This is a genomic window from Phycisphaerales bacterium (assembly GCA_016699835.1).
GTDB lineage: Bacteria > Planctomycetota > Phycisphaerae > Phycisphaerales > UBA1924.
Genome location: CP064987.1, coordinates 2305776 through 2421118 on the forward strand (window position 1 = coordinate 2305776; position 115343 = coordinate 2421118).

The following is a 115343-nucleotide window of genomic DNA, read 5'->3' on the forward strand; positions in this document are numbered from 1 at the left end:
GCTGAGTCCGGAGCAGTGCCGCGTGATGCCGATCAGCGACAAGAGTTCGGAGTATGCTCGCGAGGTTCTGGCGGCGCTCAAGGCGCGCGGGGTTCGCGCCACGATCGACGAGGGATCGGACCGCATCCAGGCGAAGGTGAAGGTGGCGGCGGACGAACGCGTGCCGTATATGGCGATCGTCGGCCCGCGCGACGCGGAGAACAGGACCGTGTCGCTTCGAATGCGCGGCATCGAGAAGGACCTCGGCGCGATGGGCCTCGACGTGTTTGTGGCGGCGCTGACGCGTGAGATCGCGTCGCGCCAGGCGGAGTTGGGTGTGAAACCCTAGTTGATTAGCGGATCAGACTCGCAATCACGCGGAGTGTGAAGTCATGCCGCGCGCTGGTGTTGCGAGTTTCGCAGGGACTCCAGGCAGAGTTCGATGAGTTTGGCTCGGTCCACGGGCTTGCTGGCGTAGGCATCGCAGCCCGCGGCCCGGCATTTGTCGGCGTCGCCGCTCATCGCGTGGGCGGTGAGTGCGATGATCGGTCTGGTCCAGCCTCGCTCTCGGAGCGTTCGGGCGAGTGTGTAGCCGTCCATCTCGGGCATCTGCATGTCGGTGATGATGAAGTCGAAGACCGGCGGCGTGATGAGCGGGCGTGTGGTGTCGGCGTCGATCGAGAGTGCCTCGAGCGCCCGCAGGCCGTTGTCGTATGTCGTGACCTCTGCGCCGGCCTTGCGGAGATGATGGGCGATGAGGCGTTGATTGTCGGGGCCATCCTCGGCGAAGGCGACGCGCACACCGGCGAGGGGAAGCGAGGCCGAGTCGGCGATGGCGGTTCGAGAGACGGGCGTCTCGGCATGGATGATCGGCCCGGCGGGGAGCAGCGCGCCATCGACTTGAGCCTCGTGGGTGAGCGAGAGGGTGAAGGTGCTTCCCTGGCCGAGTTGGCTCTCGACGGTGAGGTCGCCGCCGAGGATTCGAGCGAGGTTTCGGCTGATGCTCAGTCCGAGGCCCGTGCCGCCGAAGCGTCGCGTGGTGCTGGTGTCGGCCTGGGAGAATGGGTTGAAGAGCGTGAGGAGGCTTGTGGGCGAGATGCCGACGCCGGTGTCGATGACCTCGATGCGGAGCGACGGCTGATCGGGCATGGCACGAGCGACGACGCGCACGCCGCCGATCTCGGTGAACTTGATCGCATTGCCGATGAGGTTGACGAGGATCTGCTTGAGACGGACGGGATCGGAACGAATCGAGCACGGGATCGGCGTGGCGGCCTCGAACACGAGCGAGACACCCTTGGCCTTGGCGCGGACCTGCATCAGGGCGTCGAGATCCCGGAGCAGGTCGGCGACATTCACGTCGAGTCGCTCGACCTCGACGCGACCCGCCTCGATCTTGGAGAGGTCGAGGATGTCGTTGATGATCGTGAGGAGGTGCTCGCCGTTGCGCTTGATCGTGTCGATGTACTCGAGGCGGGACTTGGGCGCGGCGGCACGGTCTCCCGTCTCGGCGAGGAGGTCGGTGTAGCCCAGGATCGCGGTCATGGGCGTGCGGATCTCGTGGCTCATGTTCGCGAGGAATTCGCTCTTTGCGCGGTTGGCGACCTCCGCGGCGAGGCGCGCCTCGAGCATCGCGTCGGCGGCCTTGTGCGACAGAGTGTTGTCCACGTGCACGCCGACCATCCGGATCGGGCAGTCTTGGGCGTCGCGCTGGATGACGCGTCCGGTGGTCTCGACCCAGGTCCAGCCGCCATCCTTGCGACGCATGCGGACCTCCTCGCGGAACTCCACGGCCTTGCCTGTCGGGTGCATCGCGAGCGCCTGTATCACGCGGTCTCGATCGTCCTCGTGGAGGAGGCCTTCCCACGTGGTGACATCGCCGAGGAGATCGTCTCGCTCAAAGCCGAGCATTCGGAGCCAGTGGTCGTTGAAGGCGACCTGCCCGCTGGGGATATCCCAGTCCCAGGTGCCCATGCCGACCGCATTGATGGTGAGATCGAGTCGCTCGGACTGCTCCTGGGTCAGTCGCTCCTTCTCGATCTCATCGGTGATGTCGCGCGTGTACATCACCAGGCCGCCGATCTCCCAGTCGGGGGTGTGCCAGGGGCGGACCTCCCACGAGAGCCACTGGGTGTGCCCGTCCGGACGGACGAAGGGGTCACGGTCGCGGCGTTCGATGGCACCCATGAGGCAGCGGCGGTGGATCTCTTTCCACTCTTCTCCGATCTCGGGGAGCACCTCATAGTGTGTCTTTCCGATCACGTCGCTCGCGTTGCGAAGGCCGTAATCGCGAATCCAACGCTCGGAGCACGCGAGATATCGCATCTCGCGATCGAACATCGCCACGGCGGCGGGCGCGTGGTCGATGAAGGCGCGGAGCATCGCCTCGCTCGCCGCGACCTGTTCGACCATTTTCACCTGAAGCGTGATATCAACGGCCACGCCTCGAACGATCGTCCGCCCGTTGTGCACCATGGGTTCGGAGACGTAATCGCTGAAATGCAGCACCCGCCCGTCCGCGGTCACGGCCCGATAGTGCAGATGGTGGGGCCGTCCCGCCTCGATTTCGGCGAGGCACTCGTTCACCGTGCTCTCGCGATCGTCGGGATGAAGGATGGAATCCCAGAACCCGGGCTCCAGCCATCGGATCTTCGGATAGCCGTGGCGTTCGTCATCGAACGAGAGGAACGTGAACCGGTCCTCTTCGACACAGAACTCCCACGCGAGCAGGGACGCGCCCTGCACGATCGCGCGCAGTCGCGACTCGCTCTCCGTCAGGTTCCGGTCGGCGTTCTTTCGTTCGGTGATGTCCGTCTCGATCGCCATGAACCCGGTGTGGACGCCCTCATCGTCGAAGAGCGGTTGGAGTTCGATGTCGAGGATGTACTCGCGCCCGTGCTTCCCGCGATTGACGATCTCGATGTGGGCGGGCTCCAGCCGCTCGAGGGCCGATCTCATCGTCGCGATCGCGGCAGGGTCGGACTTCTCGCACTGCAGGACGTGCCCCGGGACCTTTCCGACCACGTCCTCGAGCGTGTACCCCGTGATCCGGGTGAAGCCCTCGTTCACCCACACGATGCGACGCTTGGTGTCCGCGACGATAACACCATTCATTGTTCTACGGGCGATCATGGCAAGGCGACGCTCGTGGATTCGATCGGGCGCCGCGAGCACCAGGGCCCGAGCGCGCACAAAGAGCGTCCCCCATACGGTGAGCGGCACGACGATGGCCGTGGCGATCAACGCCTTCCCTATCACCCGGATCCAGCCGGGATCCTCGGGAAGGAGAAGGCTCGTCAGCAACGTGGCCGCGAACATGGAGAACAAGGCGCCTCCAGTGGCGATGAGCACGAGCGATCGTGGTCGGAGGCGATAGGGCATGGCGGGATCCATATTCAAAGCACACGGAAATCTGGTCTCCGTACTCCGAATGCCATCGTCCTCTGGAACGTCGGTTTGAAGCGATCAATGTGCTTGCAGGTCAGCCAACGAATGACTGTCCCTTTATGCCCCGCGATCGGGGTATGGCAAGGTGATCCGCTCGCCACACAGATCTCGAAGGTTCGGACGGTGCATCTGGTCTGTCTCAAGGAAGTATTTCAGTACGTAAGGCGTTCGAGTTTATACGCAAGTCGTTCAACAGCAAGGGAATACGACTTGGTTCGAGAGGGCGCAGATTGTGCGCAATTCGGCTCGAGAAGGCATACATGTCCGGGTTCATGGGTCGTTCGTCGTTTACAATCGCCCCCTTTGTCCTGCGCCGCCGGTTGGGAGCACCCTTTGGCGCGGGTTCGCACCGCTCCCAGCCTTATCCATTGGAGTGATTCACATGGCCGAAGCATCGCACACCACCGTCATCGGACCCGATACCAAGATCAAGGGCGAGATGACCTTTGAGTCCACGGCCCGCCTGCTGGGGACGTTCGAGGGGAAGATCCAGGCGAAGGGCGAGTTGCAGGTCGCCGACAGCGCCCAGTGCCGGGCGTCTGTGGACGCGGGCAAGGTCCTTGTCGATGGGCTGGTCGAGGGGAACATCAACGCTCGCGAACGCGTGGAGTTGACCGCGCGCGCGAAGATGAAGGGCGACCTGGTCTCGACGAAACTGGTGGTCGCGGATGGCGCGACATTCGTCGGGCACGTGACCGTCGGTCCCGAGGCCGCGAAGATGGCGGGCTCATCGGGTGGCGGCAGCGCCGCGTCGTCGATCGAGGGCAAGCCCGCCGACACACGCGTCACACCCCCGAACCGCTAACGCACGAGTGCATCCGCGTGTGATGCCTGGAGCGCCGCTGCGCGCGCCAGGTGAGTCATGACGTGATGGCTTGGGCACGCGCCGAGCGATCGGCGGGTGTTTGGCCAACGTCGGGGCCTGCATGTCGAGCGACACACCCCATTCTCCGCCTCCATCGGCGATGGGTCCGCAGAGGACGCTGACGTGCTATCACTGCGCGCACGTCTTTGGTGTGTCGACGAAGGCCGTGTCGTGCAACTGTCCGAAGTGCTCCAAACTTCTGCAGATCCAGGATGTCGTGATCAAGGGCACGCATTCGGTTCGGAAACTGCAGACGTGCGGGAAGATTCTCGTCGAGGTGAAGGGCAAGTTGATTGCGCCCGTCATCCAGGCGAGCCTAGGGGTGGAGGTGCTTGGCAGTCTGGAGGGGAACGTCGTGACGCCCGGGCCGGTGCGACTCGGGAAGAAGGCGTCGTGGAAGGGGGATTGCACGGCTCCCACCCTGAGCGTGGAGCTCGGGGCAGAGGTGACTCGCGGGTATTTCCACATCGGGCCCGATGCGCTGGCGGAGTCTTCGCGAGCACGGTCGCTCATGGGCGTTGTTCGCGGAGACGACGGGAGCAACGATGATGACTTTGGACAAGGTGCGAGTATCGAAAGTCCCGACGGCTCGGAGGGACCGAAGCTTGCTGGTCCGTTGATCCCGGACAAGCCCGCACCGAAGGCCCCGATCCAGCAGGGGCGATCACGGGACCGCACGCCGATTCTTCCGGATCAGCCCGCGCCCAAGGCTCCGATCCAGCAGAAGCGCAAGGCGGAATCGAAACCGATCATTCCGGACAAACCCGCCCCGAAAGCGCCGATCCAGACGCGGCGGAAGAAGGACGGGCCAGACGCGCCCCGGGGGTGATTCCGGCTGTGGATTGGCCATTATTGCGTCCTGGGTGTTGAACCTATTCGTCCGGCGAGTTCACCAGAATGCCACGAATACTGTCGCGGCACTTGACGAGTGTCGTGGTGGCTGTATCTTGGTGTGGGGCGTTCCGCCACAAGGAGAGCATCGATGAACTCTGATTCTCGTGAGGTTTCGTGCCGGATTGGTGTTGGAGTACTTTGGTTGCTGTTGTCGGCGGGGACGTGCCTCGGGCAGTGCAACTTCTTCTCGCCGCCGGTGGATGCCGACGAGCCGGACTCGGGGTTCACGGACGCGAACGGCGACGGGATTGATGGGATGGCGTGTGGGCCGATCTTTGTGGCGGCGACGGGGAGCGATGAGAATCCCGGGACAATGGATGCGCCGCTGGCGACGATCCAGGCGGCGGTGCTCCAGGCGCGGTTGATGACGCCGACGCGGAAGGTGTACGTCTCGGCGGAGGGGAACGTGCCGCTCAACTCGCTGGTGATTCTCGATGGCGTGTCGGTGTATGGTGGGTTCAATGCCGGCGCGGGGTGGACGCGTTCGAGCGCGAGGTCGCAGTACAACCCGAATGTTGCCTTTGCGGACTCGTATCACGACATCGTGGTCTCGGGCGGCCAGGCACACCAGGCGCTGGTGGTGTATGCGCAGGCGATTTCCCAGCCGATGGTGCTCGACTCGTTGCAGTTTTTGTCGAAGGTCGGAAATCGCGTCTCGCCGAGCACCGACTTCGGGCTGTTCGTCGAAGGGGGACCGTCGGGAAGTCTCGAACTTCGGAACGTGCGTGTCGAGGCGGTGCCTCCGGCGAGCCTTGGTTTGGCGGCCGGCGCGGGCACCAATGGTCTCCAAGGAGCAACGGCCAACGCGGGAGCGAACGGGCTTGTCGGCTGTGAGGACTGCACATCCAATGGAACCAGTGCCCCGGGAGGCTCAGGGGCGTTCAACGGAGGTGGAGGTGGCCCGGGTGGGCAGGCGGTCAATGGTGTGGCCGGTCAAACGGGCAGCGGTCCTGGTGGGAGCGCTGGTGTTGGGGGGAGTTCGGCTCCGTGCAACGCCACGGCGGGGAACGGGGGATTCGCACAGCCCGGCGCTATCGGGAGCAACGGAGCGCACGGCGGCGTCGGCCCGCTCTGGTCCAACGGGCTCTCGGGGACCACGGGATCGGCGGGCCGCGGCGGCGGCGGCGGTGGTGGTGGCGGCGGCGTGACGCAGGTCTTTCTGTCATGCGACACGGGACGGGGTGGAGGTGGTGGTGGCGGCGGTGGGGGCGGATTCCCGGGCTCGCCGGGGACGGGTGGATTGCCGGGGGTTTCCGCGGCGAGCATGGTCTGGAATGGAAACGGGAGTGTGCTGGCTGATTCAAGTTGTCATTTCCGTGCGTTCGCACAGAACGGCGGCATCGGTGGGAACGGCGGGGCCGGTGGGAATGGCGGCAACGGCGGACTCGGAGGCTCGGGACCTGGCGCGACGGGTGCCGGTGGCAACGGCGGTGCGGGCGGTCGAGGCGGGCATGCCGGTTCGGGATCGGGCGGCTCTGGCGGGAGCGCGTTCGCATCCCTCAGTCTCACGGGCGGGCCATCCACATCGATTGCCGGCGCCTTGATCGAACTCGGTGGGGGAATCGGCGGGCTTGGTGGAACCACGCCCGGGTTCGGAACGGCGTCGTCCGGGCCGAACGGAACCAGCGTGACCCATGCAGTTTCTGGAGTGACGGCTCCCTCATTCGGCACTCCCGGCAATCGCGCACCGACGGGTGTCCGCTGCATCATCCGGTGCTTCCCGGACACGCCGTCGGCCCCGACGGTGGCGCTCGCCGCCGACCCGGATATCACCGATTCGCACACATTCCAGTTCTCGCAGCCCTTGATCGGTGGCACGGTCGCGAAGATCGGTGAGTCGTTCATCTTCACGCCCGCTCCCGGTTTTACGGGATGGACGTGGTTCAATCTCAGTGCCGTGGACTCGGGCGGGTTGAAGGTCACGGGGCGGGCCGTGGTCTTCGTCGGCGTGGATCCGGATCCACCGGTCGAGCCGTGCACGGCGGACGTGGATGACGGATCGGGAACGGGCACTCCCGACGGCGGGGTGACGATCGACGATCTGCTGTACTTCCTGAATCGCTACAACCTCGGTTGCTGATGTTCGGCGCGTGTGCTATGGGTTTGAGGGGCGCGGTTCGGTGCCGTCCTGAACGTCGCGGTGTTTCGCTCGAGCCTCGGCGAGTTTCGCGAGGCCGGTGCGGGCGTCGTTGGTTTCGGGATGATTCGGGCCGTACAACCGCGTGCAGATGTCGAGGGCGTGCCTGAGGAGCGGCTCGGCCTGATCGAACTTGGCGTTCTTGACGAGGACATCGCCGAGTTTTCCCATGGAGCGGATGGTCCCGATGTGCTCGTCGCCGAAGGTCTTCTGGCAGGCGGCGAGGACCTCGATCAGGAGTGTTTCGGCGTCATCGAGTTTGCCCTGTTTCAGATAGACCGAGGCGAGATTGTGGAGGACGGGGAGCGTTTCGGGGTGATGTCGGCCGAAGATCTGGGTGTCGCGTTCGACGAGTTCCTCGAGTGCGACCTCGGCCTCATCGAGTCTTCCCATTTGCTCGAGACAGGCGGCGATGTTGGAGCGTGTGCCGAGCGTGATGGGGGCGTTGATACCGTTCATTCGCGACTCGACCTCGAGGACGGCCCGGAAGTAGTTGATCGCCAGGTCGGGCTGGCGGCGCTCGTATTCCATGAGTCCCAGGGCATGGAGGACACGCTGACGGGCCCACATCCGATCTCGTTCGGAGTCGGTTTGCGGGAGGGGCTTCTCGCCGGCGGGGAGGGCGAGGAGCCTCGCCAGTTCCGGGTCGTTCTGGGTGCGTTGGGCGACGTCGAGGAGATGGGTTTCGGCCTTGTCGTATTCGCCGAGGGCGATGAGCGCGGAGCCAAGATCGCTCTCGGCGCGCAGGGTTTCCGGGGCGTTCATTCCGAAGGTTGTCTCGCAGAGCGGGATGGACTCTTCGAGGAGAGCGATCGCGGGTTGCGGGTTCTGTCCATCGAGATAGAACCAGGCCATGTCGTTGAGGAGTTTGAGGCGTGTCTGGTCGCCCGGTTCGACGGCCTCGTCGAGGATCTCCTTTGATCGCCCGTAGTGGGCCTTGGATTTGGTGAGATCGCCGAGTGACTTGTAGAGGTTGGCGACGCTCAGGTGGATCCGCCCCATGATGAGCGGCTCGTTGCGAAACTTTTTGTCGATGCGACTGGCGGCCTGGTCGAGGGCGTCATGGATGGTGGCGTCCTTTCCGAGCCTCGATGAGGAGACGGCTCCGAGCAGATCGACGGCCATGAACTCCTGGACGGCTTCGGCGATCAGCCTTTGTCGATCGGCGGCGGCTCGAGCCTTGTCCGCGCGCTCGGCCTGGAACTTCGCGTCGTCGAGTGCTTCGCCCGCGATTCCTTGTTGGCGTTTCGACTCGGCGAGAGCGTCGCGCGTGTGGTCGAGGGCGACGAGGGACGTGGCGAGGCCGACACCGAGGGCGATGATGGCGATCGCGATTCCGGCGACGAGCGCGCTGTTGCGCGAGGCGAACTTTCGGATCTGGTAGAGCCGCGAGGGCGGGCGGGCGAGGATCGCCTCGTTGGAGAGGAACCGGCGCACGTCGTCGGCCAGGGCGGCCGAAGAGTCGTATCGGCGAGTCTTGTCCTTCTCGAGCGCTTTGCCGAGGATCGTCTCGACGTCGCCTCGGAGTGTGCGATCGACGGTGCCGATGGGGATGGGCCCGGACTCGCCGACGACGCGCAGGGCGTCGGGGAGGCTCTTGCCCTTGACGTCATAGGGCGGGCGCCCGGTGAGGAGTTCGTAGCCGAGCACGCCGAGGGCGTAGACATCGGAGCGAGTGTCGATGTCGTTGGTGTCGCCCTTGGCCTGCTCGGGGCTCATGTAGGCGACGGTGCCGATGATCTGACCGGCGTTGGTCATGAGGGTTGGAGATTCGTCGTCGATAGCGCGGGAGACGCCGAAGTCGAGGATGCGTGGCCAGCCGCGTTCGTCGACGAGGATGTTGGCGGGCTTGAGGTCGCGGTGGATGACGCCGCGCTGGTGGGCGTGGTGGACGCCGTCGCAGACCTTGGCGAGGAGTTCGAGACGCTCTCGTGGCGAGAGGTTGTGCTCGCGTGCGTGGTCGAGGATGGGCTTTCCCTTGATGAGTTCCATCGCGAAGAAGGGGCGCGGGCCGTCGTCGAAGGCGTGGACGCCGGCCTCATAGATGCGCGCGATGGACGGGTGCTCGAGGAGCGCGAGGACGCGGGCCTCCTGTTCGAAGCGGCGGAGCGTGGTGGGGGAGACCAGGCCGGCGTTGATCACTTTGACGGCGACGCGGCGTTTGGGGCGTTCCTGCTCGGCCTCGTAGACGGTGCCCATGCCGCCGACACCGAGGCGGGCGATGACTCGGTAGTGCCCGATGTGGTCGGGGATCGGCTCGGTCCGGGCGCTCGCGAGTCCCTCGATGTGCGAGAGGTTGATGGCCTCATGGATGGCGGGCTGATCGAGGGCGCCGCGCGTGACGGCGTCCTCGGCGAGGAGGGCCTCGATCTCGTGGCGCAGACTGGGGTCACCAGCGCAGCGCTCGTCGAGTAGTCTTGCGCGGGCGTCGGGCGGGAGACGCAGCGCCTCCTTGAAGATCTCGTCCACGAGTTGGAAACGCTCGGCCTCGCTCATGCGTCGGGCTCCGCGCGTGTCTGTGGCTCGGCCTTGAGTTGGCGATGGAGCCAGGCTCGCGCCATGCGCCATTCTTCGGCGGCGGTGGAGCGGGCGATGCCCAGGAGTTCGGCGGCGTCCTCGGCCTTGAGCCCGGCGAAGAAGCGGAGTTCGACGAGGCGTGCCTTGCGCTCATCGAGTTGCGCGAGCGCGTCCAGCGCCTCGTGGAGATCGACCATGTCGAGAGCGTCGTCGTCGGGCTTTGGGGCGTGGACGCCATCGAGGGTGACGCGTCCCCAGCCGCCGCCTCGCTTCTTCCTATCGCGTCCGCGCGCGTGGTCCACGAGGATGTGTCGCATGGCCTTCGCGGCGATCACATAGAACTGGGCGCGGCTCTGCCAATCGACGCCCTCCTGGCGGACGAGACGGACGTAGGCCTCGTGGACCAAGGCCGTGGGTTCCAGCGTGTGCTGGCGACGCTCGTCGAGGAAGAGATCAGCGGCGAGGGCGCGAAGGGCGTCGTAGACGAGTGGGACGAGGTCGTTAGCGGCGCTCCCGTTGCCCTCGGCGGCGGCATTCAAGAGTCGCGTGACCTGGTCGGACGGGTCGCGATCCGAGGTTGGTAGGGCCTTGCCCATCGATCCATGGTACTCGAATCGGGGTTGAGTTGATCGCGCGTGACGGGCTGGAGGCATGTGGAGTTGGGCGATGTTTGGCCGATCCGCGCCCGGGAAAGTCCTTGGAGTTGCCGCATTTTCGGACTCGACAGCAGCCGACATCGCCCAACACCGTGGCGGGCTTGCGAAGTCGGCCATTCCTGCTGGTGCTCGCTCTGGTGAACATCGGCGCACGACCTCACACACAGGAGATACGACGATGAAGTCCACGAGCCTTTGTCCAATGCGGATGTTGGGATTGAGCCTGGTTGCCTGGATCGGGTGTGCGGCCCACGCGGCGGACATCAACATCAGCCCGGTGAACAGCATCCAGGCCACAATCAACACCGCGGTGAGTGGGGATCGCATTCTGCTTGCCCCGGGGTTCTACAACCAGACGTTCACGATCAGCGGCAAGTCGCTGACGATTGAGGGGACGGGCGGAGCGGCGGCGACGATGATCTCCGCGAATGGGTTGAACACGTCTGTTGTTCAGGTCAACAACTGCCCCTCGCCGGGGGTGACGTTTCGGGGCGTGACCATTCAGGACGGCAGCACACCCGGTTCGGTGGGATCGCCCGACGGATTCCCCAACGACGGTGGCGGGATCGTCGTGAACAACTCTCTGCTTACCGTTGAGTTCTGCACGTTCACCAACAATCACGCGGGTGACGACGGCGGGGCGATCTACACCCTCAATGGCGGGGCGACCATCACGGGCAGTTCGTTCCTGAATAACACCGCCGGCGGCGCGGGCGGGGCATTGCTCATCCGCGGGGGCATGAATCTGGGCGGGTGCACGTTTTCTGGAAACGTCGCGCCTGGCGCGGGCGGCGCGATCTACACGATCACGACGGCGGCGTCCACGATTACGAACTCATCATTCACGGGGAACTCCTCCACCAACTCCAATCCCGGTGGAGCGATCTATGCGGCGAATGCCGGGAACATGACCATTGTGGATTGCTCGTTCACGAGCAACACCTCGGCGAGCTATGGCGGGGCCATCGCGACGCCGGCCTACTCGACGGCCACGGCGTATGACCTCACGCGCTGCACCTTCACCGGGAACACGGCCAGCGCGTCGGGTGGCGATGGGGGCGCGATCCTTGTGAGCAGCTTTGTGAACTTGTCCCTGACCGACTGCGTCTTCACGCGCAACTCCGCGGCGGACCTGGGCGGGGCGATCCTCAAGACCGGCACGTCCGGAACTCTCACCGCCGATCGGTGCGGCTTCTTCGCGAACTCCGCGCTCCGAGGCGGGGGGATCTATTGCGTGACCGCGACCACGATCAGCAACGGAGTGATGGTCGGCAACACCGGATCGGCGTTCGGCGGGGCGTTCTATGCATTCGGCACTGGAGCGAATGCGCTGAACGCGATCAACTGCACGATCGTGGGGAACCAGGGCGCAGAGCCGGTCGTCGCGGGGAGTGCGGCGAATCTCAAGGGGTGCCAGATCTGGGGGAACGCGAACACGTTTCTGAATGCGATCCACAGCGTGACCTACTCCAATGTGGAGTTGGCCTCGGGCGTGCGCAGCGGCACGGGCAACATGAATGATACGCCACTCTTCGCCATGATGCCCAGTGCCGGTCTCGATGGCAACTGGGGCACAATCGACGACAACTACGGCAATCTCGCGTTGCTTGCCGGTTCACCGGGCATCGATGCGGGAGACTCGCCGGCCGTTCTGAGCATGGCGTTGGACTACATCGGCAACGACCGCAACGTGGACGATCCCTCGGTGCCCAATAGCGGCGTTCCCGCGTGGGCGCTGAATGTGGACATGGGCGCGTTCGAGTTCCAACCTCCCACAACCAGCGGCGGATGCGTCGCCGACGTGGACGACGGCACAGGGACGGGGACCAAGGATGGTGGTGTGACGATCGACGACCTGTTGTATTTCCTGGTTCGGTTCAATAGCGGGTGTTGAGTTGAACGGCGTGTCGCGTGCTCGGTCTCCAGATTTTGGTGCATAAACGCGGGACACGGTCACACAATTGCACACGGCCCCGGTCGTCCATACCGGGGCCGTGTCGTGTTTGGTGCGATCTGAGTTCAGAGAACTTAGCGGCGGCGACGGCCCATCATGAGCCCACCAAGACCGAGAAGTGCGACCGCGCCAGGAGCGGGAATCGCGGCGATGCCGGGGTTGCCGAGGTCACCGGACGCGGAGAGGTGCGAGCCGTAGATGTCGCCGTTGACCGAGAAGAACCAGCCCGCGACGTTGTTCGTGCCGTAGTTCGACGGGAGGGTGATGCCCGTGACGTTCTGGGTGCGGATGGTCCCGGGGATGTTCTGGTCGCCGAAGGTGAGTCGATCAACGAGCGTGAGGCCGTTGAAGAGGTTGATCTCGTCGTTGCGGCCGAGGTTGGTGGTGTTGCCACCGATGATCTTGACGGCGGCGCTGAGGCCCCAGTCGGTGCGGAAGAGGGACGCGTCGGCCTCGGTGAGAATGACGGACTCGCCCGGGGCGACAAGCCCGAAGGCGGAGAGATCGACGACACCGGGGAGTTGGCTGTCGTCGTCGAAGCTCCAGCCGGTCATATTGACGGGGCTGGCGCCGATGTTGGTGAACTCGATGAACTCGCCCGTGCCGCCGGCGCTGAGCGCGCTGTAGGCCCACTCGGTGATGCGAACCTGCGCACTGGCAGAGGCCGCAACCACACCCAGGCCCGCGAGGGCCACGATCGTCACACACTTCGTCATGTCTTCTCTCCTTTGGCCGTGTGCTCCACGGCGTGAGGAAAAGACTACCAGCGAGATTCGGAAGGTGTACAAAGGCCGCGCAAAGACTGCGTGAAGTGTTGCGTGGGTCAAAATGTTCATGTTCGATCAAGACTGGGTCAAGGTTGAGCAAACACCGCGCAAGTCGAGGAGTTGTTGTCTACGACATTGTCCATGAAGAGAGCCGAGACAGGCCGCGCCGATTCCGCGCACCAACGAGCCGCCGTTTGGCGTGCTGCGTCGGCGTTCACGCTGATCGAGTTGCTCGTGGTGATCGCGGTGATCGCGCTCCTGATCGGGATACTTCTCCCGAGCCTTGCCGCCGCGCGAGAGTTGGCGAAGCAGGCCGCGTGCAAGAGCAACCTGCGCCAGGTTGGTATTGCGGTGAACTCCTACGCGGCGAACAACAAGGGTTTTTATTCGAGCGGGCGATTCGACAACCGGTTGAACAGCGGGCCTGGACCGATCGACAAGGCGGGCTGGCTGGCGGACATGATGAACGGCGAGTATCTGATCCCCGGTCGGCTCTTGTGTCCGACGAATCCGGCGCAGATGACACAGGCCATGACGTTTGGGCGGCTCACGGATCGTCCGAGCGCACCCCAGGATCAACTCGAGTTGTTCCGTCGCGGATTCAACACGAACTACACGATGGCGTGGTACATGGCGTACACCGAGTTCAAGAACGTGCGCAACGCGAGCAACGATCCGCAGCGGTATGCCTATATGGTCGGTCCGCTGCGAGACAGCAAGATCACGGGAACCAGCCCGAACTATGTGCCGCTCTTTGCCGATGGGCGTGTCGAAGATAATCTGAGTTCGGGTGTGGCGATCGAGATCATCGACGAACGGCAATATCGAACGGTGAAGGATCTCACCGACGGCCCTGCGGGACAGGCGAGCGATGGGACGTGGGCGCGTCAGAAGTATTCTGATTTCGGGCCGGCACACGGGAAGGCGCCCGGCGGGCCGGTGAATAACGCCGCCGCCGGTGCGAATCGCAAAGACCACGACAAGCACTACGCGAACTTTCTGTTTGCGGATGGTCACTCCGATGCCGTGGCCGACACGAATCGTGACGGAGAGATCGGTTGGCTGAGCGGCGCGACACGTGCCCCCAATGCGGCGTACGACGACGACATCGAGGGGAAGATCTTCGGCGGCCTCCTGAGCACCGGACGCTTCTGGCGACCCAATGAGTAGTTTGGACTCCCTCGCTGGCGTGATGGAGGTCTGTTGTTTGTGATAGAGATCGCAGTCTGACAGAGGAGAATAGAGATGAAGCGTTCCATGTGTGTGTGTGTGGTGGCCGGGCTGGCTGCGAGTGTGGCGCAGGGGCAGGTTGTTCTGAACGAGGTGTATCCGAACCCGCCGGGGAGCGGCACGATCGATGATCGGTGGGAATACATCGAGATCTATGGGCCGGCGGGCATGGATCTCACGGGGTACATGGTCGCGTCGGTCTTCGGCGGAGGCGATCCGGATGGCAACGATGTGCCAGGCCCGCTGCCCGCGGGTTGGGACGGCGGCGACGAGGTCGCGGAGATCGACGAGGCGTGGAGCCTTGATGGATTGACGATCGGGTCGAATGGCCTGCTTGTGCTCTACAACAACGCCCAGCCGAGCCAGGCGCTCGCCCTTTTTGCGCCGGGAACTGCGACGGCGACCTTCCAGGCTTCGCATTGCCCGACGGTTGATGTGGCCGGACGCATCAAGAACGATGGCTCGGCGACCTTCGTCCTGATGCGCAAGCGCCCGTTCCACGCGATCAACGCCTCGGGCATCTCGCTCTACGACGGCGTGCCCGCGAACACGATTACCTCAGGCCCGCTCTTCTATCCCTCGAACATCCGGTATGCGTGGCGCAAGGACATCAACCCCGACGTGGACTTCAACGGACGCGTCGATTTCAACGGCATCGGCTCTCTCGTGGTTGGTGGCGGCACGCCCCCGGCGGAAACTCCCGTGAACAGCGAGCGAGCCGCGACGCCACCCGTCCCCGCGCCGAGTTCGCTCGAGCCCTACCAGATGGTGGATGACGTGGCGTGGTCCAACGGCGGCGGCAAGGAGTATGTCCGTTCGAGCCAGCAGGAACTGTCGGACACGTCGGGCTTCAATCCCGATGCCGCGAGCCGCGTGGCGTACTTCGGCGTGAACCCCGAGCAGGGCCACTTTTACACCGGGTCCACGATGCGATTCACGCGTATGGCCGACGAGGAGTTCATCTATGGCGACATCCTCGACACCGGGCCGCAGTCGCTGCCGCTCATTCAGTACAACCCATCATTTCGCGGCGGGCCGACCGACCCGAATGGTCCGACGTACAACGAGTTCGGGGTGCTCGACACGAACGGCTCGTACCTCCTCAATGACATCAACCTCAACGGGTTCGTGCTCACCCCTGGCAACTTCAACGACGTTGATTCCTCGGGTTCCGGCGGGATCAACATCACCCAGTTCCGCTTTGTCGCCGGCGACTTCAACTTCGATGGCGTCGTGAACTGCGACGACGCGAACCTCATCGCGTCGAAGGTCGGCGCCTCGCTTGACGACATGGCGCCGCTCGTCGAGGACAACAACACACCGCTCGACCCCAACGACGACATCGCCTACATGGGCTGGGCCCACCAGGGGCGTGACTTCAACGCCCTTCTCGCGATGATCCGGATGGACCTGAGCGATGGCACCACCGGCGAGTGGGATAGCGGCCTCGTCGTCACCAGCGCCGATGTTGCCGCGTTCGAGTCGATCTTCACCTGCTGCGTTGCTGACGTGGACGATGGCAGCGGCTCGGGGACGCCCGACGGCGGCGTCACCATCGATGACCTGCTGTACTACCTCAACATCTTCAACCAGGGCTCCATCGGCGCCGACGTGGACGATGGCAGCGGCACGGGAACCAAGGACGGCGGCGTCACCATCGACGACCTGCTGTACTTCCTCGCCCGCTTCAACAGCGGGTGCTAAGGCCGCATCAACGCCACGCCGATTCACACGTGTGATTCGGAAAGGCTCGTCCAGAACGGAATCGCAAGGCCCCGGGACCAACGCCCGGGGCCTTGTGCATTGAACGGGTTGCAGGCGAACTTCGGAACTCGTCTCTTGGGAACTTGGATGTTCACTCCCCCAGCACATCGATCGCCGAATAGCGGTCGAGGTTGAGGTGAACGATCTCGCCGTCGTCCTTCTTGAGGACGAGTCGATCGAGCCAGAGTTTGTGGTCCTTGCTGTGGGCGTACCACGAGCCGGTTTTCTGTTGCCCGGCGTCGATCACGACGCCCTCGACGGTGGTGACCATCGTGCCGCCGCCGGCGTTGGTCGAGTCGCGTCCACCACTACCTCCCTTGAGGCTCGCGTGGCGATCGAGGCGCGGGACCTGCTGGGTGACGCGGACGCGAGTGCCGGGCGGATAGGTGGTCTTGAGGGACATGGGTGGAGGGTAGGCGACGGGACGGGCGCGGTGATCCTTATGGCTCCAGCACGACCTTGATCTGGCGGGTGTCGGCGGCCTCGCTTAGGGCCTCGACCGCGTCGCCCAGCCTGGATCGACCCGTGACCAGGGCGGAGACATCGACCTCGCCTTTCGCCAGGGCGCTCACGCCCTCGGCGATCTTGCCGCAGCGCACGCCGATCAGTTCAACCTCGTTGACGACGGCGAGGGAGAGATCGATCCCGCCGTCGGCCACGCCTCGCGCCCCGACCTTGGGTCCATCGAGTGTGGCCCCGGTCGCGACGCCGGCGTCGTTGACGAGCATGCCGGCGGATTTGAGAATGACCTTGCCGCGCGGTCGGACCAATCGCAGCGCGAGCGTGATACCCGACGCCGAGCCTGTGCAATCGACGACGACGTCCTGATCCTGGCGCAGGCCGACCTCGGCGACGTGGCGGTGCTTGACGCCCCAGCGTTCGCAGAGGGAGAACTTCGCCGGGTGCGTGCCCAGGAGTCGGACCGAGGCGTTGAGGCGCGCCATGACCTGGGCGCACAGGAGCCCCATCGGGCCGTCGCCCAGCACAGTGATGTACGCCTTCGATTCCAGGCGCATGACCTTTGCGGCATGCACGGCGGCGGCGACACCCTGCGCGAAGACGCCCGCGTCGTCGCTCACGCCCTTGGGTAACTCGGCGAGATTGGTAACAGGTATGAGGAATCGCTCGGCGAAGCAGCCATCGCGTCCGTGCGTGCCCAGGACCGTGCGATCGGTGCAGTGGGAGGAAAGCCCGCCGCGGCAGCGCTCGCAGCGGCCGCAGACGATGGTCTTGCTCCCGACGACGCGCTTGCCGATCCACGCGGACGCGCTCTCGGGGATGTCACTCGTGCCGGCGCGGTCGATGATTTTCTCGACGATGCCGACGAACTCGTGGCCCATCACGCCCCGGAAGTTGACGAGGCCGCGCGAGACGGCGACGTCGAAGGAGGAGATGCCGGCACGGGTGAGGCGGACGAGGGCCTCGAAGGAGTTGCCGTTGGTGCGCTCGCTCGGTGTGGATCGTGAAGCGTCTGTTGGGCGCGTGGTGGGGGCGCTCCCGGAACCCGGCTCGGGCCAGTCCTTGTGGACGACGACTCGCTTGTCCTCTCGAACGACGGCGTGCATGCGCTTCCCCGACTCGGCCGATCCATCGCTCGGCTTCTCTCGCTCCCAGCATCGGCGATTCGCGTGGAACGACGGCGAGGAGGCATGAATCCGTGCGTCCGCCGCGACACCGAACCGTCACAGCCCGTACGCGCGTCACAGACGGCGCGATCGCATCGATGTATGGAGCGAGCGCGCCCGAAGAGGCTTAGTTCGAGGCCGTCCTGCGTTTGGCTCGGGCGCTCTCGCGGATCTTGCGGACGAGGCCCTCGAGTTTCACGGTGACGAGTTCGGCCTCGCGCGTGGATGACTGCACACGCGACTCGACCGCGGCGAGTGCTTCTTCCTGTCGCTTCGTCGCCTCAGCCGCAACGCGTTCGAGGTGGGCCTTCTGCTCGCAGATCGCGTTGGCCATGATGTTCACCGCGTCCTCGATCTCGGGGACCTGGGCGAGGATGGTCTCCTGTGTCTCGCGGGTCTCGGCGAATCGGGCCTCGAGCGCGTCGATGGACTCGGCGCCCTTGAGCACGTCGCCCGCGAGGTGCCGTCGGGCCTGATCGGATTGCTCAACGAGACTTGTGAGATCGCGCGAGAGCCCCTCGGCCTTCGCCAGCGTCTCGGCGGACTGACGCGTGAGCGAGAGGACATCGGTCAGCGTCGCCTCGGCCCGATTCGCGCGGATCGACGCATCGGCGAGGCGATCGGCAAGGTCGCGGAGGTCGTCGAGATCGAGTTCCTCGAGCACCTCTCGCGTGTGTCCCGCGACCTCGGCGAGGCGAGCGGCACGCGTCTCGTGATTCTCGAGGAGTACCGTGCCGCGGGAGGCGAGCGACTCGAGTTCGGCGCTCAAGGCCGACGCCGCCTCCTCGCCCGCGAGGCGCGACTCTTCGAATCGTGCGTCGGCTCGACGCGCCAGTTCGACCTCGAGTTCCTCGGCCTTGCGCTGGGCCTTCTCGATCATCACCTTGGACTTGGCCTCCGCGTCCGCGACGATGAGGCCCGCCTGGACTCGTGCCCGCTCGAGGATCTCCTCGCTCGTGGTGCTGGCGTGGGCCCGGATCTGCTCGGCCCTGGCCTCGAACCGGCGCACGAGATCCGCGGAGAGTTCCTCGGCCCGCGAGCGAGACTCGTCGAGGGCCTTCATGTGGGCGTCGGCACGCGTGGCGAGCGACTCGATCGTGGTAGTGAGCGAGTGCTCGGCCTGCTTCGCGTGTTCGGCCAACTGCGTGGCAAAGGCCGCGAGCGCCCGGTCCACAACGCTCGAGACCTGGCGCTGCACGACCTCGCTGATGCGTTTCTCGTCGATCGTCGTGGAGCGCGTCACGATCTCACGGAGCGACTGCTCCTTCTGGGCGAGGTCCTTGGTCGCGCGAGTGATCGACTCCTCGGCCTTCTGCACGCGCTGGTCGAGCGTCGGGATGACGCGGACGGCGGTCTCCACGCGCGTCTGCATGTCGCGCCCGGCGTCGCGGAGGCGTGTGTCGATCTCGCGGACCTCTGCCGAGACCGACGCGAGCGACCGTGACTGGTTGACGGCCTCGGTCACGATCGCGCGCAGGGCGCCGGCCAGTTCGTCGAAGGACCGGTGGTCCACCACGCGGGGCGACACGAACAACTGACGCGCGAGGTCCTCACCTCGGGGCAATCCCGCACTTCCCGCTCCCGGCTTCGTCTCCACGATCATGGCGCCCTCCATGGCGAAAAGGGGATTGTCGGCCATATCGGCCTGTTTCGCGTAGTTCTTGCCCGATCGACGTGGCTCCATGGGACTAATCGCCTCCCCGCTATCCTCTGTGTGGTGCGAAAGACATCCACAGCCAAAGCATCGGGAACTGTTCGGCTCCAGAAATACCTCGCCGACGCGGGCGTCGCCGCGCGACGGGTATGCGAGGAACTGATCGAGTCAGGCAGGGTCGAGGTCAATAGCGTGACGGTCTCGACGCTCCCAGCGTTCGTGGAGCCGGGCGTGGATCGCGTGCGTGTCGATGGGCGGGAGGTCCGCGGGGCCGACCGGAAGTTGTACGTGATGCTCCACAAGCCCACGCGGGTCCTCTCGACGACCGCCGACGAGCCGGGGTCGGATCGCGCCACGGTGCTCGATCTTGTCCAGCACCCTTCCGGGGCGCGCCTCTTCCCTGTCGGGCGGCTCGATTACGACGCGACGGGGCTAGTGCTGCTCACCAACGACGGCGAACTCGCCAATCGCCTCTCGCACCCGCGGTTCGGCGTCGAGAAGACGTATCTCGTCACGGTGAAGGGAAGGCCCGACGAGAAGGCGCTCGCGAACCTGTCGCAGCCCTACAAGGAGATCGCGCGGCGTGCGGCAAAGGTCCAGCGTGATCTTCGCGGGCCGAAGCGCGACGCGACACCGATCGTCGTGCGTGTGCCACGGGGGATGCCCCAGATCCGGATCGTGAGCGCCGGCAAGATGGCCGCCGCGGGTGAAGGTGCTGGCGCGAACAGCATCCTCGAGATTCGACTCCAGGAATCGCATGGCGGGCAACTCCAGGACGTCCTGCGGATGCTCGGCACGCCGGTCCGCAAGATCATCCGCGTGGCGATCGGCGGGCTGCAACTCAAGGGCCTGGCCTCAGGCCAATGGCGGGAACTCTCACGCGAAGAGATCCAGGTGCTCCGCAAGGGCGGACCGGCGAAACCGAGTCCATCGGTGCGCAAGATCGGCGTGAAATCAAGCATGGCTCCCGATCAGGACAAGAACAGGAAGCCCCTCGGCGAAAGAAGCCACCCGTCCAAGCCGAAGGAAAGAAGCGGGAAACCCGCGTCTAGAACGTCCGATCGCTCGAGCGTGACGCGATCGGCGCGGAGTGGAACGCAGGACGGACGCCCGAATGGCCGAACGAGCGGCAGCCCGCGTGTGACTCGACCAGGCGGACATCGGAAAGGTTGATGGAGACACGCGAGAGCCAACCTGACGTTCGCCCTGATCGTGACCTCACTGGTCCGATGGGCAACCTGCGCGCGCTGTGGCAGTTTGTGCGGGTCGTGCTCGCCAACGCGCATCGCGTGCAGATCGCGCGGATGGCGGCCGCTCTCTCGTATCGCACGATCTTCGGCCTGATTCCGGTGATCGTGATCAGCCTCATCGTGCTGCGCGCGTTCTCGACGCCCGATGAACTGAAACTCAAAGTCCGCCAGATCATGGACTTCACCGGGCTTTCCCAGGTGACGCTGACCCAGGAGCAACTCGACCAGTCCGGGATGGAGAACGGCGTGACGGTGGGCGACCCGCGTGACGCGGCCTTCGAGAACCCCGACTCCACCACAGATCCGGCCGGTTCGCCAGCAGCACCTGCCGCGACCGGGCACACGCCGTCGCCGACGAATGCCACCTCGCACCAGTTCACAAGCCTCGATCAGTGGATTGAGGAGGTCGTGGACAACGTTCACAACGTGAAGGTGAGCGCGATCGGGACGGTCGGCGCGATCATGCTCATGTATGCCGCGATCTCCATGCTCGTGGAGATCGAGAAGGCGTACAACCAGGTCTTCCTCGCGCCGATCGGCAGGTCCTGGCCCCGGCGGATCATGCTCTATTGGACCCTGCTCACCCTGGGCTCGGTCTGCCTCGTGCTCACGTTCTATCTCCAGGAACGCACGCTGCTCTACCTGCGCGGGAACGACGGCCTGCTCGGGCGCTGGCTCGGGTTCCTCGGCTCGTACCCGCTGACCGTCATGATCAGCGCGCTCATGCTGACGCTGATGTACATGGCCGTCCCCAACTCGCGCGTGCAGGTCGGCCCGGCCTTTGTCGGCGCCTTCGTCGCGGCGCTCGGGCTGGAGGGGGCCAAACGCGGGTTCTCCATGTACGTGGCATACTCCAGTTCCACCGCCCGGCTCTATGGGCTCCTCGCCCTCATCCCACTCTTTCTCATCTGGATCTATGTCACCTGGCTCATCAACATCGGCGGGCTGATCGTGACCCACTCGCTCCAGAGTTACACCGCCGCCCGCAAGTCCGGCGCGCTCCGTGATCTCCTCGGGACGCTCGGGCTTGTCCCCGATTCCGGCCCGGGTCGGCACCCGATCGTGGACACCTCGGCCGTCCTCGCGCTCATGGTCGTCGTGACTCGGAGGTTCGCCACGGGCAAGCCGACGGATCGCACGCATATCGCCAACGAGTTGGGGCTTGATGAGGACATTGCCGCGGTCGTGATGGAGCAACTGGCGGCCCGGAAGATGCTGCTCAGTGTCGCCGGCAAGACCGAAGGCGGCTACACGCTCGCCCGTCCTCCCGAGTCCATCAGCGCCAGCGAGGTCCTGCGCCTGGGCGAAGAACTCTCCAGTGTGGATGTCGCTCGCGTGGCCGAGGTCATGGACGAGTTGCGCGCGCACCGGGCGAAGGTGCTCGCGGGCCGGACCCTCGCCGATCTCATCGCCCCGCGCCCCGCCGGCGAGGCGTCACCATCGCCCCAGGTGCCAAGCCCCGCCTGAAGCACGCCTTGTGCGAGCAACCCCCGGCATTCCTAGACTTTCCGAGTTGGCCATCCCGCCGCTCGCCCTCGATCGGCACGGCCACGATTCCTTGTGTACTGAGGAGCGCGAATGGGTCTCGAAGCGGCACTCTCCACCGAAGGATTCCTCACGACGAACCTCCAGCGCGTCGTGAACTGGGCGCGCCGAAGTAGCGTCTGGCCGATGCCGTTCGCCACCGCGTGCTGCGGGATCGAACTCATGGCGACCGCCTGCTCGCGCTACGACCTGGCGCGATTCGGGGCCGAGGTCATGCGCTTCAGCCCGCGCCAGGCCGACCTGCTCATCGTCGCCGGACGCATCGCCATCAAGACCATGCCCGTGCTCCAGCGCATCTACGAGCAGATGGCCGAGCCGAAGTGGGTCATCTCGATGGGCGCGTGCGCCTCGACCGGCGGTGTCTTCGACACCTATGCCGTCGTCCAGGGGTGCGACCAGTACATCCCGGTCGATGTCTACATCCCCGGGTGCCCGCCGCGCCCCGAGATGCTCATCGAGGGTGTCATGGCGATCCAGCGCCACATCGATCAGGAGGGGATACCTCCCCAAGGCGGCAAGCGCGTGCCGCTCGGCGTCGCCGTGCAACCCACGCACGCCCCGAGGCCTCAGCCCGTCGGCCTGACCATTGGGTCGTGAGTGTTTCGAATCTTGTTCGTTCGCGGGGCGCGATTCGCGTCAGAGGTGCGACACGCCGTGCACCGGCACGAACAGAATCGGGCAAGGGCTGCACTCCAGCAACGACTTGCTTACCGAGCCGAAGATCAGACGTTTCACAACGCCGTCGGCATGCGTCCCCATCACAATGAGATCGATCCTGTTCCGCGAGGCGTACTCGGCAAGTTCATGAGGAGCGTTCCCGATCGTGCACTCGGTCTTTACCTCAAGACCCGTGAGATTCGAACGCACGAACTCCGCGAGCGACGCGCGCCCGTGCTCCACGAGTAATGAAGGATCGGGCATCGCCACGGCCGGGTAGGGCGCGCCCGAGGCGGCATCGACCGGTGGCGGCACGCCCGGGCTGGCGACGTGGACTACGTGGATCGTGGCACCCAGGCTCTTCGCGAGATACGCCGCGTGGGCCGCCGCCCGCTTCGACAACTCCGAGAACGCCGTCGGCAAGAGGATCGAGGAGTATTGGATCGCGGGTGTGGCGTTCATCGCGGCTTCTCCAGAAACTTGCCCCGATACTGGATCGTGTACAAGTCATGGCGTCGATCGGTGTACGGCCGAGCCGTGCCCGAGACGCAAGAGTAGCGAATCGACCGCGAGTCCTCGTGCGACCTCCCCCATCTCGATAGTGGGCCAGCCCTGGTTGTCAGCACCCGCTCTGGAATCGGTCGAGGAAATAGATCACGTCATCGATCGTGACGGCGCCGTCGGTCATGCCAAGCCCCTGGCCGTCGTCCATGTCCGCGATCGCCGCACCGTCTGCGAAGAGGCCGATGTAATAGAGCAGATCGTCGATCGACACAGCGTCGTCGGGCGTCCCCGTCTGTGAACCGTCGTCAAAGTCCGCGGGACAGATCGGCGACGCCACCACCGAAATCGAGTACGACGTGCAGGCGAAGACCTCGCTTCGGATCGTCGTCTCCAGGGTCTCTCCAGACCCCACCGGCACGAACCCCGAGTCGAGCGCCACGTCCGCGCGATCCGGGAAGTCGAAAGTCAGGGTGAGGCGCCGCTCTGCGTCGGGCAGGATGGTCGTGAGCAGCGCGCCGGTGCCATCGAGGTGCTGCAGGGAGCCATCTAGCGCGCGGGCGTTGAGGCTTGCGGTAACGTTGTACGCCGTCTGCTCCGGAATGCTGGGCGCGATCGTCATGTACATCCGTCCCGTGGTCGGGAGAAACGGCCCAGCCCAAACGCACAGGCACGGCCCGCTGCACGGATTCGTGTTGTACAGGCTCTCTGGCGTCACGCGATACGCACGCCAAAGGTCGGATTGGGCGAGAGCCGAGGTCGAGAGCGTGGCCAGCGACAGTGCGAGAACGCATGCGGTCTTCATCGGTGGTCTCCTGTACTCAGTGGCCGCACTCTTCCCCCATCGGTACGCCTGGATCGGTGTGATCGGCGAGCGAAACGGCCCAACCACATTGTGCGCGATGAACCCCGCATGTGCAAGTGCCGTGTGTAACGGCAAGGTTCGCAGCATGTTCGTGTGGGCAAACGCGGGTGCAGCCTAGCGATAGTCTCCGTCGTCCCAGGTCTTGAGATTGAGGAGATCCGCCGCGGCGATATGCGAGGCGTGACCGTCCATGTACATCGCGTTGGCGCCGTCGCCATGCCGATTGGGCGCGGTGCGTCGCCACAGCGTCGGGTCGCCCCCGGCCGTCGGGCCGTTGATGTTCGTCCGCCGACGGATGTCGTAGAAGATCGAGAGGTGCATGTCGCTCGCCGCCGTCGCCTGGTAGTTCTGCGACCGCAGATTGCCCGGATCGTCGGCGAAGCACGTCAAGTAGAGCACGTGCTCGGTGCGCGCGATCCGGACGAGTTGCATCGGCGCCTTGCACTCGGTCTCATTGGTGAGGAAGGTCGGCGATGAGCGCGTGAAGCGCACGCCGTTGTTGATGTAGTGGATGCGGTGGTCGTCGCGGGGCCGCGCCGGGTCACGATAGACATCCATCGCGTGGAAGCGATCATTCATCCCTCCAGAGTCGTTCTGGGCGTCGGCGCGCGGATCAAGAAACGGCCTGAGATTGAACGCCCACGAGATATTGAACTGCGCCCGTTGCCCTGGAGCCCACGATCGGAACCACGCGGGGACCTGGGGCACGCGCATGGGCAGCGCCTCGCTGTTGCCCGACTCGCGCGGGATCCATTCCTTGTACGTGTTCGCGTAGGTCTGGAGGGCGATCCCGATCTGTCGCTGGTTCGAGAGACACGCCGCGGCCTGTGCCGCACCCCGGGCCTTGGCCAGGCTCGGCAGGAGCAGCCCGATCAGGATCGCGATGATCGCGATGACCACGAGAAGTTCGATGAGCGTGAACGCGGGTGGCGCGAGACGGACGGAGACCTCTTCGCGGCTTGGGCGCGTGCGGGACATCCCACCATGCTATCACAACGAGGCGCCATTGGGGCACCACGGGAGAGGGCCCGCCCGGCTGGTCGAGATCGACTACTTGTCCGCGACGTTGAGGCTTCGCCCGACGCGACGCTTGCGGTTCATCAACTTCCGCCCGTTGGTCGTCTTCATCCGAGCCCGAAATCCGATGGCCCGCTTGCGCTTCACGCGGCTTGTTCGATGGGGATAGTGCATGGCGAATCCTCGATCCTGAGAACCAAACCGCCGGCAGGCCGCCGATGGGCCGAGACAATAGGCGATCGACCCCCGCTTCGCCACATTTCCACGAACTCACCCCATGTTGGGATTGCGAATTCAGACAGAAGTGGTACTCTTTCTCGGTCGATGTAGGGCGTGACGCGTCCGCTCGCACGTCGTTCGGATTGTGTTCGTTGGCCGGTGTAGGCCACGCGAACACCCAGAACGGATGGCGAGCCATCGCGTTGCGACCCGGTCCGGTCTCGCGTGAGTCACTCTGGCCCCACGCGTGGTCGAACGGGACGCCCCGGCAGGTGGGCATTTCGCCCAGCCGCCGGAGCCTGTCGCGGGCCTTTGCCCGCATTGGAGCGGCGTGATGGATTCGGAAACACTGCACGAAATCGAGACCCTCGTCGGGCACACGTTCCACGATCGGGACCTGTTGCGCCAGGCGCTCACCCACGCCTCGATCGCGCCGTCGCGCGTCGAGTCAAACGAGCGCCTCGAGTTCCTGGGCGATGCCGTCCTGGGCCTGATCGTCTGCCAGCGCATCTACTCCCGCTTCCCCGAGGCTCTCGAGGGCGAGATGACCAAGATCAAGTCCTCGGTCGTCTCGCGTCAGACCTGCGCGGAGATCGCAAAGGACCTCGGGCTGGACTCGCGACTCGTCCTGGGCAAGGGGATGCAGAACACCGAACTCCCCATGTCGCTCGGGGCGGCGGTGCTCGAGTCGGTGATCGGCGCGATCTATCTCGATGGCGGGTTCGACGCCGCCGCCCGGTTTATCCACAGCGTTGTCGAGCCCTATATCGATGAGGGCCGATCCAACGGGCACCAGCAGAACTACAAGAGCGTGCTCCAGCAGCACTCGCAGCAGGCCTTCGGGATGGCGCCGCTCTATCGCATCGTCGATGAGCAAGGTCCGGACCACGCCAAGTGCTTCAAGATCTGCGTGGAGATCCAGCAGCGTCGCTTCGAGCCGAGTTGGGGGAACTCCAAGAAGAAGGCTGAGCAGAACGCCGCCCTCAACGCCTTGCGCGAACTGGGCGTGGTGCGCGTCGTCCCCGGCGGCGAGGTCCACATCGTTGCCATCGGCGCCTGCTGATCACGAGTCACGGACGATCCGCAAGCGGGTATCGGAAGAGCGCCAGCGATGGCACCGGGGGATACTTGATGCGGAAGCGATAGCCGTGGAAATCGGCGTCGGTCCACCCCAGGCGCTCAAAGGCCGACGAGATGGCACGGGAATAGCGGGGCACCTCGGGAACCATCGTCGAAGGCGGGCACGAGCCGAGTTCGGTCACCTGCTCGCCCACGGGCAGGAGCGCCTTGTCGCGGTGCGCGGGCGAGAAGGTCTGCCCACCCGGGAGATTGCTGTACACGCTGATCGTCGGGTGGTGGGCGAAGGCGAAGTCCTTGTGGACATAGAGATCGAAGACGAGCAACTCGGTCGGCGTGCTCACGTGCACGAGGTGCTCGCCATAGAGGTCGTCCTTGGTTTTGTAGATCGAGTTGGCGCCGCGATAGAACCAGCCGGCGACGCAGGAGATCACGCCGGACTTCCCGACGGGGCCCTCGGTGAGTTCGATGCGATAGGTCTCGCCCTCACCGGGAATCATCCGCATCGGCGGGGTGGGCTCGGTGCAGAGATCAAGAAGCAGGGGGACCTCGCCAGTCTCCCGCCGTGTGTCGAGCGCCTCGAGGAGCGTGGACGCATTGGTGGTCCCGTCGCCGATGTAGTTTCGCACGCGCGCCATGCTCCACGCGACGTCCGTGCGGAGCCGCTTGAAGTCGATCAGCCCGCTCAATAGGGCGATGTCGAGTTTCAAGGGGTTGGTCGAAGGGGCCACGATCTGGGCGGCAATGTGGACGCGTGACTGCACGCCCCACACCGCCGATTGCCCGCGAAAGGCGAGTTTGCGCTGCGCCTCGCCGTGCTGGCGTGTCGCCTCGTCGGTCGAGTGCCCAAGGATGATCTTGAACGTCTCGCGGTCGCCGGCGTGCTCGGCGATGAACTCATCGAGCCGAACGAGCGACTCGCGCGCGGTCTCCACCGCCGTCCGGTCCGCCCCGCTCTTGGCGAGACTCCGCACAAAGATCTGCAACCCCGAACGTCCAGGCAAGTGGGAGACCGCGAGCGAGGGGTCGTCCTCACGCACCACCCTCGCGACCTTCCACGTCAGGCTCTTGTCCAGACTGAACCGCCGCGACAACTCCTGTGGCTGGGTGGGGTCGGCGCCTGCCGACGCGATCAATGCCGCGAGCGAGGATCGGAGCGAGTGCAGCACCGAGCGCGCCTCGTCGTGGAACTCGCGTGGCTCGTTGCTGGACAAGGCCGATGGATCGATAATGGAACTCACGGGAGTAGATTACCGCGAAAGGCACCCACGTGGGAGTATCTCTGAGAACTTTCTTCCGAGAAAATGCTCAAAGAATCGACTTTGAGTCCGAAAACGGCGGGTTTGAGTCACGTTATCGCGCATCCTGTGTTTGGATCATGTTCAACAGCGGGACTGGACCCTGACCTCCCGTTACTTCCGCCACGTTTCGTAATGGTACTTTGGCTTCCAGTCCTCTGTGCCCACGCCGAGCAACTCGAGCAGCGGCCATACGGCACAGAAGTCGTCCCCCGGGCCGAACGATGTCGAACCGGTCCGAGTGATCTGGTCGCCAGTACGCCGGAACGTGCTCACGCCGGGCATTGGTTTGCCCTCATTCTCAAAGCCCATGTCGCGCGCGAACGACGAGCCGGTCGTGCTCACGACGGGGAACGGCCACCCGCGATCGGCTGCAAACTGGGCGGCCCGGGCCGGATCATCGGGCGACGACAGCACGAACCCCGCGCGATCCGAGAGATGCCTGAACATTCCGGTGAATCCGTCCGCCCAGAGCGTGCAATACACGCACGAATGCCCCATGTTGTGCACGACGATGAGTTCGTTCTTCGCGCCAAAGAGATCGAGGAGCGTGACCGGAGAGCCTGTTCCCGCGGCCTTGAACGAGTAGTTATTCACGTTCTCAGCCGGAGCCTCGCGACGGGCCGCGGCGAGTTTGGATTTCAGTTCGCCGATCTGGTCTTCCAACTGGCGGATCTCATCAAGTGTGCTAGGCATTGTGGCTCCTTTCGCGTTCTGGAGTTCATACTACCAGTCTTGGCTGCATCAGCACATTCCCTTGGCGGTGACGGCATGCCGTGGTATCCTCTGGGCATGACTTGCTCGACGAATCGTGTCTGTCAGTACATCGGCCCTGGCACGATTCTGGCGGGGTATCTTGGCATTGTCGGCCCAGTGGTTTCCGTGGCCCAGGCGCAGCAGAAACTCCACTTCACCTATCTCTGGCATCTCGAGCAGCCCATCTATTGGCCGGACCGCCAGGCCTCGGGCCAGGATCGCTATGAGGTCGCGTGGGGGTCGATCCTCCGCAAGGACGCCGGTGCGGTCCACCCCTCGAATAACCTCCGCGACATCTTCGGGCTTGCCGACCGCGTGGCGGCGTATCAGTATCGATGCCGCGACGCCATCAACAGCATCCGCTGGACCAATGAGGGCGGCGCCCAGATCTCGTACTCAGGCGGGCTGATCGAGAACATCTCGTCCCTCGGCAACGCCAACCAACTCGGGTACTCGTCGGGATGGTACAACTCCCTCCGCGAGGCACGCGGCTGGTCCACCACCATCGGCACAAGCGTTCCTCGTTGCGATCTGGTCATCTTCCCCTTCCACCACGCGCTCATGCCACTGCTCGATGAGTCGGCGATGCGGAAGGAGATCCAACTCTACAAATCGATCTATCCCGACGCGTGGGGCGCGGGCGTGCCGCAGTCGGTTGGGTTCTTCCCTTCGGAAATGGCCTTCACCGAGCGGATGATCCCCATCCTCGCGAGCGAGGGGATCCAGTGGTCGATTGTCTCTGCGGAGAAGATCAGCCGGGCCTGTGCCGATTTCCCGGTGGTGTATGGAAGCGGCGGGATCAACTGCGATCCGCCGAATCTCGCGGACAAGATCAACCCCGCGCAGGGCGCAAGCGGCTACTACCGCCAGTCGATCGATCGCGGGTGCGCCCGCCGAGGCGTATCCCTTCGCGCTGACGCCCCGGCGCGCGCAGCACGTCGATCCAGCCACCGGCGTCATCAGTTCCATCATCGTTGTTCCCGCGAGCCAGTCGCTCGGCTGGAAGGATGGCTACGCCCCGATCGGCACGTCGTACTTCGACCAACTCAACACACGCAACGACCCGAATCGACCCATGCTCGTCGTGCTCGCGCACGACGGCGACAATGCCTGGGGTGGAGGGTTCTCGTACTACCAGGAAGCCACACCGAATCTCGTGTCGAGCGCCAATGGCGCGGGCTATGTCCCCACGGTCGTGCAGCGATACCTCAGCGACCATCCCGTCCCCGCGAACGACTTCGTGCACGTGGAAGATGGAGCATGGGTCAACGCCGACGGCGACTTCGGTTCGCCCCAGTTTCTCAACTGGAACTGGCCCCCCGTGAACGCCTCGGGACAGGTGGACATCGCGAACGGCTGGGCCGAGGACATCCGAAGCTGGGCGATCATCGTTGCCGCCCAGAATCGCGTGGACACCGCCGAGCAGATCTGGACCGACCCAATCGTGATGGGCGGCTCGAGCGGGAGCGTGAACGTCCGGAAGATTCTGTATCCCGATGGATCGACCAACGCCGTCGAGCGCGCATGGCACTACTTTCTCGGCTCGCTCAACAGCGGATACATGTACTACGGCACGGCGGAGGACTTCGAGGTGAAGCCCACCATCGCGTGCAACGAGGCCCTGCGGCTCGCGAATCCCGTGATCGGGAGCGGCACGAACGACCGCACGCCACCGACCGTCTGGATCCCGCAGCGCTTCCCGTGGAATCCAGGCTCGACCAACTTCGGGCCGGCACACGCCTATCAGCAGGTCGTGAACAACGGCGACTTCTGGATCTGGACCTTCGCCGACGACGTCTCGGGCGTGACGAGCGTCACGCTGAAGTATCGACTCGACGCGGACGGGCAGAATCCGCTCTCGAGCACACAGAACGAGACGTATGCTGGCGGCCCGGAGGTCGGCGCGTGGCAATCGCTCGCGATGACCAGGCGAGCCTTCCCCGCGGGCAACGTGTTCAACAGCCCGACGATCGACTTCTTCGAGATGCCCCAGGCGATCGCGGATCAGTACTCCGTGCAACTCACGGGGATTCGGAGTGCTCTGGTCGATTACTACGTCGAGGCGATGGACTCGCGCGGCAACGTGCGCAAGAGCGAGATCCAGCACGTCTACGTCGGTGATGGACAGGGCGCGGTAGGCGGCGGCCCGGCCGTTGAGATCTCGCCCGCGACACCGACCGCTGGGCAGAGCGTGACCGTGACGTACGACCCCGCGGGCCGGGTGCTCGCCGGCGCCTCGCAGGTCGCGATGCACTGGGGCGTGAACACCTGGACGCAGGTCACGGACACGCCGATGATCGCGGGCGTCGGTCCCGATGCGGGGAAGTGGCTCGCCACGGTCACGATTCCATCTGGGAACACCACGCAACTCGACCTCGTCTTCAACAACACGCAAGGCACATGGGACAACAACAACGGGCAGGACTGGCACTATGCCGTCACGCCCGGCGGCGGTGGGGGGGCGATGTGGGTGATGGATGGCGTGCGCGACCCGTCGGCCACGCTCCTCGGGAGCAACTCGGGTGTCTCGCTGTGGGCCGGGCTCATCGGCGATGATTTCTATGTCGCGGCGAACGACGCGGGAGAGGGGAATGACCACTTCATTTTGCTTGCACCTCAGGCGGGACCCGGCGTGCTCCGCGCGTCGCCCTGGGCCAAGGCGGGCCAGGTCGCGACGTGGGCCGCGTTCCTCGCCGACGAGAACGACAACGACTACGAGAGTTGGTTCGATCATGGCTCGGCGCGGGTCGGCGCGATGACGGGCGCGAACGGCGGCGTGCTCGAGGGCACGATCAACCTGCGGGATCTCTTCGCGCTCGGCTCGTCGCCGTTGCCGGAGGCTGTGTGGCTCGCGTTTGGCGCCTATCCGACCGCCGACGGCTCGTCGCTCATCTCCGGCGCGCAGATCGGTCCCTCGCTCGACTCGAACACGACGCTCAACGCCACCGAGTTCGTGCGAGTCGAGTTGTGCACGCTCGATCCGGCGCTCTGCGCGCCGGCGTGCGTCGCCGACGTGGACAACGGCACCGGCACCGGCACGCCCGACGGCGGCGTGACGATCGACGACTTGCTCTATTACCTCACGACGTTCAACGCCGGCTCGATCAGCGCCGATGTTGACGACGGCACCGGCACAGGCTCACCCGATGGTGGCGTCACGATCGACGACTTGCTGTACTTCCTGACTCGCTTCAACGCAGGGTGCTGAGCGCCGGCAGATGTCGAGTCAATTGGTTGAGTTCATTGATCGCGGCTCGGCGCAGGCGCCACCGGCGGGCACAACGCCACGAGCGTGAAGATCACGCACACCGTGCGCGACACCACCTGGTACGCATCGAACGGCGTGAGCAGCACCACGCCCACGAGCGCGAGCGATGGCCCGACACCATACCCCGCGAATCCCACGCGCCGAGCGCTCCGCCATGCGCCGATCCCGATCGAGAGCACCACGGGCACGCTGAGCGCCACGCCGATCACGCCTTGTGTCGCCAGCGTGTGCAGCACGGCATTGTGCCCGTGGCTATGTCGACCGTCGTTGAACCACCGCACAGCCCCGGGAAACGATGATTCGCCCTCATCTCGCACGAACGACGGATACCCGCCGATGCCCACGCCGAAGATCGGGCGGGACTCGAACGCCTCGAGCGACCAGTGGATCATGGCGTATCGCGCACCGTCGGCCGAGTTCGTGTCGCCGCCTGTGCTCGCCTCTCGGATCTCGGTCTGCATGCGCTCGAGTCGCGCACGGACGCTGCCGCCGAGCGTCGCGATCGCGATCCCGCCGCCGACCACGATCACGCCTAGCCCGGTGAGAAGGATCCGCCGTCGCGTTGCCTTCGACGCGGCCTTCAATGTCGCGAGGGTCACGCCCACGAGGATCACGCCGGCGCCCATGATCCATCCCGCGCGCGTGCCCGACGCCGCGATCCCCAGGATCGTCGCGATCGCGAGCGACCAGGCGATTGCCATCACGCCGACGCGCCGTCGACCGGATCCAGCGCCCAGCGCCGGGATCACATGGAGCGCGAGCGCCAGGGCGAGCACCTGCCCCGCCGCGGGGAGGGGCCACCACCCGCCGTTGCGATCCGGCGAGTGGTTGTCAAAGACCAGACTCGGCACGTCATACGCCAGGCCGATCGCCGTCGCGAGTTGCGTGAGTGGGAGGAACGCGAACCCGGCACACAACGCCGCGATCAGTTTCCCGCGGTCCTCGATCACCGGCCAGAGCATCGGGATCACCATCACGAAGCGGAAGTTCTCCAGGAGTTTGTGCCCGTCGCTTGGCACCGCCGACCACGCCAGGCTGAGTGCCTGATACGCCGTCAGCAGCACGAGCGAGATGAAGACCGGGAAGGCGTATGCCCATCGCGCGACCCGCCAGATGTCCCACAGGCGCACGACATACGTCACCGAGAGCACGATCAGCGCGGTCTCGGCATAAGTGATCGGCCACGAGACCAGGAAGCACCAGCCGAGCGCCGCCACGAGATGGGCGTTGTACCGCCAGGCCGCCATCCCGCGCATCCGGTCGAAGTCCGCGCGCATCCGGTCCGGATTCAGCAGGTCCCCTGTGAACCACCGCCGGATCCCGTTCCGGGGCTTGGTCAATTTCGAGTTCGCTGTTTGATCGGATATTGTTTGGTTCTGAGGCATCGCGGAGTAGTGCGGACGTTCCTTCGATGATCAATCGGACCAAAACCCGGTCTGAAAGGGCCGCCAAGCGCATCCAAACGGTCACAGGCCAAAAAGTTCGTAAACGAATCCCCGACTTGGCCGTATAAGTTATGGTGTCCGAAGGAGAAAAGCCCGGGCGGGATCGGATCGATCTCTGTGGTGGGCTCACTCTCGTGTGTGACTTTGGTTTGCGATTGGTCCGGAGGTCCCCATGACCGAGATTCAACGGGTCGTCAAGGCCGCCTCGCTCCGTCTCATGCTGATCGACGGGCTGCGTCGCTTCGTGGTGCTCCTGACCGCCGCGATCGGTCTCGCGCTCCTTGCGCGAGTAGTCGAGAAGGTCTTCGGCCTCAGCGAGGTCTTCGCGCCGTGGTGGGGGCGTAGCGTGATGATCGCCGGTGGGACCGTCGTCCTTGGCACCCTCCTCTGGACGTTCTTCGCCCGCAAGCGACACCTCGCCGTTGCGAGGATCGTCGATGATCGCGCGAACCTCCGCGAGATGCTCTCGACGGCGATGTGCGTCGAGCGCTCGCAAGAGGCGTGGGACCGCGTCGTGGTCGAGGACGCGCGTCGAAAGGCCGTCGGCGTGAACGTCAAGCAGGCGATCCCGCTGGAGAAGCCGCGCTTCTGGCCGGCGCCGATCGCCGCCGCTCTTGCCCTCTTCATCGCGTGGCTCTCGCTCCCCAACTGGGATGTTCTCAAGATCAGCGAGAAATCGCAGCAGGCGACGGCCCAGAAGAACCTCATCACCCAGGTGAAGGACGAACTCAAGGTCAAGGACGACAAACTCAAGGAGATGCTCGCCAAGGCCAAAGTGAATCTCGATCAAGGCACTGGCGACGAGTCCGAGGGCAAAGAGGGCAAGGAGCGCGAACTCGACCCCGAGGCTCTCCGCCGCAGCCAGGTCCGCAAGTTGACCGACATTAGCGAGCAACTCCAGTCGCTTCACGACAAGCAGTCCGAAGGTCCGGCTGAGGCCATGAAGAAACTCATGGAGCAACTCAAACAGCCCGGCGATGGCCCACTCTCGGACCTCTCCAAGGAACTCGCCAAGGGCAACTTCTCCAAGGCTCTCGCCGACCTCAAGCAACTCGAGGATCAACTCGCGGCGGGCGATGTCAAAGGCGACGACGCCGAGCAACTCAAGAAGCAGCTCGAGAACCTTTCCAAGCAACTCGAGAAACTCGCGGAGAACAAGGAAGACCTGCTCAAAAAACTTGAGCAGGCCGGGCTCGATCGCAAGTCCGCCGAGGAGGCGCTCAAGCAGGCAGCGAGCAACCCCGACGCGCTCAAGGATGCCCTCGACAAGGCTCAGAACCTGACCCCCGAGCAGCGCGAGAAACTCATGCAGATGGCCGAGTCCGCCTGCAAGGCTTGCGAGAACGCGGGGCAGATGGGCGAGGCCATGCAGCAGATGGCCCAGGGCCTGAGCCAGGAGGGCTTCTCGCAGGAAGGCATGGAGGGCGCCGAGGCGCTCGAGGGCGAACTCTCCGACGCCGAGATGCTCCAAAGCGACATGGAGAATCTCAGTGCCGCGCTCGAAGAGGCCAAGGAGCAACTCTCACAACTGGCCGGCGAGTGCATGGGCGGCTCGTCCGACGGCGAAGGCGACGGCCCCGGACAACCCGGTGAAGGCCTTGGCGATTGGAAGGAAGGCTCCTCCACGCAGATGGGCATGGGCTCGGGTGGCCCAGGCCAGGGCCAGGGCGCCGGTCCCGATGAAGAAGCCTCCGACTACATCACCAAGAAGGAGAAGGCCAACGTCCAGACGACGCAGGGCGCCATCATCGGCACGCGCCTCGTGCAGGGCAAGCAGGTGAAGGGCGAGGCGACGCAGGAGTTCTCGCAGGCCGTCGAAGCGAGCTCCAAGGCCGCCGCCGAGGCCATCGGCAACCAGGTCGTCCGCCGCGAGTTGCAGGACGCGGTGAAAAACTACTTCAGCACGCTGAAGCAGAAGGCCGACGCCACGGCACCGAAATCGGACTCGGACAAGAAGTAGCCAGACTCGTGCCCTCCTTGTGCGACCGTTCACACCGACTGCCATGGTGTCGGTCTGTGATACCAGAAATCCCGGTCATACGATCCGGTCTGTGTTGTCGAACACACATCTCTTGATGGAGCCATTCGCGTGATCCACCACTCTCACCAGGGTCGCACCCGTGTGTGGCTCTTGCCGTTCATCGCGCTCGTGGTGGCCGCTGCGGCTTTCGTAAAACTTCATTCGACCGATGGCGATTCGAATCGCGTGGTGCTGTACACCAGCATCGACACGCCGATCGCTAAGCCGATCATCCAGGCCTTCGAAGCCAAGTCCGGCCTGCGCGTCGACGTCGTCGGCGACACCGAGGTGACCAAGACGACCGGCCTGATCGAGCGGCTTCTTGCCGAGCGTGGTCGTCCCAAGGCCGATGTCTTCTGGTCCTCCGAGCCGCTGGGTGTGATCGGTCTTGCGCGCGAGGGGCTGCTCGAATCGTGGACGCCGCCCGGTGACGCAGACTCGGCCGTCACACGGTTCAGCGATCCGCAGAATCGCTGGCATGGCCGCTCGCTTCGCGCCCGCGTGATTGTCGTCAACACCCGCCGCGTCGCCGAGAGCGAGCGCCCCGGCACGCTCCGCGATCTCCTCGATCCCAAGTACATGGGCCTCATCGGCATGGCTCGCCCCGAGTTCGGCACGACCCGGCTCCACGTCGCCTCGCTCCTCGCCGCGTGGGGAGAGCCCGAGTATCGGGCGTGGTGCCAGGCGATGCGCGATCAAGATATCCGCCTGTACGACGGTAACTCCGCGGTCGTCCGCGGCGTGGCGCATGGCGAGATCGTGATGGGTCTCACCGACACGGATGACGTCGTCGCCGGCCAGCGCGAGGGATGGCCCGTCGATCTCATCTTCGAGAGTGTCGAGGACGACGTGAGCGAACTCACCTCGAATCAAGGTCACGCGTTCCGCTCCCTCGGTCCGATCACGATTCCCTGCACCGTCGGGCGGCTCAAAGGGGCGCCACACGCCGATGCGGGAGCGCAACTCGCCGCGTTCCTGTTGTCGCCTGAGGTTGAATCGATGCTGTCTTCCAGCGACTCGAAGAACCGACCGATCCTCGGTGAGGCATCACACGATCCGATGCAGGCGCAGATTCCCCTCGTGTCTCCCGTGGCGTTCGATGAGGCGGAGGCCCAGGCCATCTCCGCCGTACGCATCTTCCGTGAGATCGTCGAGGGCTCGACCGGCCGATAACGCGTGGATTCGTGTTCGTGAAGTCGAGTCCGACGGATTGCGAGGCGCGTGCCGACGATCGGACACGCGAGTCAGCAATCACTTCGGTTCTTCAGAGAACCTGCGGATCGGAGCGTCCGATGCAGGATTCGTGCATCTGTGGCCCAAATCAAGAATGGACTGGTTCCGCCTGCGCAGCCGCGGCGCGCTCGTCGCCGCCACCGTCGCGGTGCAGGCGATCGTCATTGGCGTCGGGGGGCTGCTCTCGTTCAACTACGTCTACGAGCGCACCTCGACACGCGTGCGCGATGAACTCGTCGCCGAGCGCCGTCAGGAAGCCGACCGCATCGCCGAGCGGCTTCTGAGCGATTTCCACGAGCCGATCGAGTACGGCTCGCCGGATTGGGCCCGGGCGCAGGACGTCATCGAGAGTTTCGCCGAACAAGCCGGCGTCGTCTATCTGCTCGATGATTCCACCCGCGTTCTCTGCCACCCGAATCTCAAGACCAATCCACGCCTGCGCCAGACGAGTTACGCCGGCCAGCCGATCCAACTCACCGATGGCACGAGCAACCTGACCCTGGGCGATGTCCGCCCCACGACGACCGTCGTCGGGAAGGGCGAGTTCCTCTGGGGGACGGACCTCCTCGCGATCCGCCACCTCCCCGAACTCCACGCGACCGTCGTCGTCCATCAGCCCGAAGAAATGACCGCCGACGCCGTCAACCGCGCGACCTCGGGCATGATCGTCATCGGCGGGATCTCGGCGCTCGTCGTCCTGGCGCTGACAGCCTTCGGCTCGGCGATTCTCGTCCGCCGCTACGACTCGATGCTCATGCGCATCAACCGAGATCTCGAGCAGGAGGTCGTGAAGAAGGTCAAGGCCGGACTCAACATCCGCAACTCGCTCATCTTCGGCCTGGCGAAACTCGCCGACTATCGCGACACCGACACCGGCAAGCACCTCGAGCGGATCTGCCGGTACTGCGAGGTCCTGGCGCGCGAGTTGAGGCCGATCCACCCCGAGATCGACGAGGCGTGGATCGAGCGTCTCAAACTCGCCTCGTCCATGCACGACATCGGCAAGGTCGGCATCCCCGACGCGATCCTTCTGAAGCCCGGCATGCTTTCCCCCGAGGAACGCCGCCTCATGGAGCAGCACCCGCTCATCGGCGCGGACACCCTCGTCGCGATCCGCAAGCGCACCGGCGACGACGACCTCATCAACATGGGCATCCAGGTCGCCCTCTACCACCACGAGCGGTGGGACGGCACGGGCTATCCCTTCGGGCTCGCGGGCGAGGACATCCCCCTGGCCGCAAGGATCTGTGCCGTCGCCGATGTCTACGACGCGATGACCTCCAAGCGGGTCTACAAGAACGCCATGTCGCACGAGGTGGCGCACAAGATCATCGTTGAATCGAGCGGCACACACATGGACCCGTCGATCGCCGTCGTCTTCGATCGCCTCAACACCCAGTTCGATGCGATCCGACGCGAACTCCAGCCCGATGGAGCCGATCCGGACAAGCCCGTGCTCCTGACCGCGGTCGAGCGCGCACTCAAGGCGCAGGAGATCGCCGCGAGCAAGTCCGCCGCCTGATGTGTGTGAGCGTCAGTCCAGCGATCATCGTTGGCTCGCGACCACCAGCACCACGACACCGATCGCGATCAGGGCAAGCACCACCGCGAGGGTGATCTTCCACCCGCTGTACGGCCGCTCCGCCGCGATCCTGCCGCTCCGCGCGTTGACGATGAATCGGAAGATCTTCCCGCGATACCGGTATGAACTGATCCACACCGGGACGAGCACGTGCTTGAATGTGATCTCCTGGTAATGCGGCGACATCGAGTGGATCCGCTGCTCGTCGCCGCCAATGTCGCGCCGGATCGTGTCCTCGATCATCCGCTCCATACGCCGCTGGGCGAGCGAGAACCCTTCCGCGAGCGTCACGGTGTAACTCTCGGCTCGGAACCCGCTCAGGAACGCGTCGTTGTACGCCACGACGTCCTTGGTGTCCCACGAGCCGAGCGACGTGAGCGTCTTCTGCGGCAGCGACCCCGTCGCCGGCACGAGCACGTCGTCAAAGACATTGAACACGGTCCCCGACGCCCAACTCCAGCGGATCTTGCGGACCTGTCGTGTTCGGGGCTGGGGTCGGCCGTTGACCATCGCGGTGTATGACTGCGTCTCGTAGTACGCGTCGCCGCGCTGTCCGGTGTAGGGCGTCGTCGTCTTCGCGTCGAAGGTCCAATAGGGCAGGTACACCCCCGAGAGCACCGACCCCTGCATCGACGACCCCGCGCCCGACATCGCCCGCCCGCCCGAGAGTTCCACGCCCGTCATGGCCGCCAGTTGTTTGAGGTCGCTCGGCGCGAACCACAGCCCGCCAATCCACTCGCGGAACATCGATTGCGCCTTGTCGCGCGCGATCCCGAACGGCAGCACACCCTGGGGCTTGATGATCCGATGGGATGCGCCCGTCGCGACGACGTTCGACCCGCAGAACGGGCACGCGGCGCTCGTGACGTTCTCCGGCAGTTCCACCACGGCGCCGCACGAGCCGCAGGGCACATCCAGGCGATCGACGTGCTCGGCGTCCTTGTCAAGGCGACCGAGCATCCCCTGGAAATCCTGCTCCTCCACGCCCTCGGGAAGTTCAGGAATCTCGTTCAGCCCATGGCAGTACGGGCACGTCAGGCTGTTCGTGCCGGGCTTGAACTCCAGTTCGGCCCCGCAGGACAGACACGGGAAGGTGGCGACGCTCATGGATCGTGTGACGCCTCCGGGCGGTTATCGAGGCGGGATCGGCGGCGGCGAGGCCTCGAAGATCGGCGCGAACTCCGCGACCGCATCCGCCCGCGTCCATTGCGCCATGCCCTGCTTCCACACCAGCGTCTCACGCGTGAGTTCACCAGCGCGTACCTTCGATGCCAGCGACTGGAGATCGAACGGCCCGGTCTGCGTCTGGCCCACAGCGACAAAGAACATCGCCGCGGCGCCAGGGATCGGCGGTGGCGTGCCCACGCTGCTCGCACCTCCGCCCGCCGCACCCGCGTTCGGCGTCATCGACTGCGCCATCTGGTTCGCCATCGCGAAGCCCATGCCCATGCCCATCCCGGCACCGGCCGTCCCCGACGGGTTCTTCGCCGCGTCGCGCATCGCCTCCGCCGCCTGGAACTGGGTGTACGCGTTGAGGTTTCCGATAACGCCCATGCTCGTGCGTTTGTCGAGCGCCTCCTCGACCGCCGGCGGGAGCGAGATGTTCTCCACCAGCACCGTCGGGACGCTGATGCCATACGTCTTGAACGTCGGCTCGACGGCCTTTGCGAGGAACTGCCCGAGTTCATTGAGATTCGCCGCCAGGTCCAGCACGGGGATCTTCGACTCGCCCAGGATGTCCGTGAACCGTGAGACGATCAGGTTGCGCAGTTGCTCCTGCAGCCCCTCGATCGTGAAGTGCCCGTTCGTGCCGACGATCTCCTTGATGAGCGCCGCGGGGTCCGTCGCCTTGACGGCATACGTCCCGAACGCCCGCAGGCGCACCGGCCCGAACTCCGCGTCGCGGAGCATGATCGGGTTCATCGTCCCCCACTTGAGATCCGTGAACTGGCGCGTCGAGACGAAGTAGACCTCGGCCTTGAACGGCGAGTTGAAGCCATACTTCCACCCCTTCAGCGTCGCGAGGATCGGCAGGTTCCGCGTCTCGAGCGTGTACGTCCCGGGCTGGAAGACGTCGGCGATCGCGCCCTCGTTCACGAAGACCGCGGCCTGGCCCTCGCGCACGACGAGTTTCGCGCCGTACTTGATCTCGTTCTGGTACCGCTCGAAGCGGTATACCAGCGTGTCCTGCGAGGAATCGAGCCACTCGACGATGTCGATCAACTCGGCCGACAGTTTCTTCCAGATGTCCATCGCGGCCTCCACCCAAAGTCCGACGGCACGCCGGGACAGTCGGTACGGCCCATGCCGCACGCCCCCGGCGTCCACTCATTCGGAGTGTACGGCCCGAGTTTTCAGGACGTGACCGTGCCCGCTCGACCGCCCTCAGCACCCCGCCTGGAACCGAGCGAGGTAGTACAACAGGTCATCGATCGTCACCGCGCCGTCGTGCACGCCCGTCCCGCTCCCGTCGTCCACGTCCGCGCTTGCCGAGCCTTGCTGGAAGAGGGAGAGGTAGTAGAGCAGATCATCGATGGTGACGGCCCCGTCGGGCGTGCCCGTCCCGCTCCCGTCGTCCACGTCGGCGACACACGCCGGACGCTCACCACGGATGAGCGCGAGGCCCGCCGCCGCGGAACCCGTTCCCGGGAAGAGCCCCGGCGAGAACGCGACGATGTCGTCCACGCCGTCGCCCGTGAAGTCGCGAACAAAGACACGCGTCGGCCCGGCCGAGTCGCCGCCCACGCCCACGCGCACGGGCGCTCCGAACGTCCCCAGTCCATCGCCCAGGAGCATCGTGAGATCACGCGATCGGGGCAGTGCCGCAACCACGTCAGCAAGTCCATCGCCGTTCACATCGCCCACCGCGATCGATGGTGTGCTCGCTCCGACTCCAAGGGTCGTAGTCGCCCCGAGCGTGATTCGAGGCTGCGTCGCGAACAGCCCAGGTGTGGTTCCACGGGCGATCACCAGGAGTTGTTCCGCCCATCGATCGGGTGACGACGCGAGAACCGACGGCACGAACGTCAGGTCCACGAACCCGTCGCCGTTTGTGTCGCGTAGCGCCAGCGCATCCGTCGCGAAAGCGAGTTGTTGAAGGCTGGAGAAGACAAATCCGGCATCGGTGCGCCACGTCTGCGTCATTGTCGTCTCTCCAACGACGATGTCCAAGAGAGCATCCGAGTCCAGCCGCACGAGTGAGACGCATCGCCCAGGTCCGCTCGTGATCAGAGGCGTGATGTTCATAAACGTCCCGTCGCCCTCGTTCCGAGCTATGAACAGGCGCCGCCCGGATTCGTCCGGCCCGCCCGGACATGGCGTCCCCTCAAGCAAAACGACCTCGCCATCGCCGTCGCCATCCAAATCCCCGGCATCAAGATCGACCGAGCCGCAATCGTTCGTCGCGTGGAACACGGCCGGCGAGAAGTCACCACCGCCAAGCCCGCGGAGCAGCACAAAGCCGTGTGTTCCGCCGAGGTCCGTCGCCACCGCGAGGATGTCAAGCGCCCCATCAAGATCCACGTCACGGAGGACCGCACGACCAAGATTCAGAACTCCGGCAACAGCGACCGGCGCCTGTGGCGTGAACACGCCGCCCTGGGCATGCACGATCACCACGTTCTGCGTCGCGTCACCGTCGATCACGCCGAGCAGATCCGATTCGGATGTGCCGAGCACATCGCCCGCGTCCTCGATACGTATGCCGGGGAGGGCCGTGACCTCGGGCGATCGATAGCCGTTCTCGACGTGCACATGGACATGCACGACATCCGAATACCGCTCCAACGCGAGGAAATCCAGATCGGGTGTGCTGCGGACATCACCCATGGCCAGCATCGCCGTGTACTCGCCGCCAGATCGACGCTGCGGCGGCTCGAACGCGAAACCGTTGCCGGGGCCCGCGCTCACGGCACGATAGATGTCGAACCCACCGAGCGCTCCTCGTGCTCCAACAAAGTCCGTCAATCCGTCATTGTCGAGATCGACCGCGAGGCCCGCGACATAGTCCTCGCTCCCGTAGAGCCGAGCCGCTAGAAACTGCCCCATCCCGTTGTTCTCGAGGACGGAGAACCGGCGAACACCGGTGGCCGAGACCACGGACGTGACAAGGAGATCGAGGTCGCCATCGCCATCGAAGTCGCCTCGGAGCAACCGCCCCGTCGTCCCGCCGCTCGCCGATCCGGAGTTGTACGTGACGGCCGGTGCGAAGACGCCCGTGCTCGTGTTGCGGAGGAGGTCCACCCCCGTCGCCGACGCCGCCGCGATATCGGGGAAGAAATCCTGATCGAAGTTCCCGACACAGAGCGTGTGTGTGTTCGGCGTGACGCCAAAGACGAATCGAGGCAGAAATGTCTGCACCTGACTCCCAAAGAAGACCGAGACCGTCCCCGTCGCGCCGCCGACGCCCGAGTCGGCCGCGACGAGATCGATCCATCCATCGTTGTCGAAATCGGCCTGAGCCAGGTCCGTTGGGCCGGAGCCGGTCACGATCGATCCAAGCGGGATGAAGGCCACCGACTCGTTCCGCAGGAGCGCCAGCGTCAGCCCGGTGTTGTTCGAACCCGGCACGCACACGACCAGGTCCAGGTCGTTGTCGTGATCGAAGTCGATCGCCGTCATCACCCCCGCCGGGGCGCTCGTGGAGATCCGCACCGGCGGCAGGAACCCTTCCCCATCACCCCGCGCAATCGTCACGCCGAACCGAATCGTGTCGGCATACGACACCGCAAGATCCAGGTGATTGTCGCCATCAAAGTCCGCCAGCGTCATCGCCGACGCCCGCCGAGCATCGTTGGACCTGCCGACATACGAGCCATGCCACGACTGATCGAGAAGCCACGGCTGCGCGCGCGATATCGATGAGACCCACAGTCCGCACGCCACACCCACCAGCGCGATCGTTGATCGAGTCGTCATGTTCATGCCGCGTCGCGGCGGCTCTATTGTCGCACAACTCGTCAAAACAGCCACACCGGACGGAATGCGAAATCGAAGTTCATTATCGGAGTTTGCAGAATCTCAATATTCAACGGACTCGCGAAAATGCGTCAATCGGCAGAAATCGAGGGTGGACCCTCGTTCCCGGCCACGCGCTCCATGTATCCCTTGCCCTTGCGCTCATACTTCGTGAAACCCAAACGATCGAGATTCTTGTTCGAGAGGGCGCTCTTGCCTTTGATATCGGACCATTTCCCCGCGATGTTCGGCGCCACGATCGCCCGGCGAACCGGCTCGCCCGTCTCGGGGTGCTTGGTGAGCGTCGGCTCCTTCATCGACTGGACGATCTCGAACGTCCGGCCGGTTGGTTCCTTGGTCTTGGGGTCCAGAATCTCGTAGAGGTACGTGGGCATGGGTCGTCTTTCGTGAATCGACTCTAGCCGCCGAAGGTCATCCCGTTCTCGAGATCGATCATCTGCCAGGCGAGTGTCTTGCAGAGGCGCAGGAGCACTGGAAAGGCGATGTCCTCGTCTTTCATGTGGACAACGACCTGCTGCACGGTGTCGGCGGTAATGGGGAGTTCCAGGATCAAACCCGGCCCATGGAGCAGGAGCATGCCGGTGCTTCGAGCTGGTCCGCCATCGGGCGCGGTGTTGAAGGCGGCGACGCTGGCGATGATCTCGTCGGGCGTGCCGAGCGGCGTGGGCTCTCCCGACTCGTCGGGTTTGCGCGCCAAGGCGAGTTGTCGACGCTTCCGGGCCATGCCCGATTATTCGTCGCCCGAATCGTCCATCTCGTCCTCGTCCTCATACTCATCGAGGACTTCCACCGCGGCCTCCAGCAGCCGCTGCAGCGGCACGGGCTTGAGCAGATACCGATCAACACCCAGCGACTCGGCGTACGCCTGATGGCGCTTCCCCTCGTTGGCCGTCACCATGATGACCGGCGGGCTGTCCGGGAAGCCCTTGATCCCCTCGAGCACGTGGAACCCCGAGCGTCTGGGCAGCATCATGTCGAGGATGACCAAGTCCGGCGGCTCCTCGCGGCAGATCCGCACCGCATCGTTTCCATCGACCGCGACCTGGGTCAGCGCGCCCTCGGATTGGAACGCCGCCTCCATCGACTCCAAAATGTCCTGATCGTCATCCACGATCAGCACCTTCACATCTTCGAGTCGTCCGCCCTCGGCCTGGGTGTCATGATCGGACATGGCAGCGTCTCCCGTGTGGTGGTCTTCGGCGTGCAAAGGCCGAGTCGGTGCGGGCGTGCCCGCGGGGCGTGTGGTTCGTGGCATGGCGACCTCCGGTGGCGTTCTCGCCCGCGAGCCGCATTAGCCCGGCGTCAGCATATCACGCCGACTCCGCTCCTTGACGCGTTCGACGTCGTCGTCCGTCATCCAGGGCAGGGCACGCAGTTTCTCCTCCACGCCGGCGGGGAAGGGCTTTCCCGATCGCTCGTGGGGCGGGCGGCTCCGCCAGATACGGTGCATCCAGAGGTACTGTTCCGGGGAACGCCGAACCATCGTCTCCATCGCCCGCCGATAGCGGGCCGTCAGGTAGAAGAGCGGGTCCGGATGCGTCGACCAGTCGTCGGGCCCAAAGGTGTCCACGATCTCCGCGCTATACCGCATGCTCGATGGGCCCAATCGGCACGCGGCCGGCTCGCCAAACTCTTGCGGAATCGGGTCGGGTTCCGATGGGTCAAGCCTCCGGGCAAACCCGCAGATCACCATCGCGTTGTGCCGAATCGCCAGATGCCCGATCGACTTATAGGTCGAGGTCAATCGATCGAAGAACGGCACGAACAACCCGCGGTCGCCGCCGTTCTGGTCGGCCACTAACCCCACGGGCATGCCCCGCTCGAGCGACGCGGGAAGTTCGCGCAGCGCTCCGCGCTTGCTCACGAGGCTCAGCCCCTGCCTCGAGCGCGTCTCGCGCATCCACGCGTCCAGCGGCTTTAAGTCCAGCGGGCGATACACGGCACTCATCGGATAGCCCAACATCGAGACCGAGTACCCGATAAGTTCCCAGTTCCCCACGTGCCCCGTGATCATGATGCAGGGCCGGCCTTCGATCAGATGCATCGCCCCCTGGCGAAGGTCCGCCAGCGACAGGTGCCGCGCGTACCCCTCCTCGGTGATAAGCCTCGGCGTGTGCAGCAACTCGACGGCGAGTTGACCCAGATGCTCATACGCGGCGACGGCCGTCGCGTGGACTTTGTCGTCGTCCCACTCCGGATACGCGTCCTTCAGGTTCGCGATCGCGCGCGGGAACTTCTTGCGGTTGAGTCGCGACGTGGCGAAGGAGCGCAGCGCCGATCGCGCCACGCGAGACGCCACGTCGATCGGCATGACCAGCGCGGGAGAGGCGAGCGTGCGTAGCGCCAGCACCAGCGGATGCTGCAGCCAGACGGGCGCGTGCGCGATCTTCAATCCCATCGCGGCTCACCCGTGAGAGGCCTCGGTCGCAAAGGTCTTATCGCTCGGCGGTCGCGCGGATGCGGGCCGGGACCTTGCCCGTCAGTGTGTACAGGCGATTCTCGTTGAGGATCGGCACGCTCGCCGCCACGCCCTGGCGATACAGGTCGTCGTACTTCTGCACGATGTCCTGCAGGCGCTTGAACTCGCGGAAGACCTCGAACGACGCGTCCGGCGCGGGCTGGGGCGGGAGGATCGGGCGCTCGCCCAGCACCAGGAAGTCCACGTCAGGCTGGAGTTCCTTGATGACCGAGCCGCCCCACGAGGCGATCATCGCGCCGACATCCTGGGCCTCGTCGGGCGTCGAGACGCCGTCGCGGTTCGCGTCAAAGTTCCCGAAGACGAGGAACTTGTACGTCTTATTCGGATCGAAGACCGCGTTGGCGATCACATCGCCCGCCACGATCGGGTTCCCACGCGACTCGGAAAGAATGCGGCACGTCGCGCTGCTCGCCTCGACGTTGATCACCTCGAGCGTCGCCTTCCCCGGGGCGTACCCCTCGCCTTCGGCACGAATCGCCGCCGCGTTGGGATAGACGCTGAACGTCATCCCCAAAGGCAGGCGCTGCTCGCTCCCGATCGAGATGTACGCGCGACGCGTCGCCCCCTCGACCGCGACGATCTGTCCATCCACAAGGGCGAACTCGTCCGTCGGCTTGAGCGTGATGGTGTTCCGCTCGCCACGCAGCGTGTCCAACTGCCCGCGGAGGACGACGTTCTCCTCCGTCAGTTTCGCGATCTGGTCGCCGAGGCGCTTCTTGTCCGCCGCGGCCTCGGCCTGGGCCTGCTCGGCGCGCTCGTCAAGACTCTTCTTGAAGGCCTCGGTCCCCTCGCGGAGTTCGGTGACGCCCTGCCGGTTCTCGTCGATCTTTGCCGTGAGCGCCGCGACGGTCTCGCCGTGGGCCTCCTCGATGCGCTTCACGCGATCGGTCTGGTCTTTAAGGTCGTTGAGCGCCGCCTGCTGCGCCGCCTCGGCCTGGGCCTTCTGCGAGTGCAGCGCCTGGATCTGCTGCTTCTGCTCGGAGAGGAGCGTGACGAGCGGCTTGCCGCTGTTCGCGTCGCCCACGATTCCCTTCACGCGCGCCTCGAGGCTCGAGGGCGTGTCGTTCTTGCTCCCCGTCACCATCGTCATCGCCTGCCCCATGCCATCGGTCATATAGCCGACGAGCGACTTGCGCGACGACTTCGCCGCGCTCATCAGGGCCGTCACCTGGTCCTGGTTCCGCTCGGCCGGGGTGATGATGTCGTTGATCTGGGCGCTGGCGGCCTGATAGTCGCGCTGCGCCTCCTTGTACTTGGTAAAGAGGAGGGCCGTCGTCACCAGCAGCCCCAGCGTGGCCACCGCGAGGAAGAAGATGAGCGTCCCAAGACCCGCGCCGATGCTGCTCCGACCCGCCATTGCTGCTGCTCCCTTTCGGTTCATCCCGCCCGTACTCGATGCGGGGTGGTCAGTGTCGCGATTTCCGTCGCTGTTGTCCAGTCACCCGGCCCAGACCATTGTCCAAGCCATGGCCAAAGCCCAGGCGACGACGTTGGATCTGCCGACCACGGACAAAGGCCCGATCGGCGACCAGACACGGGACCAGACGATAGCCCCCGCGTCGTCCAGACGCAGATCCGGGCCTAACCCGAACCACGCCCGGACAGATCCAACGCCGGCCATTCGCGGTCCGCCAAACCCATACGTCCGATCCCTCCGATGGGATGCCGGAAGGTCTGCCTATTGAGAGGTGTTCACTGGGGGAGACAAAGTCAGGCTGTGGCATGGGTCGATACTGCCTTGGGTGCCATCAGTTGGCCGCGCCTGCGATGGAAGGATCGGCCTACTGATGCCGGGGTTCAACTTCCCTCTCACACCCATCGTGTTGCGGCCCACACACCCTTCCAGTACCATGATCCAAATGTGCTACGCCTTCCGCGACGACGACGAGGAGCCCAAGGAGGTCTTCGTGCACCACGCCGCGGGTTTGGCTCTCCGGAGACGCGGCCGGGGCTTCGCCGGCTCGTCCTACATCGACAGCGTCATCCCCAATCACACAATCAAGCCCGACCGCGACGTGAAGAACGGCTGGACGGGCCTCTCTGAGGGCACCCGCGAGGAACGCCTCTACTACTGCCAGAACTGGCGCGCCGATGTCAGCGCCATCCTCACCGACACCGGAAAGATGGTCGAGTGGGTCAAGTACTCGGCCTACGGCGTGCCCTACTCACTCCCCGCGGGCGATACCGACTCCGACGGCGATTGGGACGCGACCGACGACTCGGCGATCTCCGGCAGCGGGTCGTACGACGTCCGCCAGGACACCGACCTCAATGGCAAGGTCGAGAGCGACGACATCACCCACGCCAACTCCATCACCGGCGGCTACCAGACCCTCGGCCGCTGGCTCCTGGGCGCCGACACCATCGGCAACCGCCGCGGCTACGCGGGGTACGAGTTCGATCCCACCTTCGTCGGCAACAAGCGGTCCCTCTACCACGTCCGATATCGCGTCTACGACGCGGGGGTGGGACGGTGGACACGACGAGACCCGTTGGGGTATATCGATGGCATGGGGTTGTATGAGTATGTTAGGTCATCTCCGTTGTCACTCACTGACCCCAATGGCCTCGCATGCAGTAGCTGTGGACACTCGTCTCGAACTGATTTTTTGGACATGCCTTCTAAATGCTCACGTCAAGACGACTTCGATCCAGGCAGTACTGGCCCATGGGATCTGGAGTGTCCTCCAGGATATTATTACAACATTTACGCCAATCGCTGCGTGCCCGTTAATCCGCTAATATTGCCCGCACCACGAAGGGACGACGAAACAGACAACCCGAACTCCGTGGCATGCGGCATAGCATGCGACAATATGACAGGTTCGCCTGCCGCAGTTGCGTGCATAGATGGAAGAGCTATTTTGTGCAACTGCATTGCCCGTAAGTGGGGTTCAGGTCGCGAAGATCTAAATCATTTAACTCAGTGTACTAATAGCTGCATAGGTATACTTTCAAATCGCCTGAACTGCGGTACTCGGACATGGAATGATGGGCGCCCAGGCGAACATTGCGATCGCTGTAGTCTTATGGAGTGTGTAACCGCATGTCATAGTTCTTTCGATTGTAACTCGCTTGCCAAACGAGCGAGAACGACTTGCGAAGGAGTGAAGCTTAATTTGGAAAATCAGCGTAGAACTATGTGCAGGTTGTGTCGCGATGGGATGTAGAATGAGAATTTTTACTTCTCGAAACAACAGTTTGTCAATCTGCAATTGCTCGAAAATTGCTATAGTCTCATTAATTGCAACGATTTGCACTAAAATCACTGGAACGCTGTTGCCATGGCTAATAACAGATCACTCTGGAAACTGGAGTGCGACCTACTGGGATCCTCATGCGCATGTCGGCTGGCGAACGTTCACTCAACGGTTCGAGATTTGGGTATATGTCGATCCATTTTCAAATCATTGGACAGGCGATGTAAGCGTGTCAGAATCGGAACGACTTGTAAATGCCAGTCCATCATTGGATGTGTCTTCCGGCGCATCCCCATCTGCATTGTGGGAAGCAAGGAAGCAGTGTAATGTTCAATGGGTTAAACAGAAGTTGACTCGTGCACACGGCTTTGCAAATTCTGCTGTAAATCACTATGTTGTGTTCGTAGGACACGGCTGGCCATTCACTGACTCTTGGCACATTAGATGGATCGATGCAACTTGGACCACGCGATCAAAATACTGGATCCCTTTGGTGCCAAATGATCAACGTATGGATAGTACGCAACGCGCACAATTGGGTATTCCACTGGGTGTCGTCTGGTCAGGATTCATTCTCAATTGGACAATTTGGACTTCAGTTCTCTTAACCTCTTCAGTTACAGCATCTTATGTGCGTTTATTATTAAATCGCCGACGAGGACTGTGCGTCTATTGCGGGTATTCTCGAACCGGTGTAGAGCGATGTCCCGAGTGCGGTCGCGTCGGTGAGCCACCTAAATAAGTATTCATTCTTCATGTACAAATACTAATCTCGCCATATTCAGCGGTATTTCAGCCCGCATTCGACATCACGCGGCCTTCGGGTAGTAGCTTCCTGTACAAATATTCAGCACGCCAGATTCAGCAGCATTTCGGCCCACAATCGACATCAAGCGGCATTTCGGTAGTAGTGCTTGATCACGCCGCCAAGTCTTGATCGGCAGCGGACCTCTCGGCGATCAGCCGGCCCGGCGCGGATCGATGGCCGCCGACACATCGGCGTCGCGAACTCCAGCGACGAGTGCGGCCGTTCCCGGTTGTAGTGATCGACGTACTCACGCAGCAGGTAGTCCAGGTGCCGCGTGCCGAGGATCACGAATTGGTCAAGACACTCGGCCTGGACACTCTGGATCAGCCGTTCCACATGCGCGTTGAGGTTCGGCGATTAGTACGGCAGCGGCGTTGTCCGATTCGCCTACCGCGGCTATCAGTACGACCCCCACCTCAACCTCTACCACGTCCGCCACCGAGTCCTCGACCCCGAACTGGGCCGATGGCTCCAGCGAGACCCCGCCGGGTTTGTCGATGGGCTGAACCTGAATGCGTGCTGCAGCAGCGATCCCATTGGACGCTGGGATCCGTATGGGCTCGTATTTGGTGATTGGTTGAGCAACTCGTGTGGCCAATGTTCGCGTCCCGAGCAACTTGAAGACGTCTCGGTGCCTCGACGAATCACGTCATCGCGTACTGTGCCCGTTATGAGCACACTCGCGCCCGCGTTCTCGTCCGATGCCGACCTGGCCGCCTTTCGCGAGGTACTCGCCAGGGCCGACTATTCGATTTCAGGGGTCTGCAAGGCCGTCAACGTGCCGGACTTTGAAACGCTACGTCGGACCGCGCCGCCTTTGCTCTCGGCCCGGACGTCGGCGGGTCGGCCCATCGACATCCTGATCAAACTCTTCATTCTGGGCGAGACGCTCCATGCCGCCCATGTGGACGAGGGGCTGGCCCCGCTCTCGGCCAAGGTGCTTGCCGATGCCGGGCTGCTCGTGCTCCAGGATTTCCCGGGGCAGGGGGTCGCGGCGGCGGCGAAAGTCACGGTGATGCCATACCAGGACCTCGTCCTCGCCTATTCCGCCCGCCTGCAACATGGCCCGGCCGCCAACGACTTCGTCATGGGCCCGGGGATGACCAGCCGGGCTCTGGCGTGCCAGATGCTGACCCATCGTCGCGCCAGAACCCTCGATGTTGGCACGGGTTGCGGCGTTTTGGCGCTCCTGGCCGCGAAACACTCCGATCACGTCGTCGGCACCGACCTCAGCCCTCACGCCATCGCCTTTGCTCGGTTCAACGCGAAACTCAACGCCATCACCAACGTCGAGTTCCGCCAGGGGAGCCTCTTTGAGCCCGTCGCCGGCGAGTCGTTCGATCACATTCTCTGCAACCCGCCGTTCGTGATCACGCCCAAGGCCGGCTATATGTATAGAGACAGCGGCATGGCGGGGGACGCCATGACCGAGACCGTCATCCGCAAGGCTCCGCAGCACCTGAGCGAGGGCGGCTTTGCCCAGATTATCGGGAACTGGGCAACCCTGGCGACCAAGCCCGTCCGCGATCGCGTGGTCGATTGGCTCCGTGGCAGCAACTGCGATGCGCTGATCCTGAACTCCAAGGTCCAGAATGCGTTGGAATACGCCACGAGTTGGATCGAGGAGAGCGAGCCTGTGCCGCCGGATCAACGGTGGCGCGTGTTGCAGGAGTGGCTCAAGTCCTTCCAGGATCTTGGGATCATCGGGATTACCTACGGCACGGCCACGCTCCGGAAGCGGTCGAGTTCGGCCGCCCCTGGGACGCCGGGCGGGAACTGGATCTCGGCGGATGACATGCCCGAGGTGGTCGATCGGGCGGTGGGGGAGCACCTGGCCCGGATCTTTGCGGGGCGCCATGTGCTGGCGGGGATGGGGGCGGAGGCCGAGAAGCGGCTGGCGGATGCGGTATTGAGGCCCTCGCCGGATTTGAGACTGGAGACGATCCTCGGTCCGGGCACGTCCGAGAATGGTTCGACGGGGTCGGAGGACGGCGGCTGGACGCAAGTCTCGACGGCTTTGAAGCTTGCGAACGGCTTCCCGATCCGCCAAGAGGTTGACGCGAATCAAGCCGCCTTTGTTCTGTCTTTGGACGGACGTCGATCTGTGATGTCGATCCTTACCAGCTTGGCCGGTGATCGAACTGGGGCCATCGCGCCGATGGCTACCCGTTTAGGGGGATGGTTGGTTGAAAAGGGGCTGGCGGAAGTGATTTGAGGGGCAATCGTGTGAGTTTGGGTAAAGGCAAACTTGTCGATTGTGCCCGCCTGGAAGGAATTTGACGCCTGGAGCAGTTTTTCTTTCAACTTTCCTGGTAATTCCCAAAATCTGTTGTACATCTACTTATGTGAGGAAACCCCTGGGTTTGGACCAGGAGTCACCGGCGAAGGCTGGATGACGACTGGTCGGGTCAGGTTCGGGGTTTTTCTCGTCATATCGGTTCCCGTGCGCGTGGCGCGAACGGGAGGGTGCGAGTCGTTCGCGGCAACCAGAGGGGAACCTCATGCGCCGGACTGTTACATCTATCGCTGCTCTTGGGATCGGGCTTGGGATTCTTGCCCCCCTCTCTTCAGGAGCTCTCATCGTTTCCAACGTGCAGGTCAGTGGCTCGCTCAGTGCGGGTGTCTCGACCATGGTCGGAACGGACACGATTGACATCGTGTTCGGCGGAGGGGGAGCCACTGTCGGCGACTCCACCAATCCGATCCGCGGAGGAAACCTCATCATCACCTTTGACGTTGACTCGACCTCGGGCAACCTCACCCAGGACATCGCGTCCATCACGGGGAGCGTGTCCGGGACGGGACTGGTGATCTTCAACGAGATCATCGAGGACCGGACGCCCGGCAATCAGGGCGTGATCGGCTCGGCGGATCTGCTCTTGAACGGGCCGACTCCGAACCCAGCCACGATCGTGTTCTCTCGCGGGAGCAGCTCGATCAAGGTGAAGAAGACGCTGGTCTTTTCCGCGTCGCCCTCGGAACTCGTGGACAACGCGACGGTCACGCTGCTTCGGCAGACGATCGTCCCCAGTCCGGGTTCGATGGCCTTGCTGGGGATCGGGTCGCTGGGCCTCCTGGGCCGTCGGCGTCGGTCGTAAGAACAAACGGACTGTGTAGTGCGGTGGAACTTCGACGTGATGTGTACTAGATAGGGCCCTCATTCGGGGCTGGGAGAAGTCGGATGCGACGCAACATGAAACTCGCCTCTGGATTGATCGCCCTGGTCGGGGCAGGCGCGACGGCGCACGGCGCGATCGTGTTCTCGTCGGTGACCCAGTCGGGGTCGCTCGGCGGGGGCTTCACGACCGCGGCGGGACCCAATGACATTGATATCTCGATCCCCTTCGCCACCGGCACGGTCGGCGACCCAGGGGTTGCCGCGACGCGCTCGGGCACCGCGACGTTCACCTTCACGGTGACCGGAACGGGCGGCGACGTGCTCGATCGCAACATACTGAGCGTGCTTGGCGCGATCCAGGGCTCGGCGGCATCGGTGACCATCGCCACGCTCGTCGAGGACCTGACTCCCGGGAACACCGGGACGATCGCGAACTCGAGCATTGTGATCAGTTCGGCGAACCCGCCCCCGGAGGATGCGATCATCACCTTCTCGCGGTCGTCGGCGCAGATCCGTGTCACGAACACGCTGACGTTCAACGCCAACGAGGACACCGCGGGCATCGACCTTGCCAACGTGAGCCTCATGGAGCAGCGCTTCGTGCCCGCTCCGGGCGCTCTGGGTCTGGTCGGAGTCGGTGGGCTGGTTGCCCTGCGTCGCCGGCGTCGATAGTTCTATCTCCAGAAGGAGAGCGGTGTCTGAGTCCGCGAGGGAGATAGGCTCAGATTTCGCAGAACGATCCGGGCGTACGCTGGATGCGGCGCCCGGGTTTATTTTTGGAGTTCGCGAGTCGGGCGTTCTCGGAGACTCAAACCTCGTCCATAGGCGTACACTCGCGCATGCCGACCGAGCACCGTGATTCGAACGCTATGCCTTCGAGCGATGGACGACCCAGCGACGACTCAATCCTGCTGGTGAGCGCCGCGCTGACCGGGGCGAAATCGGCCCTCGATCAGTTCACCTCCGGCGACGCGGCGCACCGCATCTCGAAGGTTATCGATCTCGTCGTGGCGTCCATTCGTGCCGGTGGGAAGGTCTTGATCTGTGGGAACGGCGGCTCGCTTTGCGACGCGACCCACTTTGCCGAGGAGTTGACGGGAAGGTTTCGGGCCGATCGTCCGGCGCTCCCTGCGATCGCGATCGCCGACGCGGGGCACATCACGTGCACGGCCAACGACTATGGCTTTGATCGCGTCTTCTCGCGCGGGGTCGAGGCGCTGGGGAAGGCCGGCGATGTGCTGATCGTGCTCTCGACCTCGGGGAACTCGAAGAATGTTGTGCTGGCGGTCGAGGCGGCGCGGGCCAAAGGACTGTCGGTGGTCGCGCTCCTGGGGAAGACGGGGGGCGCACTCAAGGGCATGGCGGACGTCGAACTCATCGCGCCCGGGGCGACGGCCGACCGTATCCAGGAACTGCACATGATCGTGCTGCACACGATCGTTGAGGGCGTGGAGGTGGCGATGTTCGGTCGTTCATGAGCGTGCCGTGTGGTCGAAGTTCGTGCGTGTACACTGCGACATGAAACTTGGGTTGATCATCACCGCGGGCGGGTCGGCGAGTCGGTACTCGGGCGCGGGCGGGCTTCGGCACAAACTCGATGAGGATCTTGGCGGTCGCCCGGTGTTGCAGCGGACCGTCGAACTCTTCGTGAAGCATGAGGGGCTGACGGGCGTGCTCTCGACGATCATCGTCGCGGGGCCGGCGGAGTCGCCCGATCCATCGGTGTACAAGGAGTTCCGCGAGCGGCACGCGGATCGATTGGGGTTGCTCGGCGCGAGGATCGTGCCCGGCGGCGCGGAGCATCGGTGGCAGTCGGTGCTCGGGGCTTTGGAGCATGTGCCGAGTGAATGCACGCACATCGCGGTGCACGATGCGGCGAGGCCCTGCGCATCAGGCGAGATGATCGATCGCGTCATGGATCTCGCGGCGAGGTTTCCCGCGGTGGTGCCCGGGGTGGAGTTGAGCGACACGATCAAGGAGGGCGTGGAGACCGATGAAGCGGCGAATGCGCCGGACCCGCTCGCGGCGATCCTCGGCGAGACGGATCGGTCCAAGGAACGGTTGCGTGTGGTGACGCGGACCATGCCGCGCGAGGGCGTGTTTCTTATCCAGACGCCGCAGGTCTTTGAGGCTGGGTTGCTGCGCGCGGCGTACGAGAACGCGGCGGCATGGGCGAGCGAGGGGATGCGCATCACCGACGACTCGGCGCTTGTCGAGCGTCTGCTTGGGGCGGAGACGCCGGTGCGACGCGTGGCGCTGGCGCAGGGGGATGTGCGGAACATCAAGATCACGAGGCCGGCGGACCTGGACCTGGCACGGCACATCCTTGGCGTGCGTGCACCCGAGGGACGGGCGACGCACAAGAAGTTTTGAATGAGTTGCGGCCGAGACGTTCTGTGTTTGAAAGACACGGTTCAAAGACGGACTCGAGTCGTGCATGGGCGCATGAAAAAGGGGCCGAGTGCGGCCCCAGTGTGAGTTTCTGAAATCACGCTCGTGCGTGTGATTGATTACTTGAGGAACTTGCTCGCGGCGTCCTTGGCGGCGGTCTTCAGGCCGTCGATCATGCTGGTGATCTCGTCCTTGAGGCCTGAGAAGTCGCCGGTGGCGTTCTTGAGGTCGGCGATCTTGTTCTTGGCGGCGGTGAACTTGCTCTCGAGGCCGGAGATCGCTGAGTTGAGGGCGTCCTTGTTCTCGGCGGAGACGCCGGGGACCTTGGCCTTGAGTTGGTCGATGGTGCCCTTGACACCCTCGAGCGCGGTGTTGAAGCCCGCGACGACGGCGTCCTTGGCGCCACCCATGGCGCTGTCGGCGGCGGCGGCGGCCTCCTTGGACTTGTCGGCGACGGCGCCGGCGACGCCCTTGGCGGCGTCCACGGCCTTGCCGGGGACGGAGCTGGATCCGGTCGTCCCGGAGCCGGCCGTGGGCGATTTCTCTTCGCAGCCGGCAACGACCATCGCGGCGATGGCGACCGGCGTCAGAACCTTGAGCAACGTCTTCATGTATGAACCCTCCCAGAGAGATTGCGTGAGTGTCGTGCGAGTCGCCATGGCGCACACGCGCCATGGGTCGAGATGATAGCGCTCGCGAAGACAGTTCTGTTCGAACATGTTCTCTCGACGCACCGCGTTTGTTCGGAATTCCGCGTGAGTTCTTGCACAATCGGCAGTTCTTGCGTTTCTGCGCGTGGCCGCGCGAACGGGAGTCGAACAGATGACGACCAACACGGACGTGGGGCGTGTGGGAGGCGCGCGGGAGTACGGGAGGGTGGAGAGTGGTCGCGTCAGGAGTGATTACGGACTCGGGCGAGGAGGGTCTCGCCGATCGATTCGACCTTTCGCGCGCCGAAGCCGCGGATGGTGGCGAGTTGTTCGAGCGAGGTGGGGCGGGTCTTGGCGACCTCTCGCAGGGCGCTGTCGTGGCAGATGACAAACGGCGGGACGCCCCGGCTGGTGGCGAGCTCGCGGCGTGCTTCGCGCAGGGATTCAAAGAGGCGAGAGTCATCATCGGAGAGCACAACCTCGATCTCCGGTGCGGCACGGCGTTCGCGCGGGCGACGATTGGGAGTGCGCTCCGGGCGATCCTCATCCACGCGCGGCTCGACGAGATCGACGCTGACCTCGTTCTTGAGGACGCTCATGCTCGACTTGGTGAGCGTGAGGACGTTCGCGAAGCCGTTGCCGACGGGCGTGAGTTCGAGGTGTCCGGCGTCGATGATCTGGTTGATGAACCCCTGCACGCGCGCGGGGCGGAGATCGCGGAGCAGGCCAAAGGTGCTGAGTTGGTCGTGCCCGCGATCGGTGACGGGTTTGGACCTTGAACCGGTGAGGACGCGGGCGATGTGGGCGCTGCCGAAGGACTGGTTGCATCGCGCGACGCAGGAGATGATCTTGCGGGCGATGTCCTGCGCGTCGTCGATGGTCTCGAGTTCGCCGAGGCAGACGTCGCAGGCGTCGCAGCCCTGGCCGTTCTCGGGTGTGTAGGTCTGCCCGAAGTACTCGCTGACCTGGGCGTGGCGGCAGAGGCCTCGCGCGATGTACGACGCCATCTCATCGAGCATGGCGAGTTGGGCGCGCATGATCTCGTCGGTCGAGGTGCCCTCATCGACGCTCATCTGGAGGATGCGGGCCCACTTGGCCTTGTCGGAAGGGGCGTGGAGGAGGAGGCACTCGGCTGGGAGGCCATCGCGTCCGGCGCGCCCGGTCTCCTGCTGGTAGTGCTCGAGGGTCTTGGGCATGCCCGCGTGGATCACGCATCGGACGTCGGGGCGATCGATCCCCATGCCGAAGGCGACGGTGGCGCAGACGACGTCAAGGGTCTGGTTGCGGAAATCGCGCGAGACGCGCGTGCGAGTCTTGGCGTCGAGTCCGGCGTGATAAGCCTTCGCGTCGATCTTGCGATCACGCAGGGCCTCGGCGAGATTCTCGGTCTCGCGGCGGGAGATGCAGTACGCGATCGCCGCACCGGGCTCGGCGTGCCCGCCTCGTCGCTCGATGGCCTCGGCGACCTGGCGCACGAGATCGCCACGCGGGAGCATGCGATAGGTGAGATTCGGACGATCGAAGCGCCCGACGAGGACAACGGGATCGCGGAGCGCGAGTTGGCGGATGATGTCCTCGCGGACGCGGGGCGTGGCGGTCGCGGTGTAGGCGCCCATCGGCACGCCGGGGAGGGCGCGTCTGAGTTCTGCAAGGCGGCGATACTCGGGGCGGAAATCGTGGCCCCATTGGCTGATGCAATGGGCCTCGTCGATCGCGATCGCGCCGGGATTCAATCGCACGGCGAGCGACATTCCCTCGTGCGAGAGCAGCCGCTCCGGCGAGACGAAGACCACGCGGACGTCGCCCGATGCGAGACGTTCGCGGACGGACATGGCCTCGTCGGGTGATAGATTCGAGTGGGCGGCCACAGCAGAAACGCCGGCGACCTCAAGCCCGCGGACCTGGTCCTGCATGAGCGCGATCAGAGGCGAGATCACGAGCGTCGGTCGGCGCGTGACCATCGGTGGAACCTGGAAGCACAGGGATTTCCCGCCGCCGGTCGGCATGACGGTGAGCGAGTCGCGCCCTTCGAGCGTTGCGCGGATGGACTCGGCTTGCATGGGGCGGAGCGTCTCGAAGCCCCATGTGTCGCGCACGGCACGCATGATCCGCTCGTCGAGCGAGCGAGGATCGTTTCCCGCGCCATCGGGTGGGATTGCGTCCATGCGGCAGGAGTGTACGCCGACCTACCGGAGGCACTCACGCAGGAGTGTCGCCCAGCGCTCGGGGAGATCGACCTTTGCAGCCCTCTCGTAGTCGTACGACACGATGACGCCCGAGCCGATGGCGGCGATCTCGCCCAGTTTCTCGCTGCGGATGTCGTGCTCGAGCGTGAAGCGATCCCGCTCGACACTGGTGACGCGCGAGATGACGTGGACGGTGTCGGGGTAGACGATCGGCCGGCGGAACCTTGCCTGCACACTCTGGAGGATGACGCCGATGCCCGCCTCGCTCTCGAGGCGGTTGATGCCCAGACGCAGGAGAAACGCGACGCGGGCGGATTCCATGTATCGGAAGTAGACGATGTTGTTGACGTGTCCGAGCGCATCCATCTCGCCCCAGGCGACGGGGATCACGAGGGGTGTGTCACTCTGAAGTGCGGGAGTGTGTGTGGGTTTGGTCATCAGTTCAGGGTGTCATATATGAGTAAAACAGGATAAGGTCCCAGGTCGCGTGCGCGATGATGAGCGGAAGTATGCGTCGCGTCGTGCGGAAGAGCAGCCCGACAACCAGACCGTGAAAGGCGATGGCGCCGCACGCGAAAACACCTTGATAGATGTGGTATGATGCGAAGACGCACGCGACAATGAGCACATCGAGCACCGGCACGCGGAGAAGTTTCTCGACTCGCGTGAAGAGTACTGCCCAGAGCACAATCTCCTCCCCTGCGGCGTTGAGCACATAGCTCGCAACAAACAACATGTGGTCGCTCAATGACGCAGGCGGCACCATTGATGTGGTGATGGAATCATTGACGGTTGGTGTCGTGCCAAACAACTGCATGTAGTACCCGACTGAGGCGGAGTATGCCCACCACGACGCGTACGCGCCAACCAGGGCTGCCACTACCAGCACGATGTCCAGCGCGGGTTTGGGACGCACGAATCCGAATGTGGAAGGATGTTCGCGGCTGCTCCAGGCGATAAACAGCCCGCAGGCGATGGAAGGAATCGCTCCCACACCGAGCGAGAGGAAGAAGTTCGGAGCGTTCCATTGGACCCCAGCGGCCTGGGGTTGTGCACCAACGAACGAACTGATTCCATGAATGAGATGAGGAACGACCCCGACACTCAGAATGGCAAAGACCTCGATCCATAACCGGCGACGTTCAGCATGCGCGGCCGCCGGATCGATCTGGTCCGGATGGAACGAAACCGGTGGTGAAGTGCTGGTTGGCACTTCATCACCGGGCAAAGAACTCGGGTTGAGGTCGGGCTCGGCCGCTGGATTGTCCATCCGCAGAGCGTACCCGGTCACGCCATCGCGTGCTGGCGGCTCTCGTTGAGGAGTCGCCGCAGCACGGTCTGGAGTACGCCGCCGTTTCGGTAGTACTCGGCCTCGACGGGGGTGTCGATGCGGCACGTCGTTGTGAACTCGATTCGTTGTCCCGTCTTCGTGCCCTGGGTGATCGTCGCGGTGACCTTCACGTCGCCGCGGGGCGTGACGAGGCCCTCCTTGCTGACCTGGAGGTGGATATCGAAGACATCGGTCCCGCACAGGCCCAGCGACTGCACGTTCTGGCCGTTCTTGAAGCAGAGGGGAAGCACGCCCATGCCCACGAGGTTGCTGCGGTGGATGCGCTCGAAACTCTCGGCGATGACGGCCCGGACGCCGAGGAGGAGTGTGCCCTTCGCGGCCCAGTCGCGTGAGGAGCCCATGCCGTAGTCCTTGCCGGCGAGGACGATGAGGGGCGTGTGCTCGTTCTTATAATGAAGGCTCGCGTTGTAGATCCAGTCGATCTTGCCACTGCCGGCCTTCGAGAGATCCCTGGTCCAGCCGCCCTCCTTGGGCTTGCCGCTCTCGTCCTTCGTGAGGATGTTCTTGACGCGGACGTTGGCGAAGGTGCCGCGGGTCATGACGCGGTCGTTGCCGCGGCGGCTGCCGTAACTGTTGAACTCGGCTTTCGTGACGCCGAGGCTCTTGAGATAGTCGCCCGCGGGGGAGTTCTCGGCGATGTCCCCGGCGGGGGAGATGTGGTCGGTGGTGACGCTGTCGGCGACGTGGACGAGGCAGCGGGCGCCGGTTATCGGCTTGGGCATGCCGGGCTTCTCGCCCATGCCGGTGAAGTATGGTGGGCTCTGGATGTAGGTGCTCTTGCCATCCCAGGCGTAGAGATCGCTCTTGCTGACGGGGACCGTGTTCCATGTCGGGTTGCCCGTGAAGACGTTGGAGTACTGCTTCTGGAAGTGCTCGGGCTTGACGGCCTTGGCTTTCACGGCCTGGACCTCGGCGTGGGTCGGCCAGATGTCCTTGAGGTAGACCTTCTTGCCGTCCTTGCTCATGCCGATCGGATCGGTGGACAGATCGATCGACATGGAGCCGGCGATCGCGTAGGCGACGACGAGTGGCGGGCTGGCGAGGTAGTTCGCTCGCACGGCCGGGTGCACGCGTCCTTCGAAGTTGCGGTTGCCGCTGAGCACGCTCGCGACGACGACGTCGCCCTGCTTGACGGCGGTCTCGATCTCGGCGGGGAGCGGGCCGGAGTTTCCGATGCAGGTCGTGCAGCCATAGCCCACGGTCTGGAAGCCCAGAGCGTCGAGGTCGGTATCGAGTCCTGCGGCTTTGTAATAATCGGTGACAACCTTGCTCCCCGGGGCGAGGCTGGTCTTGACCCAGGGCTTGGAGTTGAGCCCGAGCGCCCGGGCCTTGCGCGCCACGAGGCCCGCGGCGATCATGACGTCGGGGTTGCTGGTGTTGGTGCAACTGGTGATGGCGGCGATGACGACGTCGCCGTGGTGGAGGCGGAAGCCCTGGCCCTTGAAGGTGACGGGAACGCCGACGCAACCGGCGTCTGACTCTCCGTTCGCGGTGGGGGCGGTGGACTGACCAGCGGTATTGCCCCCCTCGCTCACGAATCGACCGACATGGACGGTCTCTGCCGGGGCTTTCTTGGCGAACGTGTCGACGAGTTCCTTGTTCCACGCGGACCTGACGTTTGTGAGTTCCACGCGGTCCTGCGGGCGCTTGGGCCCGGCGAGAGAGGGACGGACCGTCGAGAGATCGAGTTCGAGGACATCGGTGAACTCGGGTTCCGCTGAGCCTTTGGTCCAGAAGAGGCCCTGGGCCTTGCAATAGGCCTCGACGAGCGCCACGGTCTTCTCGTCGCGGCCCGTGAAGCGGAGGTAGTCGAGCGTGACGGCATCGACGGGGAAGAAGCCCATCGTCGCGCCGTACTCGGGGGCCATGTTTGCGATGGTGGCACGATCGGGGACGCTGAGGGCGGCCATGCCTTCGCCGAAGAACTCGACGAACTTGTCCACGACGCCCTTCTTGCGGAGCATCTGGGTCACGGTGAGGACGAGGTCGGTCGCGGTGCTGCCCTCGGGGAGTTTGCCCTTGAGGCGGAAGCCGATGACCTCGGGCGTGAGCATGTAGATCGGCTGGCCGAGCATGACGGCCTCGGCCTCGATCCCGCCGACGCCCCAGCCGACGACGCCGAGTCCGTTCTCCATCGTGGTGTGGCTGTCGGTGCCGACGCAGGAGTCTGGGAAGGCGACGGTCGCGCCGTCGGCGTCCTTGGTGAGCACAACGCTCGCGAGATACTCGAGGTTCACCTGGTGCACGATGCCCGTCGCCGGTGGCACGACGCTGAAGTTGCTCAGGCTCTGCTGGCCCCACTTGAGGAAGCGATACCGCTCGGCGTTGCGCTCGAACTCCTTGTCGGAGTTGATGGTGAGTGCGGTCTGCCCGCCCGCGCCGGGGCCATACGCGTCGACCTGCACGCTGTGGTCGATGACGAGGTCGCACTTGACGAGGGGATTGATGAGGTTGGGGTCGCCGCCGAGGTCGCGCATCGCGTCGCGCATCGCGGCGAGATCGACGACGCAGGGGACGCCCGTGAAGTCCTGGAGGACGACGCGCCCGGGCATGAAGGGGATCTCCTCCTTGGCCGGACTCTTCGCGTTCCAGTTCGCCATCCCGGCGACGTCGTCCTGGGTGACGATGAAGCCGTCGAGGTTGCGGAGCATGGCCTCGAGGAGGACCTTGATGGAGTAGGGGAGTTTCTCGACGTGCCCGATGCGGGCGTCCTTCAGGGCGTCGAACGCGAAGTAGGCGTACTCGCCGTGGGCGGTTTTGAGCGTTCGGCGTGCGTTGTACGGGGTTCCCATGGTCGGCTCCTTCGTGCTGGTTGCGTGCTCGAGCCCTCGTGGCTCACCGTTCATTATCGGCGCGACGAGGCATGAATCGAATCAATCATGTGACGACCATGTATAAAAACTATTTATTCTTTCGCCGGCGAGCGGCCTCTGGACGGAACCGATCGAGGAGCGCCCGCTCGAAGGCGCCCGCGGCGGCCCCGGGCTCGCGGTCGCGACGCCGGATGATCGCCAGTGTTCTCGTCAATCGACCATCCCGACAGGCCAGCCCCTCTCCAAAGCCCGTCTCACCGGCCAGCGAAAATCGGCTCACCAACCCCACGCCGATGCCCGCCTTCACCATGCTCTGGATGCTCTCGATCGAGCGGAGTTCCATGACGACGTTGAGCGTGACCCCCGCGCGACGGGCCGAGCGATCGACGAGATCGCGCACGGCGGTCCCGGCCTCAAACGCGACAAACGGTTCGTCCTGCACGTCGCGCCAGCGAAACGTCCTTTCGCTGTCGCTCGGCTTGGCGCCCTTGGATGATGCGCCTTTGGAATCATCTCGCCGCAGCCCGACGAGTCGTAACTCGTCCTCGACGAGTGGCACGCGGACGAGCGACGCCGCCCCTGCGACCTCGATGGGGAGTGTGACGATGCCCAGGTCGAGTTCGCCCGAGAGCACCGCCGCCGCCACCGCTGATGATCCGGCCTCTCGCACATAGAACCGCACGCCCGGGTGCGCCTTACGGAAGTACGACACGACGGGGGGCAGGAGGCATGTCGTCGCGGTCGCCCCGCCGCCCACGCGGATCGAGCCTCGCTCCAGCCCGAGCAGTTGTCGGACGGCACCCACGCCGCGCTCCGCCGCCGCGAGCGATTCCTCGGCGTGCGCGAGAAAGATCCGTCCCGCCTCGGTGAGTTCCACGCCGCGCCCCGTGCGATCGAGGAGCGGCGTCCCGACCTCCTTCTCGAGTTTCTTGACGACCGCCGAGAGCGCCGGCTGTGTCACGCCGAGGGATTGGGCCGCCCGCGTCAGGTGGCGGGCGCGGGCGATCTCTCGAAAATAGCGAAGTGGCGTGAGTTCCACGACCGGAGGTTATCAGGACGGGCCACAAAGTCGAAACGAGACAGATCCCGCTCCCAAGAAGATGGTAGAGGTGTTGCGCCCATGCCCGGTCTCCACGAACTCACCGCCTCGATCGTCGCAATCTGTGTCGGACTTGGCCTGGCAGCCGCCTGTGGCTTTCGGGTCTTTGTCCCCCTCGCCCTGGCGGGCCTGGGGGCGAAACTCGGGTTGATCCACGTCGGCGATTCGTTCGCCTGGCTTTCGTCGTGGCCGGCGCTGATCGCGCTCGCCGTGGCGTGCGTCCTGGAGGTGGGGGCGTACTACATCCCCTGGGTGGACCACGCGCTCGACGCCGTGGCGACGCCCGCCGCCGCCGTCGCCGGGGCCGTCCTCGCCGCGTCGCAGGTGACCGGGCTGGTCGCCGACTCCACGCCGCTCACCCAGTTCGCGGGGTGGGCCACCGCGCTGATCGCGGGCGGTGCGGTCGCGGGCACGATCCAGGGGACGACCGTCGCCACGAGGTCCGTCTCGACGATCTCCACCGGGGGGCTTGCGAACCCGATCGTTTCGACTCTTGAGAACGCACTCTCCGCCGTGCTCGCGGTTCTGGCGGTGGTCGTGCCGATCGCGATCGGCGTCCTGCTCCTACTGGTCCTCGCGTGGTTCATCACGCGGCGGGTCCGCAAGGCCAAGCAAGCCCGGCTGGCGGCGATTCTCGTGCCCATGTGAGTTTGGCCCGCCCCCTCCCGGGATCCGCCCACCATCGGTGTAGGCTTCGGCGTCACCTAGCCGAAGTCACTGCACCCCCATGGGCACGATCCTCGTCATCCTGGCTCTGATCCTCTTCAACGCCGTGCTCGTCGCGGCGGAGTTGGCGGTCCTGTCGTCGCGCAAGATTCGCCTCTCCCAGGCCGCCGAGAAGGGATCGAGGGGCGCCGCCAAGGCCCTGGCGCTCGCCGAGGACCCGACTCGATTCCTCTCCACGGTGCAGGTCGGCATCACGCTCATCGCGATCCTTCTCGGCGCGTTCGGCGAGGCCTCGATCGCCGGTGATCTGGAGGCTCGCCTCAAGACCGTTGCGGTTCTAGAGAGGTACGCCCATCCGATCGCGCTCGCGATCGTCGTGGTGTCGATCACCGTGGTGTCGATCGTCGTGGGCGAACTCATCCCCAAGCGCCTCGCGATCGCGTTCCCCGAGCGCATCGCCTCCTTCACGGCACGCCCCCTCTGGCTTGTCGCCAAGGTTGGCTCGCCTGTGGTCTTGCTTCTCAGCGGCTCAACCTCGGTCATCCTGCGCCTTTTCGGGCTGAAAGAGACAGGCGGACGCGACGACCTCTCCGAGGACGAACTCCGCGCCCTGCTCAAGGCCGGCACCCGCACGGGCGTCATCCATGCCCAGGAGCACGAACTCCTCGACCGCGTCTTTCGTTTGGGCGATCTCCGCGTGAAGTCGCTGATGGTGCCGCGGGCAGACGTCCACTTCATCGACGCGCAGGCCAGCAAGAACCAAGTGAAGATCGCCGTCGCCACGAGCCCGCACTCGCACTTTCCCGTCTGCCAGGGCTCGCTCGATAAGCTCGTCGGTGTTGTGCACGTCAAGGACCTTGTGAAGCACGGCATGATCGCCGGCGAGGACGTCAACCTCACCGAGATCGCCCAGGCGCCCCTCTTCGTTCCCGAGGCCATGCCCGCGCTCACGCTCCTCGATCGCTTCGCCGAGACGAGGCGCCACATCGCCTTCGTCGTGGACGAGTTCGGCGGCGTCGAGGGTCTCGTCACGCTCAACGACATCGTCGAGCGCATCATTGGAAGCGTCGTCACGGCCGATGACGACGACCCGGCCCAGATCACGCCCCGCGCCGATGGCACGGTGCTCGTCGATGGCCTGCTCCCCTTGCAGGACCTCTTCCATTATTTTGACATCGATCCGGGCGAGGACCATGACTTCGACGACATCTCGACCGCCGCCGGGTTTGTCGTGGCGCTCCTGGGGCGCGTTCCTCGCACGGGCGACAGCGTGGACCGCTTCGGGCATCGGTTCGAGGTCGTGGACATGGACCGTCGGCGGATCGACAAGTTGCTCGTGACGGCGCTCAAGCCCACGGATGATCAGGAGCGGACCGAATGACTCGTCTCTCCAAGGAAGCGGCGGCCGCGCTGGTGGTCGTGATCGTGTGCGTGCTGGCCCTAGGCGTGGGGGTGTGGCGTGCGATGTCGAAAGCGACGATTCCATCGCCCGATCTGCCGCCGCTCGCGCGGACGACCGAGGCCGTCGCCCGGCCGGTCCCCGAGATTCCCAGGTCCCTCTTCGAGTTCCGCGGCCTGTGGGTCGCGACCGTGGACAACATCGACTGGCCCAGCAGGAAGGGCCTCCCCGCGCGCGAGCAGCGACAGGAGATGATGCGGATCATCGGTGTCGCGGAATCGCTCAACCTCAACGCGATCGTCCTGCAAGTTCGTCCCTCGTGCGACGCGATCTATCCCTCCGCGCTCGAACCGTGGTCGGAGTATCTCAGCGGCACGCAGGGTGTTCCGCGCGACGACCGCTCCGACCCGCTCGCCGAGTGGATCGCCGCCTGCCACGCGCGGGGCATCGAACTCCATGCGTGGTTCAATCCCTTCCGCGCCCGCCACTTCAAGGCCACCAGCCCCAACGCCGCATCGCACGTGAGCAACGTGCATCCGCGCCTCGTCAAGACCTATGGCACACGCCCGGACAACACCTACCAGTGGCTCGACCCGGGCGACCCCGCGGCACGCCTGCACACGCTCGACGTCGTCCTCGACGTCGTGAATCGATACGACATCGATGCCGTCCACATGGACGACTACTTCTATCCGTACCCGATCGACAAACTCGAGTTCCCCGATGAGGCGAGTTACGCAACATATCGAAAGTCCGGCGGCACGCTCGCGCGTGACGAGTGGCGACGGAACAACATCAACACCTTTGTCCAGACGCTCGCCGAGCGCGTCCATGCCGCCAAGCCGGGCGTGCGCGTCGGCATCAGCCCCTTCGGCATCTGGAAGCCCGGGCACCCCAAGGGCGTCGAAGGGATGGACCAGACCGCGAGGATCTTCGCCGATCCGAAACTCTGGCTCAATGAAGGTTGGGTGGACTATCTCGCCCCGCAACTCTACTGGACGCTCGACGCCCCCAAGCAGCCCTACGCGCCGCTGCTCTCGTGGTGGATCGGCGAGAACTCCAAGGGGCGCCACGTGTTCGTGGGCAACAACGCCAGCCGGGTCGCCCCCGTCGGCACCTCGGGCTCATGGCGTACCGACGAGATCCTGAATCAGGTCGCCGAGACCCGGCGCCAGAATGCCGCGGGGAACATCCTCTACAGCGCGATCGCGCTCGTGGAAGATCGCGACTCGCTCGCGACAAAGTTGCGAGCCGGGCACTACGCAAAACCCGCGCTCGCACCCCAGGCGACGTGGCTTGCGCGGCCGCCGGTGGAGCCGAGGCTGACCGTCAAACTCACCGGCGCCTCGCCACTGATCTCCTGGGCGCCTGGTGACACGACGCCCGTGCGCCGATGGGTGGTGCTCGTCGAGCGGAACGGGCAGTGGGAACTCTCGATCAAGCCGCCGACGGTCTCGTTCGCGTCGGACTACGACCTCTTTCCGCTCGTGGCGGGGGCGTCGGGCACGCGGCCCGCCCCCGCGACGCCGCCGACGCGGCTCGCCGTGATCCAGGTCGGGCCCGCCGGTGTGCTCGGGTCGCCCGCCGTGGTGGATGTGCCGCCAAGATCCAACGGGCGGTCTCAGGTTTCGCCCGCATCTGCCCCATGAATCTCGCCGAATAATCCAGCGATGCCATCCGCTGCCCCCCAACCTCGAATGACGCTGTACATCGACGGCGCGTGCGGCATGTGCTCGCGTGAGGCCAACCTCATGGTGCGGCTCGATCAAGGCCGAGGGTACATCGCCTTCGACGACATCAACCGCCCAGACTTTGATCCCGCCTCTCTCGGGCGCTCGGCCCACGATGTCCACACTCGAATCCACGCCAAACTCGACGATGGCCGGGTGATCGAAGGTCTTGAGGTCTTTCGGCGCGCGTACGCGCTCATTGGTCGCGGCTGGCTCTTGGCGCCCACCGGTTGGCCGATCCTCCGCCCGATCTTCGATGCGCTCTATCGCCTCTTCGCCCGCCATCGCAGGCGGATCTCGCGGCTCTTCTTCGCGAGCGCCTGCCCCATGCCGCCACCACCTTCGGCGATGTATAGAGGACGTGACTCGGCCTGATTCTCGGACGCGTCCACCCGAAACACCCGGCAAAGTGGGAAGGCCTGTGCGGGCGTGCTGGCTCGCAAGCCCGGCTCCAGCGGCAACTCCTGACATCCAAGTGGACCTTCAACGGGTCTTTACCGACATTGTCGATATGGCGTGGCCTTTCTCCAGCACCAACACCGGCGGGCCCAAGTACCCGCGTGACTCCGAGCGGTTCCACACCTCGGGGCTGTCGTGTCGACTGGGCACGATCCTCGACATGTCGCGTGGTGGCGCGCGCGTCGAGGTGCAGTCCTCCAAGCCCGCCGTCACCAAGGGCCAGATGATCGACGTCTCCGTCGCCTCGGCCACCCAGCGCATCAGCCTCCGTGGCAAGGTGCAGTGGGTGAAGCGCATGGGGTGGAAGTCGCACCAGGTCGGGATCAAGTGGGTGGACCTCAAGCCCTCGCTGCTCGATGCCGTCGAAGAGTTCGCGAAGAACGGCTTTGTCTCCGAGGAGACAAAGAAGGCCAAGCCCAAGCCCGCCGAGCAGGCCCAGGCCGCGCCCGAGCCGCCGCCGCCACAGATCACGATGGATGTTGAGGACCTGTACGAGTTCCTGGGGATTGCGCCCGAGGCGACTCCGGAGCAGGTGGCCGGCGCCTATCGCAAACTCGCTCGACAGTGGCACCCCGACCAGAACAAGGAAGAGGGTGCGGCGGAAAAGTTCGCCCAGATCAGCAAAGCGTACCAGGTTCTGAAAGACGCGGAGTTGCGCGCGCGATACGACGCGATGCTGGGTCGTCTGCCGAATCGGCAGGCCTCCTAAGCAGTTGGGTAGGGACAACACCCCAACTTGCCGCGTTCTGAGGATTCTTGGGTGTGCAACGGAACCTTCCTGGATCCGATGAATCCAATCGAGCGAATCCGCATGTGTCTTACGGAAGGCTCGCACGTTGGACACGGTTGGGACGGGCAGTGTTGCCCGGGGAGGAAGCACGATGAAAGGCTCACGACCGCCACGCGACTCTCTGGATCCCGCACGCCTCTTCGAGGCCACGGAGGCGATTCTCCTCGCCATCCGCGACGTCGAGGAGCACACCGGGAAGCCGTGTCCCTATCCGACGGAACTGCTGGGCTCTTCGATCCAGCCCGACAACCTGAAAGACTTCACGCGGTTTGAGATCGAGCAGGCCGCCGAGTTCCTCGTGCGGATGGGCGTCCTGAAGGTGTCAACGAGCGGCTAACCGCGGCGGCATGTCTCTTCGCGTGACGCACGCGAGAGACATCGAGAACAACCAAACTCCTTGTGGCACACGGCGGGGGCGACCCCGCCTGTGCTTTATGGTAATTTGATTATGATGATGAATATATGGGGTTTGAATGATGCGGTTCTAGAAGTATCCATCTTCGAACATGGCCTTGTAGATCATGACACGAAGTCCGATTGAAGCCGCAAACTGGAATCCGGTTGTGAGTCGGAGCGTCATACTGTCGGAGATCACAAACGCGTAGTACAGCGTTGAGAGTCCGGCTCCAATACCAAAGAATCCACCCTTTGCCGCGCGGAAGACCACGAAGACGGTTGCCACGATCGGTAGGAGCGCCCATGCGGCCTCACCCTCGCGTATCGGTGTCACGATCGCACATGCGAGGTAGAAGAGTGAGTGGATCATGAAGCCGATGACGAAGATCCCTCGAAAGTCTTCGAGGAGAAACCCGGCCACCATCAGACCCATCAGGCTGATACCGAGGACCAGTGCGCCGATCTCTGGGCCGATGTATGCTGATTGCTTGCGTTGCTTCGCACCCTTGAGCACCTCCGGCTTGAGCACCTTCACATGCCGGCGTTCGTTCTTTCGGCTGTCGAAGCCGCACTGCACGCAGAGCACCGCGTCCTCGCGTTTCGGCTTGCCGCAGGACGCACAGGGGACCATGCCCTTCTCGAGCGGCTTCTCTGGGATGTCGAGGACGTAGGAGTTGGCCTCTTCGGGGAGTTCGAGTCTCTTCGCCGCGGGGACGGGTGGCGGGGCCTCGCGGGCCGACTTGGCGTCCTTCGCGCGCTCCATGCACTCCTTGCAGACGTACCGCCCGTTCGCGTCCTTGGCGCGGGGCTTGTGCGAGCAGTCCTGCCCGCAGATCTGGCACACCTTCTCCGGCGCGTTGTACGCGTCAGGCATGGCACACTCCCAAAGAGAACTGGCTCATAGCCGTCCACCAGACTCCACCAACGAGGCCCCATCCTACCACAGGACCAACATCTTTGGGAACGTCCAAAGGCGAGGTTTTCCGGTCTTTGAACGATCCATCGCCCGAGGACATTGGTTCTGGTTGAGAGTGCCCTCTTGATTCGATAGTCCTTGCGGGCATTAGATTTACCCGGCGACTGATCCGTCGCCCAACTCCTCTCGGCCCGCCGCCCTGGGTCGCTTGGCAGGAGCAAAGGAGGGCTTGTCCCTTCCGGATCAAGGTGGCCGTGACTCCACATCCAGGCAGACATCACCGCGGGCGGGCGGGGCATGTCGCGCCTTGATCTGGAGACTCCTCGTGACCACACAGCACGATTTCAAATCAGCCGTCCGCGACCGGATGAAGAAGACCGGCGAGCGATACACCGCCGCCCGGGCTGTTCTCTTGCAGTCTTCCGCCGGCAGGGCCACCAAGCCAACCATCGCCGGATTGATTCCGGAGTACACGTCCTTCGGCGGGATCTGCCGCGACACCGGGGCGATGCGCAACGTCCTCGCGGCGTGCGGCCTCATCGATGCGAACACGAAGAAGCCGCTGAGCGAGGCGATGGTCGCCGGGCTGTGCGGCGGCGTGGGATTCCTCTATGCCGTCTTCGAGTACAAGGGCTTCCCGCCGATCCTCTCGATCATGGGTCGATATGACACCATGCCCGACGTCTTCATCGCGGGAGGGTTCGGGCGGTTGGGCGTGAAGACCAGCGTGAGCGAGACGACGAGCGCGGCGACGGCCCGGAAGGCACTCGATGCGGCGATCACGGCGAAGAAACCGGCGCTTTGTGTCGTGGATGCCGTCGTGTTGGCGGACAAGGGCACGCTCCCCGCGAGTGCGATGGAGGGGATGGCCCCGACGATCGTGGGCGTGGCAGGGGCGACGGGCGATGACGTTTTGATCGACGACGGCGGCGTGGAGTCGAGGCGGATGTCGATGGAGCGATTTGCGCGGGCGCGGGCAGCATACAAGAAAGGGAAGAACCGGCTCATCACGATCGATGAGCCGGCTCAGGCTATCGATCTTCGCGGCCCGATCGCTCGCGCGCTCGCCGACACGGCTCATCGCTACCGAAACGCGCCGTACAAGGGCTTCGCGAGCAACATGGGGCTCGCCGGGTTTGAAAAATGGCGAGGATTGCTCACCGATCCCAAGGACAAAAAGTCCTGGCCCAACGTCTTCCCCGAGGGCGCGCTCGCGTATCTCGCTCTCCGGCGGACCTACGACGGCATCGAGCACGAGTTCACAGCACCCGCGGCGGGGCGACCGATCTTCGCCGATTTCCTCGACGAGGCCTCGGCCACGCTGGGTGATTCGCACCATGGCGTGTCGCTGAAATCGCTCGCCAAGGCGTATCGAAAGTCGGGCGAGCAGTGGGGGGCGATCACGACGGCGATCGCCACGTGTGGCGACAAGGCCGTGGAGCAGGGGTGCGAGTTGGGCGACTCGGCACGCGAGATCTTCGACGAGGCTGATTGCCCCAGGCGCGGCGAGTTGGTGGGGATCGCCGAGCAGCGGACCACGCTCGCGAAGCAGTGCACACTGAAGAAGGATGAGGCTCTGGCGATCTATGAGCGGATCGCCAGGCACGTCGCGGAGATCGAGTCGATCGAGCGCGAGGCGTCGGAGAAGTTAGCGATGGCCTTCCCGCACGCGGAGGGATCGGCGTCACCGGCTCGCGTGTCGGGCAAGATCACGGCGGCGAAAACTCTGAAAGCCAAGTCTTCCAAGGCCGCAACTCGCAAGGCCAAGGCGTAGTTCAGATTCAGGTCTATTTCTGTTCTCGTCGCGCCGTCGCGCGATCGAGTGTTGTCTGATCTCACTGTTCAAGTCACTGCAGGGCATGTCGGCATCGGGCGTGCCGCAGTTCAAAGGAGTATGTCATGAAGTTCGTTCGTTCCGTGCTCGCCATTCTTGCCGGGTTTGTGTCGATGGCGATTCCGACGATGGGCGTGTTTGCGGTTTCGGCGTTCGCGTTCGGTCGTGAGGTGCTCATGCCGGAGGATCAGGCGCGAGCGCCCGTCTGGTTCAGCCTCGGGATCATGGTCGTGGGGCTTGCTTGCACGATGCTGGGCGGGTTCGTGTGCGCGAAGGTTGCTCGCTCGTGGATGCCCGTCATGTTCTTCGCGGCGATCGTGCTCGTCTTTGGGATCTTCAGCGCGATTGGCAACGAGCGAAAGCCCGAGCCGGGGCCGGAGGTCGCCGAGATGCCAATCCTGGAGGCCGTCGCGCACTCGAAGGAGCCGACGTGGCTGGCGTTCGGGAATCCAATCGTGGGGGCATTGGGCGTGCTGCTGGGCGGGCGGCTGGCAATTCGGGAGCGCATTCGCAACTGAGAACACAGAGTTCGAACATCGTCGCACGGCGTGCGGAGCGCATGCCCGCCTTTGAGCGATCAAAAACACAACGCCCGACCTTCGGGTCGGGCGCGGTGTGGCGACGGGGCGAGTGGCTTGGTGGTGTGCCCCGCCGCCGGGTGGTGGTAAGTGGTTCGCCCGTCGTTGGACGGACGAACCGTGGAGAGTGTGACGCTCGGGGCTTTCGTCCGGTCTCCGCGCCAGCCCGACCGGTGGTAGCCGAGAAGGGGATAGCGCCGGCGGCCGGATCCGTCCCTGGACCCATCCGCCGCGAGGGGAGCGGGCTCGGTTGAAAGGAAGCGATCCGTGCAAACGAGCCCGAGGCCTACTCACTCATTCTGATTGTCGGCGATCCTCCGACCGCCAAACCCTGCCGGCGCCCTTCCGAGCCCCGTGCAGTGATCTCTCAACTTTCCCGTCCGCTCTCTCTCAACTCTCCACGTCTCGTTCCGCACCATCCATCGGCGAATCGATCTCATGCAATGCAACTTCGAGCATCACAATCTCACGATGCGTGAGCCAGCCACGACGCCGGCTCCACATCCCGCTCGACCGCCCGAAGCGCGTCCGTGCGGTTATGGCGAGCGAGCGTCCGTGATCTTCCTCAGTGCCTCGATCCGTTCCGGTTTTCCAGCGTTCCATGCTGCTCGGTCCCGTATCTCGAGTTTGTGCTTCGCGCCGATCACCACGACGTCCATTCCCAGGCCCGAGTCTTCCAGAAGGTTCCTGGGAATCGTGATGCGGCCGGCCGTGTCCGATTCGATCCTCTCGACGCTCCCGAAGAAGTCCGATTCCATCCTCGACTGGTCTGCCTGCGGAAACAGCGACTCGTCCAACTTCGAAGACAACTCGAGAAACTTTGATTCGGGGTAGAGTTGGAGGAGCCGATCGTCTCGATGCACGCAATACCAGATATCTCTCTCGCCCTCGGCCTTCGAACGGTCGCGGAACTTCGCCGGCATCGCCAGGCGTTGCTTCGCATCGATCGAGACCTCGGCACTTCCGGTAAAGAGCACGGTTCGGATTCCTCCGTCACGGCTCCGCCGCAATCAGGTTGTGGGAAATATAGCCGAAATCTGCCTCAAAGCAACTCAATTTGCCTCTCGGCATGAATTGTGCATGGATTGTTGATAGTCCTGTATATGTGTACGGAATTGTTCCGAACTAATACCTATCAAAATACAAATTCACCCGCCCATAACCACCGAAACCCTGTTTCGACGTAGACTCGAAGAGGCTGCTGATCCGCCGGCGGCCGATCTGGAGGCGCGCCATGGAGGCCGCGAATCTTGCACCAACGTCGGAGGGCTCACCGCATCAGGCGGCCCTCGACCTGCTCCCCTCGACATTGGCTGTGTTGTGCGCGGGCAATGACCAGCGACGCACCGGCCTGATTGTCGAATCGGCGCTCTGGATCCCCACAGAGCCGCCGACGGTCGCGGTGGCGCTCCGGGCGGGTCATCGGATCGAGCCGCTGATACGGGACACTCGGGCCTTTGCCCTGTGCCCGATCCACGCGGGCGATCGCCTGCTGCTCAAGCGATTCGGCGCGGGGGCGCGCGAGTCCGCGGATCCCTTCGATTGCTTCCGCGTCGAGCGATTGGCGACCGGCTCGCCGTGTCTCACGCGGGCGCAGGGCGCGATCGATTGCGAACTAATCCGGCATATCGACCTGGACATGGGCATGACGATGTACGTGGGCCGAGTGCTCGCGAGTCGGCGGTATGACGGCGTGGATACCAGCGCGTCGCGTCTGAAGGCGTCCCTCGACGAACACTGCAATCACGACTCCCTGCTGGCGTCATAACGAAGCGCCGCGATCAGCGAGCGTCTTCCGCGCACGTCGCCAGTACGTGATCGATCTCACGCTCGATGTCTTTCGCGAAGACCTCACGAGAGAAGCGCATGGAGGACGCCCGGCATCTCGCGGCCACGTCGGCATCGGCCGGTGGGCACGACTCGATCGCCTGGGTCAAGGCTCGCACGGACGGCTCGACGTCCGCGCCCGGTCGGTCCCACGCGGGATCCCAGTCGAACATCGATCCGGTCACGCCATCGTCCACGAGGTCGAGCGCGCCGCCCGCGCGTCGCGCGACGACCGGCAGGCCGCACGCGAGCGCTTCGCCCGCCACGATCCCGAAGTCTTCTTCCTGCGGGAAGATCAGCAGGCGAGCCAGTCGATACTCCTCGCGCAGCGTGTCATTGCCGACTCGCCCGAGGAATCGGACACGCCCGCTCGCGAGGCGTTCGAGACTCGCTCGCTCGCTGCCATCACCGACGATTCGCAGTTCGATCCCTCGCGTGACCGCGGCCCGGATCGCCAGATCCACGCGCTTATAGGGCTCCAAGGCCGAGACCAACAGCCAGTGCTTCCCTCGCTTCGCTCCAACCGGCGGCGGCGTGAAGAAGGCCGTGTCCACCGGCGGGTGCACGACGCCCGACTCGCGGGCGTAGAACTCGCGGACCTGGGCGGCGGTCGCCGTGCTGTTGGCGACGAAGCGTGTGACGTGAGAGGCCGATTGGGCATCCCATCTGCGGAGTGACGGCGCGAAGAGCGCCAGCCCGAGGCGTCGGGCGAGGCTCGTGCGGGCGTATTCGCCTTGTCGCGACCAGAGGTATCGGGCCGGAGCGTGGATGTAGCAGAGGTGGGGGACTCGCATGGAATCGCCGGGCGGAGTGGTCACGTCGTCGGGCGTGATCGAGTGGCGTGGCGGCGTTCGCAGCCCCTTGATGGCCGCCGAACTCGTGGAGATGACGAGATCGATCGGCGTTTCCGCGTGCGATCGGGCGAGCGCCTGGGAGAGGGAGGCGACCGCGCTCGGATAGAGAGGCAGGAGATGCCGGCGGAGCGTTCCCGAGGCCATCGGCAAGCGTCCCACCCACGACACCTGTTTGGGGGCCGCGTCAATCCGGGGTGAAAGGCTCTGTCCATCATCGAACATGACGTAAAGCGCGTCCAACTCGCCGATCCGTTCGACCACGCCGAGGATCTCCTCGAGCACGGCCTCGCCGCCGCGACGCCCGACGAGCCAATCGTGGGCGACGGCGATCCGTGGGGGGCGTGGTCGTGCCGACGACTCGGTGGGCGCTGCATCCGGTGATCGTGCGGGTTGTACGATGGAGGACATGACCGTGCAGAATACGTCGAGCGGCGATGGGAGCGGTGGAGAGGACGCGCCCTCGCCCGCGTTTCCCTTTCTCTCGACCGCGGGATCGAGTCCCGCGACGGCGGCGAATCGGTTCGGCCTGGACTATCACGCCGCTTCGAGGGACCTGCCTCGCGCCAACCGGTATCGCGGTCGGATCGTGGACATCCATGCGCACGTCATGGGTGCGGCGTCCCCGGACATTTTCCGCGTGCAGGCCGAGGCCTTCGGCGTGCGTCGAGTCTACAGCATGTCGAGCCTCGACGCCGCCCGCGTGCTCCGACAGAAGCACGGCGACTTCGTCCGCTTCATCGCCTTCCCCAACTTTCGCGCCGGCGATCGAGTCCTCGCGATGGGTGACGGGTTCCTCGAGGACATCCGCGCCTTTCGCCATGATCTGGACGCGAGGATCGTCAAGTTCTGGAACGCCCCGCGCCTTCGGGAACTGCTGGGTCCCGCCGAGTACGCGCGCGTCGGCGCGTTCGACTCGCCCGGGCGCGTCAAGGCCGCCGAACTCGCCCAGAGCCTGGGCATGATGATGATGGTCCACGTCGCCGACCCCGACACGTGGTTCCAGACCAAGTACGCCGACCGCGCGAAGTTCGGGACAAAGCGCGAGCACTATGAGCCGCTGCGGCGGATGATGCGTCGTTTCCCCGGTCCGTGGATCCTCGCCCACGGCGGGGGCAACCCGGAGGATCTCGGCTTTCTCTCTGAACTCCTCGACGACCACGCCAACTGCGTCATCGACTTCTCGGCGACGAAGTGGATCGTCCGCGAGTTGTCCAGGCAACCGCTCGACACGGCGCGGGCCTTCTTCGCGAAATACCGCGGGCGACTGCTCTTTGGGTCCGACGTCGTCGCGACCGACGAGCACCTGCAGTCGTCGGCCTCGGCCCACCCGATGGGCGATCTCGCCGACAACCCAACGGCCGCCGCCGAGTTGTACGCGAGCCGCTACTTCGCGCTGCGCCTGCTCTTCGAGACGAACTACAACGCCCCAAGCCCGATCGCCGACCCGGACCTGGCGATGGTGGATCCCACGCGATTCACGGCGATGTCGGCCCCGACGCTGCGCGGGCTGGACCTGCCGCTGGAGGATCTCGACTCGTTGTACTTCGCGAGTGCCGAGGCGCTCATGGCGAACTTCGGCGGCGTGTGAGGGGAGGCCGTGGCCACGATCGAGTCCACAAAGGCACACGGGCCGGCGTGATCGGCCGGCCCGCGTCATGGATGCTGTTTCGCGGTCTCCCGCGACGATTCTCTCACCGTGACCCAGCGGGGCCCTCTTATCGAGGAAGCGTGTCGCGGAGTTTCTTCTCGCCCTTGTCCTTGGCGTCGTTGGCTTTCTCCCGAGCCTTGTCCAGGGTCTTCTCGCCCATGGTCTCGCCATGCTTCATCGCGCCCTTGGAGTCGGTTGGGAGGCGCGTGTACGTGATCTCGGCGTTCTGGAGTTCGCTCCCGTCGGACATCACCATGTACATCTTCATGACGAAGGTGTCCTTGGAGGTGATCTGCGAGACTTCCTTGGTGATGACCTCGTTCCCGTCGGGGCCTGGCATCTTGCCCGCCATGGTCCAGGTCTTGCTGGCCTTGTCGTACTGCCCCGTGGAGAAGGAGATCCCCGTGGACATGCTGTCGATCCACGTGCTCTCGAACTGCTTGGTGGCGTTGTTGTACGCCCACGTCGCCACGCCCTGGAAGGGCTGGCCGGCGAAGTCGCCGCTGTACGCGCAGGTCACGTAGCGTCCGCCCATAGTCGGGGTGGCGACGAGCGTGGCCTTGGACTCCATCGGGGGCTGGGAGGGATCCATCCAGAACTTGGTGGTGGCGGCCCAGGTTCCGACGAACTGCGAGAGAGCCTCGTGGTTCTCGTTGGGCTTGTTGGCGTTGGCCCACTGGGCCATCTCGTCCATGTGGTCGCCGCCCGCGCCGGCATCCTTCTTCTCCGGCTGACCATGATCGTGTTTGTGATCCAGGCCCCTTTCTCCGGAGGGCTTGGCCACCTTGTCCTGAGCCAGAGAGAGACTCCCGGCCGTTCCGACCGCCAGCACCAACGCCATCATCCAACCCTGCTTCTGACCAATCTTCATCCGTGTTCTCCTGTGTCGCGCCCGTCCCCCCCCCCCCCGCCCCCTCAAGGTTGGTCGCGGTCGCGCCGACAAGGCGCGGAGCGAGCCCAACCATACTGCAAACATATGCAGCCCGACCGACGCGCGGTCGGCGTCGCCTCCCGCCACCCGGCACCGGAGCACCAGCCCCGTCGATCGCCCAAGTGTGGGAGGCCACTCTAAGGCGCTTCACCAACTTGACGCGCATTGTCCCCGAAACCCGGCGTGAATGCACCCGGGGGAAGTACTGGAAAGAGGGCAAGCAATAGCAATGGGCTATAGGTATGGGCAATGGCGGTGAGGGATCAGGTCATGGCACCCATGCCGCGACTCCGCCTCCGACGACCCGCGACGAGACCCGCGGCGGCGAGGAGCCCCAAGGTGCCGGGGGCGGGGATGGCCGGGCGGAACTCGAGATCGACGGGCTTGGTGTGGGTCGAGGCGAAACTCACGTCGACCTCGGCATAGGTGATGGGGTCGAAGGAGTGGACGTTGGTGGTGAGGCCATCGACGGCATAGATCAGGCCATCGTGCGGGCTGACGGTGATGCCGTGGATGCGTTGCCACCCGGTGCCGGCGAAGGACGTGATGAGGTTCCAACTGCTGTCGAAGACGTGGGCCATGTTGTCGCCCATGGCGGTGACGATGCGGCGGCCGTCATCCATGAAGACGATGTCGTTGGTGAAGCCACCGCCAATGCCGCCGCCGCCCGTCCCCCACTGGGTGACGACGGCGCCGGTGAGGCCGTTGACCTGATAGACGCCCGCGCCGGGGGTGAAGGAGCAGACGTAGAGATCGCCGTCGGGCCCGAAGATCATGTCGGCGGGATTGCTGACGCCGGTGGCGAAGACGCCCAGGAACGCGCCGGTGTTGGCGTCGTACTCGCGGATGTCGTCGGTGTTCATGTCGCCGATGAGGACGGTGTTGGTGTTGGGCCTCCAGACGCCGGCCCACTGCCACCCGCCGCTCGCGTTGAAGGTCTGGACGACGTTGCCGGTGTTTCGGTCGAGGCGATAGACGCCGCCAAAGGACGACCCGACGAGCACATCACCGACTGTGCCTCCGGTGTGGATGGCCATGAGGTTGCCGCTCATGGGTGCGGCGTTGAAGAATCCCTGCGGCGCACCGGAGAGGCCGTCGAACTGCCAGACGTTGCCGGGCCCTTCCTCGGTGACGTAGAGGTCGCCGACATCCGCTCGCGCCCCCCCCCACCCCGCTGGCAGGGCCACGAGTCCCAGACACACCCCGGCGAAGAGGCCGCGGTCGATCCGTCCGTGCCGCCTAGGCGACACCCTGCGATTGGAATTGGTCTTGGTGCTGGTCTTGGTCATGATCCATCTCTCCTTGTTCGTGTCCGGAGCGTTGGCCCCGGGTCTCTCCCCAAGAGTCTACAGGAAAGCGCCACCAATGGGAAGTGGCGGAAGCGACAGGATGTGGCGGGAAGGGTGGCAAGAGGGGCGAGACAGTCCTCCGCAGCAACGCCCGCCCTCATTGGTTCAAGGCCGCCAACGGATGGCACACGGCCCACCTTCATCGCACACGGATTGTGCGACGGGCCAGCACCTTCCCGCCCTGGCCGGCGACGTAGCGGATCTCCGCGTCGCCAACCTCCTTCGGCGCGTTCACGCGTACGGGGGAACCCGTAGTCGTGGTCGTGTACGAGAGGTACATTCCATTGGCGGCGCCCTTGGGGACGATCGTGATGTAATCACCATCGAAGTTCGGGCCGGTCCACGCGATCTCCACGGCGTTGCCCGGGGCGCACTCGTCGACGGCCGCGAGCGTGACCTCGGCGGCCGCCAGCCAGATCGTCCGCCGCGCGAGAACCGTGCGCCCTTGGCCCATCACGTACCGGATCTCGGCGTCGCCGGCGAGCATCGGCGTAAGCAAGCGAAGAGGCGAGCCCGCGCTCGTGTTGGTGTAATTGGTATAGGCGGAATCGGGCGCGCTCTTCTCGCAGAGGGTCAGGTAATCGCCCTGGTTGTCCGGGCCGGTCCAGGTGATCTCGATCGTCGAGCCCGCGATCGCTCGCTCCGGGGCGTCGAGCGTGACGGTTGGCTTGGTGAGCGTGATCGCACGGCGGCCCATTACCCGTCGCCCCTGACCGCTCACGTAGCGAATCTCGACCTCACCCGCGTCGGAGAGCGCCCGCACACGCAGGGGCGAGCCGGCCGAGGTGTTGGTGTAGTTCACGTACGCGGTGTCGGGGGCGTCCTTCTCGACGATGGTGATGTAGTCGCCCTGGTTGTTTGGGCCAGTCCACGCGACCTGGATCTCCGAGCCGATCACGGCCTGGGCGGGCGCAATCAGCGAGGCGGCGGCGGCGAGGACCACGATCGGCGCCCGCGCGAGAACGGTGCGGGATTTCCCGGTGACATAGCGAACCTCATAGCCGGACGTGGCCTGTTCGCTTCCTGTGGCGTCGATTGGAGCCGTGATCGTAAGCGTCGGGCCGTCCGAGGTGCTGGCGTAACTGGCGTAGTTCTCGGAGGGCGCGCCGGCAGGGACGATGGTGACAAAGTCCCCTGTGTTGTTGGGGCCGGTCCACGAGACCTCGAACGTCGCGCCGACACCGACGCTCGCGGGCGCGGTGATGGTCGCGGGCACGAGCGACTCGGGACGCTCGGATTGGTCGGGAGTGTGGGGAATGGGCGTGAAGGGTGTCGGCACCCCTTCTAGTGATGGAGTGGGCTTTGGAGCGGGAGAAGGGGTGGGGACGGGCCTTTGCAAGATGCAGCGCCCAAGAAGGAGCAGCACGATCAATACGACGATTCCGAACACGATCAGGGCCATCCGCCGGGAGGAGTTTGTGTTCATAGGGGGAAATCATAGAAAGCCGCATGCGGATACGAAACGTTGGCCGCATTGATGGCGGTCATGGGAACGGTGTGCGATTGGTGAGGGAAAAGCGGGCGGGCTTCCCACGCGTGTGAACGATGGCGTGTGTCTCATGGGGAGGGTGGCGTGTCGCGCGGAACCGGCGACCACGGCTCGAAGCCTTTGGGGCGCGGCTCGGTGTATGGGGCGCCGGTCCGCGTCCAGCGCTCGACGTCCCGCGCGGCGTCGTATTCCCGCCCGCACTCGGGGCAGAGGCCCGTGGGCGGTGGGAGGGCCGAGAGGTCGTAGCCGCAGTGCGTGCACAGGCGGAACCGCGCCGCGAAGAGGGCTGTGCGGAAACGGCGCACGCGCCAGTGCCACAAGGGCAGGAAGACGACCCACGGGATGAGAATGAGCGTGATGGGCAGGACTCGAAAGAACCCGCCTCGCGGCAAGCCCAGCGGGCGTCGCAGCACCAGCCACGCCAGCGCGAGCAGCATGAAGAACGCGGCGGAGCCGAGCCACAGCGCCGTCGATCGCCGGACCACCGGCGCGACGCCGATCCACGGGTCATCCCTGGTGTCGGGCATGGCGTGGGGAGTGTAGAGCACGCCTGGTTGGACTCGACTCTCGCGGTCGCGAGTCCGCCACCGCAAAGCGAATAGTCAGGGCGCTGATTTCGGCTCGGTTCCGAGGCCGACGAGGGCGATGGAGAAGCTGGCGACGCGGACTTTGGTCATGGGGGAACCTCACTGGTGATGTCGCTGATCGCGGGTGATCGAGATCAGCCCACGTACCGCGCCACTTCCTTCGCCACCTCGATCGTGGTGTTCTTCCCGCCCATGTCGTAGGTCTTGACCTTCCCCTCCTTGATCACGCGGGCGATCGCGGCCTCGAGGCGGGTGGCCATCTGCTTCTCGTTCGCCCCGCCGCCGCCATGGCCGTCCCCAAGCCAATCCAGCATCATCTTCGCCGTCAGCAGCATCGCGTGCGGGTTGACCTTGTATTGCCCGGCGTACTTGGGGGCGCTGCCGTGCGTGGGCTCGAAGACGGCGTACGTGTCGCCCAGGTTCGCGGAGGGCGCGAAGCCCAGCCCGCCGATCAGCCCCGCGCACAGGTCGCTGACGATGTCGCCGAACATGTTCTCCGCGACGATGACGCTGTAGTCCTGCGGGTTCTTGAACATCCACATGCAGATCGCGTCGATGTTCGCCTCGTCGGCCCAGATCCCCGCGCTCTTGTATTCCTCGGCCATCTTCTTGAAGACCCGCGTCATGAGGCCGCCGGTCTCGCGGAGCACGTTGGGCTTCTCGACCAGCGTGACGCGCTTGCGCCCCGTCTTCTTCGCGAACTCGAACGCCTGGCGGCAGATGTTCGTGCACCCCTGCACGCTCACGATGCGCGTCGAGAGCGCGACGTTCTCCAGCCCCTTGTCCTTCCACGGCTTCATCTTCGGGTTCGCGCAGAGCGCCGTGTACACCGGCTCGGGGAGCGGGAAGAACTCCACGCCGCCGTACGACCCCTCGGTGTTCTCGCGGAAGACGACCTGGTCGATCATCACGTCCTTGACCCTGCCGTCCGCGCCCGGAGGATTCGCGATCGCCGTCCCGCGATAGTTCAGCGGGTTGCCCTCGTAACTCTTGCAGGGCCTCATGTTCGTGTGCAGGTTGAACAACTGGCGGAGTTTCACGATCGGGCTGAAGTAGACCAGTTTCTTGTCCTTCAGTTCCGGCGCGAGTTCCTGCTTCGCCTCGTCTTGCGGCTTGCTCGTGATCGCGCCGAAGAGGCCGCAGGTGGTCTTCTTGAGGATCTCGATCGACCGATCGGGAAGCGCGTTCCCCTCCTTGCACCAGAACTCCCAGCCGATGTCGGTGTGGATGTACTCGGCATCGAGTTTGAGCGCGTCAAGGACGATCCGCGTCGCCTCCATGACGTCGTTGCCGATCCCGTCGCCGGGCATCCACGCGATTGAGAACTTGGCCATGTCGTCGATCTCCAGAAAAGGGGAGTTTGGGCACCTCGAGTAAGGCACAACGATGGACAGCGACAAGTGTATCAGCATGCCGGAGAATCGACGAACGCCGACCCGAGATTGGAGGCTCAAGGGCGTGGCTCATCCCAACGGCGAAACGCTCCATCGTGACGCGAGCAGCGCACGAATCGGCATCACCGCGGCTCCGCATCCATACGCGTGCTCGCACACCACCCGTGTACCCTTGACCCATGATCACCGCCATCACCCAGTGCACCATCGTCGTCCGCGACTACGACGAGGCGATCAACTTCTATGTCCGCACGCTCGGCCTCACGCTCCTCGAGGACACCGATCTCGGCCAGGGCAAGCGTTGGGTCCGCGTCGGCGCCGGCACGCACTCGGGCGCCTCGCTCCTCCTCGCCAGGGCCGCGAATGACCGCCAATCAGCGCGCGTGGGCGATCAGACCGGCGGCCGCGTCGCCCTCTTCATGCACACCGACCACTGCCGCGACGACGTCGCGCGCCTGAAGAGCCTCGGCGTCACGTTCAAAGGCGAGCCGCGCGATGAGCCCTACGGCACCGTCGTCGTCCTCGAGGATCTCTACGGTAACCTCATCGATCTCATCCAGCCGCCAAGGTCAGCGTCATCGCCATCGCCTGCTCCAATGCCGTCGCCCGATCGACCACGCGCGCCCGCGACAACGAGCACCACCCACACCATCGAACGCCTCGACCCCGCCGCCATCACCGAGCAGGACGTGAGCGCCCTCGCCGCGCTCCTCGTCGACGCCGTGGACTCCGGCGCCGCCGTCAGTTTCCTTTCTCCCCTTTCCCACGATCGCGCCCTCGCGTGGTGGCGATCCACGCTCGCGTCCGCACACGCCGACCCCAAGCGCGGCATTATCCTCCTCGCCGCCCGCGATCCAGACTCGCGCGAGATCATCGCCACGGTCCAGGCCCACCCCGCCTGGGCCCCGAATCAGCCCCACCGCGCCGAGGTCTGCAAACTCATCGTCCACCGCAGCGCCCGCGGCCACGGCCTCGCCCGCGCCCTCATGCACGCCATCGAACGCGAGTCCCTTGCCGCCGGCTTCACGCTCCTCACCCTCGACGCCAGGAAGGGCGGCCCCGCCGAACGCCTCTACCACGCCGTCGGCTGGACCAGAGTCGGCGAGATCCCGCGCTATGCCGTCGACACCGATGGCAGGACGCCCCACGCGACGGTGATCTTTTATAAGGATCTCGGCTGAGGTCCTCGCCGGGTGCGGGCGCCCCGAGACGATGGCCGCTCTGGGACACGCCACCGGGTGGTGCGATCTATCGGGTAAGAAAGCATCCGCCCCCCGTCCTCTCACCCCGCCGCGAGGGCGATCGCGTTCGACAGAGCCGCGTGCTCGCCGTGCGAGGCCACTCCCCCCCCATCCCCGACTCCCGACTGCACCGGGACCGCCAGCGACCACGGCCCGGCCCGATCGCCGCGCGTCGCCCGCACGCGATAGAACGTCGTCCCCGCGGCGAGCGGCGCGTCGGTGTACGAGTCGGTCGATCCGCCGAGCGAGGCCAGGTCGGTGAAGTCGCGCGAGCCGGGGGCACGCTTCTGGATCGTGAACCACAGCCCCGCGCGGCTCGCGGCCCGCTCGCGGGCGTCGGCGGGGTGCGGCGACTTCCAGCGCACCGTCGGGCGTCCCTGCGTGTCGATCGTGAGCGTGACATTCCGCACCACGCCCGGCGCGGGGAGCGTGCGCGGCGCGAGGGGCTCGTCCAATCGCGCCGCGGCGTAGACCGTTTCCTCATTGGGAACATCGCCGGCGATCGTGGCGAGCCGCGCGAAGGTCTTGATCGTCGCGATCCCCATCGCCGTCTGCTCGCGGAGCGCGGCCATCGCCGAGTTCGCCAGGAGCGTCGCCGCCTGCGCCGCCTCGCGCAGGGCGCGGGCCTCTTCTTGTGCGGCCTCGGCGGCGGCGAGGGCCTCCTGCATCGCGGCGATCCGCGCGACAGAGAGCCCGACGCCGTCGGGGTCGTCCGCCCAGACGGGAAAGTGCACGCGTGCGAACTGGATCAGGTCGGCCCGGCCGGAAGGAAGGATCTTCATGCCCGCAGCATCGGCGAAGACCACGACCGACTTCACGGTGATCCACGAAAAATCGACCGCGACCCCCGAAAAAACGACACGCCCTTCCGAATCCGCGTTCCCGCCCCGCAAATCGCGTCCACAATCGGCAGAATCGGCGCATGAACCGGGCGATTCAGCCCCCGAGCAACGCGAAACGGACCCTGAGCAGGGCGAAACGGCCCCAAAACCGGGCGATTCAGCCACCGAATCGCGGGAATCAGCGACCGATTCGCTGGGATCAATGACTGAAACTCGCGAATCAGCGACCGATTCGCCAGGATCGATGACCGATTCGCACGAATCATTGACGGATGCTCACGAAACAGCGACCAATTCCAAAGACGCACACCCCGGTTCCGCCGGCGCGACGATCGATTCGGGCCACGCCATGTCCGAACCGGCACACGTCGCGATCGAGGTGGGGGTGTCTCGGGACATGGCCCCTTTGAGCCATCGACTCGTGACGAGCGGCCCGTAGTGTCTGGCTGTTCACCACAGCACACAACGGAGGGCTCCCGCTGAAAGACGGTTGTGATCATGGAACGTCAAGGCCGCGTGCCGGTCGTCCTGAACTCCGGGTTCCATCCAGATCTTGCCCTCGATCCAGTCGTGGTATCCCAGGCGGATCTTGAACGCCCAGACGCCCGACAACTCTTCCTGCCACGTGGTGAGCGGCGCCCGGCGTTGGGCCACGAGCGCGAGGAACTGGCCGGCGTAGTCCGGTGGTCTCGTTATCGGTGGGGCGTCCATCAGTCGGTCGAAGAGTCTGACGACAGCGTCCTGTACCTCATGGGTGTTTAACTGCCGTTCGGCGGCGGTCCGCATCGCGAACGGATATGGCCACGGCGTGAAGCGTTGCAGCACGCCCGCGACGATTCCGCAAAGCCCGGGCGATGCAATCGGCTTGTCCTTCCACACCCGGCGGCGTAGGTGCGCATCGAGCATGACACGTGGGCTCGCGTGAACCTCGGCCAGCAGTTCGATCAGTTCGTTGGCGACCTCGGTCAAGCCCACTATCTCGAGGCCGTCGTATGTGCAGCTGACCTGTCGTCGAACGAGTCCCCTGAACCTCGTGTTGGGCGAATCAAAGTAGTAGACCTCTTGTCCGATGGGGCTATCCGTAGGCATGTCGCGCCTGCTGCCCGTCCAGATGATCCGGTGCCCATCGCAGATCTCCATGCCGGACGACGATCGTTCGCGGGACTCCCTGCCCGTGTAGTTGGTTTGGAAGGTTCTCGGATTTTCACGGCTACTGCTCCCGATGTACCAATAGCCGTTGAACGGGCATGTTCCGCCGTACCAATCCTCACCGAGCACGATCGGTTCGATATTGACGTCTGCTTTGCATATGAGTCTTCGGCCTTCACCGATCGCGATTGCATCCAAAACGATCATGGGAGGATCAACGGCCTCTGGTGTCTCGTGCTCCGGCTGCGTGCATGTCATCGGGGGTCTCCAGCAACAGAATTGTAAGGGGTAGCGTGCATCGAGGGATGAAGTATTCATCCGGCACGATGCCATCCGTTACCCCCGTCGCAGCACCACATGCCGGGTGCACCGAGACGATGGCGGCACTGGGCCATCGCCTCGGGCTTCGATTGCCTTCCATAACCGAGCGTCCAATCGTGGGGCAGGGCCGCCATCCGTGAGGACCGCTCGTTCCACGGCACCCCCGTCACCCGGCGAGCACTCGTATCAGACCTCTCGCAACCGCGCCGCCACCATCGCCTCCGCCCCGCCCGCCACCACCAACTCCTGGGCCACGCGGCTGAGCGCCGTGAACGCAAACGTCTCCGCCCCCCCCGCCCCCCCCGTCGGCGTCAGCCTCAGCACGCCCTTGCCGAAGTCGATCTCGATCTCCCCCGCATCGATCGTCCGAGCCGTCCCGCTCGCGCCCAGCCGCAGGTGCTCCACCAGCGCCGGGCACTCAAACACCACGAACCCGTTGTTGAAGGCGTTGCGCTTGTACGTCTCGCTGAAACTCGCGGCGATCACGCAGGGAATCCCGAAGTGCTTGAGGGCCGTCGCCGCCTGCTCACGCGACGAGCCGGTCCCGAAGTTCAGCCCGCCGATCACCACGTCGCCGGCCCGCGCCCGCGTGCGGAAGTCGGCGTCGTAGTTCTCGAAGATCACCTGCGCCATCTGCTCCCTCGTGAGCGCGTCGTTGTACGTGTGCTTGCCGGCGTAGATGCCGTCGGTGTTCAGGTTGTCGTGATCCAGGAACCACGCCCGCCCCTTCACCCGCGCCGGGAAACCGGGGATGGTCTCGCTCGACGAGCCGGACGCCGCGGAAGTAGTGGGGGAGGAGGATGACGACGTCGAGACGGCCACGCTCGACACCGGTCCCTCTCGATCGCCATGCGGCAACGTCGCGGATGGTGTGCCCTTGGGCGCACAGATATACCCCGCGATGGCGCTCGCCGCGACGACGGCCGGCGACCCGAGATACACCTGCCCGCTCTTGTCGCCCATGCGACCCTCGAAGTTGCGATTCGTCGCGCTGATGCCGACCTCGCCCGCCTTGATCGTCCCCTTCCCAAGCCCGATGCACGTGCCGCACCCCGGCGGCAACTCGATCGCTCCCGCCTCGACGAGCGCCTGCCAGTGCCCGTCGCGCGTCGCCCGAGCCTGCACGTCGGAACTCGCCGCCGCGAGATAGAACTCGACGCCCCGCGCGACCTTCTGCCCGCGCACGATCCCCGCCGCGAGGGCGAGATCCTCGTACCGCGCGTTCACGCACGACATCAGCCACGCCTTCTGGATCGGGACGCGCCTCGCCTCGAGTTCGCGCACCGCGTGCATCGTCTTCACGCTGTTGGGCCCGCAGACCGTCGGCGAGATGGTCGAGAGATCGATCTCCAGATCCACGGCATACTTTGCATCCGCATCGGCCGCCATCCACGCCCGATCGCTCCACATCGCCTCAACGTCGCTCTTCGTGTATCCGCTCCGCGACCCTTCACGCCGCACGCCGGGGCGCTTTCCGGCCCCCCCTCCCGCGAAATACGCTGCCCGCTCCATGAGATAATCCCGCAGCGTCTCATCGAACGGAAAGACGCCCGCCAGCGCCCCCCACTCGGTCGTCATGTTCGAGATGCTCATCCGTTGGTCGATGCTCAGGCCCGTGACGCCCTCGCCAACGAACTCCACGGCATGGTTCAGCACCTCGTCCTGATTGAAGACGCCGCAGAGCGCGACGATCACGTCCTTCCCCACGACGCCCGGCGCGAGTCGCCCTTTCAGCCACACCCGCGCCACCGGCGGCACCTGCCACCACGTCGTCCCGATTGCCCACAAACTCGCCGCATCGGTTCGTACAACCGGAGTCCCCAGGCAGCACAGCGCCCCATACAGGTTCGAGTGGCTGTCGCTCCCCACGACCATCGTCCCGGGCCGCACATACCCCTGCTCGACCATCACCTGGTGGCTGATCCCCGTGCCCGCCGGATAGAAGTCGATGCCATGCTCGTTCGCGAACGATTCGATCTTCGCATACTTCCCCAGGTTCTCCGGCGTCACGTTCTGGATGTCGTGATCGATCGCGAACACCGGCTGGTGCGAGTCATGGATCCTCGGCGACTTCCCCGCGGCCTTGAAGATCTCCTTGAACTTCGGGATCACCGCCCCCGTGTTGTCGTGGGTCATGATGTGACGCGGGCGAATGAGCACGAAGTCGCCGCTGCGAACAAACGCACCCGTCGCGACGCCCTCGGCGTGCCGCGTCGCCAACTTCTCCACGAGTGTCAGTCCCGATGCCATGGGGCACTCCTTCTCTCATGAGCGGCACACGCCGCGACCGACCAGATCTCATGGCACAGGCGTCCCGCCTGTGTCTACCCAGTCTCTCCAACCCCACACCGAACATTCGATCGCGTGCCGCTTCACACCTCGACAAACTTCGCCGTGAAGTGCCGAAGCACCTCGGGCGCCTCGACAATCCTCAGCCCCTTCAACTCCGACCGCCGCTCGTGCAACTCCACGCACGCCTCGGCCACATAATCAAAGTGGCTCTGCGTGTACGCCCGCCGCGGCAAGGCCAGCCGCACCAGTTCCATGTCCGGCGTCCGGCTCGGCCCCGCCATCACGCTCCCGATCTCGCAACTGCGGATCCCGCCGAGGCGATACAGCCCGCACACCAGCGCCTGCCCGGGGAACTGCGCCCGTGGAATATGCGGCGCGAAACTCGACGCGTCGATGTAGATCGCGTGCCCGCCTGGGGGCTCGATGATCTGGATGCCGGCCGTCAGCAGCCGCTCGCCCAGATACTCCGCGCTGCGGATGCGATACGCCAGATATCCCTCGTCCATCACCTCGATGAACCCCTGCGCCATCGCCTCGAGGTCGCGCCCCGCCAGCCCGCCATACGTCACGAACCCTTCGGTGAGAATGAGCAGGTTGCACGCGCGCTGGAAGAGGCCCGGCTCGCGGATGAGCAGCAGCCCGCCGATGTTCACCAGCCCGTCCTTCTTCGCCGAGATCGTCGCGCCGTCGGCGAGATCGAACATCTCCCGCGAGATCTGCCTGGCGGTCATCCCCCGGCACGACTCCTCACGCTGCCTGATGAACCACGCGTTCTCCGCGAATCGGCACGCATCCAGAAAGAACGGCAATCGGTGCCGATCGCACACGCGCCGAACCTCACGCATGTTCTCCAGGCTCACCGGCTGCCCGCCGCACGTGTTGTTCGTCACGGTCATCATCACGACGGGAATGTTCTCGCGCCCGACACGCTCGATGAGCGCCTCGAGCGCCCTCACATCCATATTCCCCTTGAACGGATGGCGATTCTTCGGGTCCTTCGCCTCGGGAATCGGCAGGTTGACGGCCTCCGCTCCCGAGTGCTCCGCGTTCGCGCGCGTCGTGTCGAAGTGCGCGTTGTTCGGGATCACCTTCCCCTTCCCGCCGATCAACTCAAACAGAATCCGCTCGCTCGCGCGGCCCTGGTGCGTGGGCAGCACCTGCTCAAACCCCGTCAGGTCCGAGAGCACCGCGCGCAAGCGGTGGAACGACTCGCTCCCGGCGTACGACTCGTCGCCACGCATGATCCCCGCCCACTGCTCGCTGCTCATCGCGCTCGCGCCAGAGTCCGTGAGCAGGTCGATGATCACGTCCGACCCCCGGATCAGGAACGGATTGAAGTGCGCCCGCCGAAGAATCTCCTCCCGCTCCTCGCGTGAAGACATCCGGATCGGCTCCACCGACTTCACGCGGAACGGCTCGATGATCGTGCGCACTTACTTTCCCCCCTCGCTCGCGGCCTTCTTCCCCAGCACCTTCGCGATATCAAAGTCCACAAAGTCCGCGTGATGGAAGATCCAACTCTCGATCGTCCGCTCCACCTTGTCCCCTTCATGGCTGTGCGTCGCGACCATGTGCATGACCTCCGCCGGGATGCCGTGCTTGTAGCAGAGCGCCACGCCGCTGAACGGATGCCGCAGCATGTCGCCGAAGTGCCCCTTGACGACCTTCCCGCTCGCGTCCTTGTCGAACTCCAGCATCTTCCCGACATCCGCGAGCAGGCTCCCCGCGATCAGCACGTCGAGATTCACGGGGATTCGCGAGCCGAAGACCTCCTTCAGGACGCCCGCGATCGCGATGCACTGCTTGCAGCACGAGTTGAGGTGCTCCACAAACCGCAGGTCGATCTTCCCCGCCAGCAGCGTGAACGGAATCGCCCGGATCTCGTCGAAGGTCCACCCCTTCCCGCCGCACCCGACGCTCAGCGCCTCCCCCCACACCGCCGCGACCTTCTCGCGAAGGCCCGCGTCCTTGATGTCCATGAGATTCGGGAACAACTCCGAGATCGTCGAAACGCTGTGCCTCATAACTCTCTCCTCAGATAGAACCGACGTGCCGCATCACATCTACCAATCCTCGTGGGGCAGGCGGCCCGCCTGCCCCTACATGTTCTACTCGCTCATAAGGCAACTGCGGCTCTCCTGCATCTTCTGTGTCTTCCTCTCCTCGTGGCACAGGCGTCCCGCCTGTGTCTCCTTCCCTTACAAAACACCCCTCTCCATAGATGACACATCTCATTCCCCGCTCGGCCCGTCGTACGCGTGGTTCACCGGATCGATCCGCCGCATCGGCCTCTCCCGCGTCTGCTCCTCCACCACATGCGCCACTAGCCCGGGCACGCGGGCCGCCATGAAGATCCCGTTGAACACCTTGGGATCCAACCCAAGATCCGCGAGGATCGCCCCCAGCGCCCCATCCACGTTGATCGGCAGCGGTTTCCCGAGCGCCGCGAACGCCCGCTCCACCGCCCGCGCCGCCGCCACGTGCGTCAGCCCATCGTCGCGCAGACCAGCCTCCGCCGCGAGCGCGAACAGCCGCGCTGTCCGCGGATCCTTCGTGTGGATGCGATGCCCGAATCCGCTCACCCGCGCTCCCGTCGCCTTGATCCGCGAGACGTCCTCCACCGCGAGATCGTCGAGCGTCTTTCCTTCGTTCGCCCCCCGTTCGATCAGCCCGCCCAGGAACCGCGCCGCGTCCTCGATCGCCCCGCCGTGGTGCCGATTGATCGACATGATCCCCGCCGCCACGCTCGCGCTCAGCGTCGCCCCCGTGCTCGCCACCGTCCGCGCTGCCAGCGCGCTCGGCGGCGTCGCCCCGTGATCAATACTGCTCACGAGGATCGCGTCCATCAGTCGACCGATGCGTTCATTGGGCAACTCCCCGGTCAAAATCAAGTACACCGCCGCCCCGAAACTCACCTTCCCCATCAGCCCCGCGATGTCGTGCCCGCGCACCGCCACCGAGTTCGGCCGGATCCGCGTCACCGCCGTCGTCCATACCGCCCTCCTCTCCGCCTCGGTCATCAGGCTCGCGCTCGGCCCACCGTCTTTGCCACTCTTCCGCAGCCGCTCCACCACCGCCCCGGGCAACTCACCGAAACTCTCGACCACCACCGCCCCGGCCTCGCGCAGCGCTTTCACCTTCCCCGCGTGCGTCCCGCGGTTCCCCTCGATGATCGCCCCCGCATGGCTGAACCGCGTCCCGCTCGTCGCGGCCTTTCCGCCGATATACGCGACGATCGGCTTGGTGATCTCGCCGCGCCGCGCCATCTCCGCGAGTTCCTCCTCCTGGCTCCCGCCGATCTCGCCAAAGACCACGATCGCGTCGGTCTTGGGGTCCGCCTGATACAGCCGCGCAACGTCGGGAATGCGCAGCCCCAGCACCGCATCGCCACCAACATGCACGATCCCGCTGATCCGCACGCCCGCCTGCCCGAGGTAATACGCCGTGCTCGACGACATCCCCCCCGACCGCGACACGATACCGACACCGGTCCCCCCTCCCGATCCGCCCCCCGTCCCGCCCTTCCCGGGCAGCGGCGGCTTGAACCACTCCCGCGCACTCTCCGCCCGCCCGCCGATCATCCCCAGCACGGCCTCGCCCGGCGCCGCGACGCCCAGCGTGTTCGGCCCCAGAAAACTCGCCCCGTGCTCCTCCGCCGCCGCCGCGATCTCCATCGCGTCCCACACCGGCACACGATCCGCCACCAGCACCAGCAACTTGATCCCCGCACGAATCGCGTCGAGCGCCGCCTCCTTCATCGCCAGCGCCGGCACAAACAACACCGACACATCCACAGGACACTCACCTGCGACCGCGTTCGCCCTTCTGCCTTGAACTCCGGAACTCCGTCTCTTCTTCTCTTCGTCTCTCCCCCGCAGCCCCGCCACCGCCTCGGCGCACGACGAGAACACCGGCAGCCCCAGGACCTCGGTCCCGCCCTTGCCCGGCGTGACCCCGCCGACGACGCGCGTGCCATAGTCCAGCATCAGCCGCGTCCGCGCCTGCCCCTCGCGCCCCGTGATCCCCTGCACAATCACTCGCTTCTCCCGGTCGATCAAGACGCTCATGCCGTGAGCGTAGGGTGCCGAAATTCGCCAGTGCCCCCGCGCCCTTGAGATCGATTTTCCCCGGCGGGCGTCACCCCCGGCCCTCCCGCACGCCATACACCTCCACCACGGGCCCCTCGGCCAGGAGCGCCCGCCACCGCTCCAGATACCCACGCATCACCGGGTCCCGCTCCACGCGCTCCCGATCGCGCTCATACGCCTCGCGGTTCTCGTACGCCACGACCTCGATGAACCGGTGGTCGTCGCGCTCGTCCTCCAGGAGTCGGATGGCGATCCCGCCCGGCGACTCGTAGTACACCGTCGCCTCGCGGAGGAACGCCAGAAACTCCTCTCGCCGCCCCGTCTCCACGCGGATCCGAAGGTGCAACTCCATCCCTCCCGCCCCGGCGGCCGAACCGGCACACCGATCCCCGGGCGTGCCGGTGTGCTCATCATGGTCGTTGTGGCCGTGATGGTGGTGATGGTGGTGATGGCTCATGGAGAAGTCCCTGCCAATGGGTCAGTCTACCACACCCCGGCACGTTCGGTACTATCCCGGGCATGACCACCCCCCCTCCCCGCCCCCCTCCCCGCCCCCCTCCCCGCCCCCCTCCCCGCCCCCCTCCCCGCCCCCCACGCCCGTCCTCACCGCCTCGTTCAACCCGCTCTACAAGCCCTACCTCGTCGTCACCTACGGGCTGGCCATGGCCGCGACGATCGTGGGGATCCCGCTCGCGATCGTGTGGTTCTTCGGCGTGGGCTCCTGGTGGGCCGACCACTACTACCACAAACTCAGGTGCGAGGTCGACGCCAGGACGCTCCGCTTCCGCAAGGGCGTCCTCGTCCAGGTCGAGAAGACCATCCCGCTCGAGAACATCCAGGACGTCACGTTCATCGAGGGTCCGATCCTCCGGAAGTTCAACCTGACGACCCTCAAGTTCGAGACCGCCGGCCACAGCGCGGGGCTGGCCGCCGACATGCAACTGACGGGGATCATCGACGCCCACGTCTTCCGTCAGCGCATCCTCGAGGCCCGCGAGGCGCTGCGGGTGCAGGGGGGAGGAGGGGGGGCACAGACACGAGCCGTCCCCGAAACGTCGGCGACCGACCTTCCCCCCGCCCCCCACCCCGATCACGCCGCGGTCCTCGAACGCATCGCCTCCCGCCTCGACGAGATCGCGGCCCTGCTGCGCGACCGCGGCTGAGGACGAGACCAGCCCGTCGGGCGCCCGAGACGATGGCTGCCATGGACGATTGCTTCGCCAAAGTTGAGCGCCCCATCGTGGGGCGGGCGAAGTGCCCGCTCCATGCCACCCGCCTGAAGAAAGGCGGGTCAACAAGGGCAAGGGCTCGTGGGCTTTGGCCTCTTCCCGAGTGCCCGATGCCCGATGCCCTTTGCCTCGCCCGCTCTTAGCGGGCGCCGCCCCGCGCCTCGAGCGTGACCTCCATCGTGACGCGTTCCTTGCGGTCCTTGCCGCGGAGGACGACGATCGTGACCTTGTCGCCGGGCTTGGCCTTGCTGAAGTAGGGCATCCAGTTCTCGACGTCGGTGAGTTTGTTTCCGTCCCACTCGACGATGAGGTCGTCCTGCTTGACGCCGGCCTTCGCCGCCGGGGTGTTGGGGAAGACGTCGCCGACGAGGACGCCCGGCTCGGAGCCGCTGTAATCACCGGGCGAGATGCCGAAGCGGACTCCTCCGCCGGTGCGGACGGGGCCGGGGCTGTCACTGCCGCCGGCGTCATGAAACACGAGGCGCTGTGTTCTCGTCGAGGCCTCGAGGGCGACGCGGTAGACGAAGTCCACGAGTTGGGCCGCGCCCTCGCTGTTGATGAGGTCGAAGGTGTCGCGCGGCGAGTGGTACTCGCGATGGAGGCCCGTGAAGGGGAAGAGGACGGGGATCTTCTTGGCATAGAAGGAGGCGTGGTCGCTGGGGCCGCTCCCCCCCTTCTTGAAGGCGATGGTGAGGCCGGAGGTCGTGGCATAAGGATCGACCATCTCGCGAAGGCCGTCGGCGGTGTCGCACCCCTGGAGTTCGACCTTGCCGTCCCTGAGGCGGCCGATCATGTCGAGGTTGATCATGAGGGTGTGGTCGGCGAAGGGCGCGATCGGGTTCTTGCAATAGAACCGCGAGCCGACGAGGCCGGACTCCTCGGCGGAGAAGGCAAGGAAGAGAATCGAACGCGCCCCCCCTCCCTCCTCACCGGGTTGCATCGCCGCGTAGTCGGCGGCGAGTTTGCGCGCGAGGATGAGCAGGCCGCTGGTCCCCGAGGCGTTGTCGTCGGCACCGGGGTGGAGTTTGCCGACGTCGTCGGGCCCGCGCGAGCCGAAGTAGCCGTAGCCGACGTGGTCGTAGTGGGCGCCGATGACGACGAGTTCCTTCGCCAGGTCGCCGTGCCCGCGGAGGAGAGCGCCGACGTTGTCGGTCATGAGCGGGACGCGCTCGACGGAGACGGCGAGCGTGGCGTGGGCCGTGTCGGAGAGGGGGATGAGGCCGCAGGGCGAGTCGAGGTTGTCGGCCAGGGCGCGGAAGTCGGCGAGGGAGCGGTGTTCCTTGTCGAGGGCCTTGACGAGTCGGTCGCCGGCCTCGGTGGACATGAGGACCATGGGCACGTCTTTGCCGCCGCCTCCCGGATTGCTCAGGCCGTCGATGGAGTTGGCACGCGGGTCGTCGGCCCCGGGCGGGTTGACGAGGATGATCCCCGAGGCGCCGCGGCGGACGAGGTTGTCGAACTTCATCGCCAGCGACGACGAGGGAGACCACCCGGTCGTGGTCCAGCGGCTGCGCCCGCGCGAGTCCATCGGCTCAAAGCGAAGCAGCAGGGCGATCTTGCCCGAGAGGTCCGCGTGCCCGTCGGGGAAGTTGGTGTAGGGGCGGTCGGGGTCGTCGATCGAGTAGCCGGCGAAGACAACCTGGGCGGTGAGGTTCCCCGAGCCGGAGTCACCCAGCACGGCGAAGTCGGTGCCGGGAGTCAGGACGGTGTGGACCGGAGCCGCGACCTCGACGCTGGGCAAGGGGAACGAGAGCGATTGCGTCGTGACCTTGAAGGAATCGCCGGGGCGGCGCGAGGGTGGGGCCTCGAAGGGCTGGCGGTAGGTCGTGCCCTTGTGGGCGTACCAGTCGGCGGGCGGCTCGTCGGGATTGGTGTCGGGGAAGGCGGGCTCGAGGCCCAAGGAGCGGAACTCGAACTCGACGTAGTCGGCGGCCCGGCGGTTGCCCTGGGTGCCGGGGGCGCGGCCCTCGAAGTACGCGCTCGAGAGCGTCGTGTCGTGCTGGCGGAAGGTGAGCGTGTCGGCGGCGAGGGTCTCGGCATCGGCGGCGGGGAAGCGCGGGGCGGCGGTGGGGGAGGCGTGCGGATTGACGCTTGGATCGGCCGCGGCGTGGGCGTTCTCGCCATCGGCCACGTGCGTGGCGGTCTGGGCGAGGGCGAGCGGCGAGAGCACGATCGCGGCGAGCGAGGCGCGGACGAGCAGGTCGAGTGTCGTGCGGTGATTCATGGTGCGGTGATTCATGGTTTTGGGGTCTCGTCGTATGGTCCTGATATGCCCGGGCGCGGCGTTCCCGGCCAGGACGCCGTTGGACTCGTTTCGGGCGGATCTCGCTGGAGATTGGCCTTGGAACGAGCGGTCTACGGCAGGAGTTTAGGAGTGTTTCAAGAGGGCGCGTGGAGGCTGTTGCGCTACGATGAATGACCCTATCGCGAGACCGGTTCCGGCGGGCGTGCCGAGGGAGCCGGCGGGAGCGAGATGGGCCAACTGGAAGTGCCATGAAGACTGCGGTTTCGTCGGGCCGGGGCGTCAAGACGTCGGCGGGGAAGGGTGCAGGGGCGAAGGCCAAGGGAGCGGGGAAGGCGACGGGTGGCTCTGACCACTCGAGCGCGGTCGCGAAGGCCATCGGCCCGACCGACACCTTTGTCCATCGCCACGTCGGGCCCGATGACCGCGACATCCAGGCGATGCTCGAGGTGCTGGGATATCCGACGCTCGACGCGCTCACGAGGGCGGCCGTCCCGGGCGGGATCGCGCTCAAAGAGCCGATGACCCTCGGCGGGTCGGCGGCTCGAAGCGGCGACACCATGTTCGGGCGCGGCGAGCACGAACTGCTCGGCGAACTGCGCGAGATGGCGCGCGAGAATGTCGTCTTCAAGAGTTACCTTGGCATGGGGTACCACGGCACGATCACGCCGGGCGTGATCCAGCGGAACATCCTGGAGAATCCGGGGTGGTACACGCAGTACACGCCGTACCAGGCCGAGATCTCGCAGGGACGCCTCGAGGCGCTCCTGAACTTCCAGACGATGATCTGTGATCTCACGGGCCTGCCGCTGGCGGGAGCGTCGCTGCTTGACGAAGGGACAGCGGCGGCGGAGGCAATGGCGATGTGCTTCGCGGTCGCTGGGAACGCCGAGGGCGGGCGCGGCGTCTTCGTCGTTTCGGACGACTGCCATCCGCAGACCATCGGCGTGTGCAGGACGCGCGCGAAGTCGATGGGCATCACGCTCAAGACGGTGCACGGCGCCTCGGGCGCAGGCGGGCACGAGCCGGTGGATCTTGCAGGCGCGGATCTGTCGAAGGTCTGCGGCGTGCTCGTCCAGTATCCGACGACGGACGGGCGCGTCGAGTGTTACGAGAAGATCTGTGAGAAGGTGCACGCGGCGGGCGCGATGATGGTGGTGGCGGCGGACCCCTTGGCGCTGACGCTCCTCAAGCCGCCGGGCGAGTGGTGCGGCGGACAGAACTCGAGTTCGGGCGGTGGCGCCGATGTCGTCATCGGCAGCGCGCAGCGATTCGGCGTGCCGATGGGCTTCGGCGGGCCGCACGCGGCGTTCATCGCCGCCCGCGAGTCGCACGCGCGCAAGATGCCCGGGCGCATCATCGGCGTCTCGCGCGACGCCCAGGGCGGTCGGGCCCTGCGCATGGCGATCCAGACCCGCGAGCAGCACATCCGCCGAGAGAAGGCGACGAGCAACATCTGCACGGCCCAGGCGCTCCTGGCGATTATGGCCGGGATGTACGGCGTGTACCACGGGCCGATGGGCCTCAAGGCGATCGCGACACGCATCCACACGATGGCGATGGCGCTGCGGGCGGCGCTGGCCGAGGGCGGCGTGCGCGTGAACAGCGACGACTGCATCTTCGATTGTCTCCGCGCGTTCCCCAAGGATCTCGCAAAGGTGCGGACGCGGGCCGAGGCGGCACGGGTCAACCTGCGGTACTTCGACACCGGCTCGGGCGGCGGCGTGGGGATCACGCTCGACGAGACGACGACCGTTCCCGATCTCGAGACGCTGTGCGAGGTGCTTGGCGCAAGCAAGGCCGATGTCCGCGGCGCGATCGCGAAGGTCGGTAACGCGGGGAGTGATGCCAAGGGTTCGAGTTCCCACGGCATCCCGCCCGTCTTCGCGCGAACCAGCGCCTTCATGACCCACCCGATCTTCAACACCCACCAGAGCGAGACGGAGATGCTCCGCTACATCTTCAAGTTGCAGGGGCGCGACCTCTCGCTCGCCCACAGCATGATCCCGCTCGGGTCGTGCACGATGAAACTCAACGCGACCGCCGAGATGGCGCCGGTCACATGGGACGAGTTCGGCAACCTCCATCCCTTCGCCCCGGCGTCGCAGACGGCCGGGTATCGCCGCCTCTTCCGCGATCTCGAGGAGTGGCTCTGCGCGATCACGGGCTTCGCCGCGGTCTCGCTCCAGCCCAACGCGGGGTCGCAGGGGGAGTACGCCGGGCTTCTTGTGATCCGCGCGTACCACGAGTCCCGCGGCGAGGGGCACCGCAACGTCTGCCTCATCCCCGAGTCGGCGCACGGGACGAATCCCGCGTCTGCCGTTATCGCCGGGTTCAACGTCGTCGCCATCGCCAACAAGGACAACGGCGACATCGATCTCGTTGACCTCCGCGCCAAGGCGAAGGAGCACGCCGCGAATCTCGGCGCCCTCATGGTGACGTACCCCAGCACCTACGGCGTCTTCGAGGACGAGATCGTCGAGATCTGCTCCATCGTTCACGAGCACGGCGGACAGGTCTACATGGACGGCGCGAACATGAACGCCCAGGTCGGGCTCACCAGCCCCGGCTTCATCGGCGCCGACGTCTGCCACCTCAACCTGCACAAGACCTTCTGCATCCCGCACGGCGGCGGAGGCCCGGGCATGGGCCCCATCGGCGTCGCGAAGCACCTCGCTCCCTTCCTTCCCGGGCATCCGGTCGTCAGCCCCTTCGAGAACGCCTCGAAGACGGGCGTGGGGTCGAGGGCGATCGGCCCGGTGAGTGCCGCCCCGTGGGGCAGCCCCAGCATCCTTCCCATCAGTTGGGTCTACATCGCGCTCATGGGGGCTGAAGGCCTGACCCGCGCCACGCAGGTCGCGATCCTCAACGCCAACTACATGGCCAAGCGATTGGAGAAGCACTACAAGGTGCTCTTCCGCGGCGACCACGGCTGCGTCGCGCATGAGTTCATCGTCGATGTCCGCCCCTTCGACCAGTCCGCGGGCATCAAGCCCGACGACATCGCCAAGCGCCTCATGGACTTCGGCTTCCACGCCCCGACGATGTCGTGGCCCGTCCCCGGCACGCTCATGATCGAGCCCACCGAGAGCGAGAGCAAGGCCGAACTCGATCGGTTCTGCGACGCGATGGTCGCGATCCGGGAGGAGATCCGCGAGATCGAGCAGGGGGCATTGCCCAAGGACAGCAACCCGCTCAAGCACGCGCCGCACACCTTCAGCGTGTGTTGCGCGGATGATTGGACTAGGCCGTACTCGCGCGAGCGGGCGGCCTTCCCGCTCCCCTGGGTCCGCGAGCACAAGTTCTGGCCCAGCGTCGGCCGCGTGGACAATCCCTACGGCGACCGCAACCTCGTCTGCACCTGCCCGCCCATGAGCGAGTACGCCCAATGAGCGAGATATCACTCGTCCGACAGGAAGGCGGCCTCGGTCTCGCCGTGCGCGAGGACGGCGCCCCGCGCGACGTTCCCATCCAATACATCCTCGGCATCGGCCTGAACTACGCCGAGCACGCCCGCGAGCAGGGCAAGGGCCTTCCCGAGCGGCCCATGGTCTTCACCAAGAGCCCGATGAGCGCGAGCCAGCATCGCGACGCGATCGTCGTGCCGAAGGTTTGCCAGGATCGTCCGCAGGTGGACTTCGAGGCCGAACTCGCCGTGATCCTGGGGCCGACACCGACGCGCGATGTGCCGAAAGACCAGGCCCTCTCGCGCGTCTGGGCCTATGCCAACGCCAACGACGTCTCGGCCCGCTGGTGGCAGAAGGAGGGCTCGGGCGGGCAGTTCTGCCGGGGCAAGAGTTTCGACACCTTCTGCCCGATCGGCCCTAGGCTCGTCGCGCCAAGGGAGGTCAAGGATCCGCAGGATCTCCGCGTCGTCTGCCGCGTGAACGGCGAGATTATGCAGGACGCCACGACGCGCGACATGATCTTCGACGTCGCCACGCTCATCGCCGAACTCTCCCGCGGCACGACGCTCCCGCCGGGCACGGTGATCATGACGGGCACGCCCAGCGGCGTGGGCTTCGCGCGAAAGCCGCCGGTCTTCCTGAAGGATGGCGACACCGTCGAGATCGAGATCGGTGAGCCAAAGGTCTTCGGGACGCTCAAGAACACGGTGAGGTTTGAATAGGCAACTGGCAACTGGCATCTGGCATCTGGCACAAGGGATGTGTCAATGGTGGCCCTTGTGGACCAGAAACGGTGGGGCGCTAGTGTTCGCCTTGCGCGAGATGTCTTTCCCCAATGCCCAATGCCTAGTGCCAGTTTCCACCCGTGACCGCCAAGAAGAAACCATCTCCCGACGAACGCATCATCGAGAACCGCAAGGCTCGCTTTGACTATGCCATCCTCGACACGCTCGAGGTCGGGATCGTGCTGCGCGGCAGCGAGGTCAAGAGCGTCCGCGACGGGCAGGTCTCCCTGAACGAGGGCTTCGTCCGCGCCGAGATGGACCCGCCACAACTCCTCCTCCACGGCGTGCACATCGCCGAGTACGCCCCCTCGGGCAGGTACGTCCTCGGCAGCGGCGGCAGCGGCGGAGGCAGCCAGCACCGCCCCACGCGCACGCGCGTCCTCCTCGCCCACAAAAAGGAGATCGTCAAACTCGCCAAGCAGTTCGGCGAGAAGGGCGTCTCGATCGTGCCCCTCAAACTCTACTTCAAGAACGGCTACGCGAAACTCCTCATCGGCGTCGGCAAGGGCAAGAGCAAGCACGACAAGCGCCAGTCGATCGGCAAGCGCGAGGCCGAGCGGGACATCCAACGGGCGATGAGCCGAAGGGCGTGAGGGGAAGGCCATGGGGAATGGGCCATGGCAATCCGCTGTATGTGCGTTAGTGTGATGTGCCGACAGGGCTCTATGTGTTGGGTAGAATCCTCAGACACTCCTGCCCTACGCGGGGCAACGTTGGCATAAGGCGGGGACCCGTCACGCCATAATCAGAGAGCATCGTCATCAGTTCTGAGGCCCACTCTCGTTGAAAACAAACTCGTGTGGGCAACGGAAATTTCTTTAACTCTTGTACTGCAACTCGCTCGTCAAGGGTCTTCGTGGTGCCGTCGCGCTCATAGTCCGCATACAGAAGCGTGTCATGCGTGAAGATCCCGCCCTGAGCCACGGGGAATGTCTGGTCGGTGATACGGATGACATTGATGCCGATGTTCTCAGTGTGACTACCGCGTTCGAGTCTCGTCAAGGGGAACGCCCAGACGCACGCGTCTTTTTCGTTGACCTTATCTGCACCGTTCTCGGGATTGAGTACTTTGTCGCACGCAAACCAGATCGCCACGAGCGGGCTGGCGGTCCAGTCGAGAAACGGCGTGGGCACACCATTGTGCTGTGCAAGCCCTATGAGCGACGTATACATATGAAAGTTGAAGTCTGTTCTCCAAGTCGGTGGTTCACTCTGCATCCCGTTCGCATATTGGTGATAGTCCTTGGCGGAAGTTCCAGAGAGCAACCCGAGTTCGCTCGCTATGCGGCCAAAGTTCAGCACTCTATCGAGGCATGCTGACCGTGTCGCTCTGATGAGGGCGATCCGTCGCAACCGGACTGGTTCGATCTTGTCTGTCGTTCCATTGAAATTGAGTGCAATGCCATTGGCATTACGGCGATCAATGACGAGTTGATCGCGTGTCTTGAGTAGTTCACGGTGCGAAGAGGCCAGGAGACTCCAAGAGGCACAAGCATGCCCGCGAAAAATCCACGGCCGTCGCTGGAGACCATCCGGTCCGGTCTCCATCGGGCAGGCTTCCCACAACTTGGCAATGACTTCAGAGGCGCTGGCGCATGGAATCGTCTTGACGGTCATAGACAATTCATAGGGGATGTTGCAGACTACCAGTCTTGGGTGTTGCTATGCGGCCGCGCCGTGCCCGACGCTGGGCAACGGCTTCGCCTCTACCACCGGCAGATGCACCACCGCAGGCGTGCCGGTGTGGGACGCGGCCTCGGTTCCGAGGTGGACGATCAGCGTCGCCTCACGGCCCCACGAAATCATCATCCGCCGACGCCGGCGTCTCCGTCCCCGAGATCGGCTCGGCCTTGCGACCGCTCAGTTTCGATTCCACGGCTTTGAGCACACGCTCGATGCTCCCGGGCAGCCAGATGTTGTCGCCATCCGACATCACCGGCGTCTCCATCCAGCGCACGCTCCCGTCGCCCATGAGTGCCGCCTGCCCCTTGCCGTCGTGATTCGGGCTGTTCTCGAGGGGGAAGATGACCTCGCCCCGGATCGCACGGAGGACGACGGGAGATCGATCCGACATGATCACGAGGTGACTCGGCGAGCCCTTCGACGCGTTGTACCGCGTCGGGCGATCCATCACGCGATAACTGTACGAGATCTGATCGAGTGAACGCCAATCGTCCTTGAGCACGTCATTCGCGCTCGTGGCGGCCAGCGCGTTGCCCGCGCACGACAGGCCCTTCACCGATGTGTATCCCTGGCTGGCGAGCGTGAAGAGGTTCGACGAGTTCGACCGCTTCGGCACGCCGACATCCCACCACGGCAGGCCGCCCTGGAACATCGACGCGACCGGGAGCACGTCCTTGAAGTCACCCGCGTATCCCGCGAGCGCCCCGCCCGCCGACGCGAGCGTTCCCTGGCAGGACATGCGATTGCCGTGCGCCCGCACACCCGCGATCGTCGGCCAGAGCACCGCCGTCCCCAGCAGCAGCACCGCCGCCATCGAGATCAGATCCGACCAGCGCCACCCGCGTGAGACCCGGGCCGAGTGCAACGGCGCGGCAGCACCCATCGCACGCTCGCGTGTGAGGGCCGCCATCACGCGCTCGGTCGTCCGCGCCCGCTCGATCTGGCTCGTCGCCATCCCGCCCGTCAGCAGTTCGCCCAGTCCGGCGGCCTTCACCGCCCGATCCCGAAGCGACCCCGGCACACGAGACGGATCCATCGACGACGCCACGAGCGCATCCACCGCTTCCTCATCACGCGGCGTCAGAAGAACCTCACCGGAACGGTCGTCCACATGTTCAGTCGTTGATGTATTCGAGCGACGGTCACTCAGTATCCGCGCCAGCGTCGCTTCGACAAGCGCCGACTTGTTCGCGCCCTCTTCAGAATGTGTAGAAGGGGAGCCAAACCCAAGCCCGAGCATTCCCAGAAGCCTGCCCACAATGCCGGCGCGCTCACTCGACGCGTGCACCGCCACTGGAGCCTGACGCACCCCGGCGTGGCCATCGACCCACGCGTCGATCTCGCCCGAGAGTGAGTGACTCGCTCTCACGGGCCACGTCTCAGTCGCCCGCGAATCTTGCTGCAGGTTCTGGTCACGATCCGTCACGAATCACCCCCACTCGAGTCCTCGCCCATCGGTCCATCCTTCATGCCATCCAACTCGTCGCCCACTTCACCCGTGCCCCGTGAGACCTCGCGCCAGCGTTTGGCAAACGTCGCGACCGCCGAGTGCAATCTCGACTTCACCGTGCCCAACGGAATCCCCAACTCGTCGGCAATCTGGGCATAACTCAGCCGCTGGAAATACGCGAGCAACAGGATCTCCTTCAGGGGCCACGCCATCGCGTCCAAGGCGTTCTGTACCAGGGTGCTGCGTTCGACCTCCTCGGCCCGCGTCCCCGGCTTGGGAACATCGATCTCGAGAAGATCCACGTAATCGCATCCGTCCTCGCCGTTCCCACCGACCGGGGCCGAGAGTTCCAGCATCCGTCGCCGGCCCTTCTTACGCAGGTAGTCACGCCCCTTGTTCGCCGCGATCGTGAAAAGCCACGGGCGAAATCGACGCGTCGAGTCGAATGTCCCGGCACTCTGGTGAATCTGGAGGAATGTCTCCTGGAACACATCCTCCGCGGCGGCCCGATCCCCCACAAGACGCGTCAGAAACCGGATCAGGTCGTCGTGATGCCGCTCGATCAGGTGACGGATCGCGCCGACGTCACCCGTCCGATATCGCTCGAAGATCTGCTCGTCGCTCTGCTCGCGCACGAACCCTCCCTCGAATTCACGAACCCGGAGCGTCGAACCGGCCCAATCGCGCCCAGACACTCCTCGAAAACTCGATCCCCTCGGCGGCAGGGAAGAAACGCTGACCCTCGGCTCGGAGCGCTGGGGCATGGTGCTCCACGTACGACTCAAACGCGCGCATGTTCGCGAACTCGTACCGGCTCCGGACCCGAATGGGTGCCTGATCCTGGTCCCCGGTCAGGCGGTCAACCTGGGCCGTTCTCGCCCCGCCCGCCACCACGGCCGCCGCATGCCCGTCGAGCATCCACCGAACATATCGCTCGGCGACGGCTTCATTGGGCAAAGTCGCCACAACCTCATACACAATGGTGTTCTCGGAACCTTCGCCCATGCATCCAGCGTAGTCCGCACACGCCGATCAAATCCCTTCCGGATGAGGCGCGGGCAAGCAATATCATGTGCCGTTCGGCGTTGAACTCTGGGCGTATGGAGCAACTTTGGACGACTCGCGTCCCCAACACCGTTCTCCCGATTCCGACCTGCCGAGGTTGCTGCGCGACGCCGCCTCTGGAGATCCGCGTGCCTGGCATGATCTTGTCCAACTCTACAGCAAGCGCGTCTACGCCCTGGCCAAGAGCCGGTGCCGATCGCACGACGTCGCCGAAGAGATTACCCAGTCTGTCTTCGCGACGCTCGCCGAGCGTCTCGGAAGGCAGGAGTACCAGGAACTGGGCAAGTTCGAGGCGTGGATCTTCCGGATCACCATCAATCGCGTGCGGGACCACATCCGCCGCCTCAAGCGTCGCCCCGCGTCCGAGCCGATCCACGACGACACGGTCCAGAGTGAAGACCCCGGCCTTGCCGAGGGAACTCCCGCGCTCGATCGCCTCCGCGAGGCGTTGCACGAACTCCCCGACGCCGATCAGGAGGTCGTGCACCTCCGCCACTTCGCCCAACTCTCCTTCGCCCAGATGGCGGACCTCCTCGAAGAACCCGTGGGAACGCTCCTCGCCCGCCACCATCGGGCTCTCAAAAAACTCCGCACCATCCTCGAGCGCGCCGACCAGGGCGCGCGCCAGGAGTTGACGCCATGACGAAAATGCCGAACACACCGAACGATCCCGTGCTCATGAACCTCTCGCCCGACCCGGCGCTCGAGCGGATGCTCGACGCGGCTCGCCGATCAGGAGTCGGTGTCACAGGGTCTCGAGGACCGCGTCGAGCGGGCGACGCTCCCCGTGCTGCTCGCGTCGCGTGGGCCAGTCGCCGAAGATGCCCCGATCCCGTTCCCCTCGCGGGTGGCGGCGTCGAAGGGTCTGCGTCTGGCGGCGGCCGTCGCGATCATCGCCTCGGTCGGTGCGGCGTATCTCGCGATGCGCCCGGCCCACCACACCTCGGGCACGATCATTGCCAAGGGCACCAATCCCGCATCGATCACCGCCGAGGCCGATCTCGCCAACGCGATCCTCACCGCGCTCGACGACGGCACATCCGAGCAGATCGATCTTCTGTATTCCGACACCGCCCGCCTGCACGACTCGATGGGTCAGGGGTGGTCCTCGTTCCTGGATGGAGGCGCCTCGTGAAGACGCGTGCCACGCTCGCACTGTTCCTCTCGCTCGCCGCGTTCATCGCGCCAAGCGTCATCGCCCAGCCGGGGCCCGATGCTCCGCCGGCGGAATCTCGTCCGCGACGGGGCCCGGGCCAGAATCCGGGATCCGAGGCGTTCGGTGATCGCGACGCGATCGCCGCCCGCCTCGAGCGGCGCCTCCACGAGATCGACCGCGAGCGCGAGCGGCTGGCCGGCGCCATCGAACGTCTGCACACGGGCGAGGATCCCGCGGGCGTGATGGGAGAGATGAACGAAGGCCGAGGGAACGGGCGCCCCGGCGAAGACAAGCCAAGGTCCTTCCCGCCCCGTGGCAGCGATCACCCCGAGGGTCCAAACGCCGGATCAGGCGCGCTCCCCGAGATCTCGCCCGAGCAGACGCTGGAGTTCATCCGCGTCGAGGCGCCCCAGGCCGCCGTGTTCCTGGATCGATTGAAGGAGCAGTCGCCGTCCTTGCACGACCGCTGGGTATCCCGCCTCACCCCGCGCGTGCGCGAGTTCATGACGCTCAAGGCGACCGATGCCGAGTTGTACGAAGTGAAGCGCCGCGAGTGGAAGGCGGGCTGGTCGGTCTTCGCCGCCGCACGCGAGGTCCGCGAGGCTGTCACGGCGGAGTCACCCGACGAGAACGCGAAAGTTTCGGCGGTGATGAAACTCCGCAGCGCCCTCGCCGAGCACATGGACGCCCGCCTCGAGGGCCAACGTCGCGAGATCCGCGATCTCGAGAATCGCATCACGCAACTCCGCGATCGCATGGAGCGCGCCGAGCAGGAGCGCCCCGCACGCATCGACGAGGTCGTCGCCAAGATCACCGATCCGGAGTTCCGCCCCGAGCGTCTGCTCATGCCGCTCTTCCGTGCCGATCCGGAACAAGGTGAATCCGGCGAGAAGCCCGATGTCCCGCCCCGCCGCTGGCGCGACCGAGGCGAGTCCGGCCGCACCGGCCCCGGCCGAGACGGGCAGGATCACAAGCCGGAATAATCAGTGTCGTCGTGATCGATCAGGAGACGATCGCGCCCGGTGCCATCTCCGACGCCGTCGTGAGCACAACCACGCGACGATCCGGTGCGTCCTTCCCGGCATTGCTCGCCGCAAGGAGCATCCCGCGCGACTCCTCGCCCCGGATCATCCGCGGCGCCAGATTGGCCACGATGACGATCGTCTTCCCGACGAGATCCTCGAGCGCATAGTGCTCGCGGATCCCGGCACAAATCTGGCGTGGCGTCCCCGAGCCGTCGTCGACCTGGAGTTTGTACAGGCGGTCCGCCGATGGATGGTTCTCGGCATGCACGATCTTCGCGACACGAAGATCGAGTCTCGCAAACTCCTCGAAACTCACCACCGCTTTGGTCTCGACACTGCCCGCTTCCGCCATCGCTCGTCTCCAAACTCGGAATCAGTTCGCCGGCCCATCGGCGACCGGCGCCGAGGCTCTCAAACGCACCGATGATAGTCGAACACCACGGTCTACCGGGCCTCGCACGTCCACCAGCCGTCTCTGAAGACATCGAGCGTCGGCTCGACCTCGAAGACCTTGGGCACTTCCCTGGGGTCGGGATCGAGGAGGACCTCGCCATGATCAACACTCAGTTGGGCCGACCACGAGCGTTGATCGCCGTGCAACAGCCACGACTCGAAGCGCAGGTGCGACGCGAGTTGTCGCGTGGACAGCGTCGGCCCCGGAAGCCCATTGCAGATGGGGCACAGGCGCGTGTCGAACCCGTCGCCGCCCGGCCGTGCGCGGCGGACAACGCGGTCGTTCGCGCACTCGGTGCAAGGCCAGGCCCGGGCCTCGCGGTCGAACCATCGCACACCTCCCGGGAAGTCCGAATCGCGGAGCAAACGATCGAGCCGCATCAGCGTGGAGCGGACCTCGGCGTCCTGCAGGATCCGCCGCGCCTGGATGCCCTCGCCCGATCGGATCAAACCAATAAGCGACGCGAGGCGATAGCCAAGTCCATCTTCGGAGAAATCCGTCTCGCCGCGCGGGATGAGGATCGGCTGGTGCCTCGCGTCGAGCGACCGTGCGAGGGCCGACAGCCAGCGCGTGTGCGCCACGCGTCCGCTCACGTCGGCAAGCCCCAGACATGCCGACGCCGCCAGTTCTCGCCCCGCGGGTGAATCGTCGGCATGCGTGAACGCGAGCGTGTACAGACGAATCGCAAGACGGCGCGTGCCCACGTCATCACCCGCAGCATCGGCGACCTCCTCGGCGAGCAGGAAGTACCCTCGAGCCTCGCTCGGCGAGAGTTCGCCCAATCGCCCTGCCCAAGGCGTGATCGCTTCACGCTCGACCTCGTCGAAGGCCGAGGTGATGAGGCGTCGCGGTGGGGCGGGTGCTGGCGCGGCGGTTCCGTCTTCGGGCGAGGTTTCGGGAGTTGGGTTCGACGTGGCCGAGCGCGGCGTGGTGTCCGCGGACGCATCCGCCGACGCCGGCGTCGCGGGTTGGACCGCGGCATCAGGCCCGTTCATCCCGAGCACATAGGTCACCCCAGCTCCCGATCCCGAAGGACCGCCGGCCTGGGCCATGGATGACGGCGCGCCGCCCAGCCGCACCTGCCACAGCCTCGCGTGCGCGAGTTCGCCCGCAAGGATCTGCTCGACAACGTGCGTCGCGGTGCGCCGCGACACGCCAAGGTCGTCGAGCACGTCACGGATCGCCCCGGAGTCGCCGGGCCTCTCGATCGAGATCGTGTACGCCAGGAGTTCGGCGATCGTGACCTGGTGGGCGGCATACCGCTGGGCCGGACCCTCGGCCAGGCGCAATCGGGCTGACGCGCGGGCCTCGATGTCGCGGATCGAGAGTGCCTCGACCCCCGTCGGCGTGTGCCGATCCGCCTCGAGCCGCCACGCCGCCACGAGCGCGTCCGCGGCCTGATCCGCAGGCTCGACCGACAACGGAATTGGATCGTTCGCCGTTGGTGTGGCGCCGGACACGCTGGGTTTCACGGGACGGATGCCCATCGCGGTCTCGGTTCGCGAGCGCGCCGAGGCGGCGAGCGCCATTGCCTGAGCATCCACGCCTTGCAGTTCATCAGACCCGGCGGAGAGTTCGAGGAGCCGCTCGACGAGTCCGCGTCTGGCCATCGCACGGAAAGACGGATCACGTGGCGCAGGGAGGAGCGTGCGGCTCATCCGCTCGAAGAAGTTCGCGTTGTCACGCGTCAGCGGCGCGAGCGCCGTCGCGTCGAGACACGCCAGCACGAACGCCGGATGCCCGGAGTTCCGCGCCACCACGCGAGTCGCTGCCTGACGCAACGCAGAGTTCCCCTTGAGCGCGTCGTCCACGATCACCCGAGCCTCGGCCTCGGCCAGGGCGTCGCTCGAGGGCGCATATGACGCCAGGAGTTCGCCGCGCACACGCGGATCTCGCGTCGACTGATACTGCACAAGCCACGGGCCAGAACCCGTCGGCGCGTTGAGGCGCAGCGTGTACGAGACCGAGGTTCCGGCCCACGCGCCCGAGGGCGAGCCGGAGAGTTGGATCTGTGTCGGGTCGCCTGATTTCGTGGAGATGGTCTCCCCGGCCCACGCGAGAGCCGCATCCGCCGACAGTCTCGACAGCGTCGCCGCCCGATCGAGTGTCTCGCTCAACTTCGGATTGAGCGTCGTGTCGGCACCGATCACGCCCGGCGCTCGCGCGAGCCACGCGTCGATCAACTCCTGCCGGCCCTTGCCGGGATCAAGCCCCCACGCCGTGCGCAAACGATCGCGAACTTCCGCCCTCGCGATCGGGCCCGCCGACGCCCCGAGCACCATGGAGACGTCAAAGCCATCCCCCGAGGCAAAGTCGAGGAGCGACGACGTCACCGCGTGCAGATCCGCCTCGCTGATCGTCGCGTCGTCGAACCATCGGATGAGCGACGTGCGTGCCCCCTGCCCCGCGCTCCACGAGGACGCTCGAGCAAGTCGTCCAATCGCGTCGAAGACGCCCTTGCTCAGCGTCGGCTCCTTGGGCCCGCGCATCAGTTGTTCCATCGCCGTCAGCGCGACGCGATCGTGCTCCAGGGGCGAGAGCCCGAGCGCGTCCAGCCCCATGAGCCACTGGTCGTAGGCGAGCGTGACTTCTGACGATCGCCCCTCGATGGTCTCGCCGCTGGGGACGAGTCGAGCGGAGACGATCGCCATCGCCGCGATCGCGCCGGCCTGGAACGATCCCTCGCGCACGTGCAACCCCGCGAGGCCCGGCCCCCCCATGCGCGACCGGATCTCGCCCATGACCCACGTGGGAAGGTCACGCTCGCGCGACAGCCGCGCTCCAAGCCCGCACGCCCAGATCGCCGGCAGAACGTCGTCCGCGGTGAGCACCGAAGCCGCCCCCGTCGCGCTCGACGCCGCTGAGAGCCGGTCCAGGGGCTGGAGCGCCGAGTCGATCACGCGAACGCACAACTCACGCCGATCGGAGACGCGATACAGCGACTCGATGATCGCACTCTGCACCGCGATCGATCGATCCAAAGGCGACCGAACCCACACCCGCCCCGCACGCTCGCACACACGTGCCAGGCGCGCCACCGCAGCCTCGGTATCGGTCTCCAACTCGCTGCGGATCGCTTGAATCTCACGCACCAGTCCGTCCATCGTCTGGCGAGAGGCATCCTCGGACGGTGCCGAAGACTCCGTCGATGGCGTCGTCTTTGGCGTCGAAGTGGGGAAGTACTCCTTTGGCTTCGTGGCGTTCGTGGACGAACTCGACGTGCTGTCGGCCGCAGTTGTTCCATCGATCGGCGTCGTGCCCGTCGATCGTGCCGTCGAGCCTCCGCGCATCGACGAGAGATACACGACAACACCTACCGCGACGACCACGACCGCGACGAGCAGCACGCCCGCCACCATGAGCATCGAGCGCACAGGGTCGGCTTGCTCGAGTTCCTCTGGATACACCTCATCGAGAGGGATTGGCGGAGTTGGTACCGCTCCACCCATCTCGGCAAACGCCGTCGGACGTGGCTGACTCACCTGCACGTCTGACCCGAGGTCGCCTGTCGATGGCTGGAGTGCTGTGGCATCGCTCCTCTGATGCGGCGGCGCGGTGTGCATCGAACTCCTATGCGACGAACTCGGCGCGGCATAAGTGGCGGGGTTCGCGTGCGCCGGTGCAGAGGCCGCTGAGCGCACTCCCTGCACCGCTGGCACCGCAAGCCCCGTCGCCAGGCGCTGGATCGACCCCATCAGTTCCGGGGCCGACACGCCCACGGTCTGGGCCACAAGCAGCAGCCGATGCAGCGACGATCGGTTCCACCCGCCAAACTGCGCGAGCGTGGCGATGACGGCATGGTCCATCCGTCGCTGGGCCGCTTCGCGGACATCAACAGCGCTCTCCCCCACTGTGGGGCCACTCATCGCGGGCGCACTCTCGAGCAACTGCGCCGCCGCCGCGTGCAGCGCCAGCCGAACCTCATGGGCCTCACCCGTCGCGCCCTCGGGATGAGCCGCGAGCATCGACAGGCGTGTCTCGAGCGCGCGGATGATCGACCCTTCCGTGCACGACTCGGGCGCGATCCCCAGGAGCGCGAACGGCCCTTCCATCGCCTCGCCACCAAAGAACCGCTCGATCGCGTTCGAGGGACCCATCATCGGGCACCTCCGCTCGAAGGTAATGGAGTCTTCGGTCCACCACCCGCACCCGTTCCGTTTGTGCCCGGCGTCGCGGGTGCCGCGCCAGCCGGCGGCGCATCAGGAATCTCCACCTCGAGCATCCTGAACTTCGCGTCCCACGGGTCAGGTCCATAGTTCGGATAGAGCAGCACGTGCTGCTTCATCGCCTCGCGGGCCGCCGAAGCGTCGATCTTCGCGAGCAACCGAATCGTGTGATACCGCGCCTCGAACCAATCCTTGGAGCCCTCGGCCAACCCGCTCGAAAGATCACGCCACGCCCCCTGCGCGCCGCGAACGTCGCCCGTGCTCTCCAGGAGCGTGCCAAGCCGGCGCAAGGTCTCGGCGGTGCGTGTCCCGGCCTTCAACGCCTCCTGATCGAGCGCGATCGCGCGGTCGCGCATCAGTTCGTCGTGATCGCTCTCCCAGATCGCCGCCGCTGCGCTCGCCACGCGATCACGCACCACAGACCGGGTCGCCTCGTTCCCCGCGCCGAGTTGTTCGAGGATCATCAGCCCGTGCCGGACGACGTCGCGCGCCGCATCGATCGAGCCCGGGTTCACACGCCACTGGTCGGTCGCGCGCTTGTACAGCAGTTGATCCGCGGCCCGCGCGAACGCCCCGCCCTGCTCACGCAGAAACGCCAACTCGCGCTCCACACGATCCTCGGCCCGCCTCGCCATCGCGATCTGCAACCGCCGATACGCGAGTTCCGGCTCCACCGACGAGATGTCCATCGTGTGGAAACTCGCCACCGTCTCCACCGTGTGCACCATCTCCTCGGCCTTGTCCACATCGCCCGACCCACTCGCCAGGAGCGCGTCGGCAATCTGTCGAGCCAGGATCACCACCTGCTGGGCGGCGTCACGCGAAGGCTCCTCCGTCCCCGATGACGCCCGCGTCGCGAGCAGTCGCAGCACGGGGAGCGAGACCTCCACAAACCGCGAAGCCGAAAACTCCCGATCCGAAGCGGCACTCCGCCGGTACGCACGATACAGCAGACGCGACGCCTGCAACCGCGACGCCTCATACGTCGGTGCGTCCGGCGCCACCCCCAGCAGCACCTTCAGCACCTCCTCCTCGCTCATCAGTTCCGTCCCGCTCTGACGCAGGAGCAACCGCACGGCATTGTCCGTCGCGGGATAGTTCTTGAGATACAGAACCGCCAGCCGATCCCGCTCCTTCGCGAGCGAAGGCTTCCCACGCTCGATCCCCATGTCCAGCGCGACGATCGCGAACCACAGCGCGTCCCGACGAACGCCCCCGGCCTCGCTCGTCGTCGCGTCGTACGCCCGCGTGAACGCCTCGGCAGCCTCGCCAAAGTCCCCCGCATAGAACCGCGCCAGCCCGATCCGCGTCCGCACCCTGGAGTGCTCGCTCGCGAACTTCTCCGCGTCCGACGACCCGATCGCCGACTCCAGAATCTTCGCCGAGTCGCGATACTCGTTCGCGACCGACACTCGAGCCGTCGGCGCGTCCGGGTCCTCGCCAACCTTGTGCATGGTTCGTGCGCGATCGAAGGACTGGAGCCCGCGCACATAGAGCACGACGAACCCCTCGCTCCCGATCGGGGCCGTGCCATACTTCGCGACCAGATCAAGCACGTGCCCGATCTCGCCCCTCGCGATGAGCGCCCCGAACCCCAACTGCGTGAGGTCGTCGATCATCCGCTTGGTCCCGCCCGAGACGCCCTTCGCCGTCGCGCCCTCGAGCGCGAGCACCGCCACCAACCGTGCCTCCGAAAGGGTCAACTCGCGTTGCACGCCGTCATGGTCCTCGCGCAGCCGCCGCTCCAGGAGCACCATCGCGTCGCTCCACCGCTTGGCGCCCGCGAGCACGACCATGCGCCTCCCAAAGATCTGCTCCGCCACACCAACCGGCACGCCCGACTCCCCCGCGACCTCGTCCAGCCAGCGCAGCGCCTCGACGTCGTTCCCCTGCATCGATTGGCATAGCGCCGCGCCCACCGACGCCCGAGCCACGTGCTCATGGACCAGCAGCGATCGGGGCAAGCGATCCAGAGTCGGCGGTTTGCCGGGCGTCGCGTTCAGAATCACACCAAAGTCGACAAGCGCCGACGCGATCGTGCCCGACGAACCCGTCAACTCCGCCTTGTAGTACTTCACCCACCCCGAGTAATACTTCGCCAACGACCGAAGCCGCCGGGCGTCCTCCAGGTCGCTCCGCACCTCGGCAAGCACGCTGTCGGTCGCCCGCTCCTGGCGCGACTCAAGAGACGCCACACGCCGATCGACTTTGTCGCCGACCTCACGGAAGATCACCGCCGCGCGATCGAGCACATCCTTCGCCTCGGCCACCTCGGCCTCCGTCGCTAGCCGCAGCCGATGCCGCTCGGCGATCTCCTCGCCCCGAAAATACGTCGCCTTCGCCAGATCCAATCGCAACTCAAACGTCTCGGCCCCCGGCACGCGGCGCATCAGATCTTCGGCCTGCGCTTCCACAAGCGCCCGCTCCTTCGGGTCTTGCACATTCGAGAGCAGCCTCACATACAACCTCCCGAGTTCCTCCGCCGCCCGAACGCGATCGGCCTCCACGCTCGTCGCAAGTCGCGCCCGAAGGTGCGCCCCCAAAACGCGATCCAACCCGCGATCCCGGAGATACTGCTCGAGCCGCGCATCCCCGGAAACCTGCGCCACAGCCGCGGAGGCGAGCACCGCCCACGCGCCAAGTCCAACGAGTTGGATCCAGGCTCTACTTCGCGGGGACATAACTCACCTTGATAAACCCGGCGTCCTTGCACGACTGCAACGCCGTCGCGATCGAGTCCACACGCACCGACGACGATCCGCGAACGAACACACCGACCTCCTTGGGCAAAGGCTTGAGCACGCGCGTCAGCGTCGCGCCATCGGTCACGATCTGCCCCCCGACTCGAAAGACCTCCGCGTCGCCCTGCCTCTCAACGCTCACAATCTGCGGCTGCAGGTCTCGCCCCGCTCCCGCGCCCTGACGCTCTGCCCGAAGCCCCGACGCCAGTTGGCTCTCCGGCGGCGTGATCTGGGCCGTCACCAGGAAGTAGATCAGCAGCAGGAACACCACGTCGATAAGCGAGACCAGCGGCATCGTCGCCGATTCCTCTCGCGCAGCGCGGAGCAGTCTCATGGCATCCCCCCCTGCCCCGACGTTCCCAGTTGCCAACTCTTCACGCCCAAGACGCTTAGCCGATCCGCGATGAGGTTGATCGAGTGCGCCCCGGCGCTCCGGTCCGCGCGAATATGCACGTGCACTTTGTCGGCGCCGCCAACCTCGGTGATGGTGTGCCCCACGATCTGCACGAGTCGATCCATCAGCACGCTCTCGCCGCCGACAAAGTACCGACCCTCGGCACTCACATCGATCGTCAGCGATGCGCGCGACGCCTCGGGGAGCGACTCGCCCTTCACCTCAGGGAGGTCCACGCGCGTCCGAGCCTCGCGCGAGAACGTCGAGGTGAACATGAAGAAGATGATGAGCAGCATCACCACGTCGATCATCGGCGTCATGTCAAAGACGCCGTCGCCCGCCTCGATGCGCCGGGTGCGAGTCATCGCGCTCCCGTCTCCCGGGCCGCGCCCACGCCGTGAGGCACCTGCGGCGGCATCGCCGGCGGCACGCCCGGACGCGCCGCTCCCGGTCGCGTGGGGGCGCGCCCGCCACGCCCCATTCCCGCGCCCTCGATCTCCGACGCCAGGCCCTCGATCACCTCACCCGCCTGGAGCGCCAACCGCTGCGTCCTGTTCCGGAAATACACCGACAACGCGTGGCACGGAATCGCGACCACCAGCCCCTGCACCGTCGTGATGAGCGCGATCGAAATGTCCCCCGCGAGTTGCGCCGGCCGGGCCGCCCCCTCCGTCGTGCTGATCGTCTCGAACCCGCCCACCATCCCGACAACCGTGCCCAAGAGCCCCAGCATCGGCGCGACTTGCGCGATCAGCGCGATCCCGTCCGTGCTCCGCCCCAACCGATCCACCTCGGTCGTCCCGGCCTCCTCGAGCGCCGATCGCATCTCCAGAAACCCGAACGGCGATCGCATGCACCGCGTCATCGCCTGCCCGAACACCCGCGTCACAAAGCAGCGATTCTCCTCCGTGTCACAGAATCGAAGCGCGCCCTGGATGTCGTTCCCGCGTAGGTGCCGAGAAAGCCCCTCGACCACCTCCGGCGGCGTCAGCCTCGTGTCGCGCACCGTCAAGAGATGCACGATCGCGAGCGCCACCGCCGCCACCGATAGCATGATGATGACATACCCGATCGGCCCGCCGCCCTTGATGTACTGCCACAGCGTCCGCGATGACGCCGCGCCCGTGCCGGCCTGCGCCAGCGTCACGTCGATCAACGACCAAACCGTCGAATGCACGATCATGGACCCTCGCCTTTCACGCCCGCGGGAGCCTTTGCCGGAACATCCGACGCCGTGCCCCTCGCCAGCAGCCAATCCGTCGATGAACTGTTCGGATACCGAACCACCAGTTCCTGCTTGAGTTTCGCCGCCCCCGCGGAGTCGCCCATCGCCTCGAGCGCCGCCGACGCTTCCGCCAGCGCGAGCGCCGTCAGCGCCGCCGAGTGCCGCTCCAGCCGCGCGGGAACGTGCAGCAACTCCGCGATCCCCATGAGCCGCGACTCCTCATCCGGCTCCAGCAGCAGCGATCGCC

General features: G+C 65.3%; 98 protein-coding genes and 3 pseudogenes (2 of these 101 cut by a window edge). 42 read left to right on the top strand and 59 right to left on the bottom strand.

The annotated features are described in order from the left end of the window. A protein-coding gene (thrS, locus tag IPK69_09545; GenBank protein ID QQS08237.1) for a threonine--tRNA ligase crosses the window boundary here: on the top strand, window positions 1–328 show its 3' portion. Its footprint begins 1910 nt before the window's first position; the window shows 328 of its 2238 coding nt (coding positions 1911–2238); the start codon falls outside the window, past its left edge; the stop codon is at window positions 326–328. A 41-nt stretch (window positions 329–369) separates the two neighbouring features. Here thrS and IPK69_09550 read toward each other — a convergent pair whose 3' ends face one another. Further along, window positions 370–3360, bottom strand: coding sequence for a PAS domain S-box protein (locus tag IPK69_09550; protein ID QQS08238.1), 2991 nt, complete (start codon window positions 3358–3360; stop codon window positions 370–372). A gap of 448 nt (window positions 3361–3808) precedes the next feature. Here IPK69_09550 and IPK69_09555 point away from each other — a divergent pair, with 448 nt between their 5' ends. From IPK69_09555 to IPK69_09565, 3 genes are all read left to right on the top strand, one after another. After that, on the top strand, window positions 3809–4231 hold the full coding sequence (locus tag IPK69_09555) for a polymer-forming cytoskeletal protein (protein ID QQS08239.1): 423 nt from the start codon (window positions 3809–3811) through the stop codon (window positions 4229–4231). Between the two features lie 160 nt (window positions 4232–4391). Beyond that, window positions 4392–5120: a polymer-forming cytoskeletal protein gene (locus tag IPK69_09560; protein ID QQS08240.1), complete on the top strand. Its 729-nt coding sequence runs from the start codon at window positions 4392–4394 to the stop codon at window positions 5118–5120. Between the two features lie 153 nt (window positions 5121–5273). Beyond that, window positions 5274–7265, top strand: coding sequence for a hypothetical protein (locus IPK69_09565; GenBank protein QQS08241.1), 1992 nt, complete (start codon window positions 5274–5276; stop codon window positions 7263–7265). Window positions 7266–7280: 15 nt separating this feature from the next. Here the strand turns inward: IPK69_09565 and IPK69_09570 are convergent, their stop codons facing one another. Then, window positions 7281–9818 carry a serine/threonine protein kinase gene (locus IPK69_09570; GenBank protein ID QQS08242.1) on the bottom strand — a complete coding sequence of 846 codons (2538 nt, stop codon included), beginning with the start codon at window positions 9816–9818 and terminating at the stop codon, window positions 7281–7283. Next, window positions 9815–10435: a sigma-70 family RNA polymerase sigma factor gene (locus IPK69_09575; protein ID QQS08243.1), complete on the bottom strand. Its 621-nt coding sequence runs from the start codon at window positions 10433–10435 to the stop codon at window positions 9815–9817. The genes IPK69_09570 and IPK69_09575 overlap by 4 nt, the downstream gene beginning before the upstream one ends. A 238-nt stretch (window positions 10436–10673) precedes the next feature. Between IPK69_09575 and IPK69_09580 the strand changes: the two genes are divergently transcribed. Beyond that, window positions 10674–12389, top strand: a complete 1716-nt coding sequence (locus IPK69_09580; GenBank protein QQS08244.1) for a hypothetical protein — start codon at window positions 10674–10676, stop codon at window positions 12387–12389. Between the two features lie 134 nt (window positions 12390–12523). Here IPK69_09580 and IPK69_09585 read toward each other — a convergent pair whose 3' ends face one another. Next, window positions 12524–13165: a lamin tail domain-containing protein gene (locus IPK69_09585; protein QQS08245.1), complete on the bottom strand. Its 642-nt coding sequence runs from the start codon at window positions 13163–13165 to the stop codon at window positions 12524–12526. Window positions 13166–13357: 192 nt separating this feature from the next. On the opposite strand from IPK69_09585, the gene IPK69_09590 reads away from it, so the two are divergent. Both IPK69_09590 and IPK69_09595 read left to right on the top strand, forming a co-directional pair. Then, window positions 13358–14386 (top strand): prepilin-type N-terminal cleavage/methylation domain-containing protein, encoded by a 1029-nt coding sequence (locus tag IPK69_09590; protein QQS08246.1) that lies wholly within the window; start codon window positions 13358–13360, stop codon window positions 14384–14386. Window positions 14387–14461: 75 nt separating this feature from the next. Then, on the top strand, window positions 14462–16150 hold the full coding sequence (locus tag IPK69_09595) for a hypothetical protein (GenBank protein QQS08247.1): 1689 nt from the start codon (window positions 14462–14464) through the stop codon (window positions 16148–16150). Window positions 16151–16301: 151 nt separating this feature from the next. On the opposite strand, the gene IPK69_09600 is transcribed toward IPK69_09595, so the two are convergent. The 3 genes from IPK69_09600 to IPK69_09610 form a co-directional block, all read right to left on the bottom strand. After that, window positions 16302–16613 carry a hypothetical protein gene (locus IPK69_09600; protein QQS08248.1) on the bottom strand — a complete coding sequence of 104 codons (312 nt, stop codon included), beginning with the start codon at window positions 16611–16613 and terminating at the stop codon, window positions 16302–16304. 37 nt (window positions 16614–16650) lie between these two features. Continuing rightward, window positions 16651–17775, bottom strand: a complete 1125-nt coding sequence (locus IPK69_09605; GenBank protein QQS08249.1) for an alcohol dehydrogenase catalytic domain-containing protein — start codon at window positions 17773–17775, stop codon at window positions 16651–16653. A gap of 187 nt (window positions 17776–17962) precedes the next feature. Next, window positions 17963–19519 carry a hypothetical protein gene (locus IPK69_09610; GenBank protein QQS08250.1) on the bottom strand — a complete coding sequence of 519 codons (1557 nt, stop codon included), beginning with the start codon at window positions 19517–19519 and terminating at the stop codon, window positions 17963–17965. Window positions 19520–19552: 33 nt separating this feature from the next. Here IPK69_09610 and IPK69_09615 point away from each other — a divergent pair, with 33 nt between their 5' ends. From IPK69_09615 to IPK69_09625, 3 genes are all read left to right on the top strand, one after another. Next, window positions 19553–20662: an rRNA pseudouridine synthase gene (locus tag IPK69_09615; protein QQS08251.1), complete on the top strand. Its 1110-nt coding sequence runs from the start codon at window positions 19553–19555 to the stop codon at window positions 20660–20662. Window positions 20663–20718: 56 nt separating this feature from the next. Further along, on the top strand, window positions 20719–22206 hold the full coding sequence (locus IPK69_09620) for a YihY family inner membrane protein (GenBank protein ID QQS08252.1): 1488 nt from the start codon (window positions 20719–20721) through the stop codon (window positions 22204–22206). Between the two features lie 111 nt (window positions 22207–22317). After that, window positions 22318–22881 carry an NADH-quinone oxidoreductase subunit B gene (locus IPK69_09625; GenBank protein QQS08253.1) on the top strand — a complete coding sequence of 188 codons (564 nt, stop codon included), beginning with the start codon at window positions 22318–22320 and terminating at the stop codon, window positions 22879–22881. 39 nt (window positions 22882–22920) lie between these two features. On the opposite strand, the gene IPK69_09630 is transcribed toward IPK69_09625, so the two are convergent. The 4 genes from IPK69_09630 to rpmH form a co-directional block, all read right to left on the bottom strand. Continuing rightward, the gene (locus IPK69_09630; protein QQS08254.1) at window positions 22921–23403 is read right to left on the bottom strand and encodes a universal stress protein; all 483 of its coding nucleotides are present in this window, start codon (window positions 23401–23403) and stop codon (window positions 22921–22923) included. A gap of 157 nt (window positions 23404–23560) precedes the next feature. Beyond that, a complete protein-coding gene (locus IPK69_09635; protein ID QQS08255.1) occupies window positions 23561–24247 on the bottom strand; it encodes a hypothetical protein in 687 nt (228 codons plus the stop codon). 174 nt (window positions 24248–24421) lie between these two features. Further along, window positions 24422–25285, bottom strand: a complete 864-nt coding sequence (locus IPK69_09640; protein ID QQS08256.1) for a DUF1559 domain-containing protein — start codon at window positions 25283–25285, stop codon at window positions 24422–24424. 72 nt (window positions 25286–25357) lie between these two features. Then, complete coding sequence (gene rpmH, locus IPK69_09645) at window positions 25358–25498, bottom strand: 50S ribosomal protein L34 (protein QQS08257.1); 141 nt, start codon at window positions 25496–25498, stop codon at window positions 25358–25360. A 379-nt stretch (window positions 25499–25877) separates the two neighbouring features. Here rpmH and rnc point away from each other — a divergent pair, with 379 nt between their 5' ends. After that, complete coding sequence (rnc, locus tag IPK69_09650; GenBank protein ID QQS08258.1) at window positions 25878–26606, top strand: ribonuclease III; 729 nt, start codon at window positions 25878–25880, stop codon at window positions 26604–26606. A 7-nt stretch (window positions 26607–26613) separates the two neighbouring features. Here rnc and IPK69_09655 read toward each other — a convergent pair whose 3' ends face one another. The 3 genes from IPK69_09655 to IPK69_09665 all read right to left on the bottom strand — a co-directional run bounded on the left by IPK69_09655 (window position 26614) and on the right by IPK69_09665 (window position 29237). After that, window positions 26614–27834 (bottom strand): hypothetical protein, encoded by a 1221-nt coding sequence (locus IPK69_09655; protein QQS08259.1) that lies wholly within the window; start codon window positions 27832–27834, stop codon window positions 26614–26616. Between the two features lie 198 nt (window positions 27835–28032). Next, complete coding sequence (locus tag IPK69_09660) at window positions 28033–28614, bottom strand: DUF899 family protein (GenBank protein QQS08260.1); 582 nt, start codon at window positions 28612–28614, stop codon at window positions 28033–28035. Between the two features lie 386 nt (window positions 28615–29000). Further along, window positions 29001–29237: a hypothetical protein gene (locus IPK69_09665; GenBank protein QQS08261.1), complete on the bottom strand. Its 237-nt coding sequence runs from the start codon at window positions 29235–29237 to the stop codon at window positions 29001–29003. A 221-nt stretch (window positions 29238–29458) separates the two neighbouring features. Here IPK69_09665 and IPK69_09670 point away from each other — a divergent pair, with 221 nt between their 5' ends. Further along, window positions 29459–31882, top strand: coding sequence for a hypothetical protein (locus IPK69_09670; GenBank protein QQS08262.1), 2424 nt, complete (start codon window positions 29459–29461; stop codon window positions 31880–31882). 32 nt (window positions 31883–31914) lie between these two features. Here the strand turns inward: IPK69_09670 and IPK69_09675 are convergent, their stop codons facing one another. After that, window positions 31915–33282, bottom strand: a complete 1368-nt coding sequence (locus tag IPK69_09675; protein QQS08263.1) for an O-antigen ligase family protein — start codon at window positions 33280–33282, stop codon at window positions 31915–31917. Between the two features lie 277 nt (window positions 33283–33559). Between IPK69_09675 and IPK69_09680 the strand changes: the two genes are divergently transcribed. From IPK69_09680 to IPK69_09690, 3 genes are all read left to right on the top strand, one after another. Then, a complete protein-coding gene (locus IPK69_09680; protein QQS08264.1) occupies window positions 33560–35347 on the top strand; it encodes a hypothetical protein in 1788 nt (595 codons plus the stop codon). A gap of 129 nt (window positions 35348–35476) precedes the next feature. Beyond that, the gene (locus tag IPK69_09685) at window positions 35477–36580 is read left to right on the top strand and encodes an extracellular solute-binding protein (protein QQS08265.1); all 1104 of its coding nucleotides are present in this window, start codon (window positions 35477–35479) and stop codon (window positions 36578–36580) included. Between the two features lie 154 nt (window positions 36581–36734). Beyond that, the gene (locus tag IPK69_09690; GenBank protein ID QQS08266.1) at window positions 36735–38162 is read left to right on the top strand and encodes an HD domain-containing protein; all 1428 of its coding nucleotides are present in this window, start codon (window positions 36735–36737) and stop codon (window positions 38160–38162) included. Window positions 38163–38186: 24 nt separating this feature from the next. Here the strand turns inward: IPK69_09690 and IPK69_09695 are convergent, their stop codons facing one another. From IPK69_09695 to IPK69_09730, 8 genes are all read right to left on the bottom strand, one after another. Next, window positions 38187–39329 carry a hypothetical protein gene (locus tag IPK69_09695; protein ID QQS08267.1) on the bottom strand — a complete coding sequence of 381 codons (1143 nt, stop codon included), beginning with the start codon at window positions 39327–39329 and terminating at the stop codon, window positions 38187–38189. A gap of 24 nt (window positions 39330–39353) precedes the next feature. Beyond that, window positions 39354–40475, bottom strand: a complete 1122-nt coding sequence (locus IPK69_09700) for an SPFH domain-containing protein (protein QQS08268.1) — start codon at window positions 40473–40475, stop codon at window positions 39354–39356. A gap of 132 nt (window positions 40476–40607) precedes the next feature. Beyond that, window positions 40608–43139, bottom strand: a complete 2532-nt coding sequence (locus tag IPK69_09705; GenBank protein ID QQS08269.1) for a VCBS repeat-containing protein — start codon at window positions 43137–43139, stop codon at window positions 40608–40610. A 131-nt stretch (window positions 43140–43270) separates the two neighbouring features. Beyond that, a complete protein-coding gene (locus tag IPK69_09710) occupies window positions 43271–43573 on the bottom strand; it encodes an FmdB family transcriptional regulator (protein ID QQS08270.1) in 303 nt (100 codons plus the stop codon). 23 nt (window positions 43574–43596) lie between these two features. Next, window positions 43597–43923, bottom strand: a complete 327-nt coding sequence (locus IPK69_09715; protein ID QQS08271.1) for a hypothetical protein — start codon at window positions 43921–43923, stop codon at window positions 43597–43599. A gap of 6 nt (window positions 43924–43929) precedes the next feature. Next, window positions 43930–44370: a response regulator gene (locus tag IPK69_09720; protein QQS10460.1), complete on the bottom strand. Its 441-nt coding sequence runs from the start codon at window positions 44368–44370 to the stop codon at window positions 43930–43932. Between the two features lie 120 nt (window positions 44371–44490). Continuing rightward, window positions 44491–45597 (bottom strand): lysophospholipid acyltransferase family protein, encoded by a 1107-nt coding sequence (locus IPK69_09725; protein ID QQS08272.1) that lies wholly within the window; start codon window positions 45595–45597, stop codon window positions 44491–44493. Window positions 45598–45634: 37 nt separating this feature from the next. Then, the gene (locus IPK69_09730) at window positions 45635–47059 is read right to left on the bottom strand and encodes a hypothetical protein (protein QQS08273.1); all 1425 of its coding nucleotides are present in this window, start codon (window positions 47057–47059) and stop codon (window positions 45635–45637) included. 406 nt (window positions 47060–47465) lie between these two features. Between IPK69_09730 and IPK69_09735 the strand changes: the two genes are divergently transcribed. Next, window positions 47466–48848, top strand: coding sequence for an RHS repeat-associated core domain-containing protein (locus IPK69_09735; protein ID QQS08274.1), 1383 nt, complete (start codon window positions 47466–47468; stop codon window positions 48846–48848). A gap of 919 nt (window positions 48849–49767) precedes the next feature. Here IPK69_09735 and IPK69_09740 read toward each other — a convergent pair. Further along, entirely contained in the window at window positions 49768–50022 is a 255-nt protein-coding gene (locus IPK69_09740) for a transposase (GenBank protein QQS08275.1), read from the bottom strand. A 43-nt stretch (window positions 50023–50065) separates the two neighbouring features. Here IPK69_09740 and IPK69_09745 point away from each other — a divergent pair. From IPK69_09745 to IPK69_09770, 6 genes and pseudogenes are all read left to right on the top strand, one after another. Beyond that, window positions 50066–50248 (top strand): annotated as a pseudogene (locus IPK69_09745) (RHS repeat-associated core domain-containing protein). A gap of 108 nt (window positions 50249–50356) precedes the next feature. Continuing rightward, window positions 50357–51901 carry a methyltransferase gene (locus tag IPK69_09750; protein ID QQS08276.1) on the top strand — a complete coding sequence of 515 codons (1545 nt, stop codon included), beginning with the start codon at window positions 50357–50359 and terminating at the stop codon, window positions 51899–51901. 442 nt (window positions 51902–52343) lie between these two features. Further along, on the top strand, window positions 52344–52784 hold the full coding sequence (locus tag IPK69_09755) for a PEP-CTERM sorting domain-containing protein (protein QQS08277.1): 441 nt from the start codon (window positions 52344–52346) through the stop codon (window positions 52782–52784). Between the two features lie 83 nt (window positions 52785–52867). Next, on the top strand, window positions 52868–53476 hold the full coding sequence (locus IPK69_09760) for a hypothetical protein (GenBank protein QQS08278.1): 609 nt from the start codon (window positions 52868–52870) through the stop codon (window positions 53474–53476). Window positions 53477–53673: 197 nt separating this feature from the next. Then, window positions 53674–54282, top strand: coding sequence for a D-sedoheptulose 7-phosphate isomerase (gene gmhA, locus IPK69_09765; GenBank protein QQS10461.1), 609 nt, complete (start codon window positions 53674–53676; stop codon window positions 54280–54282). Between the two features lie 40 nt (window positions 54283–54322). After that, the gene (locus IPK69_09770) at window positions 54323–55177 is read left to right on the top strand and encodes a 2-C-methyl-D-erythritol 4-phosphate cytidylyltransferase (GenBank protein QQS08279.1); all 855 of its coding nucleotides are present in this window, start codon (window positions 54323–54325) and stop codon (window positions 55175–55177) included. A gap of 137 nt (window positions 55178–55314) precedes the next feature. Here the strand turns inward: IPK69_09770 and IPK69_09775 are convergent, their stop codons facing one another. The 6 genes from IPK69_09775 to IPK69_09800 all read right to left on the bottom strand — a co-directional run bounded on the left by IPK69_09775 (window position 55315) and on the right by IPK69_09800 (window position 63234). Continuing rightward, on the bottom strand, window positions 55315–55806 hold the full coding sequence (locus IPK69_09775) for a hypothetical protein (protein QQS08280.1): 492 nt from the start codon (window positions 55804–55806) through the stop codon (window positions 55315–55317). Window positions 55807–56087: 281 nt separating this feature from the next. After that, window positions 56088–58010 carry a RecQ family ATP-dependent DNA helicase gene (locus IPK69_09780; protein ID QQS08281.1) on the bottom strand — a complete coding sequence of 641 codons (1923 nt, stop codon included), beginning with the start codon at window positions 58008–58010 and terminating at the stop codon, window positions 56088–56090. 21 nt (window positions 58011–58031) lie between these two features. Then, on the bottom strand, window positions 58032–58469 hold the full coding sequence (locus IPK69_09785) for an acyl-CoA thioesterase (GenBank protein ID QQS08282.1): 438 nt from the start codon (window positions 58467–58469) through the stop codon (window positions 58032–58034). A 4-nt stretch (window positions 58470–58473) separates the two neighbouring features. After that, window positions 58474–59301 (bottom strand): CPBP family intramembrane metalloprotease, encoded by an 828-nt coding sequence (locus tag IPK69_09790; protein QQS08283.1) that lies wholly within the window; start codon window positions 59299–59301, stop codon window positions 58474–58476. 17 nt (window positions 59302–59318) lie between these two features. Next, on the bottom strand, window positions 59319–62174 hold the full coding sequence (gene acnA / locus IPK69_09795) for an aconitate hydratase AcnA (protein ID QQS08284.1): 2856 nt from the start codon (window positions 62172–62174) through the stop codon (window positions 59319–59321). Window positions 62175–62283: 109 nt separating this feature from the next. Further along, the gene (locus IPK69_09800; GenBank protein ID QQS08285.1) at window positions 62284–63234 is read right to left on the bottom strand and encodes a LysR family transcriptional regulator; all 951 of its coding nucleotides are present in this window, start codon (window positions 63232–63234) and stop codon (window positions 62284–62286) included. Window positions 63235–63315: 81 nt separating this feature from the next. On the opposite strand from IPK69_09800, the gene IPK69_09805 reads away from it, so the two are divergent. From IPK69_09805 to IPK69_09830, 6 genes are all read left to right on the top strand, one after another. Next, on the top strand, window positions 63316–63942 hold the full coding sequence (locus tag IPK69_09805) for a DUF4126 domain-containing protein (protein QQS08286.1): 627 nt from the start codon (window positions 63316–63318) through the stop codon (window positions 63940–63942). Between the two features lie 79 nt (window positions 63943–64021). Beyond that, entirely contained in the window at window positions 64022–65341 is a 1320-nt protein-coding gene (locus IPK69_09810) for an HlyC/CorC family transporter (GenBank protein ID QQS08287.1), read from the top strand. Beyond that, entirely contained in the window at window positions 65338–67008 is a 1671-nt protein-coding gene (locus tag IPK69_09815) for a family 10 glycosylhydrolase (protein ID QQS08288.1), read from the top strand. Before IPK69_09810 ends, IPK69_09815 begins: the two co-directional genes overlap by 4 nt. Before the next feature lie 21 nt (window positions 67009–67029). Further along, the gene (locus IPK69_09820; GenBank protein QQS08289.1) at window positions 67030–67464 is read left to right on the top strand and encodes a DUF393 domain-containing protein; all 435 of its coding nucleotides are present in this window, start codon (window positions 67030–67032) and stop codon (window positions 67462–67464) included. A gap of 136 nt (window positions 67465–67600) precedes the next feature. Beyond that, window positions 67601–68257, top strand: a complete 657-nt coding sequence (locus tag IPK69_09825; protein QQS08290.1) for a DnaJ domain-containing protein — start codon at window positions 67601–67603, stop codon at window positions 68255–68257. A gap of 172 nt (window positions 68258–68429) precedes the next feature. Continuing rightward, window positions 68430–68675 carry a hypothetical protein gene (locus IPK69_09830; GenBank protein ID QQS08291.1) on the top strand — a complete coding sequence of 82 codons (246 nt, stop codon included), beginning with the start codon at window positions 68430–68432 and terminating at the stop codon, window positions 68673–68675. Window positions 68676–68822: 147 nt separating this feature from the next. On the opposite strand, the gene IPK69_09835 is transcribed toward IPK69_09830, so the two are convergent. Next, complete coding sequence (locus IPK69_09835; protein ID QQS08292.1) at window positions 68823–69608, bottom strand: hypothetical protein; 786 nt, start codon at window positions 69606–69608, stop codon at window positions 68823–68825. Between the two features lie 367 nt (window positions 69609–69975). On the opposite strand from IPK69_09835, the gene IPK69_09840 reads away from it, so the two are divergent. Together IPK69_09840 and IPK69_09845 are read left to right on the top strand one after the other, a co-directional pair. Further along, on the top strand, window positions 69976–71424 hold the full coding sequence (locus IPK69_09840; protein ID QQS08293.1) for a DUF4872 domain-containing protein: 1449 nt from the start codon (window positions 69976–69978) through the stop codon (window positions 71422–71424). A 125-nt stretch (window positions 71425–71549) separates the two neighbouring features. Then, window positions 71550–72002 (top strand): hypothetical protein, encoded by a 453-nt coding sequence (locus IPK69_09845; GenBank protein ID QQS08294.1) that lies wholly within the window; start codon window positions 71550–71552, stop codon window positions 72000–72002. A gap of 596 nt (window positions 72003–72598) precedes the next feature. Here the strand turns inward: IPK69_09845 and IPK69_09850 are convergent. Next, window positions 72599–73039, bottom strand: a complete 441-nt coding sequence (locus tag IPK69_09850; protein ID QQS08295.1) for a hypothetical protein — start codon at window positions 73037–73039, stop codon at window positions 72599–72601. Between the two features lie 257 nt (window positions 73040–73296). On the opposite strand from IPK69_09850, the gene IPK69_09855 reads away from it, so the two are divergent. Next, window positions 73297–73830: a flavin reductase gene (locus IPK69_09855; GenBank protein ID QQS08296.1), complete on the top strand. Its 534-nt coding sequence runs from the start codon at window positions 73297–73299 to the stop codon at window positions 73828–73830. A gap of 13 nt (window positions 73831–73843) precedes the next feature. On the opposite strand, the gene IPK69_09860 is transcribed toward IPK69_09855, so the two are convergent. Next, window positions 73844–75151: a glycosyltransferase gene (locus IPK69_09860; GenBank protein QQS08297.1), complete on the bottom strand. Its 1308-nt coding sequence runs from the start codon at window positions 75149–75151 to the stop codon at window positions 73844–73846. Between IPK69_09860 and IPK69_09865 the strand changes: the two genes are divergently transcribed. Further along, window positions 75150–76331, top strand: coding sequence for an amidohydrolase family protein (locus IPK69_09865; protein ID QQS08298.1), 1182 nt, complete (start codon window positions 75150–75152; stop codon window positions 76329–76331). The genes IPK69_09860 and IPK69_09865 overlap by 2 nt on opposite strands. A 127-nt stretch (window positions 76332–76458) precedes the next feature. Here IPK69_09865 and IPK69_09870 read toward each other — a convergent pair whose 3' ends face one another. From IPK69_09870 to IPK69_09890, 5 genes are all read right to left on the bottom strand, one after another. After that, window positions 76459–77262, bottom strand: coding sequence for a DUF1579 domain-containing protein (locus tag IPK69_09870; protein QQS08299.1), 804 nt, complete (start codon window positions 77260–77262; stop codon window positions 76459–76461). Window positions 77263–77585: 323 nt separating this feature from the next. Next, window positions 77586–78611, bottom strand: a complete 1026-nt coding sequence (locus IPK69_09875) for a WD40 repeat domain-containing protein (GenBank protein ID QQS08300.1) — start codon at window positions 78609–78611, stop codon at window positions 77586–77588. Between the two features lie 199 nt (window positions 78612–78810). Further along, a complete protein-coding gene (locus tag IPK69_09880; protein QQS08301.1) occupies window positions 78811–80097 on the bottom strand; it encodes a hypothetical protein in 1287 nt (428 codons plus the stop codon). Window positions 80098–80228: 131 nt separating this feature from the next. Further along, window positions 80229–80687 (bottom strand): hypothetical protein, encoded by a 459-nt coding sequence (locus tag IPK69_09885; protein ID QQS08302.1) that lies wholly within the window; start codon window positions 80685–80687, stop codon window positions 80229–80231. 194 nt (window positions 80688–80881) lie between these two features. After that, entirely contained in the window at window positions 80882–82081 is a 1200-nt protein-coding gene (locus IPK69_09890; GenBank protein QQS08303.1) for an isocitrate/isopropylmalate dehydrogenase family protein, read from the bottom strand. A gap of 239 nt (window positions 82082–82320) precedes the next feature. On the opposite strand from IPK69_09890, the pseudogene IPK69_09895 reads away from it, so the two are divergent. Together IPK69_09895 and IPK69_09900 are read left to right on the top strand one after the other, a co-directional pair. Continuing rightward, window positions 82321–82704 (top strand): annotated as a pseudogene (locus IPK69_09895) (VOC family protein). Window positions 82705–82737: 33 nt separating this feature from the next. Further along, window positions 82738–83322: an N-acetyltransferase gene (locus IPK69_09900; protein ID QQS10462.1), complete on the top strand. Its 585-nt coding sequence runs from the start codon at window positions 82738–82740 to the stop codon at window positions 83320–83322. A gap of 101 nt (window positions 83323–83423) precedes the next feature. Here the strand turns inward: IPK69_09900 and IPK69_09905 are convergent, their stop codons facing one another. Beyond that, window positions 83424–84164 carry a fibronectin type III domain-containing protein gene (locus tag IPK69_09905; protein QQS08304.1) on the bottom strand — a complete coding sequence of 247 codons (741 nt, stop codon included), beginning with the start codon at window positions 84162–84164 and terminating at the stop codon, window positions 83424–83426. On the opposite strand from IPK69_09905, the gene IPK69_09910 reads away from it, so the two are divergent. Then, a complete protein-coding gene (locus IPK69_09910) occupies window positions 84163–84663 on the top strand; it encodes a hypothetical protein (protein QQS08305.1) in 501 nt (166 codons plus the stop codon). The two genes, IPK69_09905 and IPK69_09910, sit on opposite strands and share 2 nt — an antisense overlap. Window positions 84664–84674: 11 nt before the next feature. Here IPK69_09910 and IPK69_09915 read toward each other — a convergent pair whose 3' ends face one another. The 7 genes and pseudogenes from IPK69_09915 to IPK69_09945 form a co-directional block, all read right to left on the bottom strand. After that, window positions 84675–85571 (bottom strand): hypothetical protein, encoded by an 897-nt coding sequence (locus tag IPK69_09915; protein ID QQS08306.1) that lies wholly within the window; start codon window positions 85569–85571, stop codon window positions 84675–84677. A 309-nt stretch (window positions 85572–85880) separates the two neighbouring features. Next, entirely contained in the window at window positions 85881–87944 is a 2064-nt protein-coding gene (gene lysF, locus IPK69_09920) for a homoaconitase (GenBank protein QQS08307.1), read from the bottom strand. 122 nt (window positions 87945–88066) lie between these two features. After that, entirely contained in the window at window positions 88067–89419 is a 1353-nt protein-coding gene (locus tag IPK69_09925; protein QQS08308.1) for a tryptophanase, read from the bottom strand. Continuing rightward, window positions 89420–90010: an HDIG domain-containing protein gene (locus IPK69_09930; protein ID QQS08309.1), complete on the bottom strand. Its 591-nt coding sequence runs from the start codon at window positions 90008–90010 to the stop codon at window positions 89420–89422. Window positions 90011–90217: 207 nt separating this feature from the next. Further along, window positions 90218–91006: a citryl-CoA lyase gene (locus IPK69_09935; GenBank protein QQS10463.1), complete on the bottom strand. Its 789-nt coding sequence runs from the start codon at window positions 91004–91006 to the stop codon at window positions 90218–90220. A gap of 60 nt (window positions 91007–91066) precedes the next feature. Beyond that, window positions 91067–92053: pseudogene (locus IPK69_09940) on the bottom strand (hypothetical protein). Window positions 92054–92123: 70 nt separating this feature from the next. After that, window positions 92124–92531: an antibiotic biosynthesis monooxygenase gene (locus IPK69_09945; protein ID QQS08310.1), complete on the bottom strand. Its 408-nt coding sequence runs from the start codon at window positions 92529–92531 to the stop codon at window positions 92124–92126. 205 nt (window positions 92532–92736) lie between these two features. Between IPK69_09945 and IPK69_09950 the strand changes: the two genes are divergently transcribed. Continuing rightward, window positions 92737–93237, top strand: a complete 501-nt coding sequence (locus tag IPK69_09950; protein QQS08311.1) for a PH domain-containing protein — start codon at window positions 92737–92739, stop codon at window positions 93235–93237. Between the two features lie 205 nt (window positions 93238–93442). Here IPK69_09950 and IPK69_09955 read toward each other — a convergent pair whose 3' ends face one another. Beyond that, window positions 93443–95527 carry a M28 family peptidase gene (locus IPK69_09955; GenBank protein ID QQS08312.1) on the bottom strand — a complete coding sequence of 695 codons (2085 nt, stop codon included), beginning with the start codon at window positions 95525–95527 and terminating at the stop codon, window positions 93443–93445. Between the two features lie 269 nt (window positions 95528–95796). On the opposite strand from IPK69_09955, the gene gcvP reads away from it, so the two are divergent. The 3 genes from gcvP (at window position 95797) to smpB (ending at window position 100330) form a co-directional block, all read left to right on the top strand. Beyond that, on the top strand, window positions 95797–98937 hold the full coding sequence (gcvP, locus tag IPK69_09960; GenBank protein QQS08313.1) for an aminomethyl-transferring glycine dehydrogenase: 3141 nt from the start codon (window positions 95797–95799) through the stop codon (window positions 98935–98937). Continuing rightward, window positions 98934–99674, top strand: coding sequence for a fumarylacetoacetate hydrolase family protein (locus IPK69_09965; GenBank protein ID QQS08314.1), 741 nt, complete (start codon window positions 98934–98936; stop codon window positions 99672–99674). The genes gcvP and IPK69_09965 overlap by 4 nt, the downstream gene beginning before the upstream one ends. Before the next feature lie 143 nt (window positions 99675–99817). Beyond that, entirely contained in the window at window positions 99818–100330 is a 513-nt protein-coding gene (gene smpB / locus IPK69_09970) for an SsrA-binding protein SmpB (protein QQS08315.1), read from the top strand. A 70-nt stretch (window positions 100331–100400) separates the two neighbouring features. On the opposite strand, the gene IPK69_09975 is transcribed toward smpB, so the two are convergent. From IPK69_09975 to IPK69_09995, 5 genes are read right to left on the bottom strand one after another with little or no spacing between them, the layout of a single operon-like run. Next, the gene (locus IPK69_09975; GenBank protein QQS08316.1) at window positions 100401–101354 is read right to left on the bottom strand and encodes an FRG domain-containing protein; all 954 of its coding nucleotides are present in this window, start codon (window positions 101352–101354) and stop codon (window positions 100401–100403) included. A 45-nt stretch (window positions 101355–101399) separates the two neighbouring features. Beyond that, on the bottom strand, window positions 101400–101546 hold the full coding sequence (locus IPK69_09980; GenBank protein QQS08317.1) for a hypothetical protein: 147 nt from the start codon (window positions 101544–101546) through the stop codon (window positions 101400–101402). Beyond that, window positions 101524–102789, bottom strand: a complete 1266-nt coding sequence (locus IPK69_09985) for a hypothetical protein (protein ID QQS08318.1) — start codon at window positions 102787–102789, stop codon at window positions 101524–101526. Before IPK69_09985 ends, IPK69_09980 begins: the two co-directional genes overlap by 23 nt. Before the next feature lie 53 nt (window positions 102790–102842). Continuing rightward, complete coding sequence (locus IPK69_09990; protein ID QQS08319.1) at window positions 102843–103505, bottom strand: sigma-70 family RNA polymerase sigma factor; 663 nt, start codon at window positions 103503–103505, stop codon at window positions 102843–102845. Between the two features lie 16 nt (window positions 103506–103521). After that, on the bottom strand, window positions 103522–103875 hold the full coding sequence (locus IPK69_09995; GenBank protein ID QQS08320.1) for a DUF4286 family protein: 354 nt from the start codon (window positions 103873–103875) through the stop codon (window positions 103522–103524). A 106-nt stretch (window positions 103876–103981) separates the two neighbouring features. Here IPK69_09995 and IPK69_10000 point away from each other — a divergent pair, with 106 nt between their 5' ends. From IPK69_10000 to IPK69_10010, 3 genes are all read left to right on the top strand, one after another. Continuing rightward, window positions 103982–104578, top strand: coding sequence for a sigma-70 family RNA polymerase sigma factor (locus tag IPK69_10000; GenBank protein ID QQS08321.1), 597 nt, complete (start codon window positions 103982–103984; stop codon window positions 104576–104578). A gap of 99 nt (window positions 104579–104677) precedes the next feature. After that, window positions 104678–105070: a hypothetical protein gene (locus IPK69_10005; GenBank protein ID QQS08322.1), complete on the top strand. Its 393-nt coding sequence runs from the start codon at window positions 104678–104680 to the stop codon at window positions 105068–105070. Next, a complete protein-coding gene (locus IPK69_10010) occupies window positions 105067–106074 on the top strand; it encodes a hypothetical protein (protein ID QQS08323.1) in 1008 nt (335 codons plus the stop codon). The genes IPK69_10005 and IPK69_10010 overlap by 4 nt, the downstream gene beginning before the upstream one ends. 19 nt (window positions 106075–106093) lie before the next feature. On the opposite strand, the gene IPK69_10015 is transcribed toward IPK69_10010, so the two are convergent. The 7 genes from IPK69_10015 to IPK69_10045 form a co-directional block, all read right to left on the bottom strand. Continuing rightward, the gene (locus tag IPK69_10015; GenBank protein QQS08324.1) at window positions 106094–106468 is read right to left on the bottom strand and encodes a methionine--tRNA ligase subunit beta; all 375 of its coding nucleotides are present in this window, start codon (window positions 106466–106468) and stop codon (window positions 106094–106096) included. A gap of 92 nt (window positions 106469–106560) precedes the next feature. Then, a complete protein-coding gene (locus tag IPK69_10020; protein QQS08325.1) occupies window positions 106561–110670 on the bottom strand; it encodes a hypothetical protein in 4110 nt (1369 codons plus the stop codon). Next, window positions 110667–113417, bottom strand: a complete 2751-nt coding sequence (locus IPK69_10025; GenBank protein ID QQS08326.1) for a hypothetical protein — start codon at window positions 113415–113417, stop codon at window positions 110667–110669. The genes IPK69_10020 and IPK69_10025 overlap by 4 nt, the downstream gene beginning before the upstream one ends. Beyond that, window positions 113401–113811, bottom strand: coding sequence for a biopolymer transporter ExbD (locus IPK69_10030; GenBank protein QQS08327.1), 411 nt, complete (start codon window positions 113809–113811; stop codon window positions 113401–113403). Before IPK69_10030 ends, IPK69_10025 begins: the two co-directional genes overlap by 17 nt. Next, window positions 113808–114236: a biopolymer transporter ExbD gene (locus IPK69_10035; GenBank protein QQS08328.1), complete on the bottom strand. Its 429-nt coding sequence runs from the start codon at window positions 114234–114236 to the stop codon at window positions 113808–113810. The genes IPK69_10030 and IPK69_10035 overlap by 4 nt, the downstream gene beginning before the upstream one ends. After that, complete coding sequence (locus IPK69_10040) at window positions 114233–115054, bottom strand: MotA/TolQ/ExbB proton channel family protein (protein QQS08329.1); 822 nt, start codon at window positions 115052–115054, stop codon at window positions 114233–114235. Before IPK69_10040 ends, IPK69_10035 begins: the two co-directional genes overlap by 4 nt. Beyond that, a protein-coding gene (locus IPK69_10045) for a hypothetical protein (protein ID QQS08330.1) crosses the window boundary here: on the bottom strand, window positions 115051–115343 show its end. Its footprint extends 1012 nt past the window's final position; the window shows 293 of its 1305 coding nt (coding positions 1013–1305); its start codon lies beyond the right edge, outside the window — the gene reads right to left on this strand; its stop codon occupies window positions 115051–115053. The genes IPK69_10040 and IPK69_10045 overlap by 4 nt, the downstream gene beginning before the upstream one ends.

Coding starts and splice junctions, on each gene's coding strand:
- IPK69_09550 (QQS08238.1), bottom strand. CDS start 3,360: ATGCCCTATCGCCTCCGACCACGATCGCTCGTGCTCATCGCCACTGGA.
- IPK69_09555 (QQS08239.1), top strand. CDS start 3,809: ATGGCCGAAGCATCGCACACCACCGTCATCGGACCCGATACCAAGATC.
- IPK69_09560 (QQS08240.1), top strand. CDS start 4,392: ATGGGTCCGCAGAGGACGCTGACGTGCTATCACTGCGCGCACGTCTTT.
- IPK69_09565 (QQS08241.1), top strand. CDS start 5,274: ATGAACTCTGATTCTCGTGAGGTTTCGTGCCGGATTGGTGTTGGAGTA.
- IPK69_09570 (QQS08242.1), bottom strand. CDS start 9,818: ATGAGCGAGGCCGAGCGTTTCCAACTCGTGGACGAGATCTTCAAGGAG.
- IPK69_09575 (QQS08243.1), bottom strand. CDS start 10,435: ATGGGCAAGGCCCTACCAACCTCGGATCGCGACCCGTCCGACCAGGTC.
- IPK69_09580 (QQS08244.1), top strand. CDS start 10,674: ATGAAGTCCACGAGCCTTTGTCCAATGCGGATGTTGGGATTGAGCCTG.
- IPK69_09585 (QQS08245.1), bottom strand. CDS start 13,165: ATGACGAAGTGTGTGACGATCGTGGCCCTCGCGGGCCTGGGTGTGGTT.
- IPK69_09590 (QQS08246.1), top strand. CDS start 13,358: ATGAAGAGAGCCGAGACAGGCCGCGCCGATTCCGCGCACCAACGAGCC.
- IPK69_09595 (QQS08247.1), top strand. CDS start 14,462: ATGAAGCGTTCCATGTGTGTGTGTGTGGTGGCCGGGCTGGCTGCGAGT.
- IPK69_09600 (QQS08248.1), bottom strand. CDS start 16,613: ATGTCCCTCAAGACCACCTATCCGCCCGGCACTCGCGTCCGCGTCACC.
- IPK69_09605 (QQS08249.1), bottom strand. CDS start 17,775: ATGCACGCCGTCGTTCGAGAGGACAAGCGAGTCGTCGTCCACAAGGAC.
- IPK69_09610 (QQS08250.1), bottom strand. CDS start 19,519: ATGGAGCCACGTCGATCGGGCAAGAACTACGCGAAACAGGCCGATATG.
- IPK69_09620 (QQS08252.1), top strand. CDS start 20,719: ATGGGCAACCTGCGCGCGCTGTGGCAGTTTGTGCGGGTCGTGCTCGCC.
- IPK69_09625 (QQS08253.1), top strand. CDS start 22,318: ATGGGTCTCGAAGCGGCACTCTCCACCGAAGGATTCCTCACGACGAAC.
- IPK69_09630 (QQS08254.1), bottom strand. CDS start 23,403: ATGAACGCCACACCCGCGATCCAATACTCCTCGATCCTCTTGCCGACG.
- IPK69_09635 (QQS08255.1), bottom strand. CDS start 24,247: ATGAAGACCGCATGCGTTCTCGCACTGTCGCTGGCCACGCTCTCGACC.
- IPK69_09640 (QQS08256.1), bottom strand. CDS start 25,285: ATGTCCCGCACGCGCCCAAGCCGCGAAGAGGTCTCCGTCCGTCTCGCG.
- rpmH (QQS08257.1), bottom strand. CDS start 25,498: ATGCACTATCCCCATCGAACAAGCCGCGTGAAGCGCAAGCGGGCCATC.
- rnc (QQS08258.1), top strand. CDS start 25,878: ATGGATTCGGAAACACTGCACGAAATCGAGACCCTCGTCGGGCACACG.
- IPK69_09660 (QQS08260.1), bottom strand. CDS start 28,614: ATGCCTAGCACACTTGATGAGATCCGCCAGTTGGAAGACCAGATCGGC.
- IPK69_09665 (QQS08261.1), bottom strand. CDS start 29,237: ATGAGCGCGTGGTGGAAGGGGAAGATGACCAGATCGCAACGAGGAACG.
- IPK69_09670 (QQS08262.1), top strand. CDS start 29,459: ATGGAAGCGGCGGGATCAACTGCGATCCGCCGAATCTCGCGGACAAGA.
- IPK69_09680 (QQS08264.1), top strand. CDS start 33,560: ATGACCGAGATTCAACGGGTCGTCAAGGCCGCCTCGCTCCGTCTCATG.
- IPK69_09690 (QQS08266.1), top strand. CDS start 36,735: ATGGACTGGTTCCGCCTGCGCAGCCGCGGCGCGCTCGTCGCCGCCACC.
- IPK69_09695 (QQS08267.1), bottom strand. CDS start 39,329: ATGAGCGTCGCCACCTTCCCGTGTCTGTCCTGCGGGGCCGAACTGGAG.
- IPK69_09700 (QQS08268.1), bottom strand. CDS start 40,475: ATGGACATCTGGAAGAAACTGTCGGCCGAGTTGATCGACATCGTCGAG.
- IPK69_09705 (QQS08269.1), bottom strand. CDS start 43,139: ATGACGACTCGATCAACGATCGCGCTGGTGGGTGTGGCGTGCGGACTG.
- IPK69_09710 (QQS08270.1), bottom strand. CDS start 43,573: ATGCCCACGTACCTCTACGAGATTCTGGACCCCAAGACCAAGGAACCA.
- IPK69_09715 (QQS08271.1), bottom strand. CDS start 43,923: ATGGCCCGGAAGCGTCGACAACTCGCCTTGGCGCGCAAACCCGACGAG.
- IPK69_09720 (QQS10460.1), bottom strand. CDS start 44,370: ATGTCCGATCATGACACCCAGGCCGAGGGCGGACGACTCGAAGATGTG.
- IPK69_09725 (QQS08272.1), bottom strand. CDS start 45,597: ATGGGATTGAAGATCGCGCACGCGCCCGTCTGGCTGCAGCATCCGCTG.
- IPK69_09730 (QQS08273.1), bottom strand. CDS start 47,059: ATGAACCGAAAGGGAGCAGCAGCAATGGCGGGTCGGAGCAGCATCGGC.
- IPK69_09735 (QQS08274.1), top strand. CDS start 47,466: ATGCCGGGGTTCAACTTCCCTCTCACACCCATCGTGTTGCGGCCCACA.
- IPK69_09750 (QQS08276.1), top strand. CDS start 50,357: ATGAGCACACTCGCGCCCGCGTTCTCGTCCGATGCCGACCTGGCCGCC.
- IPK69_09760 (QQS08278.1), top strand. CDS start 52,868: ATGCGACGCAACATGAAACTCGCCTCTGGATTGATCGCCCTGGTCGGG.
- gmhA (QQS10461.1), top strand. CDS start 53,674: ATGCCTTCGAGCGATGGACGACCCAGCGACGACTCAATCCTGCTGGTG.
- IPK69_09770 (QQS08279.1), top strand. CDS start 54,323: ATGAAACTTGGGTTGATCATCACCGCGGGCGGGTCGGCGAGTCGGTAC.
- IPK69_09775 (QQS08280.1), bottom strand. CDS start 55,806: ATGAAGACGTTGCTCAAGGTTCTGACGCCGGTCGCCATCGCCGCGATG.
- IPK69_09780 (QQS08281.1), bottom strand. CDS start 58,010: ATGGACGCAATCCCACCCGATGGCGCGGGAAACGATCCTCGCTCGCTC.
- IPK69_09785 (QQS08282.1), bottom strand. CDS start 58,469: ATGACCAAACCCACACACACTCCCGCACTTCAGAGTGACACACCCCTC.
- IPK69_09790 (QQS08283.1), bottom strand. CDS start 59,301: ATGGACAATCCAGCGGCCGAGCCCGACCTCAACCCGAGTTCTTTGCCC.
- acnA (QQS08284.1), bottom strand. CDS start 62,174: ATGGGAACCCCGTACAACGCACGCCGAACGCTCAAAACCGCCCACGGC.
- IPK69_09805 (QQS08286.1), top strand. CDS start 63,316: ATGCCCGGTCTCCACGAACTCACCGCCTCGATCGTCGCAATCTGTGTC.
- IPK69_09810 (QQS08287.1), top strand. CDS start 64,022: ATGGGCACGATCCTCGTCATCCTGGCTCTGATCCTCTTCAACGCCGTG.
- IPK69_09815 (QQS08288.1), top strand. CDS start 65,338: ATGACTCGTCTCTCCAAGGAAGCGGCGGCCGCGCTGGTGGTCGTGATC.
- IPK69_09820 (QQS08289.1), top strand. CDS start 67,030: ATGCCATCCGCTGCCCCCCAACCTCGAATGACGCTGTACATCGACGGC.
- IPK69_09825 (QQS08290.1), top strand. CDS start 67,601: ATGGCGTGGCCTTTCTCCAGCACCAACACCGGCGGGCCCAAGTACCCG.
- IPK69_09830 (QQS08291.1), top strand. CDS start 68,430: ATGAAAGGCTCACGACCGCCACGCGACTCTCTGGATCCCGCACGCCTC.
- IPK69_09835 (QQS08292.1), bottom strand. CDS start 69,608: ATGCCTGACGCGTACAACGCGCCGGAGAAGGTGTGCCAGATCTGCGGG.
- IPK69_09845 (QQS08294.1), top strand. CDS start 71,550: ATGAAGTTCGTTCGTTCCGTGCTCGCCATTCTTGCCGGGTTTGTGTCG.
- IPK69_09855 (QQS08296.1), top strand. CDS start 73,297: ATGGAGGCCGCGAATCTTGCACCAACGTCGGAGGGCTCACCGCATCAG.
- IPK69_09865 (QQS08298.1), top strand. CDS start 75,150: ATGACCGTGCAGAATACGTCGAGCGGCGATGGGAGCGGTGGAGAGGAC.
- IPK69_09860 (QQS08297.1), bottom strand. CDS start 75,151: ATGTCCTCCATCGTACAACCCGCACGATCACCGGATGCAGCGCCCACC.
- IPK69_09870 (QQS08299.1), bottom strand. CDS start 77,262: ATGAAGATTGGTCAGAAGCAGGGTTGGATGATGGCGTTGGTGCTGGCG.
- IPK69_09875 (QQS08300.1), bottom strand. CDS start 78,611: ATGACCAAGACCAGCACCAAGACCAATTCCAATCGCAGGGTGTCGCCT.
- IPK69_09880 (QQS08301.1), bottom strand. CDS start 80,097: ATGAACACAAACTCCTCCCGGCGGATGGCCCTGATCGTGTTCGGAATC.
- IPK69_09885 (QQS08302.1), bottom strand. CDS start 80,687: ATGCCCGACACCAGGGATGACCCGTGGATCGGCGTCGCGCCGGTGGTC.
- IPK69_09890 (QQS08303.1), bottom strand. CDS start 82,081: ATGGCCAAGTTCTCAATCGCGTGGATGCCCGGCGACGGGATCGGCAAC.
- IPK69_09900 (QQS10462.1), top strand. CDS start 82,738: ATGCCGTCGCCCGATCGACCACGCGCGCCCGCGACAACGAGCACCACC.
- IPK69_09910 (QQS08305.1), top strand. CDS start 84,163: ATGCCCGCAGCATCGGCGAAGACCACGACCGACTTCACGGTGATCCAC.
- IPK69_09905 (QQS08304.1), bottom strand. CDS start 84,164: ATGAAGATCCTTCCTTCCGGCCGGGCCGACCTGATCCAGTTCGCACGC.
- lysF (QQS08307.1), bottom strand. CDS start 87,944: ATGGCATCGGGACTGACACTCGTGGAGAAGTTGGCGACGCGGCACGCC.
- IPK69_09930 (QQS08309.1), bottom strand. CDS start 90,010: ATGAGGCACAGCGTTTCGACGATCTCGGAGTTGTTCCCGAATCTCATG.
- IPK69_09935 (QQS10463.1), bottom strand. CDS start 91,006: ATGACCGAGGCGGAGAGGAGGGCGGTATGGACGACGGCGGTGACGCGG.
- IPK69_09945 (QQS08310.1), bottom strand. CDS start 92,531: ATGAGCCATCACCACCATCACCACCATCACGGCCACAACGACCATGAT.
- IPK69_09950 (QQS08311.1), top strand. CDS start 92,737: ATGGCCGCGACGATCGTGGGGATCCCGCTCGCGATCGTGTGGTTCTTC.
- IPK69_09955 (QQS08312.1), bottom strand. CDS start 95,527: ATGAATCACCGCACGACACTCGACCTGCTCGTCCGCGCCTCGCTCGCC.
- gcvP (QQS08313.1), top strand. CDS start 95,797: ATGAAGACTGCGGTTTCGTCGGGCCGGGGCGTCAAGACGTCGGCGGGG.
- IPK69_09965 (QQS08314.1), top strand. CDS start 98,934: ATGAGCGAGATATCACTCGTCCGACAGGAAGGCGGCCTCGGTCTCGCC.
- IPK69_09975 (QQS08316.1), bottom strand. CDS start 101,354: ATGACCGTCAAGACGATTCCATGCGCCAGCGCCTCTGAAGTCATTGCC.
- IPK69_09980 (QQS08317.1), bottom strand. CDS start 101,546: ATGATGATTTCGTGGGGCCGTGAGGCGACGCTGATCGTCCACCTCGGA.
- IPK69_09995 (QQS08320.1), bottom strand. CDS start 103,875: ATGGGCGAAGGTTCCGAGAACACCATTGTGTATGAGGTTGTGGCGACT.
- IPK69_10015 (QQS08324.1), bottom strand. CDS start 106,468: ATGGCGGAAGCGGGCAGTGTCGAGACCAAAGCGGTGGTGAGTTTCGAG.
- IPK69_10020 (QQS08325.1), bottom strand. CDS start 110,670: ATGATGGGTCCCTCGAACGCGATCGAGCGGTTCTTTGGTGGCGAGGCG.
- IPK69_10025 (QQS08326.1), bottom strand. CDS start 113,417: ATGTCCCCGCGAAGTAGAGCCTGGATCCAACTCGTTGGACTTGGCGCG.
- IPK69_10030 (QQS08327.1), bottom strand. CDS start 113,811: ATGAGACTGCTCCGCGCTGCGCGAGAGGAATCGGCGACGATGCCGCTG.
- IPK69_10035 (QQS08328.1), bottom strand. CDS start 114,236: ATGACTCGCACCCGGCGCATCGAGGCGGGCGACGGCGTCTTTGACATG.
- IPK69_10040 (QQS08329.1), bottom strand. CDS start 115,054: ATGATCGTGCATTCGACGGTTTGGTCGTTGATCGACGTGACGCTGGCG.